This is a genomic window from Planococcus donghaensis (genome assembly GCF_001687665.2).
GTDB classification, from domain to species: Bacteria; Bacillota; Bacilli; order Bacillales_A; family Planococcaceae; genus Planococcus; species Planococcus donghaensis.
Map to the genome: position 1 here is coordinate 2,479,345 of NZ_CP016543.2, position 115,343 is coordinate 2,594,687.

Annotated in this window: 84 protein-coding genes and 1 pseudogene (2 of these 85 only partly in view); 13 read left to right on the plus strand and 72 right to left on the minus strand. The window is 39.9% G+C overall.

The window, feature by feature from the left end; genetic code table 11:
* On the plus strand, positions 1-1,805 hold the 3' portion of the coding sequence (locus BCM40_RS12355) for a putative bifunctional diguanylate cyclase/phosphodiesterase (RefSeq protein ID WP_238323726.1). The gene continues 52 nt to the left of window position 1, outside the view; the window shows 1,805 of its 1,857 coding nt (coding positions 53-1,857); its start codon lies beyond the left edge, outside the window; the stop codon is at positions 1,803-1,805.
* A 45-nt stretch (positions 1,806-1,850) separates the two neighbouring features.
* On the opposite strand, the gene BCM40_RS12360 is transcribed toward BCM40_RS12355, so the two are convergent.
* The gene (locus BCM40_RS12360; RefSeq protein WP_065525643.1) at positions 1,851-3,044 is read right to left on the minus strand and encodes a cation:proton antiporter; all 1,194 of its coding nucleotides are present in this window, start codon (positions 3,042-3,044) and stop codon (positions 1,851-1,853) included.
* 124 nt (positions 3,045-3,168) lie between these two features.
* Positions 3,169-3,540, minus strand: a complete 372-nt coding sequence (locus tag BCM40_RS12365) for a helix-turn-helix domain-containing protein (RefSeq protein ID WP_065525642.1) — start codon at positions 3,538-3,540, stop codon at positions 3,169-3,171.
* Between the two features lie 193 nt (positions 3,541-3,733).
* Here BCM40_RS12365 and BCM40_RS12370 point away from each other — a divergent pair, with 193 nt between their 5' ends.
* Positions 3,734-4,495 (plus strand): SGNH/GDSL hydrolase family protein, encoded by a 762-nt coding sequence (locus BCM40_RS12370; protein ID WP_065525641.1) that lies wholly within the window; start codon positions 3,734-3,736, stop codon positions 4,493-4,495.
* Positions 4,496-4,539: 44 nt separating this feature from the next.
* Here the strand turns inward: BCM40_RS12370 and BCM40_RS12375 are convergent, their stop codons facing one another.
* The 5 genes from BCM40_RS12375 to BCM40_RS12395 all read right to left on the minus strand — a co-directional run bounded on the left by BCM40_RS12375 (position 4,540) and on the right by BCM40_RS12395 (position 10,353).
* Positions 4,540-5,559: a N(5)-(carboxyethyl)ornithine synthase gene (locus BCM40_RS12375; RefSeq protein WP_083394519.1), complete on the minus strand. Its 1,020-nt coding sequence runs from the start codon at positions 5,557-5,559 to the stop codon at positions 4,540-4,542.
* A 270-nt stretch (positions 5,560-5,829) separates the two neighbouring features.
* Positions 5,830-6,792, minus strand: coding sequence for a nucleoid-associated protein (locus tag BCM40_RS12380; protein ID WP_065525640.1), 963 nt, complete (start codon positions 6,790-6,792; stop codon positions 5,830-5,832).
* A 161-nt stretch (positions 6,793-6,953) separates the two neighbouring features.
* Entirely contained in the window at positions 6,954-7,961 is a 1,008-nt protein-coding gene (locus BCM40_RS12385) for a GNAT family N-acetyltransferase (protein ID WP_065525639.1), read from the minus strand.
* A 254-nt stretch (positions 7,962-8,215) separates the two neighbouring features.
* Positions 8,216-9,952, minus strand: coding sequence for a DNA/RNA non-specific endonuclease (locus BCM40_RS12390; RefSeq protein WP_065525638.1), 1,737 nt, complete (start codon positions 9,950-9,952; stop codon positions 8,216-8,218).
* 161 nt (positions 9,953-10,113) lie between these two features.
* Positions 10,114-10,353, minus strand: coding sequence for a hypothetical protein (locus BCM40_RS12395; RefSeq protein WP_065525637.1), 240 nt, complete (start codon positions 10,351-10,353; stop codon positions 10,114-10,116).
* Positions 10,354-11,052: 699 nt separating this feature from the next.
* Here BCM40_RS12395 and BCM40_RS12400 point away from each other — a divergent pair.
* Positions 11,053-11,877 carry an aldo/keto reductase gene (locus tag BCM40_RS12400; protein WP_065525636.1) on the plus strand — a complete coding sequence of 275 codons (825 nt, stop codon included), beginning with the start codon at positions 11,053-11,055 and terminating at the stop codon, positions 11,875-11,877.
* A 54-nt stretch (positions 11,878-11,931) separates the two neighbouring features.
* On the opposite strand, the gene BCM40_RS12405 is transcribed toward BCM40_RS12400, so the two are convergent.
* The 10 genes from BCM40_RS12405 to BCM40_RS12450 form a co-directional block, all read right to left on the minus strand.
* Complete coding sequence (locus BCM40_RS12405) at positions 11,932-12,447, minus strand: DUF6241 domain-containing protein (protein ID WP_065525635.1); 516 nt, start codon at positions 12,445-12,447, stop codon at positions 11,932-11,934.
* A 171-nt stretch (positions 12,448-12,618) separates the two neighbouring features.
* Entirely contained in the window at positions 12,619-16,767 is a 4,149-nt protein-coding gene (locus tag BCM40_RS12410) for a tetratricopeptide repeat protein (RefSeq protein ID WP_065525634.1), read from the minus strand.
* A gap of 197 nt (positions 16,768-16,964) precedes the next feature.
* Positions 16,965-17,147, minus strand: coding sequence for a hypothetical protein (locus BCM40_RS12415; RefSeq protein WP_065525633.1), 183 nt, complete (start codon positions 17,145-17,147; stop codon positions 16,965-16,967).
* The gene (locus BCM40_RS12420; RefSeq protein ID WP_065525632.1) at positions 17,128-17,895 is read right to left on the minus strand and encodes a type II toxin-antitoxin system SpoIISA family toxin; all 768 of its coding nucleotides are present in this window, start codon (positions 17,893-17,895) and stop codon (positions 17,128-17,130) included. The genes BCM40_RS12415 and BCM40_RS12420 overlap by 20 nt, the downstream gene beginning before the upstream one ends.
* 145 nt (positions 17,896-18,040) lie before the next feature.
* Positions 18,041-18,517 (minus strand): VanZ family protein, encoded by a 477-nt coding sequence (locus BCM40_RS12425; RefSeq protein ID WP_065525631.1) that lies wholly within the window; start codon positions 18,515-18,517, stop codon positions 18,041-18,043.
* Positions 18,518-18,687: 170 nt separating this feature from the next.
* Positions 18,688-18,987 carry a putative quinol monooxygenase gene (locus BCM40_RS12430; RefSeq protein WP_065525630.1) on the minus strand — a complete coding sequence of 100 codons (300 nt, stop codon included), beginning with the start codon at positions 18,985-18,987 and terminating at the stop codon, positions 18,688-18,690.
* A gap of 28 nt (positions 18,988-19,015) precedes the next feature.
* Positions 19,016-19,306, minus strand: a complete 291-nt coding sequence (locus tag BCM40_RS12435) for a putative quinol monooxygenase (RefSeq protein ID WP_065525629.1) — start codon at positions 19,304-19,306, stop codon at positions 19,016-19,018.
* Positions 19,307-19,460: 154 nt separating this feature from the next.
* Positions 19,461-19,757 carry a putative quinol monooxygenase gene (locus BCM40_RS12440; RefSeq protein WP_065525628.1) on the minus strand — a complete coding sequence of 99 codons (297 nt, stop codon included), beginning with the start codon at positions 19,755-19,757 and terminating at the stop codon, positions 19,461-19,463.
* Positions 19,758-19,793: 36 nt separating this feature from the next.
* Positions 19,794-20,222, minus strand: a complete 429-nt coding sequence (locus BCM40_RS12445; protein ID WP_065525627.1) for a MarR family winged helix-turn-helix transcriptional regulator — start codon at positions 20,220-20,222, stop codon at positions 19,794-19,796.
* Positions 20,223-20,285: 63 nt separating this feature from the next.
* Positions 20,286-20,933 carry a nitroreductase family protein gene (locus BCM40_RS12450; protein ID WP_065525626.1) on the minus strand — a complete coding sequence of 216 codons (648 nt, stop codon included), beginning with the start codon at positions 20,931-20,933 and terminating at the stop codon, positions 20,286-20,288.
* Positions 20,934-22,428: 1,495 nt separating this feature from the next.
* Here BCM40_RS12450 and BCM40_RS12460 point away from each other — a divergent pair.
* Positions 22,429-23,799 (plus strand): LA2681 family HEPN domain-containing protein, encoded by a 1,371-nt coding sequence (locus tag BCM40_RS12460; RefSeq protein WP_065525624.1) that lies wholly within the window; start codon positions 22,429-22,431, stop codon positions 23,797-23,799.
* Between the two features lie 36 nt (positions 23,800-23,835).
* On the opposite strand, the gene BCM40_RS12465 is transcribed toward BCM40_RS12460, so the two are convergent.
* Complete coding sequence (locus tag BCM40_RS12465; RefSeq protein WP_065525623.1) at positions 23,836-24,492, minus strand: class D sortase; 657 nt, start codon at positions 24,490-24,492, stop codon at positions 23,836-23,838.
* Positions 24,493-24,678: 186 nt separating this feature from the next.
* Here BCM40_RS12465 and BCM40_RS12470 point away from each other — a divergent pair, with 186 nt between their 5' ends.
* Positions 24,679-25,272, plus strand: coding sequence for a CHRD domain-containing protein (locus BCM40_RS12470; RefSeq protein WP_065525622.1), 594 nt, complete (start codon positions 24,679-24,681; stop codon positions 25,270-25,272).
* 399 nt (positions 25,273-25,671) lie between these two features.
* Here the strand turns inward: BCM40_RS12470 and mdh are convergent, their stop codons facing one another.
* The 17 genes from mdh to BCM40_RS12560 form a co-directional block, all read right to left on the minus strand.
* A complete protein-coding gene (mdh, locus tag BCM40_RS12475; protein ID WP_065525621.1) occupies positions 25,672-26,607 on the minus strand; it encodes a malate dehydrogenase in 936 nt (311 codons plus the stop codon).
* Positions 26,608-26,630: 23 nt separating this feature from the next.
* Positions 26,631-26,981: a BMC domain-containing protein gene (locus BCM40_RS12480; RefSeq protein ID WP_065525620.1), complete on the minus strand. Its 351-nt coding sequence runs from the start codon at positions 26,979-26,981 to the stop codon at positions 26,631-26,633.
* Positions 26,956-27,258, minus strand: coding sequence for a EutN/CcmL family microcompartment protein (locus BCM40_RS12485; protein WP_065525619.1), 303 nt, complete (start codon positions 27,256-27,258; stop codon positions 26,956-26,958). The genes BCM40_RS12480 and BCM40_RS12485 overlap by 26 nt, the downstream gene beginning before the upstream one ends.
* A 17-nt stretch (positions 27,259-27,275) precedes the next feature.
* Positions 27,276-28,139, minus strand: a complete 864-nt coding sequence (pduL, locus tag BCM40_RS12490; RefSeq protein WP_065525618.1) for a phosphate propanoyltransferase — start codon at positions 28,137-28,139, stop codon at positions 27,276-27,278.
* Positions 28,140-28,172: 33 nt separating this feature from the next.
* Entirely contained in the window at positions 28,173-28,460 is a 288-nt protein-coding gene (locus BCM40_RS12495; RefSeq protein WP_008431136.1) for a BMC domain-containing protein, read from the minus strand.
* A 22-nt stretch (positions 28,461-28,482) separates the two neighbouring features.
* A complete protein-coding gene (locus BCM40_RS12500) occupies positions 28,483-29,991 on the minus strand; it encodes an aldehyde dehydrogenase family protein (protein ID WP_065525617.1) in 1,509 nt (502 codons plus the stop codon).
* 16 nt (positions 29,992-30,007) lie between these two features.
* Positions 30,008-30,655 (minus strand): ethanolamine utilization microcompartment protein EutL, encoded by a 648-nt coding sequence (eutL, locus tag BCM40_RS12505; protein WP_065525616.1) that lies wholly within the window; start codon positions 30,653-30,655, stop codon positions 30,008-30,010.
* Between the two features lie 15 nt (positions 30,656-30,670).
* Positions 30,671-31,654, minus strand: a complete 984-nt coding sequence (gene eutC, locus BCM40_RS12510) for an ethanolamine ammonia-lyase subunit EutC (RefSeq protein WP_065525615.1) — start codon at positions 31,652-31,654, stop codon at positions 30,671-30,673.
* 12 nt (positions 31,655-31,666) lie between these two features.
* Positions 31,667-33,031, minus strand: a complete 1,365-nt coding sequence (locus BCM40_RS12515; protein ID WP_065525614.1) for an ethanolamine ammonia-lyase subunit EutB — start codon at positions 33,029-33,031, stop codon at positions 31,667-31,669.
* A 15-nt stretch (positions 33,032-33,046) separates the two neighbouring features.
* On the minus strand, positions 33,047-34,495 hold the full coding sequence (locus BCM40_RS12520; protein ID WP_065525613.1) for an ethanolamine ammonia-lyase reactivating factor EutA: 1,449 nt from the start codon (positions 34,493-34,495) through the stop codon (positions 33,047-33,049).
* Between the two features lie 122 nt (positions 34,496-34,617).
* On the minus strand, positions 34,618-35,127 hold the full coding sequence (locus BCM40_RS12525) for a EutP/PduV family microcompartment system protein (protein WP_065525612.1): 510 nt from the start codon (positions 35,125-35,127) through the stop codon (positions 34,618-34,620).
* A gap of 15 nt (positions 35,128-35,142) precedes the next feature.
* Positions 35,143-35,484, minus strand: coding sequence for an ethanolamine utilization microcompartment protein EutS (eutS, locus tag BCM40_RS12530; protein ID WP_008431128.1), 342 nt, complete (start codon positions 35,482-35,484; stop codon positions 35,143-35,145).
* 29 nt (positions 35,485-35,513) lie between these two features.
* Positions 35,514-36,812 carry an ethanolamine utilization protein EutH gene (eutH, locus tag BCM40_RS12535; protein ID WP_065525611.1) on the minus strand — a complete coding sequence of 433 codons (1,299 nt, stop codon included), beginning with the start codon at positions 36,810-36,812 and terminating at the stop codon, positions 35,514-35,516.
* A gap of 135 nt (positions 36,813-36,947) precedes the next feature.
* A complete protein-coding gene (locus BCM40_RS12540; protein WP_065527670.1) occupies positions 36,948-37,517 on the minus strand; it encodes an ANTAR domain-containing response regulator in 570 nt (189 codons plus the stop codon).
* The gene (locus tag BCM40_RS12545; RefSeq protein WP_238323785.1) at positions 37,486-38,949 is read right to left on the minus strand and encodes a sensor histidine kinase; all 1,464 of its coding nucleotides are present in this window, start codon (positions 38,947-38,949) and stop codon (positions 37,486-37,488) included. The genes BCM40_RS12540 and BCM40_RS12545 overlap by 32 nt, the downstream gene beginning before the upstream one ends.
* Positions 38,950-39,187: 238 nt before the next feature.
* Positions 39,188-44,728 (minus strand): pullulanase, encoded by a 5,541-nt coding sequence (locus tag BCM40_RS12550; RefSeq protein ID WP_065527669.1) that lies wholly within the window; start codon positions 44,726-44,728, stop codon positions 39,188-39,190.
* A gap of 504 nt (positions 44,729-45,232) precedes the next feature.
* Entirely contained in the window at positions 45,233-45,748 is a 516-nt protein-coding gene (locus BCM40_RS12560) for a hypothetical protein (RefSeq protein WP_065525608.1), read from the minus strand.
* 322 nt (positions 45,749-46,070) lie between these two features.
* On the opposite strand from BCM40_RS12560, the gene BCM40_RS16635 reads away from it, so the two are divergent.
* Positions 46,071-46,574: a TM2 domain-containing protein gene (locus tag BCM40_RS16635; protein WP_420330051.1), complete on the plus strand. Its 504-nt coding sequence runs from the start codon at positions 46,071-46,073 to the stop codon at positions 46,572-46,574.
* A 262-nt stretch (positions 46,575-46,836) separates the two neighbouring features.
* Here the strand turns inward: BCM40_RS16635 and BCM40_RS12570 are convergent, their stop codons facing one another.
* The 5 genes from BCM40_RS12570 to proB all read right to left on the minus strand — a co-directional run bounded on the left by BCM40_RS12570 (position 46,837) and on the right by proB (position 55,986).
* Positions 46,837-47,640 carry a BA5345 family protein gene (locus BCM40_RS12570; protein ID WP_065525607.1) on the minus strand — a complete coding sequence of 268 codons (804 nt, stop codon included), beginning with the start codon at positions 47,638-47,640 and terminating at the stop codon, positions 46,837-46,839.
* A gap of 457 nt (positions 47,641-48,097) precedes the next feature.
* Entirely contained in the window at positions 48,098-53,062 is a 4,965-nt protein-coding gene (locus tag BCM40_RS12575) for an Ig-like domain-containing protein (protein WP_156851295.1), read from the minus strand.
* Between the two features lie 362 nt (positions 53,063-53,424).
* The gene (locus BCM40_RS12580) at positions 53,425-53,700 is read right to left on the minus strand and encodes an excalibur calcium-binding domain-containing protein (RefSeq protein ID WP_065525605.1); all 276 of its coding nucleotides are present in this window, start codon (positions 53,698-53,700) and stop codon (positions 53,425-53,427) included.
* 204 nt (positions 53,701-53,904) lie between these two features.
* The gene (locus BCM40_RS12585) at positions 53,905-55,182 is read right to left on the minus strand and encodes a glutamate-5-semialdehyde dehydrogenase (RefSeq protein ID WP_065525604.1); all 1,278 of its coding nucleotides are present in this window, start codon (positions 55,180-55,182) and stop codon (positions 53,905-53,907) included.
* Positions 55,183-55,200: 18 nt separating this feature from the next.
* Positions 55,201-55,986, minus strand: a complete 786-nt coding sequence (gene proB / locus BCM40_RS12590) for a glutamate 5-kinase (RefSeq protein ID WP_065525603.1) — start codon at positions 55,984-55,986, stop codon at positions 55,201-55,203.
* A 621-nt stretch (positions 55,987-56,607) separates the two neighbouring features.
* Between proB and BCM40_RS12595 the strand changes: the two genes are divergently transcribed.
* Together BCM40_RS12595 and BCM40_RS12600 are read left to right on the plus strand one after the other, a co-directional pair.
* Positions 56,608-57,666 (plus strand): LLM class flavin-dependent oxidoreductase, encoded by a 1,059-nt coding sequence (locus BCM40_RS12595; protein WP_065525602.1) that lies wholly within the window; start codon positions 56,608-56,610, stop codon positions 57,664-57,666.
* A gap of 11 nt (positions 57,667-57,677) precedes the next feature.
* Positions 57,678-58,628: an ATP-grasp domain-containing protein gene (locus BCM40_RS12600; protein ID WP_065525601.1), complete on the plus strand. Its 951-nt coding sequence runs from the start codon at positions 57,678-57,680 to the stop codon at positions 58,626-58,628.
* 465 nt (positions 58,629-59,093) lie between these two features.
* Here BCM40_RS12600 and BCM40_RS12605 read toward each other — a convergent pair whose 3' ends face one another.
* Positions 59,094-60,767: an S-layer homology domain-containing protein gene (locus tag BCM40_RS12605; protein WP_065525600.1), complete on the minus strand. Its 1,674-nt coding sequence runs from the start codon at positions 60,765-60,767 to the stop codon at positions 59,094-59,096.
* Between the two features lie 639 nt (positions 60,768-61,406).
* Here BCM40_RS12605 and BCM40_RS12615 point away from each other — a divergent pair.
* Positions 61,407-62,446, plus strand: a pseudogene (locus BCM40_RS12615) (IS3 family transposase).
* A gap of 620 nt (positions 62,447-63,066) precedes the next feature.
* Here BCM40_RS12615 and BCM40_RS12620 read toward each other — a convergent pair.
* The 18 genes from BCM40_RS12620 to BCM40_RS12705 all read right to left on the minus strand — a co-directional run bounded on the left by BCM40_RS12620 (position 63,067) and on the right by BCM40_RS12705 (position 82,812).
* Positions 63,067-64,230 (minus strand): glycosyltransferase family 4 protein, encoded by a 1,164-nt coding sequence (locus tag BCM40_RS12620; protein ID WP_065525598.1) that lies wholly within the window; start codon positions 64,228-64,230, stop codon positions 63,067-63,069.
* A 291-nt stretch (positions 64,231-64,521) separates the two neighbouring features.
* On the minus strand, positions 64,522-65,403 hold the full coding sequence (gene galU / locus BCM40_RS12625; RefSeq protein ID WP_065525597.1) for a UTP--glucose-1-phosphate uridylyltransferase GalU: 882 nt from the start codon (positions 65,401-65,403) through the stop codon (positions 64,522-64,524).
* An 81-nt stretch (positions 65,404-65,484) separates the two neighbouring features.
* A complete protein-coding gene (locus BCM40_RS12630) occupies positions 65,485-66,516 on the minus strand; it encodes an SDR family NAD(P)-dependent oxidoreductase (protein ID WP_065525596.1) in 1,032 nt (343 codons plus the stop codon).
* Positions 66,491-67,867 carry a UDP-glucose dehydrogenase family protein gene (locus BCM40_RS12635; protein ID WP_065525595.1) on the minus strand — a complete coding sequence of 459 codons (1,377 nt, stop codon included), beginning with the start codon at positions 67,865-67,867 and terminating at the stop codon, positions 66,491-66,493. Before BCM40_RS12635 ends, BCM40_RS12630 begins: the two co-directional genes overlap by 26 nt.
* A gap of 92 nt (positions 67,868-67,959) precedes the next feature.
* Positions 67,960-69,303 (minus strand): oligosaccharide flippase family protein, encoded by a 1,344-nt coding sequence (locus BCM40_RS12640; protein WP_065525594.1) that lies wholly within the window; start codon positions 69,301-69,303, stop codon positions 67,960-67,962.
* Between the two features lie 151 nt (positions 69,304-69,454).
* The gene (locus tag BCM40_RS12645) at positions 69,455-70,603 is read right to left on the minus strand and encodes a glycosyltransferase family 1 protein (protein WP_083394520.1); all 1,149 of its coding nucleotides are present in this window, start codon (positions 70,601-70,603) and stop codon (positions 69,455-69,457) included.
* Positions 70,572-71,753, minus strand: a complete 1,182-nt coding sequence (locus BCM40_RS12650) for a polysaccharide pyruvyl transferase family protein (protein WP_065525593.1) — start codon at positions 71,751-71,753, stop codon at positions 70,572-70,574. The genes BCM40_RS12645 and BCM40_RS12650 overlap by 32 nt, the downstream gene beginning before the upstream one ends.
* Before the next feature lie 65 nt (positions 71,754-71,818).
* Positions 71,819-72,898 (minus strand): EpsG family protein, encoded by a 1,080-nt coding sequence (locus tag BCM40_RS12655; RefSeq protein WP_065525592.1) that lies wholly within the window; start codon positions 72,896-72,898, stop codon positions 71,819-71,821.
* Positions 72,899-72,999: 101 nt separating this feature from the next.
* Positions 73,000-74,172: a glycosyltransferase gene (locus BCM40_RS12660; protein ID WP_065525591.1), complete on the minus strand. Its 1,173-nt coding sequence runs from the start codon at positions 74,170-74,172 to the stop codon at positions 73,000-73,002.
* Between the two features lie 22 nt (positions 74,173-74,194).
* Complete coding sequence (locus tag BCM40_RS12665; protein WP_083394521.1) at positions 74,195-75,082, minus strand: ATP-grasp fold amidoligase family protein; 888 nt, start codon at positions 75,080-75,082, stop codon at positions 74,195-74,197.
* Positions 75,082-76,179 carry a glycosyltransferase family 4 protein gene (locus BCM40_RS12670; protein ID WP_065525590.1) on the minus strand — a complete coding sequence of 366 codons (1,098 nt, stop codon included), beginning with the start codon at positions 76,177-76,179 and terminating at the stop codon, positions 75,082-75,084. The genes BCM40_RS12665 and BCM40_RS12670 overlap by 1 nt, the downstream gene beginning before the upstream one ends.
* A complete protein-coding gene (locus BCM40_RS12675) occupies positions 76,154-76,810 on the minus strand; it encodes an acetyltransferase (RefSeq protein WP_065525589.1) in 657 nt (218 codons plus the stop codon). The genes BCM40_RS12670 and BCM40_RS12675 overlap by 26 nt, the downstream gene beginning before the upstream one ends.
* Positions 76,803-77,438, minus strand: a complete 636-nt coding sequence (locus BCM40_RS12680) for a sugar transferase (RefSeq protein ID WP_065525588.1) — start codon at positions 77,436-77,438, stop codon at positions 76,803-76,805. The genes BCM40_RS12675 and BCM40_RS12680 overlap by 8 nt, the downstream gene beginning before the upstream one ends.
* Before the next feature lie 2 nt (positions 77,439-77,440).
* Entirely contained in the window at positions 77,441-78,553 is a 1,113-nt protein-coding gene (locus BCM40_RS12685) for a DegT/DnrJ/EryC1/StrS family aminotransferase (RefSeq protein WP_065525587.1), read from the minus strand.
* 43 nt (positions 78,554-78,596) lie between these two features.
* The gene (locus BCM40_RS12690; protein WP_065525586.1) at positions 78,597-80,438 is read right to left on the minus strand and encodes a polysaccharide biosynthesis protein; all 1,842 of its coding nucleotides are present in this window, start codon (positions 80,436-80,438) and stop codon (positions 78,597-78,599) included.
* 126 nt (positions 80,439-80,564) lie between these two features.
* Positions 80,565-81,332, minus strand: a complete 768-nt coding sequence (locus BCM40_RS12695; protein ID WP_065525585.1) for a tyrosine-protein phosphatase — start codon at positions 81,330-81,332, stop codon at positions 80,565-80,567.
* 51 nt (positions 81,333-81,383) lie between these two features.
* Complete coding sequence (locus BCM40_RS12700) at positions 81,384-82,085, minus strand: CpsD/CapB family tyrosine-protein kinase (RefSeq protein WP_065525584.1); 702 nt, start codon at positions 82,083-82,085, stop codon at positions 81,384-81,386.
* 4 nt (positions 82,086-82,089) lie between these two features.
* Entirely contained in the window at positions 82,090-82,812 is a 723-nt protein-coding gene (locus BCM40_RS12705) for a YveK family protein (RefSeq protein WP_065525583.1), read from the minus strand.
* A 180-nt stretch (positions 82,813-82,992) separates the two neighbouring features.
* On the opposite strand from BCM40_RS12705, the gene BCM40_RS12710 reads away from it, so the two are divergent.
* Together BCM40_RS12710 and BCM40_RS12715 are read left to right on the plus strand one after the other, a co-directional pair.
* On the plus strand, positions 82,993-83,778 hold the full coding sequence (locus BCM40_RS12710) for an SGNH/GDSL hydrolase family protein (RefSeq protein ID WP_065525582.1): 786 nt from the start codon (positions 82,993-82,995) through the stop codon (positions 83,776-83,778).
* Positions 83,779-83,793: 15 nt separating this feature from the next.
* A complete protein-coding gene (locus BCM40_RS12715) occupies positions 83,794-84,717 on the plus strand; it encodes an LCP family glycopolymer transferase (RefSeq protein WP_065525581.1) in 924 nt (307 codons plus the stop codon).
* 910 nt (positions 84,718-85,627) lie between these two features.
* Here the strand turns inward: BCM40_RS12715 and BCM40_RS12725 are convergent.
* The 5 genes from BCM40_RS12725 to BCM40_RS12745 form a co-directional block, all read right to left on the minus strand.
* The gene (locus tag BCM40_RS12725; protein ID WP_065525579.1) at positions 85,628-85,867 is read right to left on the minus strand and encodes a hypothetical protein; all 240 of its coding nucleotides are present in this window, start codon (positions 85,865-85,867) and stop codon (positions 85,628-85,630) included.
* 197 nt (positions 85,868-86,064) lie between these two features.
* Entirely contained in the window at positions 86,065-87,225 is a 1,161-nt protein-coding gene (locus tag BCM40_RS12730) for a glycosyltransferase (protein ID WP_065525578.1), read from the minus strand.
* A 31-nt stretch (positions 87,226-87,256) separates the two neighbouring features.
* Positions 87,257-88,225 (minus strand): NAD-dependent epimerase/dehydratase family protein, encoded by a 969-nt coding sequence (locus BCM40_RS12735; RefSeq protein ID WP_065525577.1) that lies wholly within the window; start codon positions 88,223-88,225, stop codon positions 87,257-87,259.
* A gap of 419 nt (positions 88,226-88,644) precedes the next feature.
* Positions 88,645-89,670, minus strand: coding sequence for an acyltransferase (locus tag BCM40_RS12740; RefSeq protein WP_065525576.1), 1,026 nt, complete (start codon positions 89,668-89,670; stop codon positions 88,645-88,647).
* A 269-nt stretch (positions 89,671-89,939) separates the two neighbouring features.
* Positions 89,940-90,899, minus strand: a complete 960-nt coding sequence (locus BCM40_RS12745; protein WP_065525575.1) for a patatin-like phospholipase family protein — start codon at positions 90,897-90,899, stop codon at positions 89,940-89,942.
* A 511-nt stretch (positions 90,900-91,410) separates the two neighbouring features.
* Here BCM40_RS12745 and BCM40_RS12750 point away from each other — a divergent pair.
* Complete coding sequence (locus BCM40_RS12750; RefSeq protein ID WP_065525574.1) at positions 91,411-92,151, plus strand: C40 family peptidase; 741 nt, start codon at positions 91,411-91,413, stop codon at positions 92,149-92,151.
* 1,170 nt (positions 92,152-93,321) lie between these two features.
* Here BCM40_RS12750 and BCM40_RS12755 read toward each other — a convergent pair.
* The 7 genes from BCM40_RS12755 to BCM40_RS12785 all read right to left on the minus strand — a co-directional run bounded on the left by BCM40_RS12755 (position 93,322) and on the right by BCM40_RS12785 (position 112,708).
* On the minus strand, positions 93,322-94,476 hold the full coding sequence (locus BCM40_RS12755; RefSeq protein WP_065525573.1) for a S1C family serine protease: 1,155 nt from the start codon (positions 94,474-94,476) through the stop codon (positions 93,322-93,324).
* Positions 94,477-94,563: 87 nt separating this feature from the next.
* Positions 94,564-95,595 (minus strand): hypothetical protein, encoded by a 1,032-nt coding sequence (locus tag BCM40_RS16530; protein ID WP_065525572.1) that lies wholly within the window; start codon positions 95,593-95,595, stop codon positions 94,564-94,566.
* A 57-nt stretch (positions 95,596-95,652) separates the two neighbouring features.
* On the minus strand, positions 95,653-96,321 hold the full coding sequence (locus BCM40_RS12765; protein WP_065525571.1) for a hypothetical protein: 669 nt from the start codon (positions 96,319-96,321) through the stop codon (positions 95,653-95,655).
* A gap of 82 nt (positions 96,322-96,403) precedes the next feature.
* Positions 96,404-100,057, minus strand: a complete 3,654-nt coding sequence (locus BCM40_RS12770) for a S8 family serine peptidase (RefSeq protein WP_065525570.1) — start codon at positions 100,055-100,057, stop codon at positions 96,404-96,406.
* A gap of 1,469 nt (positions 100,058-101,526) precedes the next feature.
* Positions 101,527-105,786, minus strand: a complete 4,260-nt coding sequence (locus BCM40_RS12775; protein WP_065525569.1) for a S8 family serine peptidase — start codon at positions 105,784-105,786, stop codon at positions 101,527-101,529.
* Between the two features lie 1,034 nt (positions 105,787-106,820).
* The gene (locus BCM40_RS12780) at positions 106,821-110,318 is read right to left on the minus strand and encodes a DUF6359 domain-containing protein (RefSeq protein ID WP_065525568.1); all 3,498 of its coding nucleotides are present in this window, start codon (positions 110,316-110,318) and stop codon (positions 106,821-106,823) included.
* 569 nt (positions 110,319-110,887) lie between these two features.
* Positions 110,888-112,708, minus strand: a complete 1,821-nt coding sequence (locus BCM40_RS12785) for an FAD-dependent oxidoreductase (RefSeq protein WP_065527665.1) — start codon at positions 112,706-112,708, stop codon at positions 110,888-110,890.
* A 194-nt stretch (positions 112,709-112,902) separates the two neighbouring features.
* Here BCM40_RS12785 and BCM40_RS12790 point away from each other — a divergent pair, with 194 nt between their 5' ends.
* Complete coding sequence (locus BCM40_RS12790) at positions 112,903-114,780, plus strand: LTA synthase family protein (RefSeq protein ID WP_065525567.1); 1,878 nt, start codon at positions 112,903-112,905, stop codon at positions 114,778-114,780.
* Between the two features lie 189 nt (positions 114,781-114,969).
* Here the strand turns inward: BCM40_RS12790 and BCM40_RS12795 are convergent, their stop codons facing one another.
* On the minus strand, positions 114,970-115,343 hold the final stretch of the coding sequence (locus BCM40_RS12795) for a 5'-nucleotidase C-terminal domain-containing protein (RefSeq protein WP_065525566.1). Its footprint extends 1,798 nt past the window's final position; the window shows 374 of its 2,172 coding nt (coding positions 1,799-2,172); its start codon lies off the right edge, out of view; the stop codon is at positions 114,970-114,972.

Here is a 115,343-nt window from a genome sequence, read left to right on the forward strand (position 1 = left end):
GGTTAGTGCAATTTATCGACATATCAACTTTACCAATTGATTGGTCCGTAATAACGCTACTTTTTCCGACGAGTAGTAACTATATAAACTATATTATTGGTCTATTCATAGCGATAACTTTATTGGGCTCTGTATACAATTTACATAACAGCAAAGTAAAACGAATGACAGAAGAGTGTACACGTCAATTTGATTCCATAATTGCAACCGCAACCGATGGTATTGTCGTGACCGATGACAATGGCGTTATAACTCAATGGAATCAAGGAGCAGAGTCTCTTTTTGGCTACCGTAAAGATGAAATACTGGATCAAAATGTGCGGATGATTTTTCCAAATGCATACCCATCATCTTCTAGTCAAATGGTTACTAACCAAACTCATGAGTTTATAGGACACAAAAAAGATGGCGGCCAAATTCCAGTTGAATTATCGACAGGGCATTGGGAAACGATCAAAGGTGAGTACCATAGCCTCATTATCCGAGACATCACAGACCGCAGAAAAAACGAGGAAAAAATTAGTAATTTAGTTTACTTAGATTCCTTGACTGGCTTACCAAATCGCCGGTTATACATGGATCGACTTGAGTCTACACTTGATCAAGCCATCGATAGCGGCACCATTCACACGGTTTTATATTTAGATCTTGACCAATTTAAACTAGTAAACGATTCGTATGGACATATTATGGGTGACCAATTGTTAATTGAAGTGGCTCACCGGATAAAGTCTTGCATTAGTAAAGCCGATACGCTGGCAAGACTTGGCGGCGACGAATTTATCTTATTGCTTCCAAATAGCAATTACACCCATGCGGAAGCTGTTGCCCGAAATATTTTAGAGGTGTTGACGTATGCCTTTTCGCTAAATGACGAAGAAGTATTTATCACCCCCTCAATTGGGGCTAGCTTGTTTCCAGCAGACGGCACTGATTCTGAAACGTTAGTCAAAAATGCGGATATTGCCATGTATCGTGTAAAAGAAGAAGGAAAAAACAACTTTCAATTTTTCACTTCAGAAATGAACGACTTGATCTCTCGAAAATCTAAAATTGCCATGAGCATTCGCAAAGGATTGGAGGTTGGTGAATTTTCGGTTCATTACCAACCTCAAATCGATATCCTGACGGAAAATATTATTGGTGTTGAAGCGCTTGTTCGCTGGAATCATGCCAAGTTAGGACCGATTTCGCCTGCTGAGTTTATTCCGATTGCTGAAGAAAACGGCATGATTCTACACATTGGTGAATTTGTTCTTCGTACCGCTTGTCTTCAAACAAAAGCTTGGCAAGATGCGGGCGTTGAACCGTTCCGCGTTGCTGTCAATATTTCCGCCAAACAATTTTCACAAGGCAATATTTCTGAAGTCATCACCTCAGCTTTAGAAGACGCGCAGCTAGCCCCTGAATTTCTTGAGCTGGAATTGACGGAAAGCCTAATTCAAGGGGCGACATCCGCGATTACCACCATGCAAGAATTAAAAGCAATGGGCATCCATTTATCGATTGACGATTTTGGTACAGGCTATTCTTCGTTAAGCTACTTAAAATTGTTCCCGATTGATAGTTTGAAAATCGATCAATATTTTACACGCAACATCAATAAAGACCCAAAAGATGCGGCCTTAGTCGACACCATCATTCAAATGGCACGTAATTTAGGGTTGAATGTTATCGCAGAAGGTGTAGAAACACTCGATCAGCTAGCATACTTGAAAAATAAGCGCTGTAATCAAGCACAAGGTTATTATTTTCATAAGCCGTTATTGCCTGAGAAAATTGAAAAACTGTATTCTAAAGTCTAATTTAAAAGCCCGCGCCGAGAAGTTCTCCTTCCGGTACGGGCTTTTCTATTTGCTCTCTAACAGGTTCGATAACGGGTGAATGCCAAGACTTTGTATGATTAACGATAAAATAACAACGGAAAAACTGAGTGAAATTAGTTCACTAGCCATCTCGCCATTTGCCATGGCCCCTAACTGCAACAATAAGAAGACAGACATAGACCCACGTATACCAGACCAAGAAATAAGCAACGCTTTTTTCCAAATAGCACTATGCTGCTTTCCCGCTAATAACTTAAAGCTACTGCCAACGACAATAAAGCGAACGGCAATGCTCGCAAATAAGATCAAAATGGCGACAATCCAATTATCCCATGATAAGTATTTTGTCGCCTCAATGCCAATCAGTAAAAACAATAACGCGAGCAATGAAGGTTCGACGACGCTCCAAAACCCTGAAAGGGCTTCGCGGTAATGATCTTCTTTGTTAATGTGAGAAAACTCCCACGACAACATAATGCCCGCGGATACTGTGGCTAATACACCTGAAAATCCAAAACTTTCGGCAAGTTGAAAGGCACCATAAGCAAGTACAATGCTGAGCATAACTTGATAATCTTGGTGATGCGTAATATGAACAGCTTTACTCAATAACCACCCAACTGTCACACCAAGGAGCACACCCCCTGCTGAGACATACAGAAATTCACCGAAAGCAGCAAGCACATCAAGCGACTCTGACTGCACATACATCCCCGATAACACACTAAACAAAACAATACTTGTGCCATCATTGATCATCGATTCGCCATCAACAATATCCGCAATGCTTTTGTCTGGTGATGATTTTTTTAAAATAGAGACAACAGATACCGGGTCTGTAGGTGCCAAAATAGCGGCAACCACAAATGCCCCTACCAATGAAATTGAAAAAAACCAGCCGCCAATCCAATAAATAGCTAACCCGACAAGCCCCACTGTCAAACCGAGTCCCACGGTACTTAACAACCCAATAATACTCGCGTTTTTCCGCAAAGCTTTTGCTGAAAATTGATATGCAGAGACAAAAAGCAAACCCGGTAAGAAAACATCATAAATCATCGTTTCAGTTACTTTGATGTTCTCGAAATAGGGGATAAAAGACAAACCAATCCCGAGCAATACGAGGACAACCGGTGCGGGGAAGTTTTCTTGTTTTTTATCAATAGTAAATACTAAATAGCCTATGCACAATAATATGGTCACAAGTGCAGCTGACAATGCCATCCCCTCCAAAAGTGAAACATCCGTATGTATTAAATTTCCCGTAAAGTTACCTCTTAAAACAAAACAGCCGGACCGTCTAGTAAGCCCGGTCCGGCTGTTGTTATAGAAAATGAGAAAATTATTTTGCCGCTTGTTTTTCTTGCAACATTCCTTCTTCTTTTAGCCTACGCTTAACTTGCAAATAGGAAGTAACATCCGCTATCTCTTCTTTACTTAACGGATGATCATCTACTACTAAGTTAACCGAATTTAAATCGTTTAATTGGATCAAATCAAGTTGATCGGTCGGTTGATTTCGTTCCAATATATAATCTACAGTAACTTTAAAATAATCGGCTATCAATTGTAAATGGGAAACGCTCACTTGCTTTTTGGCACTTTCGTAACCCCATACAACTGATTTCGCTATTCCTAAATTTGAGGCTAGCTCATCTACACTCAATTGATGCTCTTCTCTTAACTCTTTTATTTTTTGTCCTATTCTCTCCATTTTATCGCCTCCCTTATTTCTATAGCGGCTATACCTTATATATTACCCCGCTGAATCTCTATTAGAAACTAGTTAAAGTGCACTAAAAGCGATTTAGAAGCGAAATACCTATAAAAAACCTGAAATTTCAGTTAACTCTTTTTCGAATTGTGGTAAAATTGAATTAATAGAATAGGGAAAGGTGGGTATTACGATGCTGAAAAAAGTAATATACATATTAGCGATTGTCCTCATATTTGTCATCATCTTCGGCGAAAGAAATTTAAACAATATTCAACTATCAAAAGAAAGCGCCCTCCATACGAAAACTGTGGAAACTCAGTCAAAGGCTAACAGCTTTTCGAGCAAGTTAACTTCCGGTAAGCCAGTGACGATTGTTTTTCTCGGAGACTATGTCACATCAGATGATTCCTTGCCTGATGGCAACTTGAATCACGTGGCTTTATTAGCCAATTGGTTTAACAAAAATTATCCGGATCAAGTAAAAATTATTAACGCGGGCATGAATGCCAATACTGTCTCTCATATGAAAAAAAGAGTTCAAAGTGATGTCCTTAAACATGTACCCGATTTAGTTGTAATTTCTGCAGGGTTAAACGATGCAGTAGGCGCTTGGAAAATACCAGTAAAAGAGTATGCAACTAATTATCAAGCGATTGTCGAAGCAATTGTTGCCACGGGGGATACGGAAGTGGTGATTCGAACTCCTAACCCTACTACTTCTGTTGAAGAAAACGTAGAAATGAAGAGTTATATACAAGCAAGTCGTGAACTAACGGAACATGAGAAAGTATACTTGTTCGATTTTTATCAAGTGATGGCGGATGATATACATGCCAAAAACATTTCCCAACTCGAATTAATGCAAAATAAGTTGCATCCAAATATTAAAGGTCAAGCTTATCTCGCAGAGCAGTTTAAAATGTACTTTACTTCAGAACTAATCCAACCATAATAAAAGCGTCCGGTGATCAATTGATCACCGGACGCTTTTTGAGTTTATTTTACTAACAGGTTTCTGGCTTCTCTAAATTCTTTAATGTGGTGATCTAATATGTGGCCGTTTTCGATGACCACAGAATTGCGAATCATGTCCGTCCAATTGCCTTCGACAAAATGGTCGACCATTGGCGAGAATCCTTCGCTCAACACTTTTGTTACTGTGTGCGGGAACATCGCTGGTGTGTTGTCTACCGTGTAATGAATAATGCCATCTACTGTATAAACAGGATCATCAATTGTTGACGGACGAGATGTTTCGATTTCCATGTTCGGGTCGCAACTTACATCAATAATCATCGCGCCTTTTTTCAAGCGTTTTAAGTCTTCTTTATAAATGATGCGATCCGTACGGTTCGTATCCCACATGACGCAGTTCACAAGAACATCGTAATTGACCATGTTTTTAACAAACAACGACTCTAGCTTCCGGCCGTAAACATCCACATCTGCACCTAAGCCATGAAGAATGCGAAGTACCCCTTTTGTTGTGTGACCGTTTCCAAGAACCGCCACTTTTGTTTCATAAGGCATTTTGCCAACATATTGATAGGCCTGCAACACAGCTGCTTCCCCAGCAACTTCACGATTGCGGTAGAAAATATAACGACCGTCTTCGAACATTTCTTCCCAAGCTACCACTGTATGGTCACCCGCAAGAACGGAATCGGTAAACGCGATATCTTGTACGGCATGAGCCCAACCAATTAATAATTTCCCGGGTGTTAATTGATTAAAATAATCTGCGTTGCCTAGTTTCACATCAACAATCGCGTCGCATTTCAATACTTCTTCACGAGACACAAATTGCGCGCCCGACACTTCATATTCTGCGTCTGAATAACCAAGCGCTTCGCCATAGCCCACTTCAAAAAACAATTGCTTCATGTTTTTAATGTTTGGCATGTCTTTCGGTAAAAGCGCTCTTCGTTTTTCGTTATTTTTGTGACTGATAACAAATCCTATTGTGTAAATAATAAAACCTCCAATTAATGAAATAATCGTACTCTTGGTCCGCATATAATAGGCATGTCCTAGAACAGTGACCGAACAACATTCAATAATTGTTTTCGCATGCCTCTTCCGAAAAGCTGACCTACTCTGCATCATACCATATTTCGGAATCATTATAAGTACTTTGTAATATTGACTAAAAATAAATATAGTATGTGTGTACGAATATGGTATAAATTTTTTGTCATAACTAGAGAAATTAGACCAATTAGAAACGACATGCTCCCAAAACTAGAGAAGTTTTGAGAGCATGTAGGAAATAACTTTTTAAGCTTGTTATTCTTTATAAACGAGCTGGCTTTTCAACATTTTTATTAAGTATTGCATATCTTCAATGGTATAACGTTGATCGCAAGGCAACGGCAAAATATTAGCTGCGTATTGGTATTCAATGCTATCTTCTGGACAATCTGCGAGGACATTTGGCCACAACAGTGGGATGTAAATCTTATCTTGCACTAAGCTTTTTCGGATGGCTGGCCCGTCTTCTACTAAGAGAGGATATGCAAACGCCCCATCTGGCAATGTTAAGAGCAGAGGATTTTCCGATGCTAACTGTTCATTTAAATACGCATAGTTTTCATTGCGAAGTTGGCGTGCACGCTCGTAATCTACGGCACCCATTAAGTTGCTTGTTAACTTTGACATGGTGCGGAGTGGGGCAACTGCGAGTCCATCGTTAATGGCGATGAAATCAGCATAATAATCGCTTGCTTTTCCTTCCGCCCGACCAAGCACATGTGTCATGCGCTCTTTTGAAATGTCTTGCTCAAGTTCTTCCGAAAGTACCGCATCTGTCGCTAAATAAGCGCCGTCTGGAACGCCAAAAAATTTGCGACACGAATAAATGGTGTCTACACCTTCTATCGGCTTTTGGAAAAAAGCTTGGCTATGATCTAAAATTAGTTGGCTATAGCGCTCTTTCAAGGCGCGCGTTTTTTCTTCCGTAATTTGACCGTATAAATTCACAACATATAAGTACTCACCTTCGGCCAATTGCTTGTCAAAAATCGGTTGGAATTGGGCATCTACATAATAATAATCATATTCAAACCCTTGCTTGTCTAACAAAATACTGATGCAGTCACACAAATAATAAGGAATGTGTAGTTTTTTAATTTGGCGCGCTTTTAGTAAATAAAGCAGCGCATTGCTGCCGCTATTAAGAGCTAACAAATCGCTATAAAACTCGTTACGAATCAAATCCTCTAAACCAAAATATCCACCAATTTCTTTCATATCGGATCTTCCTTTCATCGGCCGTAATTAGACTAACCGCACCTTAATTGTGAATAAGCGCACCTTTTGGAACAAATACCGCACCTCAGCGATAAATTTCCGCACCTCAAAGCGAAGTTTCCGCACCTCTCAGACTAAAAAGCGCACTTTTTCTTTCTTACTCAGTTCACGGGCACCCATGATTTAATACTTCGATAAGCAGGGAAATAATCAGCATCTGGTGAGATGTTGACGACTTGGCATAATTGTTCATATGCTACGTAATTCCATATTTTGCGTCCAATATAATACTCTAAATCTTCATTACGTCCGAATTTCTTTTTAAAAAGATACAGCTTGTCGTCAAGTTCACCAGTTCGCCCTCCGCCGTGATGAATTAGCTTTTTATTGTTTTCCTTGCCCCAAAGCGCCAACGCATATTGCAAAATATAAGCCGGTGCAAGTTCATGATATTCCTGAAGTGTACCGGTAAGGTGAATATGTATATAGTCACCGTAAACAAAATTTAAACTCATGCCGATTACTTTCCCTTTATAACTTGCTTCTACCACAACTAAGTAATCGCCAAGGCCATCGATACATCGCTGAAAATACACCTCATCGAAATAATAAATTTTTTCAGCCGCGTTTCGCTCCATTGTGGAATAATACAGTTCTTTAAAGTCGGTTAAATCATTTGGGTGATCGACCACTCGATACTCGACTCCTGCCTTTAACCCACGGCGAATATCCCTTCGACTTGACGCTGAATATTCTGTGAGGATGGGATCAGGTATGTCAGCGAGTCGTGTTTGAATCGTATATCGCTTGAAAGTGAGGTCATAAAAGCTCTGAAAGTCCAAGTGATTCCGGATAATAGGATGAAAGCGAACAAACTCGGACACAATGTGATTATCCCTACAATACTCTCCAAATGCCTGTTTAAATGCGTTCACCAGCTCTTGTTTATCTTCGCTTTTCCCTTCCACAATTCGGGGGCCCCCATATCCATATGGAGTCACGAGATCATAGTATACTCGATCGTCTAACTTGATCGGAATTTCACATTTGATGAACAAATAACGGACAACCCCAAGGGAATGTCGAAAGATAAATTCTTCACACTTACCGTTTTCTATTTCCTCATACAAATGTGCATACTCTTTTTCAAAGTAAATGTCTTCGTTCATATGACCTCTCCTTTAAAATTGGGTTTATCTCTTTTTGCAATTATGATACTATTTTATCACTCCAATTACTAAAAATACAGACAATTAAGAAAACTATTGCAATCATAAAGAAACGCTACCATTTTGGTAGCGTTTTCAAGGATTTTATTAACATATTGCTCCTTACATTTCACATATTCTCTAGGTATGCTAGCCTGAACTGCTTACCTTATCGTCTCTTCTACACGCAACGCTTTCAAGTTCTAAAATCATTATCATATGGATATATCTCCTGCCCTTTTAACACGAGCTGCTTGTCCTTTTGCTAACGGATCCGCTTTTCTTAATTCACCAAAATCAAGACCGGTTAGTTCTTCAATTTTTGTGATGGGTACTTGGTACGTTTCAAACTGACCGTACACAAACTCTAAATCACCATCAATCATATTTTCTTGTGTTTGCAAATAAGCGGTTGCCGATAGCTCGGTGCCGTCTTTTACCATAACTGCCACTTTCCAAAATTGATTGGGAATTTGCGCATCTCGGTAATTACGGTCGGTGTCGCGGAACACCGGTCCTGTAAAAATCGATACTTTCATATCGTGATCACGCGCGTTATCAAGCAAATAATCTTCTAAGTCGAGCCATACTTTTTGATTGAAGTTTTTATGTTGCGGTGAACTATTAGTGAAATGGAATGTATGCTCATTGGCTTTTACCGCATCAATGCCCCAATTGGGATCACGACGTCGTACAAGGTGTCCTCGATCGATATCGTTTGATTTGTAAAAGTCATTGCCCAGTTGGTACGCTTTATCGATTCGCGGATCAAAATACCAGCGATCGTTTTTTCGTTTCACATCCACCAGTTGATCGCCATCAATGTTTACTGCGGTGAAAAAAGCGAGACGACGTGACTTGCTCATTGCGACAGAAAAATGAGTGTAATCGAGTGTCTCTTTTCCTTCCGATGTTGCCGCTACGTCTTTTTTCATTTCATTATCCAGTTGGGGCAGTGGCACAATAAATTCTTTGCCTAAAAATTCTTTGTTGTACCCTGTAGCTTCTGCATACCAATCTGAGGCCAACACCCCTACTTCCATCGGCGCTTTTGTGGAACCAGGCATCACGACCGACAGCAAATAATCGAGCATTTTGCGTGCTTGCTCTGTCTCTAAACTGCTGCGCTTGTCGCTCAAATGTTGAATAATGGAACTAATGCGGATGCCTTCATTGGCGATCCATTTGTTAGGATCGGTCGGATCTGGAACACCAGCATGATGCAGTGAAACAACCATCCATTGGTCATTAAAAACCGGTGAACCGGATGAGCCAGGTTCGGTGTCGCTTACGTAATGAACATAATCAGAAGAGATGAATTTGACTTCATTTTCCCGAATGGTAATGGCTTTTGGACCGCCTTTAGGGTGTTGAATAATGGTGACGTATTCACCTTCTAAAATTTTCCCGGGCTTTGGCAGGAGCGGCAAATAACCGAAAGTTGCGAGCGGTACCGCATTGGCATTGTATGGTTCCATTGCGACTAATGTGAAGTCCAGTGCTTCGTCGGTGATAAATAAGAGCTCCGGGTCTAATCGGAAACTAATAATGTCGCGCGGTTTAAAATGAACGTCGTCTTCGTAATTAAATTCCGCCACTGCATACATCGCCGCTTCAGCTGTTTCCAACACGTGGTTGTTTGTGAGCAATAGATTTGGTCCTACAAGAAATCCAGTGCCATATCCTTCAAGCTGACCTGAGCGCCCCCGAATAGAAATGCGGCACACGGCTTTGCTAACATCAAGTCCTGCTTGTAAATGGGCAATCGGAAACAAGTCGCTTTTATTGATAATGCGTTCGATCGCCAAATTGTCATGGTGATTGATAATACTGGAGCGCGTCATCATTTTTTCTTCTGTAGCCGCCGCATAGTTCTCGGCTTGGTGTTCTTTTTCGAATTTCAAGTATCGTTGTAAGGCTTGTTGTTGGATTTTATCCAATTTGTTAGCCATTTGAGTCAGCCCCTTTTGGTGAATGTGATGTTCGTTTTGTTTGGTTATATTTTCATTTTAAAAATTAAATATTCTAACAATTAACTTCAAGAAAAGTTTATCATAATTACATAAAGAAAACTCAATCCTTGGTGCGGAATGAGTTTTCTTTTGCGTTCAAGTTATTTATCTTTCATGATTTTCTTTTCGCCTGTATTTGGATCACGCACTACTTTGTCTTCGGTTGGAACATAATCTGGAGATTCATTGGGTGCGTTGTGGGGTTCCGCTTTCCCTGGAGATTCCCAACCTTCATCGCCACCACCTAACATTTCACTCGTTTTCTCGATAATTTTTTCGACGGTTGAATCGTTTTCGTCTTTTTGATGATTTGCGTTCTTTCCTTGTGAGTCTTTTGCCATCTAATATCCCTCCAAGAGTGTAGTTGTTTTTACTTTACCCTTTGTGTTGGGGGATAATCATTTTTGTTTTGGGATGATGGCGCGTTCGGCTTAGCGGACAGTATTTGTTGTGATTTGGACAGTATTTCGCTAATTCCGACAGTATTTGCTCTCATTTGGACAGTATTCTACTCGATCTGGACAGTATGTCCAAATTTTCCCTCTCTCACCCAATTCAAAACCTTTATTACCCAAGACCAGGAAAGCGCAAGGGCGCGCTTTCCGCTTTCGACAGTATTTGTTGTGATTTGGACCGTATTTCGTTGATTCGGACAGTATTTGCTCTCATTTGGACAGTATTCTGCTCGATCTGGACAGTATGTCCAAATTTTCCCTCTCTCCCTAATTCAAAACCTTTATTACCCAAAACCAGGAAAGCGCAAGGGCGCGCTTTCCGCTTGAGAATGTGATTTGGACAGTATTTCGCTGATTCGGACAGTATTTTCTCTTATTTGGACAGTATTCTGTTCGATCTGGACAGTATGTCCAAATTCTTCCTCTCTCCCTATTCTAAAACCTTTATTACCCAAAACCAGGAAAGCGTAAGGGCGCGCTTTCCGCTAAATACCTACTCTCTACGAGCTAAAAGGATGCTTATTCTCACAAAAAAAGGGTAAACTAATACTTGAACTGATAATACATAAAAAGGGGCTATGCAAAATGGATTTTATTACATTGAATAATGGCTTGAAAATGCCGCAATTAGGCTTTGGGGTGTGGCAGGTTGAGAACGATGAAGCGACAAAAGTTGTGACGAAAGCGTTAGAAACGGGTTACACGTCGATCGATACGGCAATGATTTATACAAATGAGATTGGCGTTGGACGCGCATTGCAGGATACAAAAATTCCGCGCGAAGATTTGTTTATTACGACAAAAGTTTGGAACACGGACCAAGGATATGACAACACGTTACGGGCGTTTGATGAAAGTTTAAACCGTCTTGGACTTGATTATGTGGATTTGTATTTGATTCATTGGCCAACGCCAGAGTTTGATGATTATGTGGAAACTTATAAAGCATTAGAAAAGTTGTATAATGACGGCCGCGTAAAAGCGATTGGCGTATGCAATTTTGAAATCGAGCATTTGCAGCGTTTATTGGATGAGTGCGATGTTCCGCCGGTATTGAACCAAGTGGAATGCCATCCCTACTTGGCACAAACGGATTTGAAGGAATTTTGTGCGAAACATGATATTTTCTTGGAAGCTTGGAGCCCACTTGAACAAGGTGGCGACGTGCTGAAAGATGCGACAATCAACAAAATTGCAGAGTCGAAAGAAAAGTCTCCGGCTCAAGTTGTGTTGCGTTGGCATTTACAAAACAACACCATTGCGATTCCAAAATCGGTAACGCCGTCACGTATTGAAGAAAATTTCGATGTGTTTGATTTTGAGTTAAGCGACGAAGAAATGGAAGCGATCAATGCGCTGAACAAAGAGCAGCGCAACGGACCTCACCCAAATGAGATGAATGTACGATAATCGTACTGAATAAACAAGAGGCGACCCTAGTTAGGGGTCGCCTCTTTTATAAATCTACCTAAACTTTCTCTCCACAAAACCTTGCTCTTGCTCAGGTGTCATAAATCCTGTCGCTCTCCCGACAGTGCCTCCGTGCCAATCCCAAATGGTGTTGTGAACATTAACGGTGTTAGAAAAGTCGCCTTCTTTCCATTTCTCCAATGTAGCTAAGTAAAAATCGCTGTGTTTGTAGTCACCAGCATAAGCGTTCACTATGGTGAGTAACCCCTCGATATGCTCAGGGGTCATTTCAACTGCGCCTTTCTTTTTACTGGCGGCGATTTTTTGGTGTGTCATTTGGTGCATATAAACTTGCAGTTCGCCTTCGCTCATTTTGAGGTCGTTACTGTCGGCTTGTTCGTCCTCTTTTTCTGCGGCAACTGCTTTGTTGTCGTTTTCCTCAATTTCTTCGGCTACCTTTGTTATGTTACCGCCTGTTGAAGAACCTTGCGTGAAAAAATAATAGCCACCTACAACTAGTAGTGCCAATACACCAATCGTGATTGCGCTCGTTTTGAGTACCGATTTCATTTTTTACAGCTCCTTGCGCTAGTCTTTCTATATACGACGATATTCCTACCCTAGTATGAAGGACACGTTATCAATTATCAAGATTTTTTTGGTAGTCAAGACCAGTAGATACTTATAAAGTAAAAAATGCGCCATCTTTAAAAAACAAAGATGACGCATTTATTCGGACCTTTATACCCCTACAGTTAATACGTCGTCAAGAATTTCTTCGAACAATTCTTCTTCAACAGCGGCTTCGATAAACAATTCGCCGCCGTCTTTTTCAAAGAGTTCAGTAAGTAGTTTTTTTGCTTGAATTGGTTTATTTGCGACCATAGTTGCGCGTGCCAGCTCGTAACTTGCCGGTAAATATTCCGGTACTGCATCTTGCAATGCACGCAACCGCGTCATTGCAGATGCACTATCTCCAGTATTGATGGACATGATAGCCAATGTTAACCCAATCCATTCATTCAGACGCAGCTCTTCAGGTATGCGACTTTCAAATTGTTCTGGCTGCACTTTCCGGTGATCCGCAAGCAAATGCATCAACCGGACATAGCTGTCGCTGCGATACGGATTCATTGCGATTGCCTGTTCGTAAAACGCCTCGGCTTTGGCGATATCTTCTTCAATTGCAGCCATATCCCCTTGCCATAACACAAGATCAATGTCGACTGGCTTTTGCTTATGCAGTTCTTGTGCTTGTTTGATCGCTTTAGTTAGCAACTTTGGTGACTGCTTGTTATTGGCTTCTTGGAATGTTGCTTGAAGTAATAGTTTCGCCGCATCAAAATTGCCCGTGCGTTTCACAAACGGCTCCAACTCTTCTACAGCATCGTCTGCACCGTCCCGCTCCAAGTAAAATTCGGCAAGGTGCAAGACAGGAATTTCGCTGTCTTTGGATTTTTTCGCAGCGTCTGTATAAAGATCAATAATGTTTGAAACGAGTAAAAAGCGGCGTGATTTGTCGCGCAACCTTCCAAAGAAATTCGTTGATTCCTCTTCTTCTGTATCCAACAATACCACCAATTGATCGGCGCTATACGTTTCAGCCATCGCCAACTCTTCGCCTTTGAGTCGTTTTTTCAAGCGTCTTTGAATATCGCCGGTTTTGCGCATTTTCGCTAACACTTGAACATACTCTGCGTAAAAGCCTTCTTCTTCTGGATGCTCTTCAATTAGCTCTTCTAGTAATACAAGCGCGCGTTTCAAGTCTCCTTGGCGCACACAAAATTGCATGTATTGATAGCGTGAAGGCAACGCTCCGTTAAGTGCTTGCGCTTGGAGCAATAAATTCTCAGCTTCAGCCACTTTGCCTCTTTTCTCTGCAAGTTGCGCTTTTGCGGATAACAACCATTCCTCAAGCACTTGTACGGACACTTTTTCGAGCACTCGGCCAATTGCGAGTTGTTTGGCGTCGTTATCGACTAGCTCGAACAATTCTTGCAAATCAAGCGATAATGGTTCATTTTCTAGTACAAATAGTGCGGCTTTAAATGCTCGGTCCTGATCTTCCAACGCCAAATAACTACGCATCAACCCTTCATGAGCCGCCATAAAACGCGAGTCTGCTTTCACACATTTCGTGTAATGCGCCAGTGCTTCATGCCATTTCTCGGTTTGTTCAGCAAGACGGCCCAACAAATAATGCGCCAAATAAAACCCGTCGATTTCTACTGCTTTCTCGTATAGCGTTTTGGCAAAACGCTGATGGTCTTCTAACTCGTACAAACCACCTTCGTAACACAATAATTGCGAATCTAGAGTCGTTTCACGGAAGCGTTTGAAACGGTCGAACATCCGGCTACGAAATTGTGGCGCCTCGCCAAACTCTGCATATTGCTCAGCGATATCGTGAAGATTTAGCGTGTCACGCTCCATCCCCGCTTCTAACAAGTCAATGGCTAGTGTTTTCGCTAGGTCATCTTCTGATTCTTGCCAAAGCATGGCAGCGGTTCGGTTAAAGTAAAACGTGTCTCCTGTTTCTTTGTATTGCATAACCAACTTGTTTAGTTCATCGTGTTTTTCTTGTTTTAGCAAGGCATGCGCGATATTGGTGACAGTAAACAAATCGGTTGGATCCAATTCAAGCGATTTTCGGTACTCGGTTTCTGCCTCTGCAAACTGTTCTTGTTCCATCGCGATATGCCCCAAATACGAATGCAGCACATCGGTTTTTTCGCAATGATCGATTCCTTCGCGAATAATATTGTCCGCTCGCGCCCAATCTTTTGCTTCCATATGGATTTCCGCAATACGCAAATACGCAAATGGTTCTTTAAGGTCAATTTCTTTCGCTTGCTCGAGCGACGCAATCGCTTCTTTTTCCTGACCAAGCGCTAACAAACAACGACCGATTTCATAAATAAAATAACCGTCTTCTGGATGTTCTTGAGAAAGCTCGCGGAAGCGTGTTAACGCTTGTTCATAAGCGCCCGATTCGTATTGAATTAAACTATGTGTAATTCGCGCAAAAACGTCTGTCGGTTCTTGTTCAAGTGCGATACTCGACCATTTAAACGCTTGATACGTTTTGCCGATTTCCAAATAACAACGCGCCAAGTGGCTATAGGCCATTGGCTGATAGTGATCCAGTTCAATCGAACGTTTTAAAAACGGAACTGCTTTTTCGTGTTCGCTTTGGCTCATGTAAATAGCTGCTTTTAAAAACAGTGCATACGGACTATTTTTTTCTTTTACGCCTTCTAAACATTTTAAGGCTTGCTCAGTTTCTTCTTTTCGGTAATGCATATGCGCCGCTAACAGCGCCACTTCCGCATCGTCTTTCCCGAGGTCTTTATATAGCTTTTCAAGCCAAGTCGAATGAAGCGCTTTGGCTCTTTCTGAAAAGCGCGTAACCAATCCAATCATTGCTCCGTATCGTTCCTCTGGATGAGCTTCAAGAAAATCGATCGAGCGCCCTTTTTCGCCGACTTTTTCTTCCGCAGCCCAAATTTCAAACAACTGCGAGAAATAGAGATGTTCTTTATTGGCAAGCAAACTTAAAAACGATTGCTGCTCGGGCAATAAAAACACCATACTCAAAGAATCCGTTAATTTATACGTATCTTTCATGTCGTCATAAGCCAATAAATGCGGCCCTAAATCATTCGGATCTTGCACGATCAACGCTTGCAAACTGTCATCATAGCCAATAACAACTTGCACGTGCGCATTGTTTTCAATCATCATGCTGAGCAATACCGGGATTCCTGCATCGAGCAATTGCTTATAGACATCAAGCTTGCCTTTAAAATAACGCGCCGTAAATCCGAGTGACTCCATATACGTCATCGTCATTTGCAAATCTGACCCTGTCACATCAAAGACGTGTTCCGCTATTTCGTCTTGCCCTTTTTTCATATCGTAAGCTTCAAGCATCAGCGATAAAGACGCCGGTACACAATAATTGAGCTTTTGAACATTTGGCGTTAACTTGAGTTCTTTGCGCTTGGCATCCCGGCGAATCTCTCCTTTTCCGTAAACGGTTTTTTCTAGCAATTTATGATGACTGTTTACCCATGCTTGCAGGTCTTCCCACCGCTCTAGCTTGTACAAGCATTCTGCTGCCATATATGACCACGCTTTGTGATGAACATGGTACGGGTTTTCTTCATTATAATGTGTCATTTGGGCAAGTGCTTTTTCGTAATGCCCAAGGAAAAACAGCGTCCGAATAATATCTGCACGGAATGTCCAAGAGTCGGGTTCTAGCTCTTGCCCTTTTTCCAGAACGCCTAAAGATTCTGTTTGTCGACCGGTCATCGCCAATACATCTGCATACAATATGCGCACTTGTGGACTCCGCTCAGTAACCTCGTCGCTCAACGCGTCTTTTAACACCTTTTCTGCCGCTTGCCATTCTCCGCTATAAATAAAATAAAAGCCTTCAAGATCTGGCCAAAGGAAACCTTTTTGCGCTTTGTACTGTTCAAGTTGCGTTTTGGCTTCTGGTAACCGGGTTAACTGAGCAAATACGCGTAACAACAACTGATGTGCCGCGGCGAGTTCTTCTGTTGAGTCATTGCCAGATTCGATGCCGTGCAACCTGTTCATCATTTGTTCTTCTGCTTCTAAGCTGCGCCCTGTTTCAAGCAATCGTCCACATTGCCACGTAAATGTTCTCAACGTGCCAAAGCGTTTATGCGCTTGTGTTGCGAGCAAATGGCCGTACGTATATAAATCTGCTTGATCGGTTAGTTTCATCAAGCGCAAAAAATCTTCTTCTGTTTGGAGTTCCCCGATAAATTTGCGTAATCCCCGAATGGAACGTGCCGCCCATAACTGACGGATTGTGTCTACTGCTTGCTGCGCTGTCTGTATCTCGTTTGCTTTCATACCCCTATTATTCCCGCCTCTCCCATTGCCCCATGTAAATGTGGTTGATTTATTATATAGTGGAAAATTATAGGACGCAATACAAATATAGGGGTACCGGAAGTTTATTTTTGGTATTTATTTTTCTTTTTTAACAATGCAAAGAATTCGATAGCAAAAAGAAAAAAAGCTCCATATAAAGGAGCTTTTCATGAAGACTATTTATGTTCTTTTTCAATAAAATATTTAGTTTTTTTAAGTTTTTGCAGTATGTCTTCTTCTAACTCTTCAAGTTGCTTTGTATCTGGACTAATCCCAATATTTGCTGACGAAATTCTATGTTTTTTGGCATCTATTTTTCTTCTATACGCTTCTTTCCGATCAGCCAAAGTATTCCTCATCTTGTTCGCCTCCTTCATCTAATTCTGTACCAAGTACGTACATATTTAGCAAAACATCAATCAGCAGAACATCAACTTCATTGACCGCTTTAATAGACCTAATTTCGATAATCAACAACTTATCTTGGAACTCTACAGGAAATAATACCAATTTAGTATCTTTACTGTAATACGTTTCTTTGGCTTGAAGATGTGCATCAATTTCTAAAAAATCATATTTATTATATCTTTTTTCCACAATTTCTCGATCTTCTAAATTGCTATAATACAGAAATTCTACCGTTAACTTTTCAGAGTTTGCATATAATTGGATTGCTTTTTTCAAGTTTTCAAAATAACTTTCTTCATTCGTATAATACCCAATAATGGCTTCTCCAAGCAATATTTCGTGAATACTCGTTACTTTTTGGCGATAATCTGTTAGTTTATCGCTGAGTTTGGTCAAGTCTTTAGGCAGTGTTTCCAGCTCATAGTCTCCTGCTTTTTTTAAGTACAAACCTAAGAAAATAAATGCGTCTACTGCAAAAAAGATAATGGCGACTATTAAATAATTATTCCAATCTCTAAATATGCTGATAGGATCAGTGCTCCAGTAGATTAAAGCCCCAAGAATGTAAATCCCAAACCACGTTTTGCGAATATGAATCATCACATTGTTGCTAACTTCTTCTATCCAATTCCATGTGATATAGACAACTAATCCAATAAAAAGCAACCAAACAAATACGATAAACGCCGTAGTTAACATAAGACGCCCCCATTGCTTTTTCTTTAGTATCTCATAGCATAATGTAAACGACAATTTAAAAATCTGAATTTTTAAATTTATTCAAACTAATTTTTCATAAAAAATCAGAAAAAGTTATCCCTTCATTATAGAAGGGATAACTTTTTTAGTGCAGCTTTTCATTTGTCAGTGCACCGGCTATTTTCTGTACCGTTTTCCAAAAGGTTTGGATGATGCCACCTTGTTCTTTTACGTAAATGCTCAATCGATAAGCTAAGTAAACGCCACCGATATCAATAATCGCGTCGGAAATTCTTCCAGTTCGTTCGAAAAACAATTGAAGAAATTCTGTGAAAAACGCAAACAGGCTACACAAAATGATGGCCTTGGTTTTATTGCCAATCGTTCGAGCTAGTATGAGAAAAAGAATGCCAAAAGATAAGGCGTGACCGGTTTTTTGGAAAACATAAAGTCTACTGCCGAGATGAATATCTGTGGTGATGAATAGGTCAGATAAGTTGGGGAACAAGCGAATGTTAAAATTGATATCATGTGCGAATAATAAAGCTTGGAAATTGTAGTTATTGGTGGCTAGTAAAATGCACAGCCCCCAGAAAATGACCGGTATGTATTTTGCTTTCAAAACGCTCTTCCCTTCGATTTTGTTAGCTGTTTCTATTTGACGGATTAGTTACTTACATGATATTCCAGTAGAATCGCTTAGCTTATTATATGTCGGGTTGTTCTAAATAACTAGTAGCTGTTACGTATAAATACAAAAAAAGTAGCTAGAGTGAAACAACGGAACTTGTTTCACTCTAGCTCGACGCTGTCACCACTAAACACTTCTGCTTTCATTGGTGAAGATAAGAGCGTTAATACTTTATCGTGATCTTCTTGCAATTCTTCTCTTGGAAAGTGAGCTTTATAGGCTTCTGCATCTTTCCAAATTCCAACTACTTTATAAGTGTATTCCTGCTCTGTAGACTTCAGAAAATCGCACATGATATTGCCCTCTTCTTTTCTTACTTTCTGAAGAATGCTGTTGCTTACTTCCAAAAATGCTCTTTCTTGGTCGGGTTTTACTTGCATGTGTGTGTAAAGAAAGATCATGGTTTTACACCTTCTAATCTGTCATTCATTAGCGATATTCACCACGTACGACTTTTTTCGTTATTGGTGCACTTAAGAAATTTGCCGACTTCTCAACATATTCGGTTATATAATCACTCGCAAGATGGTCGTCATAGACTTCTGCATCTTTCCAAAATCCAACGACTTTGTACAGGTTTTCTTCGCCAAACACCTTCATTAAGTTGTAACTAATATTTCCTTTGTTTGCTCTGGCTGCTTGAAGTACAGGTTTGCAGGCTTCTAAAAATTCTTCCTCATGACCCGGTTTTACTTCTAAGTGTGAGTAATTAATAATCATCAACTCTCAACCTTTCAACCGTTTTTGTCTTAACTAACTAATAAAAACTTACTATTCAGATAATTATATGCTTATCGAATGTTAATTGCCATGATTTGTTCTTACTTCAATTAAAAAAGAGCAGCTATTAGCTACTCTTTAGAAATATTTCTGATTACATTTTTACAGTTTCTGCGCTATAAACGTTTAAGTCCATTGGTGCAGCCATGAATGTTGGTGCTTGTTGAACAAACGCTTGGAAATGTTCGCTCGTGTTATGTGCTTGGATTGCTTCAGCGTCTTTCCACACTTCAACCATTGTGTAATGTTGTTCTTGATCTGTAGATTTTTTCAAGTCGTAGCTGATGTTGCCTGCTTCTTGACGTGATCCTTCGATAACTGTTTTAGCTGCTTCTAGAAATGCTTGTTCTTGAGCTGGTAGTACTTGCAAGTTTGCGTGAATAATCATCATGTGGACTCATCCTCTGTTTTTTTATTTGGTCGTACTTTAGTACTCGCTGATATTATTTTGCATGCGGCTTAGCATGTCAGACAGCTGCTCAATTTCTTCCGGTGTGAAGTCATGAAGCATTTGATTGACAAAGCCCATGTTTTCTTGACGATAGCCGATAATTTTTTCGCGACCTTCAGTGGTTAAGCTGACAAAAATGACGCGGTTGTCGGCAGGGCTTCTTTTTCTCGTGACCATGCCGTCTGCCTCCAGTTGTTTCAGGTGGCGAGTAACAGCCGCGCTATCAATATTGACGGCTTTTTGAAGCGTCGATTGGTTGATTTCATCGGTGTTGTAAAGTTGGTAAAGCAATTCATAGCGCGATGCACTAATGCCTGTACAACGTTCAAATTTCGGGCTGATTTGGTTGGTCAGTCCTTTGAACAATTGCAAGATTTGCTCTTGTTTTGAAAATGAACATGCCATCAATAGACCTCCTCTTTTATGACTGGGTCAATTGATAGCATTTCGCTTTTCATTGACCCTAGTTTATTTCCATTGCGTAGTGGTTTCAACAGGCAAACGGTATGACTGGAAGCCATCATTTAATGCTTTCCCGATTGTCAGTAACATAACCGGAACATAACGATCTTTATCTAAGTCTAACACTTCTGCGATATTTTCTTTATCATAACCGCCAATTGGGTTCGTGCCATATCCATGAGCACGCGCAACAAGCATTAATTGCATAGAGACAAGACCTGTATCTAACATAATAATGTCTTTCATTGTATCGTACGGTGCATTTTCATAAGCCGGTTTGAAATAATCAAGCTGCGCGCGCATCACGTCTGCAGGCATGTAGCCAAGTTCTACAGCTTTTCCGTAAATTTCTTCGCCGTATTCGATGTTTTTAAGATCCGCAAAAATAGCAATAACTGCCGATGCGCTCATGACTTTTTCTAAGTTGAATGAAGCAAGCGGTGCGATTTTTTCTTTTCCTTCTTCCGTGTCGATCACGACGAAACGCCAAGGCTGCATGTTAATAGAAGATGGCGCTGTTGAAGCTTGCTCAATAATTTGGCTCATTTCTTCGCGACTGATTTTCACCGTTGGGTCGTATTGTTTGATTGAACGACGGTTATTCATGATGTCGTTAAAATCGTTTGTTTTTTGGAAAGTTTGTGTAGTTTGCATATATTTCGAGCTCCTTTTTCTGTTAAGTTATTATGATTTGATAATGATTGAGGTATCAATCATTGACTCCTCATACAATATAAACCCATCGGAGGGGATTTGCAACTATAAAGTTTTGGGGAGTTTTTTGGGGGCGGCGTGCGTATGGGGTTCTGTGCCGTGCGTATTTTCTTGGGAGCGCGCGTAACACTCGTTGCACCGTGCGTATTTCTCTAGGAGCGCGCGTAAAGAGTTCTGTGCCGCGCGTATTTTCTGGGGAGCGCGCGTATGGGGTTCTGTGCCGTGCATATTTTCTTGGGAGCGTGCGTAAGGGGTTCTGTGCCGCGCGTATTTTCTTGGAAGCGCGCGTATGGGGTTCTGTGCCGCGCGTATTTTCTTGGGAGCGCGCGTAAAGAGTTCTGTGCCGCGCGTGTTTTCTTGGGAGCGCGCGTAATACTCGTTGAACTGTGCGTATTTCTTTAGGACCGTGCGTATCCCGCCACCTTGACTACTTTTGACTCGATCATGCTTGCCCGCCAAGACCAAAAACATTAGATGCCCCGCTTTTCGCGAGCGAAAAGCACTAAAACCTACTAGCTTGGATTCTAGAACAAGCAATCTCTACTATCGAGTGAGACTTTTTTACGTGCGGAGTGCCTCGCGCGCGTATTTTTTCTAGAACGCGCGTAACCGTCCCACCACCGCGCGTATTTTTCCAGCATCGCACGTAACACTCGCCGCACCGTGCGTATTTCTCCAGAACCGCGCATAACACACGCCGCACCGTGCGTATTTCTCCAGGACCGTGCGTATGCCGCCACCTTGACTACTTTAGACTCGATCATGCTTGCCCGCCAAGACCAAAAACATTAGATGCCCCGCTTTTCGCGAGCGAAAAGCACTAAAATCTACTAGCTTGGATTCTAGAACAAGCAACTTCTACTATTGAGCGAGATTTTTTAGCGTCCGGAATGCCTCGCGTGCGTATTTTTTCTGGAACGCGCGTAACCGTCCCACCACCGCGCGTATTCTTCCAGCATCGCGCGTAACACTTGCTGCATCGCGCATATTTCTCCAGGAACGCGCGTAACACACGCCCAACCGCGCGTATTCCGCCACCTAGCCTACTCCCAACCCCAATCATCCTTTCCCGCCCAACAAAAAACCTAGATGCCCCGCTTTTCGCGAGCGAAAAGCACTAAAATCTACTAGTTTGGATTCTAGAACAAGCAACTTCTACTATCGAGTGAGACTTTTTTGCGTGCGGAGTGCCTCGCGCGCGTATTTTTTCTGGAGCGCGCGTATCCGCCTCACCACCGCGCGTATTCTTCCAGCATCGCGCGTAACACTCGCTGCATCGCGCATATTTCCCCAGAACCGCGCATAACACACTCCCAACCGTGCATACCCCTCAATAAAACCAACCAATCCCCAAAAATTCCGACAACAAGGGGTGACCCACTCGCTTGAGTTCGGTACAATAAGAACAGAAGCACCGATCCAAGGAGGGTTCCCGATGTCGACATTACAAGAGATTGCCCAATCAGACGATTACGGGCAGTTTGAGTTGAAAGAAGTTTACCAAGCTGCACAATTATTGCTGCAGGAGTTCCAAAAAACGCGTACTGCGCCGGAAAAACTAGTAGAAATCATTGAACACTTAAAAAAACGTCTCGAAGGTCAGGCTGCTTACCCGCTCGCGATTTTACTTGAGAGCAGCAAGCTCGGCGTCGAGCACCAGTTGCAAAAAGACTGGAACAGCCCGATGAAACAACGCCAGCTGTTTCTATTCGAAAGCTTATATGCACAGTTCCGCGGCAAAGTGCCGCCTACTATATGGAACCAAATTTGCTTGAACTATGCGGAAGCTTTGATTTACGTAGGTCGCTCACTTGATGGCCTTAACGTTTTAGAGCAAATGACTGAAGCGGAAAATGATCCGTCGTACGAACGTTTAGACGCTGAACGCGGATGGGGATTGTTGTTTTATTCGACATTCCTGCGTGATAAAGATGCAAAAGGCGAGGCACTTCATTTGTCGCGTGATTTGCTGCGTGACGGGATTGAAAAAATCACCAACGCCAATGGACGCGCGTTGTATGCAGACCGCTTGAAACTGGCTGTTAAAATGCTCGAGGAAATTGGATCAATTGATTTGACTGGCAGCTACAAGCCGAACTTTTTCGAAGGCCGCGAGCGCGATTACCGCGACTGGTGCGCGAAGCATCGTTTATTGCTTAATGACAACAACGAAGTTGATCCTGATGGTACGATGAAAATTGATACGCTTAACTATCGCCACGTAGGTGGAGATAAAGAATACGGGCGATACCTTGAAACATTTATGGACAGCATCGTTTCTGAATTTACGGGACTGCGTTGGAATCTTTTCGAAGCACTTGAGCAAGAGCCGAGCGCTGAGCGCAACGAACAACTTAAGACCGTTTACCGACAGACGTATACTTTGTTTTCAAAAATTGCGCAGTTTGTTAGCCAATACTACAAACTCGAAATGACCAATCCACGTGCCGGCTTGCAGCGTATGTGGTTCGAAGAAGAAGATCCGAAAAAACCGCTCAAGCCGTTTATTAAAGACAGCAAAAACGGCGCATTAAAAGCATTGTTCTGGCTGTCCAAAGAACTCTTTGGCTATGAGCAATCTGCGGTGCAAAACGTTGCGACGGTTCGTTCACTCTTGATACGCGATCAACTCGAACGAAGCTTTGTTCAAGTGATTACGAAAAAAGAAGAAATCGCTGAAACTGGTGAACTGCGTAAGCATCAAATGACGCAAATCGAACTTGAACGTTTGTCGCAGACGACTTTATTTAAAGCGCGTAATGCGTTGATGTATGTAGGATTTGCGATTGGGTTGGAGAAAAAATAACAAACAGCGACACTCAAAATTTGAGTGTCGCTGTTTTTATGAGTTCATATCGGTAATATTCACAAGTGGTGCTTCAATGATATAACGGTCAGGCGCTGCGCCGAGGAAGTTAAACGGATAACAAGTGGTAAGTGTCAGGATAGCTTTATCTTTTGCAACAATAACTGATCGGTCTTGTGCATCTGTGATCCAAGTCCGTTTTATTTTATATTCGTATTGAACTTCTTCAAATTGGATAAACATCGTATCGCCTTCTTTTAAATTGCCCAGTTCGCGGAATACCGTGTCTCTATGCCCCGCTAAAACGGTATGCTGCTTGCCATCTGGAGGCGTGGTCAAGTTACCGACATGATAGCCGACGCCTTGTGTTAATGTGTCATCGTCTGTTCCCCAATAAACTGGGTACTTTTTATCCAGAGCAGGAATTAACAACCATCCTATATCTTCCCCTCGTTCATATTCTTCGTAATTCCGAGGGCTTGGAATTTCCTTTTTCACCAACAAAGGATTAACTTCTTCTTGAACAAGAGCTTCTATTGGAACAGCAACACTGTCGATTTCATTTGCTTGTGCTATATCATTTTCATCGATAGTTTCTTGGCCGGAAGACATTTCAGACAGCCATACATAGCCGTTCCAAGCGGCGAAAAGCAAGCCAATCAATAAAAGCAACACACCTACTTTTTTCTTCACGGTTTCACCCCTAGTACCATACTGAAATAGACTGATTCTATACTTCTACTCCGCATCTATTGACAAATTAAGGTATTCATTAAGGTGTATATATTTATTTTTACAGAAAATTCTAATTTTTAAGAATGCTTTGTTGTATAATATGTTATCGCCTATTGGCGAAATTTGCAAGAAGGAGAATGATCTATGAAAAAACGCATGGCTTTACCACTCGTTTCAATTTTGGCCGTTACAGGATTTGCCGGATCAGTTTTTGCTGCTCATGAAGGACAAGAGTTTATGGCGGAGTTGACACCGGAACAGGAAACAGCAGAAGTTGAAAGTGATGCAACAGGTGATGCAAGTATCATGTTTAGTGAAGATGGCATGTCGCTCGAATTCACGGTCAATGCCGAAGGATTGACCAATGCACTTGCAGGGCACTTGCACAGTGGCGCTCCTGGGGAAAACGGACCTGTTGAAATAGCCTTGTTCAACAACGAGGAAGCTACAGATTACGATGGCGAAGTAGCCTCGGGCACATTAAGTGAAGCCGACCTTGCCGGAGAAATGTCATGGGAAGATTTCACAAAAGCGATGGTGGCTGGTGATATCTATGTAAACCTTCATACAGAACAGTATCCTGACGGTGAACTTCGCGGGCAAGTAGAAATGGCCGAAGAAGGCGATGAAATGCCAACGACCGCTTCTAACGGACCACTTTACACGATGATTGGTGTGCTGATGGCGTTGATGGGCGGACTATTGCTAGTCGGCAGAAATCAGAAGAAAGCTGCATAGACAATTCCCTAAAAAAGCTGAACTCCTCTTTGGCTAGTCATACACCAATGATACAAGTTCAGCTTTTTTATTGATTTTTGATTACCACGTAATGAATCTATCCGAACAATCTCTAGCCATTTCAACTATCTTCCTCCGCTACAAATACCGACCAAACACCCAAAAAATCACAAATCCAATCGCCATGAGGGCGAATAAAAGAATCGGCAACTTAATTTTTTCCATCCCTCCAAACCCTTTCTGCTATGTATAATCGATTCAACTTGGTTTTATCTATTTATATACACGTTATTTCACATATATAAACGCTAGCAACAAAAAGCGAGTGGAAAATCATATAGATTTTCCACTCGCTTTATTACTTCCCGAAAATTTCTTTCTATGTACAAGGAAGTACGATTATAGATTTTTAATAACGTTTCGAACAGAAGCTGCTGATTTTTCCAGAGCTTCTTTTTCTTCATTTGTTAATGGAATTTCAACGATGCTTTCGATGCCGTTGCCTCCGATAATTGTCGGGACACCTAAGCACAGTTCTTGGTAGCCATATTCTCCTTCGAGATAAGCGATAGATGGCAAAATCCGTTTTTTATCACGGATGATGCATTCGGCCATCTCGACTAGGGACGCTGCAGGCGCATAATAGGCACTACCATTTCCAAGCAGTCCTACGATTTCGCCACCGCCTTTTCGCGTTCTTTCGACGATAGCAGCTAAGCGATCGGCAGGAATGATTTTTTCTAACGGAATCCCACCGGCATAGGAGTAGCGAATCAGTGGCACCATGTCATCGCCGTGACCACCTAATACAAAGCCCGTAATATCTTCGACAGAAATATTTAATTCTTCTGCGACAAAAGTGTTGAATCTTGCGGTATCGAGTACGCCAGACTGACCAATTACTCTGTTTTTAGGGAATCCAGTCGCTTTATAGCAAACATAAGTCATCGCATCGACAGGATTGCTTAAAATCAAAATGGTGCTATTTGGCGCATAACGTTTCACGTTTTCCGATACAGTGGTCATAATTTTTGCATTGGTATTTACCAAATCATCTCTGCTCATGCCCGGTTTTCTTGGTATGCCAGCAGTGATGATGACCAAGTCAGCATCTTGAATGTCTTTGTAATCGGAAGTTCCTGAAATTTTTGAGTTGAATCCTTGGACAGGTCCTGTTTGGAGTAAATCGAGTGCTTTTCCTTTAACTGGATTTTCCTGCTCCGGAATATCCAGTAAGACGATATCCCCCAAAGATTTTTGTGCCATCATTAATGCGGCTGTTGCACCTGTAAATCCAGCACCAATAATGGCAATTTTATTTCTTCGAAAAGCCATGTCTCTTCACCCTTTCACAACCATTACGAATCCGTTTTCTTTGCTCGTTCTACTTTCGTTGGGACAACAGGCTTTGCTTGTTGTTCTTGATATTCTTCGTAATCAAGAGGTTTGATCATTTTGTAAACAGATTCATCTGGTCGAGGAATGACATGTGCGCCCAATAGTTCTCCAACACGTTTTGCTGCTTCACGTCCAGCGTCTACTGCTGCCTGTATTGCGCCTACGTCCCCTTGAACAATAATGGTTACAATTCCACCATCAACAAACTCTTGTTTAATCAGTTTTACATTTGCTGCTTTAATCATGGCGTCTGCTGCTTCAATCGCGCCAATTAGACCTTTAGTTTCAATCATTCCGATCGCTTGACTCATCAGTTTCACCTCTCTTTACTTCAGTTGAATCGATAATTCCAATAATGACTGCATCAATTGGAATGGGATTGTCTTTATCAATATACCGAGATGATCCGCCACTTGTTACCAAAACGTGATCCCCCACACCTGCGCCAAGGCGATCAGCAGCTACAAATTCTGTTCGGATGGAGTTGCCTTTCGTATCCACTGGTTGAATCACAAGCAGCCTGATGCCTTGTAACCCATCTTCTTTCCGGGTCGCCCAAACATTTCCAATCACTTTTCCTATACGCATAGCTAAATCACCTTTTTCTATTGTCTGACAGAAATAGACTTGCCAAGTTCTCTCGCAACGTCATATGCAAGCGCCGTCACGATGGTCCCTTTTTCAATAATAATTTCAGTTTCTTCTATATCTCTGAGATCATCCCTCGAGAGGAGTTTTTTTTTAAACAAATACTGTTTGTTGACCAGTATTTCGCGAATTTCTTCTTTTGCATCTACCGGTGAAGTCTCTTCTCCAGGTCGGATAATTCGTCCGATGGCACCTTGTCCGATAAAACCAGCATTGGCTTCATCTGTATCAATATGCATTTCCAATCGGTAACGATCCGACACACGGATTTTCACTTTTCTAAAGGTAACAGGTCTTGTACCATCTACTTCAACATTGACGAATTCATTGTCCGAGACGTTCAAACGCGCAGCGTCTTTCGGCTCCATATGAATATGAGCTTGAGCAATGATTAAGCCTTCTTCTAAATTGAGACTGCCGTTTGGACCGATGATGGTAAATGGTGCCGATCCCGCAATATCACCAGATTCCCGAATAGGTGCTTTAACGCCTAATTTAAATGCGTCTGTAAAACTCACTTCTGCTTGAGTTAACGCGCGAGCCGGACCTAACACACGCACACGCTCGATACTGCCTTTTGGCCCCGCAATGACGACTGTTTCATTGGCAGCAAACTGATTGGGTTGAGACAAATCTACTTTTTTAGTTAATTCGTATCCTTTTCCAAATAACGTTTCCACATGTTCTTGCGACAAATGGATATGACGAGCCGAAACCGCTATTGGAAATGCATTTGTAGGAAGAGTTGTAGCTGATGCTACAGGGAGATTTAGCTTTTCTAAAATCTCGCCTACAATTCGATCGATCAATTGCTGATTCACTTTGTAACCCCCTTTCCGTTAACCAACTTCATCTTAGTTTTCTGATTTAGGTAAAATCATTTCTAACTCGTTGTGTGGTCTTGGGATTACGTGAACAGACAATAGTTCGCCCACTCGTTGTGCCGCTGCTGCTCCTGCGTCTGTTGCTGCTTTTACTGCGCCTACATCTCCGCGTACTAATACCGTTACAATTCCGCCACCTACGTGAACTTTACCAACAAGATTGACACTTGCAGCCTTTACCATTGCGTCTGCTGCTTCTACTGCGCCTACTAATCCTTTTGTTTCTACCATTCCTAATGCTGTACCTTCTCTATTCATATCCAATTCCTCCTAGTAGTTTTTATTTAGCTAATTGTTTTAATATTTCATTGACTAAGTCTTTCACCATTTCGGGATCGACTTCATCATTTGAACCCACATTTTGAATAACACTTGATACGACTTGATCTTCATTTATTTCGGATGTTTGTTCTTGATGCTTTGGAAGTTGCACTTCTTTAATGCCATAAGCCATTCGTTTAATATTTAGCAAATGTTTAGCGGATAGATTATCTGAAGTAATATTGCCTCCAAAAGTTCCACAGCCTAACGTCATTGAAGGTAGTAAACCAGTCGTACCACCGACTGCGCCAACTGACGACATCGTATTTACTAAAATTCGAGAGACAGGCATTTCAAGTGCAAACTCCCGGGCAATTGCATCGGTTTCCGTATGAATCGATAACGAATGACCTCTGCCCCCGAGATTTAGTAAAGACAAACACAATTCTTTTGCATGCGCGACATCTTTTGCGACATACATGGCGAATACCGGTGACAATTTTTCCAGTGAGAACGGTACGTTTTTGCCGACTTCGGTTTCGAGTCCGACAATCACGCGCGTTCCTTCAGGTAAGCTAATACCCGCTAAATGAGCAATGCGTTGAGGACTTTTGCCGACAATTTCAGGATTTACTTTCCCTGGAATTGGCGATATTACTTTTTCCATCAATGCTTTTTCTTCATCAGTTAAAATATAAGCATCATTTTTCTTGAGCTCTCTTTTAACAAGTTCGACTACATTTCGGTCGATGACCATTGCTTGTTCGGTGGCACAAATTGTTCCATAGTCGAACGATTTGCTGTTGATGATGTCTTCAACGGCTTTGCCAATTTTTGCAGAGCGTTCAATGTAAACCGGCACGTTTCCTGGACCTACCCCGTATGCAGGTTTTCCTGAACTGTATGCTGCTTTGACTAATCCGCCACCACCTGTTGCTACGATCAAGTCAATGTCTTGATGCTTCATTAATTGTTGAGTGGCGTCCATCGAAGACATCGTCAAACATTGAATCAGTCCTTCAGGGGCACCTGCTGCAACTGCTGCTTGGTCACACACTTTTAACGCTTCGTGTGTGCATTGAATCGCGTAAGGATGCGGGCTCACAACAATGGCGTTTCGTGTTTTCAGTGCGATTAATGTTTTAAAAAATGCGGTAGAAGTTGGGTTGGTCGTCGGAATGATTGCTGCAATCACACCAAAAGGTACAGCGATTTCAACCACTTTGTTGACCTTATCTTCGCCAACTACGCCAACGGTTTTCAAATCTTTTATGCTTTCATAAACCGCTTTTGAACCGACTTCGTTTTTTATTTTTTTATGAGCGGCTACGCCCATACCTGTTTCTTTTACCGCTAATTCGCCAAGTTCCGCTGATTTTTCAAATGCGGCGTCTGCAACTGCTTTGACTATGCGGTCCACTTGCTCTTGCGTAAAGTCCATATATTGTAGTTGAGCTTGTTTTGCTTTTTTGACAGCTGAACGCATTTCTTGTAGAGCCAGTAAATCGGCATCTAAAGTCGTGGTCATTGTTATTCCCCCTTTCTCAGTAATCCATTGGTTTGCCAGCTGTTTTGTTTACAGCTTGACGGAAAGCATCAGCTGCTGCTTGGCATGAAGAATGGCTGCCGCTTAATAACGCGCCTCCGAAGTTTGTTTCAGATGGTGGGCTGAACAATTCACAGATGTTGACGTCCGCCGCTTTTAACGCGGCATCTAAACCAACGATTGCTTCGATTGGTGGTGCGATCAAGTAGGCGAGTGATGTACCAGGTGTGACATTTGCGAGTTCCGCTAAATAACTTCCACAACTTGAAATCGTATGTGCATAAAATGCATGATCTGGATTTCCGTCTACGGCTTCAAAATACGCGTTATGTTCAACGGTCACTTTGATCGAATCCAAACCACTTTTGACTTCTTCCGGAGAAGGACCGGCAATAATACCGATAAATTCTCCAGACAGTGGACCTGAAGCATGAGCCGCTCCTGCGTAAAAACTTTTCGCATAAACCACATCCACATTTGATGCTTTTGTTGCTTCATCAGCAGCTGTATAGCCCACATCATCGATGGTCGTTGTAAACAAACCAAGACTGCGGTGATGCGGTTGCAAGTTGAATTTTTCAGCAAGCGTTGTGTCCACATTTGGAATTAGCTGCATAGATAAAATTTCTGCATGAACTTTCTTCATTAGACCTATACACCTCTATCCTTCTTTTTTCACTAATGAAACGCCGCTTGCTTCATACTTCAATATTTTTTGAATAACAGTCGCTAAATAGGCGCCTGCTTCTACAGGTGGAATTCCGCCTTTGTGGATATTTGAGACAACCATACGGTCCGCTTCGATTGTTCCGAGGTGAGGCTTATAGCAAATATAAGCACTTAACGATTCTGCAGAAACTAAGCCTGGTCGTTCTCCAATTAAAATTACGACGATATCCGGTTGAAGAATTTCGCCAATTTCATCCATCAACGCAACTCGACCATTTTCCACATAAAAAGTTGTCCCTGTTTCAATGCCAGCATTTTTTAATGATTGTTCAAACGACAAGTAGACATCTTCCATGTTTTCTTCAATTGCTTTAGCACTAAGTCCGTTAGATGCCACAATTTGAACCGTTGCCGAACGTTTGCATTTTTCTTTTATCGTGGCAATCGATTGATCGGATAGCCTTCTGCCAAGGTCCGGTCTGCGAATGTATTCTTCTTTGTCCACAACTTTCGAATGAAGTTGGATAAAGCCAAGTCGCTCTAATAGTTCAGATGGAACTTCTCCGTAAACGGCATCAACCGCAGCTGCATGATCAAAACGGAACTTTAACCACGTATCGGTCTTGGCTCTTGTTCCCGCTCTGCCGACAACAATTCGGGCTGGTGTTTGTTTGCGAAGGCCTTCTAATACCGCTTCTTTTTTCGCTCTACTTTTTGTCAGCTCTTCAGAAGCCACTTTTTTCGTAACGTTCTCTATTTTCGGCTGTTTATGGTTGGAGGCTGTCGGAACAAATTTTACGTCTGTCCCTGTTTTTGCCGCTTCTTTTTCTACAACCAAATTGCCTATTGGGGCATTTTGAAACAGTTTGACGGGCATTTCATCGTTATTCTTTATTTGACTCGTGCTAGTTGTTTTAGTCGTTTGCAGTTTTTCAATGACCATTTTTGTAATTTGTTCTACTAGTTGTTCATTCACAGATCCAACCTCCTAACGCATGAATATAGTAGGATCACCAGCACGTTCGCTCAAGCGACCATTTTCGTAAATCCCCATCTTTTCAAGCCATTTCAAGTATTCTTTTGCCGGTGTTTTCTGGAATGTTTGCAACAAAGTTGCGACATCATGGAAACTCATGGACTGGTAATTCAGCATGACATCGTCGCCCATTGGCGCCGCAATGATGAAGTTCACGCCTGATGCAGATAACAACACGCCCAAGTCTTCGATATCGTTTTGATCTGCTTTAATATGGTTTGTGTAACAAATGTCGACACCCATTGGAATGCCGTGCATTTTGCCCATGAAATGATCTTCAAGACCTGCACGGATAACTTGTTTGTTGTTGTACAAATATTCGGGGCCGATAAACCCGACCACCGTGTTAACGATAAACGGATCAAAATGTTTGGCAAAACCGTAGTTTCTTGCTTCTAACGTGACTTGGTCAATGCCGTAATGGGATTCTGCAGATAGTTCCGAACCTTGCCCTGTTTCAAAATACATGACTTGTGGTCCTCTGCTCGTCCCTTGTTTTAACGCCAAATCTTTCGCTTCTGCGATCAATTCCGCAGAGATCCCGAAAGAGCGATTGGCTTTTTCTGTCCCTGCAATACTTTGGAAAATCATATCTGCAGGAGCTCCTTGTTCAATAGCTTTCATCTGCGTTGTCACGTGAGCCAGTACACAGTTTTGAGTTGGGATTTCCCATTCGTTGATAAAATCACTCGTTGCATGCAGCAGGCGTTTCACGCTTTCGACTGAATCATCAACTGGGTTAATACCAATTACGGCATCCCCAATTCCATACGATAAGCCATCTTTTAACGATGCCAACATTCCGCTTACACTGTCTGTTGGATGGTTGGGTTGTAGACGAGAAGAAATGGTTCCTTTATGTCCGATGGTAATATTGCACGTTGTTAATATTTCTACTTTGCCAGCAGCTTGCACCAAGTCCAAGTTAGACATTAGTTTAGTTACTGCAGCAATGGTCTCGGAATTCATCCCTCGACTAATGCGTTTTAATTCGCGGTCGCCTACTCGGTTGCTTAAAATGTATTCCCGCAGTTCAGCGATGCTCCAGTTTTTGATCTCGGCGTAGATTCGTTCATTGATATCGCCTTCGATAATTCGGGAAACTTCATCTTCTTCGATCGGGATTAATGGATTGTTTCGAATATCACTGACCAATAAGTTACTAATGACGGTTTTAGCAGCGATTCTCTCTTGTACTGTTTCGGCCGCAATTCCTGCCAAACGGTCACCGGACTTTTCTTCGTTTGCTTTAGCCATTACTTCTTTTAAACTTTTGAATGTATATGTGATGCCACCTAAAGTTGCTTGTAAGTTCAAAGCGCGATACCTCCTTTACGACGAATGGAATGTTAATGTTTTGACCACCACTGGAACAACGCCTGATTCAAGCATTTTTCCAATATCAATATAATCACCGTGTTCTACGTTAATTTGATCGATGCAGATTACACTTTGCCGAACATTCATGGCCATCAAGGTTTGACCGAGCACACGTGCATGATCTGTTTGCAAAATCAGCACGATCGGCAAGTCTGGGTTTGGACGGCGTTCCATCATTTGACGAATATCATCCGCTAATTTTTGAACTGCTCGAAAACTCATATGCGGAAGTTCGGAAATGTATAAAGCGAAATTTTGTCCTTCGTGATAGGCATCGAACATGTCGATTGCTTCTGTTATCTTTTTTTCCAAACTGTCCGTTCCCGTTTGGAAATCTTGTTCGAATGAAAAATTGTAAACCGGTACATTTTTCATCGGTAAATCACGTGGTGACACTTGAATCGTTGCGCCACTAATTTCGGTTGTTTGTGTACCGGCCCCCAATACAGTGGCTCTTACCGTTTCGATCGGCTCAATCCACGTAAATTGCTGTAAGTCCTGATTTGCTTGAAGCGCTTTAGCGAGTTGAATGCCGATATCGTCATAGGAAGCTTGCGCATGTTGAAGCGATTCGTGCTCATACATGCATTCTGAAATACCGCCAGAAAAAGAAATGACGTCAATGTCTTCTTGCCAATTTGGCAAATGACCTAATAATAAGGCCGCTTCTTCATTGTCTGCTTTTCTCGTGAGTATTGCGTTTAAGTAGTCGGCCATAAATTGGAGTACAAAGTCGACAGTTGGCGACTTTGCGTCATCGCCAATATGCAACTGCCGGTTATGAGCAGCTAGCAGTTTTTGAATGGGTGGCGATATCGAGCTCACTTTGCCTCGTTCAAACTCTAAAAGCCTGCCTCCGATATGTAAGGTACACGTTCCGATTAATTCTTTTGCTTTATAAACGGCGATATTGGCGGTGCCTCCACCGACATCAATGTTAGCGATTACATTATCGTTATCTCCAGAATATTCATAAGCACCTGAGCCTTTCGCTGCAATAATGCCTTCTAAGTCAGGTCCTGCTGTTGCGACCAAGAATTCTCCTGCTTCATCCGATAAATAATCGATCATTTCACGTGCATTGTTTTTAGTTGCCGTTTCGCCGGTAATAATGACTGCTCCTGTTTCAACTTGTGAAGGAACAATCCCTGCCTTGTCGTACTCAGCCTTTACGATACTAACGACCGCTGCGACATCAATTGTTACGTAATCTTTTAATGGTGTACTGAAGATAGGGCTTTTATACAATATTTGTTTATCGACTATTTCAATGCGCGGCACATGGGTACTTCCAGCAACGTTTGTTAAAGAAAACTCACTAATAACCAATTTCGTTGTGCTCGTGCCAATATCAATTCCTGCGCTGATGATTTTTTCCAGTTTAGGAGAATAACCTGTCACGTGTACACCTCGCTTTTAAACGCATAAAGGCGCCTATACAGACCCGAGAAGATTCTCCGGATCGTATAGGCGCCTTTGCCTGTTTCTATTATTTTAATAATTTGAATATACCAAAGCTTATGTTACTTGTAAAGAACTTTATTGAACAGCAGTTCAGCTGTCCTTTGGTTCTCCACGTAGTCTTCAATCGATTCCATTGTGTTGAATTTCACAAGCTCACGCAAATGATCGACACCTTGTTTTTTAACTGCTGAAGTAATAACAATCGGACCATGTGTCACAACTTGGCGCAGCATTTCAAGAGAGCGCGGAAGGTTTGCTTCCGCATGATCGCTTTTCGTAATCACGCCAATTGGCAATTTTGAAATGCCCGAGCTAAAGCCGTGCGGGAAAATCATTTTGCCGTTTGTCGCATCTTGCAAGTAAAAGACATGTGTGACTTCTAAAGCTGTCGCCATGATGCTTTTATAAAAAAGCGGATTTTCAGTGTACTCTCCAGGAGTATCTACAATCCAGTCGTAATAGGTTAAGGTTTGGGTTTTGTACGCTTCTACATCTTTACCCAACAGCGCATTTGTCAAAGTAGACTTGCCGGCTCCGATCGAACCAATAAGCATTGCTCTATTTTTCATAACGCTAACACGTCCTTATGATAGGGTGATTTTTGCTGGTGTATACCCTAGTTTTTCTGACAAAAATCGATTAATCTCTTGCATGGCCATGTCTACTTCGGATACTGTCCCGACAATTACCAAACTCCCCGTAAATCGGTCTAAAAACCCGATCGAGACATTTGCAGCTTTTGTCGCTAAATCCGCTGCAATAATCACCGTTTCACTTGGCGTACACGTCATGATTCCTAAAGCTCCCGCCATCGGAATCCCGAGTTTCACAAACATATCCGGATCTGGATTGGCGATTAAATGACTCAACGTTAACTGTTTACCTGGTACAAACTCTTGGATAAATCGTTTTTTCTCTTCACTCATTCCAATTCTCCTCCCTACTACGTACAAGATTAAACTTCAGCAGGAGTTTCCTTCTCCACTAATTTCCCGTTGTCTTTGCCGATTACTTTTTCTTCATCTGTTAAATATTCGCCTGGTCTGATCGTGCCGTCAGCGCGATCTTTTTCTTCTAGTTTTAGTGCAGTAGGAACTGATAACCAGTATGCAAATCCAATCGCAATGACACCCGCTGCCAATTTACCGATAATGACCGGTAAAATGATGTTCGGCTGGAAGTTTGCTGTGAACGATAAATGATCGCCTAGCATAAACGCCGCACACACTGCGAATGAGATATTGATTACTTTGTCTTTTGGCGGCATTTCTTTAACCAATGCAAACATCGCTAAAATGTTCGCCATTGTCGCTAAAATACCTGCACTACCAATTGACGATAAACCAATTTTTTGTCCTGCAGCTTCAAGTGGTTTAGATGCGTATTTACGCAGCAAGTAAACCATTGGGAATGCTCCAGCTAACATAATTCCGATATAACCAGCTGTTTCGAGTGCTCGGAATTGATCGGCTTGGTCCGCCATAATTGGGTGGAAGCCCCAAGCGCCAAACACCATTGAAAAGAAGCCAGTGAAAATTTCCACGATTGAAAACACAAGAACGATTTTAATCGCTGCATCCATCAAGCGTCCAAAAATCATAAAGCCGCTAACCATCGCACGCGGGAAGAACTTTAATCCTGCGGCGATTAAAATAACAAAGATTAAAAGTGGCAAGAGATTGATAAAGATTTGTCCATAACTGATCACAAACTCATACGGCGATGCCGCTGTTGTACTAATCACATCACGAATTTCAGTGTTGAACAATACAACCATGACAGAAGCAAGAAATGCTCCGATAGGAATCGTCAATACTCCAGACATGATGCCAAGCGCCATATATTTATGGTCACGTTTATCAAGCAACGCCAAGCCCATCGGAATAGAGAAAACGATTGTAGCTCCAGCCATATAGCCGACGATCATGGCCATAATCCAACCTTCATTTGTTACTTTCAACGCTTCTGCTAACTGATATCCCCCCATATCCGTTGCCAAAATAGACGTTGCCGCAATGGCCGGATCTGCACCAATTGCTTGAAATGCCGGACTGATAAATTTGTTGATAAACCAAGTTAAATAAGGAATAGAGGCCATAATACCTGCTGCCGGCACAAAAATATGTCCAATTGTTTGAAGACCGGTCATAAACTCTCGCCCGATGCCTTCATCTGGGTTTTTAATCGCTGCAAAAGCACCTAATACTGCACAAATCATAATTATATAAACAATTACCGTTCCGATCATTGCCATTTTTTATTTCCCCCTTTGTTAGTATGTAAGATTTCCCCCGAAATGCCTTGATCCCCTTATACCGATCACCTCCATTAATGCAATAAAAAAAGACACTTAAAAAACGTTCTTTTTAAGCGTCTTTGCTTTAGTTATTCACTTTTGATTTGCAAGGATTTCAGTGGCGACCGACTCCATTGTCATTCGCCGTGACATGCTTATATCTCGTAGCTTTTTAAAAGCTTCTTTTTCCGTTAGTTGCTCTTCTTGCATCAAAATGCCTTTGGACCGTTCGATTAACTTTCTGATTTCCACTTGTTGTTCCGCGTTCTTTACGCCTTCTTTTAATTGCTTGGCTTTTCCCGCTTGATGGAGGGCTATTTCAATCGCTGGCAGCAAATTCGTTTCGGATATCGGTTTTACGAGATAGCCTAAAATATTATCTTGCTGCGCTTTTTCGATAAATTCTTTTTGGCTATAGGCAGTTAATATTAACATTGGAAGGTCCAATTGATTGGCTATGATGCGACTGGCTTTCAAGCCATCTAGTTTCGGCATTTTAATGTCCATCAATATTAAGTCCGGCCTTAGTTCATATGCCAACTCAATCGCACGATCTCCATCTCCCGCCTCACCTACCACTTCGTAACCATTGTCTTCTAACATCATTTTAATATCCATGCGAATGATCGATTCATCTTCCGCTATTAAAATCCTTTTCTTCATCATCAATAATTACCTCCGGACTTATTGGAAACTGGATTGCGGCTAATGTCCCTTTGGTTTTAGGTAAGTATTGAAATTTACCATTCAAATCATGCAGAACTAAATTTTTCACGATTTCCAACCCTAACCCTGATGGAGGCTCGAGCTTGTTCATTCCGACGCCGTTGTCGGAAATATGAAGCTCTAAAAATTCTTTATCAGCAGAAAAGCTGACAACAATTTCTCCTTCATCATTTGCAGAAAAAGCATGTTTCACTGAATTTTGAACAAGTTCATTTATTATTAACGAAATTGAAACCGCTTTCTTGGAAGGAAATATTATTTTATTCCCATTTGCCACAATCCGCAAGTGAATTTTTTTGTCGTGTTCATTGATAATCATTGTAGAAGCTATTTTTTCTACCAACTTAACGATATCCACATCGTCTTCATCGACGTTTTCATTTGCCAAAATCAGTTCGTAAACCGTTGATATGCTAAACACACGATTTAATGTGTCTTCAAAATAAACTTTACTCTCAGGCGGGATGCCTTTTCGCATTTGCAGTCTGATTAAACTGGCGATGGTTTGAAGATTGTTTTTGACGCGGTGGTGGATTTCCTGAATAACGAGTGACTTCATCATCAACTCTTTTTCTTTCATCCGAAGTTCGGTTAAATCTTGAATGATTAACAGTGTACCTTTTATCTTGCCCGCTTCTCTTAATCTCACTTTTTTCACAACTAAGGTTTTGTTATCTAGCGTTAATTCGAAAACAAAAACATCTTCTTCTTGGTCATAAACCGGTTGAAGAAAAGGCAGCAAATCCAGGAGATTTTTATCTTTAAACTTTTCTTGTTTGCTCATTTCAACGATAAATTGAACACCTACAGGATTCACATATACTAGCCGGTTTTCAGCGTCTGTCAGCAAGAAAATTTCCATCAATAAATCTGACACCAACGGCAAGCCTCGGTTGTTTTCTCCAAGCACTTCTTCAAACGATTTAGAGTTTAACGAAAAGCTGCGTGAATCGTTGTTCATCGTAAACAACGAAGGAATCTCTTTTTCTTGAATGATGACCCCAATTACTTGATCAGCGCCGTTGCTGAGGGGCATAACATTTTGTTCTACGGATCTACCTTCTTGCGTCAATGCTTTGCGAATGGCTGACTTTTTTCCTTTACGGTAGCTGTAAAAAACACCCGGCTCGAAAGATTCAAAGACAATTTTTCCGACCACTGACTTTTCGTAAAGCTGACCATTCGATGACGGAAAAGCTTCTGCTACCACAATGGCATTTTCACTATTCTTTATCTTACAGTCGATAAACATATAGGATTCTGAAAGGTCAGCATACATTTGCAACGTAGAAGCCGCTCGCTTTAACACATCAATATCTTCTGTTGTTAAGTCAGTATATGTAGTACATAAGTCTTCCAACTTCGACACTGGCAATGAGATTTTTCACTCCGTTTAGTTTGAATTATTTGAATTTATTATACATACCACTATCTATTTGGTCAATTTAAATTTTAGGTATAAAGTTGTAATTTACTTACATTTTTGGTGTAGGATAGTGAAAATCTATCTTTATATTGCGGAAAATCTAGCCAAATAACTATACATTTATTAGTTCCAAAAAAATATCTTGCCAATTTGGGACTTCCCAATTGGCAAGATATTCATCTTAACGCTTGTCTTTTTTCTTCTTTTTCTCCTCCACTTTAATGACAATCGTCGTCAACGGATCAACTTTTAATTTTTCTTTTGATAACGTAAAGCCGGATGGTTTCGAGACTTTTTTAGCTCCTGCTTCGTCATTATCTACAACAATTTCTCCGTTTGAGAAATCATAGTCGCCTAATGTAAACGTACGGGCTTTGTTGTCCGCATTGACGAAGACGTAGTAATTTCCGGTGTTGTCGGTGGATTTATTTTCGTACGCAATGACTAAGTCGGAATCTTTCATTTCCGGAATGTTCAGTAGCGAGACGTTTTTGTCCACTAGTTCTTTTTCTCCTAGACGGAAAGCGTTAGTCGATTTTCTTAACTCGATCAAGCCTTCTGTGTAGGTGCGCGTTGTGTTGTTAACGGCAAAGGCTTTTTTGTTTGTTGCTTTTTGCCAATCAAACTGATTGATGGCATCGGAAGAATCATACGAATCATGGATAAAGTAGCCGAATGATTTGCCCGCTTCATCTTTTAATTCGTGGTATTTTTGTTCAGGGACGCCTTCGCCAAACCATTGCTTTGTGCGGCCGTATTCTTGGCCAGCATGGATAAACGCGGTTCCTTGAGACGTTAACACGAGCGAGTTTCCGAAGCGAATGCGTTTGTGAATTTCGAGATTGTTTTCAGGGATTGCTGGATTTTTTTTAATCGATTGCGCAATCACGTCATAAAGCGGTAAATTGTCGTGTGCGGCGATGTATTGAACCATGTCGCCCGGATTGTCAGCGGCCGTATTGGATGGCTGGCCTTTAATGTTATTGAAAATCGTCGCAACATTACGTGCCCCACCTGTGATAAATCGCGGTTCGCCTTCAGAACCAAAACCAGATTTTAGTTCATTTCGCATTTCGTCTGAAAAGACGCCTACGTCATCTGTTTTGTCCATCCAATCTTGATCAGCGCCCATTCCAGCAAGGTCTGGGTCTGCGATATGCCCAGCAAATGTTCGCCAACCTTCTCCAATAAATAACGCGTCTGGATTGATGGCAGCTGCTGCATTGTAGGCGTTTTGTATAGATGGATACGTAGCGTCGCCCATCATATCAAAACGCATGCCATCAATTTTGTATTCGTCAAACCAATACTTTACAGAGTCGACCATAAGCTTTTCAGCCATCGTATGGCTTGTTGCTAAGTTGTTGCCAAATCCGCCAAGGAAGTTGCCTTTATCATCTTGGTATGCGTAATAACCTGGCACGATGTCGTTCAATAAACTCGTTTGTGCCGTATGCGTATAAACCACATCCAACACAACGCCCATGTCCGCATCGTGAATGGCATCGATCAATGCTTTTAGTTCTTTGACGCGCAATTCCGGATCGGTCGCGTCTTGTGAATACGCACCATCTGGTGAGAAGTAATTGTGCGGATCATAGCCCCAGTTGTATTCATTGCCAAGAGCTGAATAGCTTTGCTCTCTTTCACCCATTTTCGTTTCATCGCCAAAATACCAAGCCATCACTGGCAGCAATTGAACATGGGTAACGCCTAGCGATTTAATGTAATCCAATTTGTCGATAAACGCCGTGTACGATCCCCATCTCGATTTCAATTTCTTTTCAATAGAAGGATCTGCGGTAAAGTCGCGAATATGCACTTCGTAAATCACGGCATCTTCTCGTTTTTCATAGCCGTCAATTGATGCATGACTGAAACCTTTCGGGTCTGTCCCGCTCAAATCGACAATCGCGGCTTTCCCTACTTTGTCTCCGTCTGGACCTGCTTCACCTTTTGTATTTACCGTAAACGCCGCCATCGATTTGGCGTACGGATCTAACACTTTTTTCGTAACGCCGTCATTTGTAACTTCGTATTGATAGTAATACCCTTTTAAATCTTTCACACCCAACTCACTTGGTGCAATGTCTTTTGACCAAACACCTTGATCGCCAAGTGATAATTCGATACTGCCAAGTAACGTCGTCGCATCTTTTTTATCGTAGAAATTCGCGACAACTTTGCTTGCTTTTGGCGCCCATAATTTTAATGTCGCATGACCTTTTTTATACGTTGCACCGAGGTCATCGCCGTCATAAGCAAATGCCTTATCCAACATTCTCCACCCGGTAGTAGCTAACACCGTTCTGCCGGCATACGTAACGGACAGTGGCAATTTGTCTAAATTAAATTGCGCTGTAACTTCGACGGTTTTGTCTCCTGTAATTTTTGCTGTTTCTACTCCAACAGTTGCGCCGTCCGCATCTTGAATCGCTAACCCGGCTACTAATTTTTCAGAAGTTAAGCCGTCTGTGCTGTTAAACCTTAAAAGAAGTGTGTTTTCAGAAACCACTTCAGCCGACCCAAGACCTGATGCGACTTCATCGTAAGGAGAAACGTACACCGTATCGTCTCCTTGTTTGATCCATAAGTGATTGAATTTATCCAACAAGTTGAATGATTTATCGCCTGCATCTTTTTCTTGCGTTTTTTCATTGACCACTAAAAAGCCTATTTCTTTTGCAGCTTCTGTTAACTCTATATCTGCATAGGCGCCGTAACGATCTGTGCCGTCAAAATCGACCGCGCCTGTTGGCCAGCCATCTGAAGGAGACGCAACATCGCCCCAATTCCATATGCCAAAGTCATCGTAATCTACCGCATCACGCGTGTAATGAATACGGACTGTGTTTGCTGGCAAATCTACCGGTTCGTACGTATATACTTTGTCCGAACCTTGCTTGATCCAAATTTCATTTGCTTGTGGCGAAGAAATCGTAAAGCCTTTATCTCCACCATCTTTGCCCGCATCACCCGCGGTAATATCCATCACAAGAAAGCCGATATTTTTCGCTCCGTCAGCTAATGGCACATCAATATAAGCTCCGTAACTATCGGTTTTCTCGAACATCGTCGCCCCTACTGGCCAGTTTGCAGAAGGAGATGCAACATCATTCCATAGCCATGCCCCGTAGTTTTTATAGACATTGTCTTCGCGCTTATAGTGAATGCGGATATTGTTTTCCGGTACTGGTTCGACCACTACGTCACCGTTGTCTTTCGCGACACCGGTAATATTGCCCTCATTAACCGTCAACAAAACTGTTCCGCCATCTGCTTTTCCTGGAAGAGTTACATTTACTTTTCCTGCTGTGGCTGTATATTCCGTACCCGAATAGGCATCGGTAACAACAGCGTCTGCAGAATCCAAGGTTAATGTCACCGCTTTACTTTCTTCTGCTACGTTTAAGCCAACGTAAACTTTTTGATCTTGGTAGTCACGAGAAAACAAGAGAAATTGATCTTTATCAGATCCTCCAACAAGCGTGCGTTCACCCTTCGCAAACACTTTCGAATAATCTTCTCTAAAGTTTAAAATTTTGGTGTAATGCGCTAAAATTTCATTGCCTTCCACTTGATCCCACGCAAAATCATAACGATTATCGTATTGCGGATAATTATTAGCTCCTGTTTGGCCAAGCTCTTCTCCGTAATAAATCACAGGTTGTCCTTTTGCTGTTGCTTGAAGAGTGGCTGCGACTTGTAACTTTCCTTTATCTCCAGCAAGTGAATAGAGGAACCCTTCTTCGTCATGGCTTCCTAAAAACTGCCCGAGTGTTGCCGTATTATCCAATTTCGTGTTTCGTGCAGTAAGAGACGCATTAGCCGCTTCTAAACTGCCGTTAACAAATGACCGAGCCGTTTCTTTAAAACCAAAGTCTAATAGTGAATCCATCGTGCCCGTTTCAAGGTAGCCTAACGTATTGTCCACTTTAGCTCCCCAAGCTTCACCGATCATTTTAAATTCCGGCATTTTTTCCGTTAAAGCATTTTTAAACTGCATCCACGTAGCATCTTCTACGTGTTTTACCGTATCCACACGGAAATAATCAATCGTATTGCCGTTTTCTGTCGTCGCTTTTTCAATCCAATCGGTTTGCCAATCAATAATTTGTTCGCGAACGTTTGGATCTTCCGTGATAAAGTCTGGAAGTCCCGCTAATTCACCAACCACTTCATCTGTACCTACGTTCGCGCCTTGACGAAGCAAATCACTAAATCTTGCCCGGTCGGCATCTGACGGATAGCCCGCGGGTTGATTGGTAATCGAACCGTCAATTTCTTTTAAGCCGTATCCTGTATGGTTGACCACCACATCGACCATAATTTTCATGTTGCGGTCGTGTGCCCCGTCGATCAGGTTATGAAACTCTTCCATCGTGCCAAAATGCGGATTTAACTCTCCAAAATTATTTGCCCAGTAACCGTGATAGCCATAATACGGTTCTGACGTTTCGTAATAACGAACATCGTATTTAATGTTTTCCACAACCGGACTAATCCAAATTGTATTAACACCAAGCTCATCTAAATAATCCAGTTTGTTTGTAATGCCTTTAAAATCGCCGCCTTGGTACGTACCACGCGACTCCTTATCGTAATTTAAATCGTAAGGGTCGTTATTAGACGTATCCCCATCAAAAAATCGATCTGTTAACATAAAATAAATTACAGACTCGTCCCAGTCAAAATCCCCTTCTCCGACCGACTGCCTTGTTTTCACTTCTACTTCTGCCGTTCCTTTATACAAATTGCCATAAGAATCCGTCACCGTTAACGGAATCGCCTTTAAACCTGCCGCTATATCATCGTCAACGGCAATCGAAATTTCTTTTAACGTCGGATCAATTTCTAGTTGAGCAGATCCACCTAAAAGAGAAGTATCCGCAACAATTTTTGAAATCTTCACGTCCTCGGTTATCCCTCTAATATCAACAGACAACACCGCGTTTTGATTGGAATCGATGGCTGCGGGTGCTACGGTGCCGCTCACCGCCAAATCCGCTTGATTAAATACAAGCGTCGACACACCGTCCACCGTATTGTAAGGATCCGTTACTTCCGTTGTCACACCCGCTTTTGTCACGAGGTATGTATAAGTATGTTCACCCGTCGGAATATCATTTGCTAAAAACACAAACCGCTCATTTTCCGGTTCATACGTCATTTCATGCTCCTCGCCATCAAACTGCAACTCCACTTTTTCAATTGTATTCATCGCGTCCGCTTCGAAAAGCTCTTTGTCTCGGTAATAAAACATGGCGTCTCCGTTATCAATAACAGGCGCCGACCCATCAGGTACAATGCGAATCTGTTCTTTTCCACTCGTGACAAAAGCTTTTGTCAAAGAATCATTTTTATTCACCTGGATAAAGCGATCTCCAAATTCTTTTTGGGCTGTATTCCAATCTTCGGTACTGCGCAAAACAAATCCAAATTCCTTCGTTTCTGGCGCCACCGCAATATGAGCGACAGCGACCCCACCGTCATACGACTCAAAATTGATTTGATCATTAACTCTGCCTGTGTTCCACGCCCAAATATTCCAGTCTCCGTACGTTTGATCCGCACGAATATAAGACAAACGCACTTCTCGATCAGTCGTCGCTGTCGTATCTTCAGCCTGTACCGGTTGAACTTGAACAAACGGCGTCCACGTACCCATAACTAGCAATAATGCCAACACCATTAAAAATTTCTGCTTCCATTTCTTGCTCATCTTCACGCTGTCATCTCCTCTTCTATTTGCTTTAGAATAGCCTGTAGATTGACAATACATCCTCCTTTTTTGAGTGAGACATCCTTTTCTAACTTTTGTGCAAACGATTGCACAAAAGGGCGAAATCGCTTATGTCTTTTGATGAGCGATGGCTTCTGGCTGAATAAATTCAGAATTGTAAGCGTTTTCAAATTATTACTGGTAATTTTACATCAAGTTTTTGTAAACAGCAACAGAAAATGTGAATTGGGTATTTTGGGGGAATTTGTTTTAACCCGGGTGTTTGTGATCCTTACATGAAGTTTTTTCTTTTTAACCCGGGTGTTTGTGATCCTTACATGAAGTTTTTTCTTTTTAACCCGGGTGTTCGCAGCTCTTACATGAATTTTTTGCTTCTTTACCTGAACTTTTTCTTTTTTTATCGAGATTTCTTCCAAAATCAAAAAACTGCACCTCGAGAGATGCAGTTTAACCTAACTATATGAAACAGTTTTTTTAAAAAAATTACGATTGAAGAACAAACTCCTGGTACAACTTATTCAAATCTTCCTCAAACTCATGTATTAAGCTTACTCGCTCTGCATAATCTAGTCCCATTACAGGACTTGTCAATTGATGCGCAGTTTCTCGAAGTTCGTCAAACTTCCACATCCATTCATCTGCTATTTGCGGTTCAAGGTAATTTACTTCTGAAACAACTGAAGCCACGAGTCCATAACTTGAAGAACTTGCCGAATGATCGTATTTCTCTTCTCCCTCAAACTCTGTCCATACGATATGAATTTCAGTTAAAAACCCTTCCACCGTTCCGTCGAATGAGCTTTCCATTTTTTGATTTCCCTTATATTTTGGGTTGAATGGATTGTGTTCTGACATTTCCAGCTTCTCAGATGCAACCACTTCGATTAGATCTTCTTGGACGACTAAGTCATCCGCATCATCCATATTAATCAAAGTAATGATTACTCCGAGTCCGACTAGTGTTAGGAATGGTACTGCTATAATAACTTTTCTTATCAAAGCTTTGATCGCTCCTTTATACTTTCATAGCTTTATTATACTACTGTGTGGGTTTATTTCCCATAAGTGGAATGAAAGAGATTCTAACTTTAATAGCAATTTAAAGAAGCTAAACTATCTTGCTATTAAGTTAAATAGTGTTATACACGAAATCCATAAATGGAATATTTTATAAATAGTCCATATACATTCGGGGACTTTATGGCTATACTTATATGTAACTAAATAACCATTTAACTTTTCGTTATTTATATCATTAATTTGTTATCTTTGCGTTTTTCACACTTAATAATAGCTACATAAGAAAAGGAGATGAATCATAATGAGTAATTGTTACGTTCACGACGATGCACAATCAATAGGAACTTGTGTATCATGTGGTAAATTTATTTGTGCGAACTGTAATACTGAACTAAAAGGTAAAAACACATGTAAAAAATGCGTTGATGAAATATTTGAAGACAATAAAAGAAAGCTCGAAAAATTAGAAGACAGCGGAAAGTCTCAACAACCAATGGTATTTATGAATGCTGGCGGTGGAGGTGGCGGCGGTGGTGCTTCTAGCTCGTCTTCAAGTGTAGGCAGCGGCGCAGCGGCTATTCCGTTTTTTACTAAGAGTAAATTAATTGCAGGGTTACTCGCTATTATACTCGGCACATTTGGAGTTCATAAATTCTATTTAGGAAATTGGTTTCAAGGTATAATTTACTTCATATTTTTCTGGACATACATTCCAGCAATAATCGGACTAATCGAAGGAATACGATACTTGATATTGTCTGATGAAAGCTTTGCTAGACAGTATGATAAAGGATACAGAGCATAATACATTGTGCTAGATTCTAAGCAATATAGAAGCGACCTCCGAAAAATCGGAAGGTCGCTCTTTGTATTGCTTATTCTTAGCTCCCGCCAAGAACATAGAATATCTCGACTCTTATTGTTGGTTTACCTCCTGAAAAGTGTCTTCCAAATATGCCTAGTGTTGCATTCTCTACTTAGCCGGAGACGCACCCTTTGATTACCCACTTTAATATTTCTGAACTCAAGTTTATCGCTTGCCCGTTATTCTAAGCTAATACGATGGTTTATTTAGAAGAGAACATCTTTGAAAGTGCTAAGAACAACTTATCCATTCCCACACGCGCTTTTTGGATGGTGGTCGTATTAACGTAAGTTGGTCTAGTTTTTAAGACATTATATTCTATAAAGCAATCCAAATATCGTTCGTGATACTCCGCTGTAGAGTAGAAGATGAATATAGAACTAAGCAACACTAAGCATAATATAACGGATATTCCCATGAAAATTTCATTTATGTCTTTTTCGAACTCACTGAGACTTACTGTCTTTACAACCGGTTCAGTACTTGTAGTCTCTGTAGTTGTAATGATCTCTCCAGAATCAACTGTTTCTGTTAGTAATGTCGTTGTAGTAGTTTCCTCTATGATTTCAGTTTCGTAACCATTTTCAATTGTATTTGCTAGCATAAAAAAGCCATAAGCAGTAACTCCCATATTTAATATAAATGCAAAAGTAGCGGCTATACAGAGCGTTTGTGCACCATTTAGAACAGTAAGTAAATATCGATAACGTGCTCTTAAGAAATCATCTTTCTTTAGAACTTCATCAACAGCCATTTCTGCTTTAAAATACTCTTTTTCTTTTACTTTACACACCCACAAAAAAACACCTAGACGATTCAATACATAGCCAATTGGCACCCCAAAGATCAATAGCCCTGCTAACATGCTAAGAATAGCTGCATATTCTCCAGAAAACAACATCGTAAAACCAATATTGTTGATTAAGCAAAAGTTAGTAATAAGCGTAATACATAAAAACCATCCAGGTAATCCATACCTTAAAATATACTTGAAGTCTATCTGCACCTTAACCGACTCCTTTCATTTCAACGTTGTACGAACCTAAATAATTCGATTACTCTCCTCTTCTTACTAGCTACCAAGATATATTATTATCATTATAATCAAAATACCATTTTTCGCATATGAATTTTTATCCATCTCTATTTTCCACTTTATACATTAACTAATAATGAAGGAATAGGATTCAATCTTGTATGCTATGTTTCGATTGCTTTAGCTAAAAAACCCCTTTTAATATATAGGGCTCAGACTTTAGAAAAAATCGATTTAGTCGAGTTATTAAAAGCTACTAGACTGCAAAAACGAATCCAATCGATTGCATTGAAATTAGATTCTTGTACGCAGTTATCCTCTATTCTAAGAACACAACTTCTCTTTTCTGCCCTAATTGCTCTAAGAGTTTTCTAAAGAAAAAGCCTCTCCCATATGGAAGAGGCTCTCTACTATTACTTTTAAATTCCTAATTACGAAACTCTTCATTCTTAGCTCTCGCCAAGAATACAGAATACTCAGCTCTAGTTGTTGGTTCACCTGGTTGGAAAGTTTTATCCGGGTAGCCAGTAGTAATACCATTCTCAAATAGTCCTGAGATATAGCCTTTCGACCAATGTCCCGCTTTCACATCGCTAAAATGGTTTTTATCACTTGCGTCTAATTCGTATGCAATGCTGATGATCTTCGCCATTTCGGCACGTTTTAACCCATCATTTGGTGCAAACGTACCGTCTGGATTTCCAGTAAACAACCCTGCTTTTGAAACCGCTGCAATGTAGTTTTTGCCCCAATGCTTATCTGAAACGTCCTTATAACCCGAAGGAACATCTTCTATTGGCAAGTCGAGTGCGATTGCTAACATTTTCGCGGCTTCTGCGCGTGTTGTGTTCTTTTCTGGTTGGAAGCCACCATCCGGATAGCCACCGATGATTTTTTCGTCTGCTAAATACATGATTTTATCTAATGCCCAGTGAGATAGCTTCAAATCGGGGTAGTTGCCATCTTCTACTGTAACTAAAATCACTTCACTGTTATTTCCAGCTGCATCTGTAGCAATAATCGATAACTTCGTACCAACTTTTTGTTTCTTTATTTCTACTTCGTACTTGCCTTTTGCGTCAGCTGTGGCCGTACCGATTGTGCTGTCTTTATTTTCTACAGTAATCGTAGCATCAGCTTCTGCCGTTCCAATAATTCGTGTGGAATATTGTGTTACTTTGCTTTCTAGCTCAATTGCTGGAGCTGTTCCATCTGTCACAACGACTTCTGTTGCTGAACTCTTATTTCCAGCTTTGTCTGTCGCAGTAATTGATAGGACTGTTCCTGCTTTTTGTTTTGGAATCGTAACTGAATAGTTTCCATCACCACTTACTGTAGTTGTAGCAATTTCTTTATCGTCAACTTTAACAGTTACTTGTGAAGCAACTTCAGCTGCACCTGTAACAATGGTTGATTGTTCTGTTACTTCACTTACAGTTGGCGCATTTGGTGCTGTTACATCTAGAACCACTACTTCTTTTGCAGAACTGATGTTTCCTACAGCATCTGTTGCAGTAATCGTTAATTTTGTGCCAGCCTGTTGTTTCGCAATTTCAATAGAGAATTTGCCATCAGCGTCAGCTGTCGCTGTTGCCAATTCGCTGTTGTCTGCAGTAACCGAAACAAGCGATTCCGCCTCGGCATTTCCTGTAATCACCGTCGACTGATCTGTTACTTCGTTGACAGTCGGAACTTTTGGTGCTGATTCATCCACCACTGTCACTTCTGTTGTCTCACTTGTATTCCCTGCAGCATCTGTTGCGGTTACTTGAATTTTTGTTCCCGCTTTTTGAGCTGAGATTGTCGCTCTATACTTGCCTTCTGAAGAAACAGTTGTCGTCGCCAATTCAGAATCATCCACTTTAATAGTAATCAAAGCATCCACTTCTCCTGATCCTGTAACAATTGTTGAGTTGTCGGTAACTTTATCAACTGTTGGCGCGTCAGGTGCTGTGACATCTACAACCATTACTGTTTTAACTTCACTCACATTACCGGCTAGATCTGTTGCAGTAATACTTAGTTTTGTACCAGCTTGTTGTTTGGCAATCGCGACAACAAACTCTCCATCTTTGTTTGCTGTTGCTGTGCCAATTTCTGTGTCTTCAACTTTAACACTAATAGTAGCGTTCGCTTCCGCAGATCCTTTTATCTCTGTCGATTTATCCGTCACTTCTGTCACTGTCGGTAATGCCGGTGCCGTTACATCTAAAACCGTTACGTGTGTCGCTTCACTGATGTTTCCAGCTTTATCAGCTACTGTGATTTCTAGTTGTGCACCGACTTGTTGTGTAGGAATTGATACCGCATAATTGCCTTCTTGGTCTACTGTTGCTGTGCCGATTTCAATAGTATCTGCCTTAACAGTTACTACTGCACCGGCTTCAGCTGTTCCGGTCACTGAAGTTGAACCATTTGTTACTTTATCAACCACAGGTTTTTCTGGAGCTGTCACATCACTTACTATTATTTCTGTTGCTTGACTCGTATTCCCTGATGTATTGGTTGAAGTGATAGTCAGTTTGCTTCCTGCTTGCTGTTTCGGAATAGCAATGGAATAATTTCCATTGTCATCAGCTTTGCCTTCCGCAATTACTTTGCCATCAAGTTTCACCTTAATTTCGGCATTTTCTTCAGCGGTTCCGCTAATCATGACATCTTTGTCAGTTACCGGGTCGACTGTAGGTTTAATCGGAGCTGTTCCTTCTTGAACAATAACTGTTACTAATCCAGTTCGAACAATTCCAGTATACGCCATAACATCTATCGGTACTCTTGGACCGACTGATCTTGATGAAACAGAAAATCTCCCATCATCGCCTGTCTGTCCTGAGCCAAGAGTCATCTCCCCCCCCAGTAAAAGTTCGATTTTAGTACCCGGAAACGCTCGCCCTGTTACAGTGTTCGTCATTCCATATAATGGATCTATTTCCGGCTCTGAAATTAGCGTGATCACACTTAATTTCTTGATATCACTTTGATTATTATGAGTATCGATTGTAGCGATTCCCAGTTCATATTTTTCACCTTCATCTAGGTTTTCAAATGTATAGGAAGTTTTATCTGCTGAAACCGTTTCTCTTAATTGGCCATCAATGTATAATGCGTACTCTTTTGCATCAGTATCCGTATCCCATGTTACTTGCACTTCATTGAAGCTCTTTTCCGCAACGGTGAAATTTGTCGTATATTTAGTTGCAGTATTTCCGAAAGCATCGTTTAAAATAAATTGAACATCATCAAAATTTTCTTCTTGAACTGTAACTTTAAATGTTCCATCTTCTTTAATCGGAGTCCATTCCTCAAATAACTTCATATCCATGAATGGCAATGTTTTTCCTTCTATTACTATATCTCCATTTTCCTGTTTCTTGTTGTTTACAACGAATGGAACCTCATAACCATCCTGCCATAACAAGTTCGTTAAGTTAATTGAGTTGGATTCCCCCCCTACTATTTTTTGAAATCTGCCTTGAATAAATGTGGGTTCCTCGCTGTACCCTTCGCCTCTAGCATTCAATGTACCTTCTATTGTTAGTCCACCATAACTGGCAAGCGTTCCATAAACATATACGTTTCCTGTGACAGTCACGTTACCATCAATGGTTACCAAAGAGTTGGAACCAATGTATAAATCGCCATCAATCGTTTTGTTCGACCATGATTCGTTTTCAGTAGTCACGGTATAATCAGTTGATTGATCTGTTTCTTCGTTGACCGTTGGAACTTCTGGCGCAGTCGCATCTAAAACCCTTATCACTGTCGCTTGACTGATATAACCAACTTTATCAGCCACTGTAATTTCTAGACGTGTACCAACTTGTTGTTTAGGAATTGATACCGCATAATTGCCTTCTTGGTCTACTGTTGCTGTGCCGATTTTAATAGTATTTGCTTTAACTGATATCACTGCACCAGCTTCGGCTGTTCCGGTCACTGAAGTTGATCCATCTGTTACTTTATCGACCACAGGTCTTTCTGGAGGCGTCACATCTCTTACCGTGATTTCTGTCGCTTCACTGACATTCCCCGATGTATTGGTTGAAACAAGAGACAACTTGCTTCCTGCTTGCTGTTTCGGAATAGCAATGGAAAAATTTCCATTTTCATCAACTGTTCCTTCCGCAATTACTTTGTCCCCAACTTTCACCGTAATTTCGGCATATTCTTCAGCTCGTCCTCTAATCACAACATCTTTGTCAGTTACAGAATAGACTGTTGGTTTAATCGGAGCTGTTCCTTCTTGAACAATAACTGCTACTAACCCAGTTCTAACAAATTCAGTACTTGTCACCACATTTATCGTTGCTCCTGAATAGACTTCTCCAGGATCCATGGAAACAAAGAACCTTCCATCATCATATGCCCTTCCTGAGCCAATACGCTTTGAACCTCCGAGGAGTAGTTCGATATTAGCACCTGGTAATGCTCGCCCAGTTACGGTAGTCGAATTTTCGTATACAGGATCAGCATCTATTACTGACTCTGACATTAGAGTTATTACATTTATTCTCTTGATATCACCTGCATAATAATGTGGGCCGACTGCAGCGATTCCCAGTTCATATTTTGTACCTTCGTCAAGATTTTCAAACGTATAGGAAGTTGTATCGCCTGAAACCGTCTCTTTTAATTGTCCATCTATGTATAATGCGTACTCTTTTGCATCATTAACTGTATCCCATGTTACTTGTACTTTATCGAAACTTTTATGTGCAACGGTGAAATTGGTCGTATATTTAGCTGCAGTATTTCCGAAAACATCTTCTACTCTAAATTGAACATCATTCAAAACTTCTTCCTGAACTCTAACCGAGAACGATCCATCCGCTTCAATAGGAACGGCTTCCCTAAATAACGACATATTCATGAATGGCAATGTTTTTCCTTTTATTATTACATCTCCATTTTCGCGTTCCATGTTGTTTACAACGAAAGGAACATCATAACCATCCTGCTGCAACAAGTTAGTTAAGTTAATTGAATTGGGTTCACCATTCATTGCGAAAGTTCCCTTATTCAATTCCGGTTCGTCAGAGTAACTATTCATTCTGGCATTCAACGTACCTTCTACTGTCAATCCTCCATAGCTGAAAAGCGTTCCATAAACATATACATTTCCTGTGACAGTCACATTCCCTTCAATGGTCACCACCGAATTCGGGCCAATGTATAAATCACCATCGATCGTTTTGTTCGACCAAGACTCATTTTCAGTGGTCACGGTATAATCAGTTGCCGTAGACGCCACTTTCACTTCTCCTGAATCGATAACTTCTCCTTGCTCTTCACTAACTACACTTTTTCCACTTTCAGCGTGCACTGGCACAGCTCCAGTTCCTAACTGTACTACTAGCGAGGACATTACTAACAAAGTAAGCCCTTTCTTCATTCGAGACTTTTTAACCACACTACCAAACCTTTCCTCAACTTTTTTTAATGATTGGATAATAATACGACTTTAATTCCAGAATAAAATTAGAATTTACTTAAAAATTCATAATTATTCCTTTAATTTACATTTTAAATTTTAATGTAAATTTAGTAGTCTTTAAAACCCATGACAATTCTATCACTTTTCATTACAAAACTAAAGGCATTTTTAGTATTTAGACATATTCAATGAATTTCAAAATAACTTCTTTGTTCTTTTGAATTTAAATAAGAGTTTATAGCTTCAAAATTATCTCTCTATAAAAAATGCCTCTTAAGAAATCAATCGATTTCTTAAGGGGCATTTTAATATACAAATTCCTACTTCTCACACGCAATCAAATCTTTATCCCGATCACTCTTTTTATTCGCATCATACAAAGCTTTGGAAACAAACGGCTTATGTTTTGTCTTGCCGCCTTTGTTCTTTACTTTCGAATTACGGGCAATGCCGCCTTTATATACTTTGTTAATAGCTGTACAGTTTTCATACGTTTTTACTTTTACTGCTGCTGCATCCGTTGGCATAGGTGCTGCGCTGACTGTGAAACTAATGACGACCATCAATGACATGATGGCTAAACCGATTTTTTTCATCGTCTATTCCTCCTATTTCCTGTTGCTAACTCCACAACAAAAAATCCATATATTGTTAGCTAATTTAGTTTACCAGTCTTTTATATCCAGTACTATAGCCTTAATAAAATTATTTTTGAGCCACCACAAAAAAAGGGCCATCCTCGAAAGTCTGTAGATACGACTTTTCGGGATAGCCCTTTTTAAACTGGAGAGATGACAAAATTATTTCGTTTGTCCATTCCCTCTAACAATGTATTTTGTTGACGTTAGTGCAGGCAGTCCCATTGGACCGCGTGCGTGAAGTTTTTGTGTGCTGATGCCAATTTCTGCGCCAAAGCCGAATTCGTAGCCATCAGTAAAGCGTGTTGACGCGTTATGATAAACAGCTGCGGCATCGACTTCATTGAAGAATTGTTCGACACTCGGCGCATCCTCTGAAATGATCGCTTCAGAGTGTTTGGTACCGTAGCGATTGATGTGTTCTACAGCCTCATCGACTGTTTCCACCACTTTAATCGCCACTTCAAAACCTAAATATTCTGTTGCCCAGTCTTCATCTGTTGCTGGTGAAATCGAGGAAGACACTTGTTGCACTGTCGCATCTCCGTGGATTTTCACATCGTGTTTTTCTAAAGCCGTTACCAGTTCGGCTAAATGATCCACCGCCCAGTCTTTATGCACCAGAATGCTTTCGCAAGAGTTGCAGACAGAAGGGCGTTGCGTTTTGGCATTGATCGCGATGTTGACCGCCATTTCAACCTCTGCTGTTCGATCAATAAAGACGTGGCAATTGCCCGCTCCTGTTTCTAGTACAGGAACTGTCGCATTTTGAACAACTGTTTGGATCAGTTTTGCGCCACCACGTGGAATCAGTACATCCAAATACTCGTTTAGTTTGAACATTTGAGACGCTGTTTCTCGGCGTGTATCTTCTAGCAATTGAACCGCTTCTACCGGCAGTTGGGTGTTTTCTAGTGCCCGGCGAATAACTCGGACGATTGCTTTATTAGAGTTGATTGCTGTTGAACTACCACGCAAAACAATTGCATTTCCTGTTTTTAAGCACAGGCTCGAGGCATCAACGGTTACGTTAGGACGCGCTTCATAGATCATTCCGACGACACCGATTGGTACTCGGATTTTTGTCATCGACAGTCCATTGGGCTGCTCCCAGCTTTCGAGGGTTTCTCCGATGGGGTCATTTAATTTGGTTAATTGGATAAGCGCATCTGCCATGTCTTTCAAGCGAGCTGCATCGAGCGTTAAACGATCTACTAACGACTCGTCCATTCCGGCTTGGCGTCCGGCCGCTACGTCTTTTGCGTTTTCATCCAATATAAAAGTTTGCTCTTCCAGTAATTGCGCGGCAATGGCTTCTAGCGCTTCATCTTTTTCAGCTGTCGTAGCTTTCGCTAGTTGGAAAGCGGCTTTTTTCGCTTTTTGTGCTTTATCGATCAATTCGGTTTCTGTCATGCGTTCTTCTGTTAAAATTTCAGTCATCCTTTGTCCCCTTTCGATTTATAAAGTTACTAATACTTTTGGTTCGACCAGTGACCCAATATACGTGCCGTCGCCTTTTCCTTCGAAAATGTCGACTAGTTTTTCACTGCCTTCTCCAGATCCGATAAACACTTGAATGTCTGAAGCCGATGCGGTTTTAGCAGCTTCTACTTTTGACTTCATTCCGCCAGTGCCAACGCCTGAAGCGCCTTCTGCTGTTGCGGCGTTTTCCATTTCTTGATGAACTTCTGTGAGGAATGTATATTTTTCTGCATCTGGATTTTTCATCGGGTTGTCTTGGTAAATGCCATTTATGTCTGTCAAAATCATTAAGAAATCGGCATGAACGAGTCTGCTGACTAGAGCGGACAACATGTCATTGTCTCCAAACGTCAATTCCTTCACAGACACCGAGTCATTTTCATTGATGATCGGCAAGACGTCTCGCTCTAACAAGTTCGAAATTGTCGCGTTGGCGTTTTTGTATAAATCTTTTGTTAGTAGTAATTGTGCCGCAACAATGCCGTGTTTTTTGCATTCGTCTGCATAAGCCTGTAACAACAATCCTTGTCCAACAGCTGCAGCTGATTGCTTATCAACCACTTTGTCCGGACGTGATAAATAACCAATGCTTTTAAATCCTGCAGCGACCGCACCGGATGAAATCAACACCACTTCATGGCCTTGTTGTTTCAAGCGTGCCAATGCTTCTACGTGTCCACGCAGTTTGCTAATTGACAATTTTCCATTCAAATCCGTCAACGAGCTACTACCGATTTTCACAACGATTCGTTTTTTCTCCACTAACTATCATCTCCTATTTTAAATAAAAAATTTCTCCTCTTTTTTCTAAAGACGGAAAATGTCGATTTTAAGCATGTTTCCAATTAAAGATTGTCATCAATCTACCGATTAGATACGCTGTTACGATTTTCTATTTAACGTGATGGACCAAATAGACCTGGTGAAAACGTCTTTACTAATTTTAAAAATGTGATGAGCTCATAAGCTTGCATAGATTTTAAAACCAAACTTGAGGTCTTCCCTTTAAATCTATGCATTTCCCACCAGTGTTTCGCAACGTTCGGTATTGTTTAATGATCTATACTCGATGATCTTTAAACAAAAGAGTAAGTGGATATGTTAACATACATTCTTTCTCTTTCCAAATTACATCCAGTTTTTAACCAGTTTTATTAGTTGCGAAAGCCTTCTGTACCTAGGATCTCTGGTCTTTTTTAATTTTTTCTTATTTAGCATAGTTTGAGTGCCTATTAAGCACATTATTTAAAGAACATTTTCTATATGAAATTAAAACCTAGTTTACTGGTAAGAATAAAAGGTTTTAATGTATAATAGTTTTATTCTCTAATTGAGTGAATTTTTCAACAGTCGAATCTTCTATATGAAAGGGATGAAGGATAGATGAAATATGGATTTTGGCTGCCGATTTTCGGCGGATGGTTACGCAATGTAGAAGATGAACAGATGCCCACTACTTTTGACTACGCAAAACGAGTGGTGCAGTCGGCCGAGAAATGGGGCTACGACACAACCTTGATCGCAGAACTGAATTTAAATGATATAAAAGGAATGGAAGCCGATTCGCTAGAAGCTTGGTCAACAGCAGCTGGACTTGCGGCTGTGACAGAGAAAATCGAAATTATGACAGCCATACGCCCCGCTTTTCATAACCCTGCGGTAACGGCGAAAATGGCAGCGAATATTGACCGAATCTCCAATGGTCGTTTCACATTAAATGTCGTATCGGCGTGGTGGGCAGAAGAAGCCCGTCAATACGGCGGACAATTTACCGAGCATGACGAACGTTATGACCGAACAGATGAGTTTTTGCAAGTCGTCAAAGGCATGTGGACAGAAGAAGTGTTTTCATTTAAAGGAAAATACTATGATGTCCAAAATGCGCGTTTGGCACCAAAGCCGGTGCAGCGTCCGAACCCAATTTTATACGCCGGTGGTGAAAGTCCACGTGGCAAGAAATCGATTGTTGAGGCGTGCGATGCTTACGTCATGCACGGCGGCACGGTTGAGGAAATCGCAGCGAAGATCGAAGACATGAAAAACTTACGTGAACAAGCTGGGAAATCGCCGCTCCAGTCATTTGGCATGGCCGCTTATGTCGTATGCCGCGATACAGAAGAAGAAGTCGCCACGGAATATGCCCGCATTGTCGATATGAAAGACTCAAGCGGTTATGTCGGCTATGACGATTTCGTCAGCAAATCACAACTCGAGCAACAAGTGAAACGGGAAGATTATTCGGTCTCTAACCGTGGCCTTCGCCCGAACCTTATTGGCACACCCGAACAAATCGCTGAACGGATATTAGCATACGAACAAGCTGGATTGGATTTGTTATTACTGCAATTCTCACCGCAACTAGAAGAAATGGAACGCTTTTCAACACAAGTAATGCCACTTGTCGAAGAAAAACGCCAAGCGCTTAAGACGCTTGCCAACTAAGGAGGATACTTATGACTGACAAAATTTATGTGATACATGAAAACGAAGAATGGACAACGCACTTGTTTAAACGATTAGACGAACTAGAATTGCCGTATGAAGATTGGTTTATCAATGAAGGCTTAGTGGATTTGAACGACGTCCCTCCTGAAGGTGTCTTTTACAGCCGCATGAGCGCATCGTCTCACACAAGAGGCCACCGTTTCGCACCCGAAATGGCTGATTCTTTGCTCGCCTGGCTTGAGCATCACGGAAGAACTGTGTTTAACGGCACGCGTGCGCTTCGCTTAGAAGTCAGTAAAGTTAACCAATACATGGCGTTAAACTCTGCTGGCATCCAGACGCCAAAAACAATTGCCGCAAATGGTCGCGCGCAAATTATCGAGGCCGCTGAAAAATTGGGCGTGTCTTCGTTTATCACCAAACACAACCGGGCTGGCAAAGGACTCGGAGTTCGTTTGTTCCATTCTATTGATGCACTAAAGGAATACCTAGACAGCGAGGACTTTGAGCAATCCATTGACGGCATCACGCTAATACAGGAGTATATCCAAGCCCCCGAACCGTTTATCACACGCTGTGAATTTGTCGGTCGAAAATTTGTTTATGCGGTGCAAGTGGATACTTCAGAAGGATTCGAACTATGCCCAGCAGATGCTTGCCGCATTGATGATTTGATGTGCCCGGTCGGCGAACAAACGGAAGAAAAACCGAAGTTTCAAATCGTGGAAGGGTTCAATGATCCGATAATTGAAAAATACGAGACATTCCTACGTCACAACGAAATTGCTGTAGCGGGAATTGAGTTTATCCGCAATAGCGATGGAGAAATTTTCACATACGACGTTAATACGAATACGAATTATAATGGAGATGCTGAAGCGGTTGCCGGTAAGTACGGGATGTTGGAACTGGCACAGTTGCTTGGGAGTCAGTTGAAGGATTTGAGAGTAGAAGCATAATCCAAAAATGCCCCCTTCGAAATCAATCGATTTCGAAGGGGGCATTTTTTATACAAACTCTTTAGCTAGACTGAAATGCTCGGGTCTCAATGGTCTTGCCATGAAAATGAACTTTTACTTAATTCACCTTCACTACCTTACTCTCACTCTTATTACTCGCCTTGTCTCGAAGCTGTACTTTCAAAGAAGACCCTTTTTTCTGTGTGCTGATTTTCACTTTCCTTCTCCCAGTGAACCGCACAATTCATGACAATTCCACTTCCTGCGTAAACAGCAAAACTCTATCCCCCTAGAACCTCCACATACCCCCTGTGTACGGCTCAGGTATGACTATTTATCACTCTTTATAACTACACAAATGCCACCTTCCAAATCAATTGATTCCACTGAATATGGTATTTTCCTTATGCATATTCTTGTATAAATTGATTTTTTTCACTCACAGAGGCACGATTTTAACTCCAATTAACGAAACTTCTTATTCTTAGCTCTCGCCAAGAACACAGAATACTCAGCTCTTGTTGTCGGTTCTCCTGGACGGAATGTTTTATCTGGGTAGCCAGTAGTAATACCATTCTCAAATAAACCTGAGATATAGCCTTTTGACCAATGACTGGCTTTTACATCACTGAAGTGGTTTTTGTCGCTTGATTGCAACTCGTATGCAATACTGATGACTTTCGCCATTTCAGCACGTTTTAACACATCATTTGGTGCAAAGGTACCGTCTGGATTCCCAGTGAACAACCCTGCTTTTGAAACGGCTGCAATGTAGTTTTTGCCCCAGTGCTTGTCTGAAACGTCCTTATAACCAGATGGTACGTCTTCAATTGGCAAGTCGAGTGCGATTGCTAACATTTTCGCTGCTTCTGCACGCGTCGTATTCTTTTGGGGCTGGAAGCTTTCGTTTGGATAACCAGTAATCACCTGCCTACTTGCTAAGTATATTACTTCTTCATATGCCCAATGAGAAATTTTAAAATCTGTATATTTAACATTTAAGACATTAGTATATTTATTAGCAACGAAATTCCCAAAAGCATCCGATACCCTAATTCTCATTTCTGCATTAGCTTCCTGAACTGGAATAGGCACACTAAATTTCCCCTCAGCGTTAGTTTGAGCTTTCCCTAGTCCATTACTACCAACAGAAATAGTAACAAAACTACCTGCTGGAGCCATTCCGATAACATTTTCCGAAGTATTAGTTACCGGTTCAAAGGTAGGTGCCATTGATACTTCTGTGCCTGATAAATATTGATAATTTGCTATTTTAATTTCTCCTTTTATATTTTTAAGAGATCTTACTGCAATTCCATCTTTAATATTTTTTATAGAATCTACAAAAATACTAATAGGATTTTCATTATGTCTAAAGTTATTTAGATAAATTTTAAAACCTGTTCCTTGGTTGTTATCTGTCTTCAAGTTAATAATCTTAATATCTTTAAGAAATTGTGTTGAATTATTAGGCTCAATGTCAATGCCACTTTGTGGTGAAATCCCATTGGTATTAGTTATAGTTGCATTTATTATCTCCAATTTTTTTACTGATACAACAGTAATACCCTGTCTTCTATTATTATCAAAATTAGAATTGTTAATTTTAATATTCTCACTGTAATTTTTCTTTGATGTATTACCTATGTATATTCCATCTCCCCAAGAATCAGAAATACTTACGTTTTCAATGTTAATATCTTGTGCTCCTCTAATGCTTATCCCAACCCCCCATTCTCCCAAACTACTAGTATGTTCACTTCTGTCGCCTACTATACTAACTTGCCCAGTTATATTAACATTTTTCACATTATGAATTTTAACTATTTCATACCTTTCAGCTGAATTAGGTATAGCTTTTAAAATTGCACCTTGTTCAAATTCTAGTGTTATATTATCTCTTAAAGTTATTGATTTAGTTGAATCTATTAAATATTCTCCCTTATTGAAATAAACTACACCGCCACCTTTACTACTTTGAAAGTCAATAGCATTCTGGATAAATTGTGTATCATCCATCTTATCATTACCATAACTACCGAAATCCTTCACATTTACCAATGTTGTAGCTGTAGCTAGATTTAAAGTGCTAGTTGAAAATATTAAAAACAAAAAAAGAAAAAAACACCATTTATACATGTATTTGAATTTTATATTAATAATAAATACCCCCTTTTTTATAAAAATTTAACATTTTTAATATATATCATTTTTCCTATTCCTGCAAGTTAAATTAAATCTGAGGAAATCTTGCTAACAGTTCATTTGAGAATCAGATTACCTTGAAAGATATTATTAGAATAAGCAATACTATATTTTCTTACAAAGCAGATTAAAATATACCCATTCACATATTTGCTGATTAAAGAACTGAATATGGTTTAATTGACTCTCAATCATGCCATTACTCTAAGAATAAATTAAAGCTGTCAACACCGGTTTATTCTCTCCATTTTTGGCGGAATGAACTTCCTCACTTGAGCTATTTTGCAAGCGGAGCAGCCGGATAAATTTTAGCTATTTTTTCTTATAGATGATAGGAATCGCCTTTGATATTAAAGGTCATCGAGTATTGAATCAAACGTTCCAGAATGACTGTGGCCAAGACTCCGTCAAAGGGAGAGCCACCGGTTGAATTTAGAGTGACTCAGTAAAATGAGACAAGGAAAAAGCACCCCCAACGTCGTATGTAGGATAAACGACAAACTGGAGGTATTTTTCTGTATATGTTCAAAAAAGCGATTCTATCCGGAGGAAATAAAACAAGAGGTCATTCAGATGAAATTGAGCGGGGACTATACCAATGCCGAAATCATGGAGGTCCACCAAATTAAAAATGTGACGCAGATTAAGAGGTGGATGCAGTGGTACCAAGAAGGCGAAGTACATCGACTCGCTCAGTCTATTGGAAAACAATACAGCTTCAATGCGGAGTTGAGTGAAATCGATGAATTGCGGAAAAAAGTACTGTATTACGAAATAAAAGAGGAACTGATGGGAAAGTATCGCGAACTGGAAAGGAGGTGGAACCGGCCCTCTTCCTAGAGTTGGTGGACTTGTTTAAAGTGAAACATTCCATCACGATGATCTGTGAATGCATAGGCTTCCCTCGCTCCACTTATTATCGTTGGTGCCATAAAGAGGTCGGGATGACCGAGGTAGAAAAAGAAATTCTCGCCATCTGTGAACAACTGAAATTCCGTGTCGGTCATCGAACGGTGAAAGGCCTGTTGAAAAATAACGGCACCAAGTTGAATCGGAAGACGGTGCAGCGGATTATGCAGAAATATAATCTCCAGTGACGAGTCAAACCAAAGAGAGCGAAGCAAATGGCGGGAGAAAGCAACCTAATCATCCCTAATTTATTGGAACAAAATTTCAAAGCAGACGCTCCCAATCAAAAATGGGTGACGGATATTACGTATCTCCCTTTCGGGGAGAGCATGCTTTACTTATCGACGATTCTGGATTTGTATAATAACGAGATAATTGCCTACAAAGTCAGTGATACACAAAATGCCCAGCTTGTGCTGGATACGCTGGAAATGGCTTGCCAGAAACGGAATACGGCCGGAACCATTCTGCACAGTGATCAAGGTGCCCAGTACACATCATGCGCATTTCAACTGACGACAAAAGAAAACGGCATTATCACCAGCATGTCCCGTAAAGGAAACTGCTTTGATAATGCCGTCATCGAATCCTTCCACTCCTCGCTAAAGTCGGAAGAATTCTACATCCTGAAAAGGGTGCACCTAACCAATGCCATTGTACAACAAAAAGTGGAAGATTACATGTATTATTACAACTACATCTGACCGTTCCAAAAATTAAACTGCCATTCCCCGATTGAGTATCGGATAATGGCAGCCTAGGTGCTTTTTCTAATGTCTCAAATCACTAGGTCAGTTCAATTTTATCCGGCGGCTCTCTTCTATGCATTCACTGGTCTGATTCTCCGCAACTCGTGGCTCAAAACTCCGCACAAGTGGCTTTTTTTATCCGCAATACTCATTCATGGCCGTAGCCCGTATTTAATGTAAATTAGTGTTGACCATCAATATATGTTCACTATAATTTTATTAACTAAGAACTTAAAAACTCTGATTTTAAAAGATACTTTGAAATCAGAGTTTTAATTATTTATTATATGCTACTAGATATTATCCGATCCGATTCCGACTGAAATCTGAAACATTTTTAATGATATAATCATTTTTGCAATATAAAGAAAGTATCGTTTCAATTAACCATTTATATACATAACTTCAGTACAATTTAAAAGAACTCGATAAAAAAAAGAAAATATATTAATAACTATTTACTTCAAAAGGGTGAAACGTTCTTAGAAGCCATTGCATTCTTTAAAAAGGTTGATCTTTATATATGCTTACAAAAAGAATAAATTCAATCTAAAATATTTTTTATATCATAAATATTAATGTCTATGAATTTCTCTAAAATAAGAATTTATTTTTTTAATAAATACTTCTTCAGAAAAATTATTCCTAGCAGATTTTTCACCTAATTCTCCTATCTTTTTTCTTTTAAGGCTGTCTTTCAAAAGACTATTTAATTCACTAAATAATTCTTCTGAATTATCTTTTTCAATAACGAAACCGTTAATATTGTTTTCAATTATTTCTCTAACCCCTCCCACATCTGTTGATATTACAGGGATTTTATGAGCCATTGCTTCAATTACAACCCTTGGCAAGCCTTCAGAACGTGATGGCAAGATGAATATATCCATTGCACTATAAATATCGCTTACTTTGTTAGAATAAGGTATGTATTTTATAGATTCTCCATATTTCAAAACTTTCTCCATAAGATTCTTCCAATAATTTTCGTATCCGGGACTTACATTTCCAACTACTAGTAATTCTGTATCGTTATAGATTTTTTTAATTCTTATAAAAGAATCAATTAAAAAGTCAGTTCCCTTCCTCTCATTTATGGATCCTAAATACCCTATAACTAATTTATTTTTTGATAGACCTATATTTTTTTTAGAATTTTCTTTATCTGAAATTTGGTACTCACTAAAATCAAATCCTGTATAAATATTTGTAATTTTGCCGTTATATTTTAATAGCTTATCTTTAGGCACATGTCTCAGAACTCCGTTTGCAATGGTAATTATGTTATCGGAAAACCTTAAAGCTAATTTAGATAAAATAGTATCAGAAATATCGGCTCTAATATACCAAATATTCTTTTTGCGCATAATTTTTGTAGCTAAAATTGAGTAAATTAATGCTCTAATATCATTTACGTATATAGTATCAATTTTATTTTTTCTTAAGTAAAGAAATATTTTAAAATTGTAAATTAGCAAATGAACTGCTATATTCATTTTCTTAAGTATTGAATATTGAAGAATTTCTCCTCCAAATATATTCGCTTTTTTATTAAGTTTAACAATATCTATCGGTATATTTTTCTTTCTTAATTCTTTGCTTAGTTCTCCTTCTTTCGTTGTCACAACCACACATTCAAATTCATTTTGATTTAAACTTTGAATGAGTTTAAGCATGCTTTTTTGAGCACCATAAAAAGAATCAGAGCGAGACTCTAAAAATAATATTTTTTTCTTCATTTAGCACCTATCCTTGCAAAATATTGTTTAAGTCATCCATTTAATGTAATAAATTTGCAATTATATTCAAGTTCAACTCTTTGGTTATATCGATATAAAAAAATATTATTTAAATTTCTTTTAAACACTATATATTATTGTTTTTTATTTGTCACATGAGTCTCTTTAGCATACTAATTGTATATTATGTGTTTTTCTTCAAAAATCCCTATAAACTTTTAATAATAGATATTAAATATTTAAAAACTCTACAAGATACACAATAGTAATTTAAATAATTATTATAGAATATTATTTAATAGATATTTTTTCTTCTGTTAATTTCTTTTCAAACAACTCCAATAATTGGTTTCGCAACTCCGGACGCTTTAACGCGTACTCAATTGTCGTTTCTATAAAACCAAACTTTTCTCCTACATCAAATCTTTGTCCATCAAACTCATAAGCATACACAGATTGTATTTCATTTAACTTTTGTATGGCGTCAGTCAACTGGATTTCTCCGCCTGCACCTAATTGATGCTCTCCCAAGTATTCAAAAATTTCCGGTGTGAGAATATAACGGCCCATAATGGCATAATTCGATGGTGCAGTTCCAGCTGTCGGTTTTTCGACGAACTTATTTACTCTAATCAATTTTCCCTCAACCGAAATAGGATCAATAATGCCATAACGTTCTGTATCTTTATCGGCTACTTCTTGCACACCTATGACACTCTTCCCGGTCTTCTCATGCTGGTTCATCAATTGAGCTAAACATGGCTCATCGTTTTCAACGATGTCATCACCCAGTAAGACAGCGAAAGGTTCGTTGCCAATAAACTTACGCGCTGACCATATCGCATGGCCCAAACCAAGCGGCTGCTTCTGGCGAATAAAATGGATTTCTACTTTAGAAGTCTCTAAAACAGAATTTAGCATCTCTTTTTTCCCTTTTTTCATTAATGTATCTTCCAGTTCAAACGCATGATCGAAGTGGTCTTCGATGGCGCGTTTACCTTTCCCTGTCACGATGATAATATCTTCTATGCCAGAAGCAATGGCTTCTTCGATAATATATTGAATCGTTGGTTTGTCGACGATCGGTAACATTTCTTTTGGCATCGCTTTTGTTGCTGGGAGGAATCGCGTTCCGAGTCCAGCAGCAGGAATAATAGCTTTTTTCACTCTCATCTTTGCACCTACTTAAATTTTTGGCCTTAATAGCAAGGCTTGTTTTTTGTAAAATAATTGAATAGCGTATTTCAAAAAAGATTATGTTCTTCTATAGTATTCACAGTACCAATCTGTGAACTTCTGAAGACCTTCTTCAATCGAGGTTTTTGGTTTAAAATCAATCGCTTGTTCTAATAACTTAGTCGAAGCATAGGTCGCTGGAACGTCACCCGGTTTGATTGGTTCAAACTTCTTCCTAAACTCAATTGTTCTTCCTAAACTATTGCTTAAACATTTCTCCAGTGACTCAATAAACACCATCAACTTTTCAGGTTTACTATTTCCGATATTAAAGATTTTATGGGGCACTTCACCCGTTTCCCCCGGCGGATTGGACAAGAGCCTTTGAATACCTTCTACAATGTCATCGATATAAGTAAAGTCACGGTACAAATCATTTTCAAAATCACCATTGTTGAAAATTTTAATTTCTTCATCCGCAAATAATTTGTTTGTGAACCCAAAATACGCCATATCAGGACGTCCCATTGGACCATATACTGTAAAGAAGCGAAGTCCCGATGCTGGAATTTTGTATAAATGACTGTAAGTATGTGCCATCAATTCATTTGACTTTTTAGTAGAGGCATACAATGAAACTGGATTATCTACAAAGTCTGTCTCCTCAAAAGGCACTTTTTTATTTGCTCCATAAACTGAACTTGATGAAGCATACAATAAGTGATCAACTGGATAATGACGACAAGCTTCTAGGATGTTATAAAATCCAATGACATTGCTTTGAATATAGACATCGGGATTTTCAATTGAGTACCTGACACCAGCTTGAGCTGCCAAATTCACAATAATATTCGGCTTATACTGCTCGAATAGGGAGCTTACTAGTTCTTTATCAGAAATATCGCCTTTAATAAAATCGAAGTTTTCATTTGATTCTAGCTGGTGTAAACGGTCATACTTTAACTTTATATCATAATATTCGTTAAGATTATCGATACCAACTACTTTACAGCCAGACTCCAACAATCGTTTCGAAAGATAGTAACCAATAAATCCAGCAGCGCCGGTAATAAAATATACTTTACTAGAATCTAGCGGCTTGTAATTCAAGCTTTCTCAACTCCTTAAGTCCGTCTTTATTTGCTGGAGCTCTACCGACTGAATAATACTCTACTCCAGCTTGTTCCATTTCTTCAACGCTATGAAGATTACGCCCATCATATACCAAAGGAGTTCTCATTAATTTCTTATAGACCTGGGCATCAATTGCTTTTACTTCTCCCCACTCAGTGAAAATGAAACAAACATTTGCACCTTCTATAGCTTCTTCAATATTAGATACATATTTTATGCTACCTTTTCTACTTTTCCCTTCTGGAAAAACCTTAGCAAAATTTCCTGCACCTATCGGATCATATGCATAAATGTCAGCTCCCTGATTCAAAAGTAATGGTACATTTTCGAGTGATGGGGCTTCTCTTAAGTCATCTGTTCCCGGCTTAAAGGTTAGACCTAGAATAGCTACTTTTAAGCCGTTAAATGTAATTAGACGATTACTCGCTTTCTTATACATTAAAGTCTTTTGATCTTTGTTTACATTAATTGCAGCTTTAACTGTTTTCAAGTCATAACCATTTTGTGTTGCCAAGTATTCAAGTGCCTTCGTATCTTTAGGGAAGCAAGATCCACCGTAGCCAATACCTGCATTTAAAAATTTGCTGCCAATACGATCATCAAAGCTCATTCCTTTAGCTACGTCCTGAACATCTGCCCCGACTAGCTCACATAGATTTGCTATATCATTCATATAAGAAATTTTCAACGCAAGAAAATCATTAGATGCATATTTAATCATTTCTGCAGACTTTCTATTTACCGATACGACAGGTAATTTAAATGGCTCATAAATTTTTTGCAAAAGATTTTCTGCCCAACTGCTTTGAGTTCCGATAATGATTCTTTTCGCATTTAAAGTATCATGTACTGCAGATCCCTGTGCCAAGAACTCCGGATTAGAAGCTACTTCTACTCTTACATCATTAATTAAGAAATCATGGATAAATTGTTCAACCTTATCATTTGTACCAACTGGGACGGTAGATTTCACAACTACTAGACAATCTTTTTCAATTGTTTCGGCAATTTGTCTAGCGACAGTCGCTATGTATGAAAGGTTTGCAGATCCATCTTCATTTTCAGGAGTTCCTACACCAATAAAAACTGCATCTGCATCTTTATAAGCTGATTCATAATCATTAGTGTACTCTAATCTTCCTGCTTTATAATTTTTCTTCATGAGATCTTCTAAACCTGTTTCATATATTGGAGATACTCCTGATTTCATAAGATCTACTTTAGTTTTGTCAATATCAACGCAAACTACTTTATGTCCTCTTTCAGCAAAACAAACTCCTGCAACTAAGCCTACATATCCGGTTCCTGCTACTGCTATCTTAAACATATTTACACCTTCCTTATCTCTAAATTAATTATTCTGTAATTCACTTTTACAAAATCAACTTAAAATAATACAAGAACATAGAAATACAAACATTAACTCAAGTAATTATATATACACCTGAATAAAGTTGAAAAAGCTAAAATTATACAAACATTTTTTAAAATATTCGAAAAGTAAATCATTTTAGGTACATTTAAAACCTTAAACAAGTAAGTGAAATATACTATTTGAATTAAAATAAAAATACTTGACATTATCAATAATGAGATATAAACACTATTGAAAATATATTTTCCAACTATTAAAGAAAATATTAAACCTGTTATTTGGAAGGTATTTGCAATTAGCGTATATTTTTGCTTATTTAGAGTAATTGCAAGCCCTTGTACTGAATCTTGTAAAAATACAAAAAAGTATTGAAGAGCTAATATTCTTACGAAATTCCCAGAAACTTCCCATTCTTTCCCCAAAAAGATAATTACTATAATATCTCCAAAAGCTATTAATAAAGTGATTGGAATAATAGACAACTTCATTGCTCTTTTTATATTTTTTAAAACATAAGCGCCAATTTCTTTTGATTGTCTATGCATATCAGAAACTACTTGAAAAAATACTCTTCCGATTGCTTTTGCAATTAAAATAATAGGCATTTGAAGAATTCTTAAAGTAATTGCATAATAGCCTAAAATTTCAGGTCCCCATAATACTTTGATTAACAGGGTTGGACTTTGGCTTTTTAAATTATTTGTTAAATTTGTAGGTACTTGATAAAAAATAAATTTCTTGTTGCTGTAAATGATTTTAAAAACTTCTTTCACATTAAAAACAAACAGCCCTCTTGGTAAATTTTTCTTCATATGAATTAAAGTTATTAGTGAGCCCAATAAATGAGCTATATAAAATCCATATTGTATAAAACCCATATATCCAAAAATAATACCACTGATGCCATAAACACTGTAATTCAAAACCGGATTTTTCATTAGTGCATTATATTCTTGATTTCTGTTTAACCATGTGTAACAAATTTGTACTTGTTGAGACAAAAATGCTGAGAAGAAAAGAATCCAATAGAATACATAAGGACTCAAGGCTATATCATTAAAAATTATAAAGTAAACAACTGTTACAATTAATGAAAAAAGAGTACTTATGATAAATGAAATTGTAGAAATAACTTTGTAGTATTTTTTTAGCTTTTCTTCTTTTTCAATCATTATTAAATTAGACATTCCGAGATCTGAGAAAGAATTAATAATAATAGATAAAGCATAAATAAAAGCCCATATACCAAATATCTCTGCTCCATAGATACGAGTAAGAATTGGCAAAGTGATTAATGATATTATATGCCCCATCATTGTTCCCGAAGAAATTTTGGCAATATTTTTTTTATTTTTTGAAAAACTTGTTTTTAAATTTATTTTTTTCATAAATTGCTTCTCTCAGTTTTTTATTTAACTTGATGTATATTTATTACTGTGGTATTAAAAAATTTTAACTTTGCTTAATTTAGATAGGTATTTTGTTTTTAAATTTTCATACGTTGTATAAGATTGAAGATTTTTGTATAATCTTTATGTTTTATGTTTTATCTTCATATATTTTAAGTAAGTTTTCTACACTGACGTCTATATCATATTTGTATTTTTTCAGAGCATTTTCTCTCAAAAACCAATCAATTTCTTCTTTACCGATTAACTCTTTTATTTTCGCGATCCATTTACTTTTACTATCGGAATCGAGATCTAATCTATTTAATAAACCAATATTTAAATCTGCTTCAATTGGTACATTTTTGGAAATAAGGCTTGGAACTCCGGCAGCTTGAGCTTCAACTAATACTATGCCTAGACCTTCGTAAAGCGATGGAAAAATAAATAAATCAATTGCCGTCATAAATTGAGGTATGTCATTTCTTAATCCTAAAAAATGTACTTTATCACTTAAATTTTTCTCTAATACCATTTCTTTAATACTTTCAATTTCTTCTCCTTCTCCAACCAGCACTAAATGAGCTCTAGATTCTTCTTTAGAATAATTCGAAAATATATCTATAATAAAAGAATGATTTTTTTGTTTTGTAAATCTACCAACATGTCCTATAAGAATACTGTCTTTAGGAAGGTTTAGCTCTTCTAAAAGATATCTTGTGTTCCTTTTTATTTCTTTAAATTTTGCAAGGTCAATAGCATTTGGAAATAAACTAGACTTTCCATGTTGATAAGATGTCTTTCCAAAAACATATTCGCAAGCTTGCTTAGAACAACCTATTAAATGTGTTGCATTTCTTTTTATTTTTTTTCTCATTATAAGTTTATAAATTTTCCTTGGAAGAGCATTGTTTCTACTATCATTTGTATTATGACTATGAGCGATTCTGATAGGAACGTTATTTTTCTTTGCAATATCCAAAACGGTTCCACTAAAGAAAAGAACATGGCTATGTACAACATCATAGGGTCCATATTTTTCTAAAGTATTTTTTAAACTAATTTTGTAATCCTTGATCCCTTTATTTGGTTTTGGGTGACTTATTATTCTTCCGCCCATTTTTATTATTTCATTATCATAAAAACTTTTCTCAGTGGTTTGTACAGCAAAATCAAACTGTACTTTATCTTTATCAATATGCCTATATAAATTCATAATTAATGTTTCTAAACCTGCCGCGTTCATAGCTCCTACCACATGTAGAACTTTAATTTTTTTTGGAGAGACTATTCTCGACAAAATTTAACAACTCCTTCTTTTTGCAGACTATTTTATTTATAGTCTCTTCATTTAATTTAAAGTCTTCATTAAGATTTTTTTCAATTTTTTGTACAACTTTTTCTACTTCATCTTTACAATCTATTAAATAATTATTCAATCCCAATTCTTCAAAAATGCTTTTCAACTTTGGATCCCACATAATTCCGTAAGTGTGTTTGTAATAGGAGACAGATGGCAAACATGCATGTAACCTTTGAGCCACAATAACATCTTGATTCTCAATAGTTTTGATAAGATTTCTATAATCGCTAAGATACTCAGAAAAAGAAATACCTTCGATTTCCTCTAAATTCTTCTTAATATACTGCTCAACAAAGCCATTATCAGTGGTTGCTCCATTTGTGAAAATATTTACTTCATAATTCAATTTTACTAACTCTTTTGCTAACTTTGACCACCAAATAGCAGAATCTGTTCTACTCCAAGAAATATTACTGTGTCTTTTCATTTCATTGGGATCCATAATTCCTAGACCGATTTTCTTTTTACCTACTTTATATTGAGTTGGAGGATATATCTCTTTTACATATAACGCTGGATCGGTCAAAGCTATAATTTTTTGCTGGATGTTAGGATTAATAGATATTAAAAATTTTTTTGAATCATTGTCCCTTACCGATATGTATGAAGCATAATTAAGTACTTCCCCTAATAGCTTTCTTGCTTTATAACTCCAGGGTCCTTTAGCACCAACAAAAGCAAAAATAATTGGTATATTATTCTTACGAGCTTCCTTATATATCGTATAAATACCTATTGGAAAGTTTCCGTAGTTATCAATTAAAAGGTGCCCACCTCCTATTACAATTATGTGTGATTCAGAAACTTGTTTGGTCAACGCTTCTTTTAAAATATAATTTTTTCTATAGTAATTACTGACTTTTATATATCTTATAGAATTAGGAATTATTTTCTTAAAAATCTTATCCGAAGTAAGATTTACTGTAGCTTTTTTTTTTGATTCTACTATTTCTCCAACAGTAAAATCAAAATTGGTAATTACATATTTTTTATCAGCTTTATTAATTATATAATTTAAAGATTCAGCTATAATTCTATCGCCTAAATTTCCAGAGTTCGCTACTCCACAAACTAAGATTCTTTCCAATTAAAACATCTCCTTTGTCAAATAAATTTACTAGAAATTAAATATTTAAATTTAGTGAATATATTTTATTCACCAAAAAATATTTTATAAGGTAACATATATGAGCCTCTAAATGATTCACCAAAATATGCTGAATAACTATATAGTAAACAATACGAAACTATTAATATAAAAACTAAAAACTTCAATTCTCTTTCTTTACACATTTTTATCAAACTCGGAAATAAAAATACAATACTCAAATTTACGTACCAAACCATTCTTCCTATTCCAATAATTGGTGCAAAAATCTCAGTAATTACTTTAATAACAAATAGAAAAAAATAAAATCGGTAATTCCTATTATTTTTAATAGATTTATTAAAAAATATTAAAAATACAAGCAGTAAAGGTAATGAAGAAACAAAGCTTGTTCCAATTATCCCAGACGAAGCAATGTAACCTTGATATCGATCTGCAGTTATAAATGGGAAAACCAAATATTTAATGACAAAGAAACTTACTGGTATCATTAAAACTATTTTTAAGATATTATTTCTTTTAAATACATTTTGATTATTTTTACTTAGAAAAAGAAGTATGAAGGAAAATAGGGCAGAGTAATGAAACATAGTTGCAATTCCTACAAAAATAATGAATTTTTTTTTATCATTTTCTATTATATATCTATAAGCAAAAGCAATAATAGAAACTGCAATCCCCATTCGCAAGATTCCAAAGTAGTAAAAGTATTGCGTAGTCGCAAAAATAAATATAACCAAAGCAAAACTTATGTTGTTAATTTCATAGCTCATCGCTTTATAAAAAAAACAAATTGTTATAGTAGCTGTTAGTATAAAAAGCCACTGAAAGTCCCCTAAAAAATATGAGATTTTATAAAGTACATAGAATCCTGGTTCTGTAATATTAGATCCATAATATTGAAAAATATTAGTGCTATTAGCATTAATATATCCATTTAAATAACTGTATCCATCTACACCTATACTGACATCTCGAAAACCCATAATAAATATTAAGGGAAGCATTGACATAAATATAAATATAGGCTGTGGTTTATCGCTTTTTTTAAATTTTTGAGCAAGGAAAGCAAAGAACACTGACAATACAACTGCTGATATGTAAATTAAGTATGAAATAGTCACTTATATAACTCCTTAAACTTCTCTTAAACTAGTAAGGCAAATTTTTATAGAATCTGTCGTTGCATGTAAAGGATATGCACTACAAAAATTTTTGTTTTTATTTATGTTTGTAATTTAAATTGCTCAAAAAATCCCTTTCTTTTTTCTTCTATCTTAACTGCTTCATACTTGTTAGCTTCTGAAAAATTTTTATTGGCTTGCGAAACTAATTCTTCCTTACTGATAGATAATAGAATTTCACAAATTTCTTCAATATTATTTTTTTTGTTGCTAAATATATATTTTTTCTCAATTAGTTCTGGAATTCCAGCAGTATTTGCACCAAAGGCTGGTAAAGCTCTACTCATAGCTTCTACTAATGATCTAGGTAAACCCTCTTGTCTACTTGGTTGTGTATAAATATCTATAGTCTCTAGCCAATTAAAAATTTCTTTATGAGGTTTACTTCCAAGAAATTGCACAGAATTTTCCACGTTGTATTTCTTCGCCAATTTTTTAAGATAGTGATTATTACCTCCTCCAACTAACTGATATTCAAATATATTTTTGTTATTTTTTTCTAATTCCCCCAACGCTTTGATTATATATTGTTGCCCTTTGTATTTAACATCTATTGCTGCAGTCGTTCCTATAATAATTTTTTGTTTTTGATTCATTTCATTAATCTTTTTTAACCTTTTCTCTAATATTTCACTGTTAAATTTTTGCAAAGCGACATTAGAACAACTGATGTTTTTCCCGAAGGTAGGGTATCTTTTTTGCAAAAAATTATTAGTTACATAAACAACGTATGGAGCTTTTTTCACTCGCTTTTTTGTGGCTAGATACATAGAAGGGGCTACTATTTTCCCTACAATACTATGGTTCCAGAATGCATCCCATGGGCAAGCTACTAATTCAACTAAGTAAGGTATTTTATTTTTCTTTGCATAATCGATTGCAATGAATCCTATTATGCTGGGAAGTCTCGCTATTACGTAATCTGTATTTTTCACTTCATTTTCTATTATTCTTTTTGCTTTAATTTTATTAAGTATTCCTCCTTTTAAATTCGAGATATTCGGACATTGAATAACTCTAAAAGGAGATACTGAGATTTTTGACAATTGTTTTTCAGCTTCGCTTTTAGAAACATCTTTAACTCTTATAATTGCAGAAAGTTCGTTTCCAATATGATAATATCGCTTGAATGTTTTATCATTATGAGCAGTACCATAATAATTATTTTCCTCATCTTTTTTCAAGGGACCGTCATGACAAAATAATACTTTCATTCTTAAACCTCATTTCATTACTTTAAAGATTGTAGCTAAATTGTTCTCCTAAAGTAATATCGAATTTCTCTGGGGTATACTGGACATATCCAGACCACGGATAAAATGTTAATTCTCCGAAATAAACCCTATTATTTACCCAGTATAAATCTACTCTAACAAAAGGAAAATCAGCAGCCAATTTATTGGCAATGATGAGCATCTCACTAAGTCCTTCAGGTTTGGAAACTACATCCCCAAAATTTGGATGGTCTGTAACTACATCGATAAAATTCCATTCTATATCATATATATTTCTTTTATGATCTATTTGACGATCAACGTCAAATACTATATATTTTGCTTTACCATTAAAACACATAAATTTATAATCGTTTATTCCCTCAAACAAATTACCTTTATCTTCTAAAAATTTTTCTATTATTATCTTCGGAACTAAATCTTTATATGACCATTCTCTTCCAACTGTAAAACTATCTCTTTTCAACCACAAATCTAAAGTTTTTATTACTTTTTCTCTGTCGAGTTCCGCTTTATTATTGCATAAAATATTTGTGCCACTTCCATTTGTTGTCTTAATGACAAATTTATTAGGTAATGCATCAAAGTCAATTTGATCTGTGTTGTCAAAAACTCCGTACAGTCTATTAAGTATATTATTAAGTCCTTTACTATTGATGTACTCCCGTACTTCATATTTATCTGCACATTTTTTCATTAAAGGATTTCTATAATATGCTTTATACCACTGTATCTTTTCAGTCCATCGTTTAGGTTTTTTTAGGTTTAACTTTCTTTTCAATTTTAATCTATACTGAATTTTTAACATAGTAGAATCTGGAAGAAATCTTAAAATATTTAAAATTTTAAATCTTAGTTCTTTATTTTTTATAATTGCTTTATAATTCATTAATTATTAATCCCCAGCTTTTTTATTTCTCTAAGGTAAGCTTTAACCACTAAATCTCTATCGAATTCTTCTTCAATTTTTTTCCTACCGTAAAGCCCCATTTTTCTTTTGGAATCAATATCTAAACTCAAAAAAGCTTCTATTTTTTCTATTAAATCTTCACTATTTTTTTGTTCAACGATAAATCCATTTCTTCCACTTTCAACTATTTCTTTACAACCACTTCTATTCGTTGTAATTATAGGACGACCGCTGGCAGCACTCTCTAACAAAACATTGGACATACCTTCAGGATAATAAGTGGGGTGAATAGTACAGTGTGAATTTTGGTGAAACTTCTGAACATCCTTTTGCATTCCATGATATTCAATTATACCTTCTTGATGCATTTCTTTTAACTTATCTTCATAGTCTTGTTCACATGCGCCTAAAACATGAAATGAAGTTTCGGGATATTTTTCTTTTATAAATTTTGCGGCGTCTAAATATTGATCTATTCCTTTTTCTTTCATAACGCGTGCAATAAACAAAAAATTGATGGTGATGTTTGAAGGATAATTCAACAAAGAATACTCATTGAGATTCACTCCTGAACCTGGTATTAGCGCATAGGGTCCCTTTATTACGTTATTTCTCAATAAAAATTTTTCATTTTCTTTATTTTGTATAAAGACACAACTTGCTTTTTTCAGAGCAATTTTATTTAAAAATAAAGTTATTTTTTGTAAAACTCCACCATTTTCAACAGCTGTCCCTAGTCCTGTGATATTTGCAATACAGGGTGTTTTGTTCATTCGACAGGCTATTCCACCATAAACATTTGGTTTAATAGTATACGTTAAAACAATATGCGGACAAATTTCCTTAAGAATTTTTCTATACTTTTTCAGTAATTTTAAATCAGTTAATGGATTAGTCCCTCTTCTATTAATAGGTGTTTCGATAAAGTAGCATCCTAGATTTTTTAATTGCGGAATATATTTACCATTTGGCAAAGAGATATAGACATCATTCTCTTTAACTAATTCACTTAAAAGTTCTTTCCTAAATTTATACAAACCTATATCATTATTAGCTAAAATCAAAATTTTCGCCATCTTTAATTCTCCTTGCTGGAATACCAATATAAACTCCAGGCTCATTAATATCTTTTATTACTACAGATCCAGCTCCCAAAATAGTGTTTTTTATTATTTTCACATTGTTACTAACAATACTGCCTATTCCCAACCAAGAACCATGTCCTATTTTCACTGTACCAGCTATATGGACTCCTGGAGAGATATGTACAAAGTTTTCAATTAAATTATCATGATCTACAGTAGAGCCTGTATTTATAATACTCCCCTTCCCAATAACAGTTGAAGAATTTATGACACTTCCCGCCATTATGACCGTACCTTTACTAATTTCTACATCTTTCCCAATAATAGCTTGAGGATGGATTAGCACTGGTATAGTAGCAGCTTGAGCCTCTAATTTTAGTTGTATTGTTTCTCTTAAAGAATTTTTGCCTATAGCTACAAACATATCCCAATCATCGATACAGGTATGCATATCTTTTAAAGTTCCAACAACATCAAGACCTAGAGATACTTTTAAACTTTCATCATCATCGAGAAAAGCAATACGTTGCCATTTATTTAATTTAAAGGCTATATCAGCTACAACTTTCCCATGACCGCTAGCACCTATTATAAGTAATTTGTTTTTCTTGATTTCATTCATTTTTATCAGTACCTTTAAAAGCTTCCATAGTAGCAGCTGTATCTGAACTAATTCCTTCTCGTATAAACACTTTTTTCAATGTAAGAAATATAATTTTCCAATCACCTATGAAACTTACCTGTTTAACATACTCTATGTCGAGTTTGAACTTATCTTCCCAGCTGATAGCATTTCTTCCATTTACCTGAGCCAATCCTGATAACCCTGGTCTAACATCATGACGATGCTTTTGCTGTTCAGTGTATAAAGATAAATACTCTACCAGTAATGGTCTTGGTCCAATTATAGACATATCCCCTTTAAGAATATTTAGTAGACCAGGTAATTCATCTAAAGACGTAGATCTTAAGAATCGACCAAACTTAGTTAATCGAATATTGTCTGGTAATAAATTCCCTTCATTATCTTTTTCGTCAGTCATCGAACGGAATTTAAACATAGAAAAAATTTTTTCATTCAATCCTGGACGCTGTTGTTTAAACAAAACGGGACTTCCTAACTTTGCTCGAACCAATATGGCGACTACTAAAAATACTGGACTAAGCACGATAATTGCTATTAAAGAAAGAATTAAGTCCATTGGCCTCTTAATGAATCGTTTGTATAATCCATCTTTAGGTTTATTCATACTTATTTCCACAACCCTCGAATAATCTCTACAACTCTTTCTAACTGCTCACCCGTAATTTTCGTATCACTAGGCAAACAGACCCCATTTTCAAACAACTTCTCAGAAACGTCAGTACCCACAAAATCATATTTTTCAAAGAAAGGTTGCATATGCATTGGCTTCCAGACAGGACGAGATTCAATATTTTCTTTTTCTAAAGCATCCATTACTTCAACCGGGCGAATCTTACCCGTCAACGTCATAGCACTCAACCAATAGTTTGGTTTGTCCCATTCATTATTAGGCATGAACTCTATGCCTTCCAGATCGTTCAAGTGGTCTTTGTAAAAATTATAGATGTGATTTTTCGTAGCCACTCGGTTATTTAAGACTTTTAGCTGTCCTCTTCCAATTCCAGCCACTACATTACTCATACGATAATTGAAACCTAATTCACTATGTTGATAATGTCTAGCTTGATCTCTTGACTGTGTAGCCCAAAATCTAGCTTTTGCAATTCGTTCTTCACTGTTAGAAATAAGCATACCACCACCTGAAGTAGTGATAATTTTATTTCCATTAAAAGAAAAGATTCCATAATCACCAAAAGTCCCTGTGTGCTGACCTTTATAATAAGTTCCTAACGATTCTGCTGCATCTTCGATCAATGCGACATTATATTTTTTACAAAGTGCTACAATTTTGTCCATATCTGCAGATAGTCCATATAGGTGAACTAATAGTACAGCTTTCGCTTGTGGATATTTTTTAAAAGCCTCTTCTAAAGCTTTTGGAGACATGTTCCATGTTTCATAATCACTATCGATAAAAACTGGAGTCGCATTTTGATAAATGATTGGGTTTGCAGTTGCTGAAAACGTTAATGTAGAACAAAAAACGATATCATCTTTTTCAACACCTGCCGCTTTTAGCGCTAAGTGTATAGCTGCAGTTCCTGATGATAATGCAGCTGCGGCTTTTGAACCAACTTTAGCTGCTAGTTCGTCTTCAAACCCATTAACGTTTGTTCCTAAGGGCGCAATCCAGTTTGTATCAAATGCTTCTTTTACAAATTCTTGTTCATAGCCTTCATCACTCATATGAGGAGATGAAAGGTAAATTCGTTCTAACATTTAAATTGCACCCTTCCATGACTTATCAATATTCTGGACTGTATTAATTACTAACTTTCAGTAATTCTTTGTTTTTCAAATCAATATTTTTTCGATTAGCTAGCCCAATCAAAACTTCTTTAACTTCATCATTTGGCATCTCAGGTAGTTTCTCCAAAAGATACGTCAATTCACCTTCACTAACTGGGTTTGCCTTACCAATATATATCTTCGGAAACACTTGATCTGTCTGAATTTCATTATCATTCAATAACTCTTCAAACAACTTTTCACCTGGACGAATACCAGAGAAGTTAATCCCGATTTCACCTTCTGAATATCCTGACAAACGAATTAAGTTCTGTGCCAAATCAACAATCTTAACAGGCTCTCCCATATCCAAGACAAACACTTCTCCACCTTCAGCTAATGTTCCAGCTTGAATGACTAATCGAGAAGCTTCTGGTATGGTCATGAAATAACGCGTCATACGCGGATCTGTTACGGTAATTGGCCCACCTGCTGCAATTTGTTTCTTAAATAATGGAATAACCGACCCACGTGAACCTAGTACGTTTCCAAAGCGCACAGCTGCAAATTTTGTATCGCTACGTATTGCTAAGTTTTGAACAATCATTTCAGCAAAACGTTTAGTAGCCCCCATTACGTTCGGCGGGTTTACTGCTTTATCAGTAGATACCATGACAAAGTTGCCTACACCGTTCATATGTGCTGCTTCTGCAACATTTTTCGTTCCATATACATTATTTTTAACAGCTTCCATCGGATTTCTTTCCATAAGAGGTACGTGTTTATGAGCCGCAGCATGATAAACAACATCTGGTTTGTATGTACTCATAATGTCCATCATTCTTTTACGGTCTTGTACATCGGCAATAATCGGAATAATCTCTGTGTCAGGTGCAATTTTTTGACGTAGTTCCATATCTATCAAGTAAATCGAGTTTTCACCATGTCCTAAAAGCAATAACTTTTTCGGACCAAAGCGCGCGATTTGGCGTGCGATTTCGGAACCGATTGATCCGCCAGCTCCCGTTACCAGAATTGTTTTACTCGTCAATTGGTTGGCGATTTTGTTCATATCGAGCTTGACTTCGTCGCGACCTAGTAAGTCTTCAATTTTGACATCTTGAATGTCTGTTACTGATACTTTACCGGTCATGATGTCTTCGATAAGTGGAATGGTCTGAGTCCGGATGCCAGAGTCCATACAAGTTTTGATGAGCTCAGCAGTTTCTTGCTTGCCGAGTGAGGGGATGGCAATGATGATTGTGTCGATCCGATTGTCTTTAGCGATAGTCGCTACATCTTGTGTGTTGCCGTGGACAACCCGAACGCCGTAAATATCGAGGCCTTGTTTGTTTTTGTCATCGTCTACATATAATACTGGTAATAAGCCATTTTCAGGATTTGATAACAATTGACGCGCTACGAGGCTTCCTGCTTTCCCTGCCCCAATGATTAGCGTGCGTTTTAGTTCAGAATCCTTGTGGCTATTTCTTTTATCCCGTAGCATCCGCCATGACAGACGCGAACCACCTATTAATAGAAGGTGAAGCATCCACGTAATGATTAGTGCACGGAACAATACATCGCCTCTATAGGCGTATTGCACGATACCGATAACAACAATCGACCAAGTAACTGCTTTAAAAATCGAGGTTAGTTCCCCGATTGAGGCATACTCCCAAACTTTCCGGTATAAGCCGTAGTACATTGCTAGCGCATGATGTGCGATAAAAATAGTTAGCGCACTTGCTAGGAGAAACTGGTTCTGCATCACATCGTTATACGGGTAGAGCACATAATAGCCGACAAAAATAGAAAAGAATACGATGAGTGAGTCGACAGCTAGTAATAATGAAACACGGTTTTTTAATGACAAGAGGATCAGTCCTTTCGTTATCCAGTACTTTTGACTTAACTGGGCAAAAATCTTCCCTCATTCTAACATACTATTAACTGGAAATGAAAGGATTTTTTAAACAAAAAAATACTTTTTTATTATTAATCAAGTAAAAATATTCCACCATTTCCCCTTTGGGATGTCTTCTGGCTCTAATACGTGGAAATGTTCATTCAGTATAATGCGCTCGTTGTTTTCAAGGAAAATGTCGACCATATCATGTCGATTCTTTTTCTCTAAGTAATCGAGTCCTTCGTTAAAAAGGAATGGTCGTTTATCTATGCTATGAACATCTGATCCATATACATGGATTAAATTCGCATCAATCAAGTTCATCGCCGTACGTTGAATAGCTTTTCCAAAACCGCCTGACACCGAGCCTGCAGTGACTTGGGCCATGGCGCCGTGAAGCAAAAGCTTTTTCAAGCGTTCTGGTTTTTCAATGATGCCTTGGTTACGTTCTGCGTGGGCAATGATTGGTACATAGTTTTTCGTAATTAATTGCTGAATAATTGGTACGGTGTATGCTGGAATTCCAGAAGAAGGCAATTCTAAAAGTACATAGCGCGAACCCGCTAACGTTAAGGCTTCTTGTGCAGCTAGTTTTTCTGGTAACTTTTCGCTCAGACGGCATTCTTGTCCGCTATAAATGGTTAAGGGAAGCTGCTCTTCTGCGATATAGCTATTCACAAGTTCTAATTGTCTATTTAATGCCGCAAGATTGGTTTGAAAGTTTGGATGAAAAGCGTGAGGAGTTGCAATAATTCCCGTTAATTGTTCCTCTATTGCTTTTTCTAATAGCCGTTTAGTTTGCTCCATTGTTTCTGCACCATCGTCAAGTCCAGGCAAAATATGAGCATGTGTGTCAATCATCGTTTCGTCCTCCTTTGGTGCTTGAAAAAAAGTAAAAAGGGCGTGCCCTTTTTACTCTGCGTTTCCGTAATATTGATAATAGTAACTATCTTTCGCTAATTCGTAGTTATTTAACACGGCACCAATCAAGCGGCTATTTGAAGATTCAATGGCTTCTTTTGCTTTTAACGCCATGTCTTTCTCCGTATTACCCGAGCTGACTACCAGTATTGTACCTTCACATTTGTTCGCCAAGATTTGTCCATCTGTTACCGACAAAACCGGTGGCGCATCGAAAATGATTAAGTCATACATATTTTTCAGTTGTTCGATTAATGTAGTCATTGCTCGTGATGCTAACAACTCTGCCGGATTTGGCGGAATCGGTCCACATGTCATTAAATCTAAACGATCAACGGCTGTTGGACGAATAACTTCTTGAATAGAGCTTTGACGTGTTAGGACACTCGATAAACCGATGGTATTCCCCATACGGAATGTATAATGAGTTGTTGGTTTACGCATATCACCATCAACTAATAAGACTTTCTTACCTTCTTGCGCAAATACTACGGCTAAGTTTGCTGAAGTCGTAGATTTTCCTTCTGATGGTGCAGCAGATGTAACAACTATTGTGCGGATTTCTGCGTCTGGTGATGAGAAATTGATATTTGTACGCAATGTACGGAATTGCTCGGACACAAACGAGCGAGGTGTTGTAAATGCAATGAGTTTACGTGCAGTTTCCTGCAGGACTTTTTTCTTTCTAGCCATTGCGTTATCCCGCCCTTCTCTTCGATGATGTAGTTTGTTCTAGTTTGGCTTCTTCTTTAATAGGAGAAATAACACCTAGTAAAGGAATGTCCAATATTTCTTCGATATCTTGTTGGTCTTTAATCGATGTATCTAAGTACTCGAGTAAGAACGCAATCCCCACTCCAAGCATCATTCCAATTACAGCGGCAATTGCCATATTTAACATCGGGTTAGGCGCTACCGGTGACGGATTTTCTTTTAATACAGCTGGAGACAAAATTGATACATTGTCTACATTCATCAATTCTTGAATCTCGCCTTCAAATACTTTCGCAGTTGTGTTGGCGATGTCTACTGCTAGTGCCGGGTTTTCATCTTGTACTGTGATGTCTACTACTTGAGAATTTTGAGCAGTAGCTACCGTAATCTTACTGTTAAGTTGTTCTACAGACATATCAAGATCAAGCTGACTTGAAACTTCATCTAATATAGCAGGACTTTTAATAATAACTGAATATGTATTGATCAATTGAAGATCGGTTTGAATGTTTTGGTTCGTTAATTGGGCAGCTTCCGATTGTTCTTGGTTAACCAAGATTTGTGTAGAAGTCTGATACATTGGTGTCAGGACTAAGAAAGATACTACGCCTGCAATGGTAATAGCTAAAATTGTCATAAGTGCGATTAACCCGGCCCGTTTTTTCAGGGTCTTAAAAAGGTCTTGTAAACTGATGGTTTCTTCCATTTAGTGATTATCTCCTTTTATTTCATATTCTTATCATTTTTGATCCATAAACAACATAAAATAGTATAGCATAGGAAAGAGTCAAAAGAACTTCCAATTTTAAAAAGTTTAGTAGGCTATTAGGATGATTTATGCTATCTTTATTTGTAAGTATAGGTGATTTTTGAAAGGGGTAAGTTGATGAATTTGTATAAAATTGGAGCTGTCCTAGCTGTTATTATTTGTGTTATTGCCCTAGTTTTTAGCTATTTAACGTGGCAGGACAAGCTCGAAAATGTGTTAGCCCCAGCGGAAGCTGTAAGCGCTAAGAGTGATGATCAGAAAAAGGATAAACCAAAAGAGGTAAAAAGTGACAAAGGTGTGAACATCGATGATTTTATCTCGAATATGGATACGAAAGTACAAGATTTGTTTATCGAGAGAAACGAAAATGGTGAGAGTTTGAAAATGCTAATTGCAGGTTCTGCAGCTTTAGAATCGGGTGACCCTGGGTACGCAGAACGTTTAGAAGCCTCATTAGAAGAAGCGTATGCTGACTTTATCGAAATAGACATTCTTCCTATAGAAGGTACTTCTGAATCCTTACTTGATGTGGATCTTTCTTCAGGTTATGACTTAGTCCTTCTTGAGCCAATGACGTTGATGAACAATGGTATTGTGGCGATTGAACAAGAACGGGAGCATATTAACGAGTTTGAAGCTAAACTGACTGAAGAAGTAGAAGATGCAGTAGTGGTTCTCCATCCTTCTCAACCGATATACGGCGCTGGTTATTATTTAGCACAAATCGCTGCTCTTAAAGAGTTTGCACAAATGTATGATTATGCTTATATTAATCATTGGAGCTCTTGGCCAGATACGGACAATGAGGTCTTAAGAGATCATTTAACGGAAGATGGTCTTCCAAACAGCAAAGGCGCAGAATTATGGGCAGAAGAACTAGAAGCGTATTTTATCGCTAACTAAAAGGAGAATCCTCTAATGGGCAGAAAAGACAAGAAACTTAAAAAGAAGAAATGGCCTTGGATTCTTGGAATACTCGGAGTCATCGTGATTGGTCTAGGAGTTTACTTATTTACGATTTATAACAGCTTTACAAATACATTAGATGAAATTCACGAACCGATCGAACGTGAAGTATCAGAGAAACGGACGATTGATCAGGAAGTAGTTTTGAGTGAACAAGATCCGTTTTCAGTATTGTTGCTTGGTGTTGATGAGCGCGAAGATGATCGTGGGCGTTCCGATACAATGGTTGTTATGACGGTTAACCCGGCTGACGAATCAACGAAGATGGTATCGATTCCTCGTGATACGTATACGGAGATTGTTGGACGCGGTACGACAGACAAGATTAACCATGCTTATGCATTTGGCGGTATTGAAATGTCGATGGCGACGGTTGAAAACTTATTGGATATTCCAATTGACTATGTGTTGCAAGTGAACATGGAAGGCTTCCAAGATATTGTTGATGCTGTTGGCGGCGTTGAAGTGAATAACTCGTTAGCATTTGATGAGTTTAAAGAAGGCACGATTGAATTAGACGGTGATGACGCGTTAGCGTATGTACGTATGCGTAAACAAGATCCTGAAGGTGACTTTGGTCGTCAAAAACGCCAGAAGCAAGTAATCCAAGGGATTATGAAAAAAGGTGCGTCGGTTAATAGTTTGTTGAATTATAAAGATATTTTCAACGCACTTGGTGATAACGTCCGGACGAATATGACGTTTGATGAGATGATGGATGTGCAGTCGAATTACCGTGATGCGATTGGTACGGTTGATCAGGTGATGGTTGAGGATGGTACTGGCGAGACGATTAACGGAATTTGGTATTATATGATGAATGATGCGGAATTGGCGGAGATTCAGTCGACGTTGAAGACGCATTTGAATATGTAGGATGGAGAGCATGGCCCGGGAGGGTTGTGCTTTTTTGTTTGTTTACGATTTGTGGGTTTTGGAGTCGCTTCGCTCGCTTTGGGCGTGGCTTTCGCAATAAGCCGAGAAGAGCACTCGTCTCATTGCTTCGCCTAGCCCCTGGCGCTCCTCAGCTTTTGTTGGGGGCTAGATAGTTAGCAAGCTTATTCTTTTTGTGAGTAGTAATTGTGGGATTCTGGAGGTGCTTCGTTCGCTTTGGGCATGGCTTTCGCACTGAGCCGCGAAGAGCACTCGTCTCATTGCTTCGCCTAGCCCTTGGCGCTCCTCAGCTTGGGGTTTGGGGAGCAAGAATGCTTTTCTTTTTTGAGGATAGATAGATGAATGAGTGGTTCTGGATCGCTCGGTACACCTTCGCTGGAGTGATTTCCCTACTTATAGAGGAGCTTTTACCAGCTATTCTTGTAGTTATATGGGAAGTTTTTTTGCTTTTACATGAAATTTCATTACTCTTACGTGAATTTTTGAAGTCTTTACATGAACTTTTTTATTCTTTACCCGAACTTTTCGCGCTCTTACATGGATTTGTTATCACACCGTGTATTAAGGTCAACTCCCCTTATGAGTGGCTAGTTATAAAAGAGACACCTAGAAGAAAGAGCGTAAGACGGCGACTCCAGCGGGAACAGCACGGACCGGAGCCACTGGACTGAGCAAAGCGAGGGAAGCGGCAGAGGTCGTGCCCGCGGAAAGCGTCCGTCTGAAGTGTTTTCTTCTTGCTCCCCTGCTCCTGTCGCGCCAGTTGCATGACCCGCATCCTGCGGGCCTAAAGCGTCCGAATGTAGCGATTTCTTCGTTCTTAACCTCCCCTCTTATTTTCAACCAAACAAAAAACCTACTCTAAAGTTCCATGAGCAGGTTTAATCGATTTATTTTATTGAATGAGTTCGCGTCTGGAGAGGGAGATGATTTTTTTTTTGCAGTTTGCGAATTTCAGTCTTTTTAAGTCGTAGAGGTTCACAAAGTAAATGAATGCTTGTCTCGGAATACCAAGCTTCTTGGCACTAACCGATGGTCCTAGATCCTCTTTGACGTAGAGGTCTTTTATCACTTCTACTATGGCTTTGTTATGGTGTTTTTCTAATTTTTCTTTATAAGAGTTATACTCTGCCATAAACCATTCATCTCACTTTCAATTGTATTTTATAGGTCTCGTGCATCGCTCGTTTTTAGTTATTTCCAGTATAATACTTTTGTATAAAGAATACTAGTCAAATTGACACATTCATTTAGGTATTTTTCTGGCAAATCGATCCCTTTATATCATCATTAGACTTACACAAATGCTTACTAGGCATTTAAAACTAGTTCTTAATGTAAACGAAACGAGAATTTATTGAATTCTGCTTCTTTGATGAAGTTTTCCATCACGTGATTGCTTTCGAATTCGTTCGCTTTTACGCGCTCTCTTTTAGAAATTCGGTTGTATTCTTCTTTGCTCGATAACAGCTTCATAATTTGTTCTTCGACGCTGAACAATTCGCTCGTTTCTGAGGAAGAATCTCCGCTTTCATATGGTGGCAATTGGTGAAGAAAACCTTCCGTTAATCCGAAACGGTCGTTTACTTTTCCGACAATTCCTGGAATGCCACAACCCGCAGCTTCGATCAACGGTACACCCATGCCGACAAAACAAAACGTGTTTTGCAATGCTTCTTTTTTGTCGCTCGGTTTAAACTTCCCGTGCATAAAGATGTGATTACGCGCCGGAGACTTGGCAATTTTTTTACGTAAGCTGTCTTCCCCTTGACCTGTTCCGTAAATGTGATACGTAAATTCCGGATCGATTTGGATGAGTCGCTCCATAATGTCGATCATGTAATAGTTATACGTACGGAAGCGAGCCAATTGGCCGATTGAGACGATGCGACGTGATTCAGCATTGCCCAGCGGATTCATCGCGGTACAAAAATCCAGTGGCAATGGGAAGATCGCATTTTCTAATGGTTGCCCAATCGCATTTTCCGTTCTTTCTTTAATAGAAGGATTCATGAACATTAATTTTTGTGCGAATTTCGGGTCGATCAATTTCAATGCTTTAACTGCTCCACCTATGCCTTTTTGTGCATAGCTGTCTGGAGAGTAAACACCCGACATGCGTTTTCTAGCAGGCAATAAGTAAGACAATAAGAACGACATTGGCCCAAATGAGTACACTAGATCGAATTTTTCATCTAGTCGTTTACTCAACATTTTAGTCGCAAGCCACACGTTAATTGTTGGGTCGCTCGTGTCTTCGTCTACGACAACTGTTACACCTTCAAGCGATTCTACTTCACGCAATAACGGTCCCCCGCTACTGTACAAGAACAATGTGACTTGATAGCCACGCGCGCTAAACCATTTCACCATTTTCACCACCAGCATTTCGATGCCGCCTGGCTTCATGTTTTTATGAATAAGTGCAATCGATTTGATCGACCCTTTTGGTTTTTCAAAATCGAAAAATTGAGCATTATTGAATGTGTTCATACTTCCACCTCATCTACTGTTTTATCTTCTACTATTTATTTAAAAAATCCTTCGTTTTGTTTTTATTGGAGTACCAATTAAACGTAATGCGCAACCCTTTTTCAAACGGAGTAAATGGCGTGATCCCAGGCAATTTTTGATGTGCCGTTTTCTCTGGTGAGTATGCGCTAGTTTCTATGTTGTTGTGTTTTTGATGTGAATAATTTCCCGGGAAATGAGCTCCCATCAAGGATGTGATGCACCAAGCAAGTTCTCGGTCTCCCATACGTGCGTTATAGCCAATTTCGTAACGGCCTCCGGCATCTCCTAAGTGAAACACTGTATCAATCGCTTCGCACAAGTCGCTAACAAACAACCAATTGCGGACGTTTTCAGCTGACTCTTCAAACACTCCAAGTTTTCCTTTTAGCGCTTGTCCGATAAAAGCCGGAATCAATTCTTCCTCTTTTTGCATCGGACCAAAAACTTCTGGGCTAGCTGTCGTAATGACGTTTAATCCCGTTTGTTTATGAAACTCACTAATCATGGCATCCGCTCTTTTTTTACTATCGCTGTATAAAGAAGCAGTAGATGGATTGGTAAGCGAAATGTGGTGGAAACACGATGCTGCGTATTTTTCTTTTGGCTGATGCGCTGAGTCCATCCAAGCGTTTTGTGCCGCTTGCAATAAATTCAATGTCCCAAGCACATTGGTTTGTTCGTAAAGACGAATTTCCCCAACTCGTTCCTCGCTGCGCGTTTCTGCTGCGCAATGGATAATGTCGGTTATGTCGTAAAGTTCAAATAAATGATTGATGGCGTAAGCGTTTCGGATATCCACTCGGTGAAACGAATAACGACCTGCTTGATCAGTTCCAGAAGTATTTTCTGTGATAACGGCTTCGGTATTGTAATCGATATTCACGAGTTGGTATTCCGGGTATTTGTTTAAGTAATAATGGATGAGATTAGATCCGATAAATCCGTGCCCTCCGGTAACAAGTATGGTTTTAGCGTTCAAAGCCGTTCACCTCTCTCGCATCATAGTTGAGTCCGGTGCGTTGCCAAGCACTTTCGCTTGCCTATACCAGACTTTAGTACCACTCACATTTACTATGTTATGACATTTGAGTTAAATCTAGGTTAAAAGTTTTTGTTTTCTAAATATTTAATTATTATAACCCCTAAATAGATAATTTGCATTAGAAATTTCCAAAATAGTTGGTAAATAGTCTCGTAACCCTTCAAAATAGTCAGGAATATTTAATAAAATGGAAATTAATTGATGTATTTTTACTTTTTTTAGGTTCCTATTCATTTTACTGTATCACTTTTTAGGTCTTAATGATTACGAACTTTGGTTAAAATTTTAACTTTTTTCGATTTTTTAATTTAAATACACAAAAAAAACAGCCTTCTTTTTAGAAGGCTGCTGCTTTTTTATGGGACTAGTCGGTTGATAACGGGTAGTTTTTGCATGAGTAAGATAATCACAAACGAAATACCAAAGATAATAATCCACACCAGCGGTACACCGACGAGTGGGTTAAACGTAGTTTCGTTAAAGCCAAAGAGTTTGTTCAAATAATTTTGGATGAGCGGGTGAATAATGTATATGCCGAACGTTGCGGTACTTATACGTGTGATGAAGGCACTTGGTTTAATCTTGTTAGCCAAGTGTTGAAAGCCGATAAAGATGAATAACGTGATGAGTAAGTTGTTCGGTCGGTAATGTTCATAAAAGAAATCATCAAATTCTCCTACTGGCAGCCCCATGTTCAAATAGTAAGTCCCCCAGACAGTAGCAATATAGCTGAACAGCGCGAGTATCCAAAGCGTCGGAACGTATTTTTTCGGGACCGGGTAAAGAACGAGATAGGCACCAAGTAAAAAGTAGCCGATGTACGGTTCGAACAGCCCTGCCGACAACGCCACTTCGAAATCGAAGAATCTAGGTAGAAATGGCAAGAAGCTTGCGAAGACGATCCAAAACAGTAAAAAGGCTTGAAAGGTCTTCTTGTTCATATGCTGAACAAGTAGTTTCAAAAACGGTGCCATGATGTATAGGCCGGTGATGGTGTAGAGAAACCACAAATGGTAGTAGATGTCGTCGGTTAGGAATTGAACAAAGATTTCATAAGCGGTATAGGATTCTTCCAGTTCGTATATATTGTACAGGGTGTAGACAATGCTCCAGAAGATTAACGGGATAACGACTTTAGATAAACGCTTTTTGAGAAATTCCGAAACACTTTCTTCTTTGTCGCGCGTTAAGAGCAATGCCCCACTGAGCATGAAAAAGACGGGTACGCACCAACGCAAGCCGGCGTCAAAGATGTTGGCGAAATGCCAAATCCAGTCGTCTGTTGTGGTGTTATTGATGATTTTTGATACTACATGGATGCCAACGACGACAAATATCGATAAAGCGCGCAACCAATCCATGTAGTCGTATCTTCTGGTCATGAGGGGTGTCTCCTTTTGATATGGTTCTATTAATTTGCGTAATTCTTAAGAACAAAGATAGCTCTACGGACGGACGCTTTCTTCTTAGTTTGTTATGAATACTAATAGAATGATTGCTTAATGTTCGCTTTCTTACAGCGATATTATTTTTATTATATAGAAGAAAGATTTTAAACGAGTGAAATTTGGCGGCTGTTAGTTCCTATATTCGCTTTCTTATTTTAGCTTGTTACTGGGAATAGAACCACTACAAATTGATTGCAGTTGCGTTACTCGACTAATTGTTTGCAAAGCTTTCGTATGTCTTCGTGTCGAGTGTCGAGTAGTTCTTGGCCGAGTTTGATCAGTGCGTTGATGTTTTGGGCTGAGCCGTCGTCTAGTTTTTCGGTGCCGGGTTGCAGCAATTCGATTTGAAAGCGGTAGTAACGCTGACTGTCATCGCGGGTAGGAAGCACAAATTTTAGTTGGTAGTCGACGACGTCTGAGCTGCCGTCGGACAAAACATACCATAAAGGCTTTGCCCAACTGAGCAACCCCCATGTTCTAAAGTTCTCGAATTGGATGGTGAGCTGCGGGTTGCCGGTGCCAAGCGATACGATCAATAATTCTTCGTCTGGAAAAAGTTCTTTTGCTTCGGCATACGCGCACATTGCGGGATTGTTGGCAAACACGCCCCCATCGATAAAACTCGCCCCTGGGTATTCTTTAATTTTTTTAGGGATAAAATAAGTGGGTGCTGCAGAGGCAGCCCGCGCAACGTCTCTCATTTTCACGTCGCGTTCGATTTTTTTCGTGTGAATGTCACGACTTTTAAAAAACGCGGTAAACCGGCCATGAAGTTCGTAACTTGGCACCACAATATCCACGATGGCTTCCGACAGCATGGTGGACCCAAAATACTTTTTCAGCGCTTGTTCAAGTGCCCGTGCGTGGTAGCGACTTGTGAAAATGCCTCGGGTGATTTTAAAAAACAAGGATTTATCAAAGATTTCGTGTGATTCTTCTTTGTAAAAGCCGAGAAACTGTTCAGCTGTGTAACGCGGCTTTGTTTGATCTTTTGGATCGGGCGCAACCAAGCCGAGTGCTAAAATGCCGCCAGTCGATGCCCCGACAACCAAATCAAATAGCTCCGAAACCGGCTTACCACTTTGAGCTTCTAGCTCCGCAAGCAACATTGCCGGAATAATTCCTCGCACCCCGCCACCGTCTATCGATAAAATCCTTTTCATCACTACACCTCTTTTGGAATGTTCAGACTTTCACTTATTGTAAGAAGTTGGACTCTCATTGTCAAAACCATACCATAAATCATTATTGTAATCTCATTTATCAGGTAATTCAGATATTAATTTACTTTTCTTAATAATTTATTGATAAAATGATCTGCCTTATTATATGTTTAATTGCTGGTTATACTTTTTTGACCTTGTATAGGCTCCGTATAGCTGTAATACTTTTTAATTATGGTTTTATTAACCATTTTAATGTAATTAAAAACCCAATTTTTCTGTTCGAAAAGGTTTTTTTTCGAAATAAACCTATTTTTTTATACTTTTTCTGTTCTAAAACACTTGGTATTGCTGGGTTTTGGAGCCGACTTTTATTTGTTATATAACTGTAATATAACTGCAATTGAATTGACGTTGTTTTTCAGTTGTTCTGTCTATATAGTAAATGACAGAGCAAAATATTATTAATTCATATACTTGGATAATAAAAAACTTGGAGGAACCAACAACAATGAAAAAGATATTCTTCACGCTATTTACAGCAGGATCATTGCTATTTGCTAACTCAGTTACTGACGCCCAGGCCGCTCAACCCGTTCAAAACGCAATTTCTACTTCTCAAGAATCTACAGTTTCAACTATAGAGCAAGTTGCAGCAAGCAAAGCAACTGCCAAATCAGGTACATTTAAAACGAAATACACGTCAAATGTTCGCGCAGATGCGGGAACAAAAAACAAAGTTGTCACAGTTGCTAAAAAAGGTTCAATCGCTACAGCCACTCACCAAAAGAAAGTTGGCAAATCGACTTGGTACAAAGTAAAAGTTAACGGCAAGTCTGGTTGGATTTTAAGCACATTATTAACTTCCACAACCGTTAAGAAAGCTTCTGTTTCTACCTCTTCTTCTGCAGTTGTTTCAGAAGCATTGGCATTGCGAGGCATTCCTTACAAATTTGGTGGCACAACGACTGCTGGGTTTGATTGCAGCGGATTTATCCAATATGCGTTCAAACAAGCTGGTAAGAGTGTTTCACGTACGACGTTAACGCAATATGCGGAAAGCTACACAGTTAGCACTCCACAGCCAGGAGATTTGGTTTTCTTTGCTAATACGTACCGCGCTGGAATCTCACACGTTGGGATTTACATCGGTAACAACCAGTTCGTGCATTCAGGCGGAGCGAAAGCTGAAGTTAAAAGCATGAATGATCCATACTGGGGCAAGAAATTCCACAGCTTCAAACGTTTCTAATTCCATCTAGATTTCCAAAAGGGTGACCCGAAAGTCTGCTAATAGCAGGGTTTTGCTGGTCCCCTTTTTTATTTTGATTAAGAATTAAAGTTTGTTGGTAAGGTAGTTTTAGGTGAAGAAATCGCTACAGGTGGACGCTTTCCTGCGGGCGAAGCGCTGAGCCTCCTCGTCGCAAGCTCCTGCGGGGTCTCATCACTCCGCTTTCCCGCGGGAAAGGTATTGCCTGAAAGAAGTTCGGGCAATGCCTTTGCGACGAAGCTAGCGTAGCGATGCAGGAGCATACCTTTTCCTTTTCGCCACCTTTCGCTGTTTTATGGGTTATTTCGCATAGTATTGAAATAGAATTCAGGCTAACTTTTGTATCTATGTTGGTATTGGTACGTAGCTATTTGTTTTATCGCGTTTCGCTTGCGAAACGCTGGCATCTTAGGGGTTGGGTTTGGGAGCTCTTATGTGAACTTTTTTAGCTGTTACATGAATTTTTTAACCTCTTACCTGAACTTTTGAAGTCTTTACATGAATTTTTCAACACTTTACATGAATCGGGTTCTCTTACATGAACTTTTTTGCGTCTTACATGAACTTTTCCGTTTTATACATGAAATTTTTGCGTCTTTACCCGACTTTTTCAGCTTCTTACCTGTACTCGAAAATTCTCAACCACAATACATCACTTTTTACATCTTCATTTGATTTATCACAAATTCAAAAACCTGATTGGAAGCTGTTCGCGTGGCGAACAGCCTAAAATAATACCTGCCACCTTTTATCCATTCTCTATCAACCAACTACCCAGCCGAGGAGCGCCAAGGGCTAGACGAAGCAAGAAGACGAGTGCTCTTCTCGGCTTATTGTGAAAGTCATGCCCAAAGCGAGCGAAGGCGATCTTTAAAACTTCACTCTACCTAGTACTCAAAAAAGTACCTCTTTCTCTATCAATCAACTACCCAGCCGAGGAGCGCCAAGGGCTAGACGAAGCAAGAAGACGAGTGCTCTTCTCGGCTTATTGTGAAAGTCATGCCCAAAGCGAGCGAAGGCAATCTTTAAAACCTCACTCTACCTATGACTCAAAAAAGTACCTCTTGCTCTATCAATCAACTACCTAGTCAAGAGCTAGACGAAAGCGACTTCTAAACACACAAAAAAGCAGACTCCCTAAGAGCCTGCTCCTCACTGATTGATAATCCCATCTATTTGATAATCTCCATATTCATCAATAACAACCGTATATATTCCTTTGTGCGAAATGGTAGACGATTTGTCATTCGCTTTGTCGTGATAAGTAAACTCGGCTTCTGCTTCGACTAGTGCACTATCCCCTTCAATTTCGATTGAGGTAATGGTTGGCTGGACGCTATCGTATATGCGATTTGGGTCGCTGTATTCTTCGATAAGTCCCGTCGCTTGTTGTTCGGCGTCACTCTCTGGAAAAATGTAAGACAAGTAAAAGTTCGATTCTCTATCATTTAGAGAATAGGGTAACAGTTCGTAGTACGATGAAATAAAGCTTTCGAGTAAGTCATCGGCAAAATACGCGTCTTTGACGTCTTGCAGAACAATTTCCTGCTCTTCCGGTAACATTGGGTTGTTGATCCATTCCGTTAACTGATCCCATACGGTGTAGATTGGGATCGCGTAACCAGATTCTGGGTTTTCTTCGATAATGATGGAGTTGATGCCCAGCAATTTACCGGTGTCGGCTGCGATCAATGGTCCCCCGCTTGAGCCTTGTGCAATTTCTGCGCTCATTTCGTATAGACTGGTGTATTCAAATTGATCAGAAAAGTCTAAATCGGTCTCGGTGATTTCACCTGTCGTAGCCGTGTTGCTTTGGTCGTTCGGGCTACCAATGGCGACGACTGGTGTGCCAATATCAACGGGTTCCATTTCAATTCCAAGTGGTTCTTTGCCTGCTAGTTCATCGACGCGGACGATGGCCAAGTCTTCTGTTTCAGACTTGCCGATAATGTTGCCGTTAAACTCCTGGCCATCACTGTTTTTGACGGTGATGTAGGAGGCGTCTAATACGACGTGGCCATTGGTCAATATGTCCCCTTGGTTGTTGATGAGAAAGCCTGACCCTTGTTCGAGGTCGGTGTAGAGCGTGTAGACATGTGTTTTGGCGGTGGCAATCATGGACGCGAGTTCAGTTTCCGCTTCTGGTGTGCTGCTTTCGGTTTGTTGCTGAGCGGATAAGGATGGCTCTGGTGAATCTGGTGTCATCATTACGTATATGCCAAGTGCCATTACGAGTACCAGCGCTACTGATAAAGCGGCGATGATTTGATTGATTTTTTTGATTTCTTTGGATGTTTTTCGTGTCATTTCAAATCAGCTCACTTTTTTTCGTTGTTGATTTTATTATAGACGGTTTGTGTGGGCAATGGTTCAATTTATTTCGGTAGTCTGTTGTTAATCGTAAAACAAGTCATCAATCAGCTCTTGGGTTGAGGCATAGTTTTGACGTTCATCGAGTGGAAAGTTCATCCCGCGCCCTTCTGAATCTCGCATGGATAGTTCAACACTCGTCAAAGGCGGCTCGATGCTGTCAAAAAAAGCAAAGATGGCATCCAAATCCGCTGCCAAACTAGGATTTTGTTTACTGAGATGACCTGGCTCAAAAAACACATAGGCGTATAGCTCCGTACAATTTCCTTGTTTATCGACCGCATTGCAATAAAGCCATTTTTCGTTATCACTATCGAGACGAAATTCAAAGTGTTCTGTTTGTGCTTGAGTAGCTGCGTCTTTTAATTTATCTTGCATCTGTTGGCTTATCGTTACTAGGTCGCCACTTCTCGTGTTCTTAATATACGCTCTGATTTCCGCTAAACTTCGATTATCGCCTATTTCACGAAAGTCTAGTGGAATTCCATATTTCCGGTTTTTATCCACAATATAAATAATATGAACATCGATCTTGTGTTTTTCTTGGAAATCGACAAGTTTTTTCGCTTGCTCGATCTCAGACTGCTCAATGGTGCTAAGGTCGCTTTTTGTTTCGAGTGCTACCCAACGACGTGCGTCTTGTGTCCGTAGGTCTTTAATAACATGATCGACAAATATCTCATCAGAAGGCCTCGTATACCCGAGCTGTTCTAACTCAGGCAATAGCTCTTCCATTTGTTTTTTTAATTGAACATATGCCAATTGCATTTTGTAATCATCGCGGTAAATCGTCGCGTAATTTTCAATGTCCCTCGTTACGGTAAACACAACGCCCTTTTGTTCTTTAAAAGTCATTTGATAGCTATATCCCACTACAAAATCAGCATTTGTTTCACTAATAATATCAACGTCCATGCCGTATTTTTCTTCGATAAACTCTTTTGTATCGCGTTCTACAATGTAATCATCCATCATATAATTAACGACCCACCACACAATGACGCCACCAATTAAGACAAATGGAATTGCGAGTATGAGTAGGAGTTTCTTATTCATCCAATTTCACTCCTTTTTATCTTGTTATACCTCTAAAAATAGACAGATGGTTCGCGTTTACTGGCCCCTGATGTACGCTTCTATTTCCTTGTCACTTTGAACATCCGCTATTTCTCGTAAGTCTATATCAACTTTCGACTGATCCCAGCGATTGTAAAATCTGATTTTCTGAACATCAATATCTTGATTTTTTAAAAGATTCAACACCGCAATTATGGATTCGATTTCGGATTTTTCAATGTTATCGTAACTCGTTTCGGTTTCTAGCGTTAGCCAGCGAACAGCTTGTCCTGTTTTGATATTTTGGGACGTGGATTGGACGAGCAGTCCGCTTAGCGGTTTGGTAAAACCACGCTCTTCTATTTGTGGCAGCAGCTCTTCGACTTGCTGCTCCGCTTGATGCTCTGCAAATAAAATTTTGTAGTCATCTCGATAAATGGTTGCATAGTCCTCCGTATCTACAGTGACTGTAAAAACGATATCTTGTTGTTCTTTAAATGCCATTTCGTAGCTTTGCCCTTCGTTAAAATTTGCATCTGTAATGCTCACAATAATGGCTTCCATGCCGTATTTTTCTTCGATAAAGGTTTGTGCTTTCTGGTCTTCTTTTTGGGAGTCTTCAGCATGTTCGAAAAATACTTGTGCCATCTTCCCCATGACTAGTAGCGTCCCTATCCCAACAGCTAGTACGCCCGCCACAAGAATCCATAGGAGTTTCTTTTTCATCTTCGAAGCCCCCCTTTTTGACCTATTATACCCTGAAACAAAAAGAAATAGCTGAGACAATCTCGTCTCAGCTATTACGGCATTATTTTTTAATTGTAAAGTTTTCTTCTGATTCGTTGCCTGCTGCATCGACTACTTTCAAGGTAAATTCGTTGTCACCTAAATCCGCTACAGGAACCTCGATTGTAATGTCTTTATCAAAGCTATTTTCCCCGTACGGCTCGCTCATCGCATGGCTGAAAACTTCGCTATCGATTAAATACACTTTGATTTGGTCCATGTTGTCTGTGACATTAAACGTAACTTCTGCACTGTCCTGGTCAGCTTCGACTATTTTAGGAACCTCCACAAGTTCGATTTCTGGAGGTTGCGTATCGACTAGCACTTGGCTACGCACTTCGAGTTCATTGCCCGCTTCATCGATGGCTTTCGCAAAAATATCGTTTCGCCCGTCTTCAAGTGTTAAGACGTGTTGGAAAAACATGCCGTCAAAACGCTTTGCTTTTTCGCCATTCACTGTCACGGATACAATACGCGAACTGTCTTCAACACTGCCGAACACTTCGACTCGTTTTGTACCCAGCACTTCAAAAAGTCCAGGTGCTAAAATAGATACTGCTGGCGGTTTTGTATCCGCAACCGCACCTGTTAAGAACACGGTGGTTTTATTGCCAGCGGTGTCGTGGAATACCGCTGTCAGTCGATCGCCTTTGTTAATCGCAACCGGCAGTTTGTAGCTAGTGGTTTTTGGCGCTAGTGATTCGTCTTCAAAGGTATCCAGATTTTCAGTCAATTCGACGCCGTTATGGAACACTTCCCAACGGTCTACGCCGCCACCACCTGGGTTATCGGTAAAACTGGTGACTTTTATCGTATTGGTTTTCCCGTTGAGCGTCGCAGTTGCCTTTGGTGCCACCGTGTCGACTAGAACGGGCATTGTTAACGACTGCCACTCGGCTCCTGGGTAATCAATGACTGCACGCATTTGAATTTGATAATTGCCGTCTTTGACGGGCTTGCCAAGTATTTCGCCGTTCCATTCGTTAATGAAATCGTAATAATACGAGAAATAATCGGCAAAATTTTTCACTAAATTCTTTTCCGTTTGCAAAGTCCGCAGTTTTTTGCCATTGGCATCAAGCACATTGACTTCTAGTTGCTTGGCGTTACGGAGCAGTGAGAACACTGGAATAATCGATTCTCTAGTGCCGTCGCCATTTGGTGAAAAGGCAAACCCTTCTGGCACAAAACCTTGTTGATGGCTGCCTCCATTAATAATTTGACCAAAATCGTCGGTCAAAAACGTGGTGGCGTAAAACGTTTCTGGGCTCCATGCGACGTCATCAAATACAGGAGCATCGTCCCAGCCGCCATTAAATCCGAAATACGGTACGGTCAGGGGCGTGTTGCCTGTTACTTCTTCGTTCGCATCCGTCAATGTAATAAACCCATCAATAAAGTAACCGTTCGTAAACGCCGCAAATTCTGGACGGTCCCGTAACGTTGAGATATCGATTGTCACCTGGATCTCTGCTACGTCGTTTGCAGGTATTGTCACGGATTCAGGTGACGTAATATTAACAAGACTGGTCACTACGTTCGATCCAGCACGATTCGGATCGGTAATATCAATTTTCCGTTCCGGATGTTTGATCGCATAATCGGTTTGTACGCTAACTGCAACATTGTATGTCGCGTCTGTATCTGAGAAATTTTCAGCTTGTAGCGTCATAGAAATAGTGTTGTCTTTAATTTCTTTTAACGCCACTTTAGCGTCCCCAGTCGTTTCGTCTGTCACCATAACATTGGTTGATAGCGCGCCATGCAACTGCATAAGCCCTGCTCCTTGGCGACGTGGCGACACGTATTGCCCGGCAATGAGTTCTACCGGATTGGCTGTGTTCATCAATAAATTTTTCGCAAACTCCACGCGGTCTCGTCCTGCTAACCCGAGTTCTTCAATTCGCTGGAAGACAAGTGCCGTGCCCCCTGCTACATGCGGTGCCGCCATAGAAGTTCCGCTCATCAAGCCGTATTCATTGTCGTTGAGTGTGGAGAAAATATTGCCGCCTGGCGCTGTGATTTCTGGTTTAAAATCCAAATTGGGCGTTGGCCCCCAAGAAGTAAATTCACTCATTTTGCCCTCATTTGGATTGGGCGTTTCTAGTTGCTGGCCGTCAAAAGCAACGGTCACTTCTTTTCCTGCATCTAACTCTGCTTTCATTGCCAGTCCGTCTTTTTGCAAGGTTGATAAAAACGGAATTTTGATATACGGATCATATTCCATATTGACGGGCCCTGTGGTGTTGTTGTAAATAATGACACCCGCCGCTCCCATTGATTCCGCCATAAAGGCTTTTTCTGAAAACGGAATAACACCTCGTTCAATTAATGCAAATTTCCCCGTCACATCTTTTCCATCAAAATCTTCTGGTTGACCAAGTCCCACTTCGACAACCGAATAAGATTCTTTCGGCAAGGTGGTTGGATCGACGTCATTTGCGGCGATATAGAGTGCGCGTCCAGCTTGGACACCGTCTACTTGATACGTAAAACTTTCTGTCGTGATTACACTGTTTTCAAATGATGCGACACCTAACGAATCCATTGCGATACCCGGTGTGCCGATCAACCCGTAATCTTGATTTTTGGCAAATGGCGATTGAAATCCAGATCCAAGCAAGTCTTCATTGCCCGCAGAAATGGCAACGAGTATGCCGTTATTGGTTGCGCGTTCTACGGCTTGCTGCTCCGGACTTGAGGTATCGACAAATCCCGCCGTTGCACCGAGCGACATATTGATAACGTCTGCTCCTAGTTTAATGGCATCATCCATTGCTTTAATGTAGATGTCCCCAAAAGTTGTCGGATACATGGCGTCATTGCCGAATACTTTCAGTGCTAGTAATTGCACTTCTGGAGCAACGCCTTTAATGCCGCCATTTTCTTCATCGCCATTGGCCGCAATGGTTCCCGATACGTGCATGCCGTGCATCGACGCAGTTGGAGCAACGTCTCGAATTTCTGTGTTGCTGTCCATATAGTTATAACCAAAAGGCACTTTTTCAGTAAAAAACGCGCCTTCTTCAATGCTGTGATCCGAAACAAACGCTTCGACTTCCGCCTGCGTTAACGCAGCGGTTTCGTTGTCGCTCAGTTTCATATCTCGGTGACCCGGGTCGATTCCTGTATCAATTACGCCTACAATCATGCCTTCTCCTTTAAAGCCATAATCGCGCCAAGCTTGTTGCGCTTGCACGAGCTCTTTGGAATGCTTCATGAGCGGTTCGACTTCTGGCCGTTTGTATTCGGTCGCCTCGTATACCGCTTTTACATTCGGCAGCTCCTCGATTTCTGCAATTTGTCCCGCTTCAACTTCTGCAGAAAAGCCATTAAAGACGGCTGTGAACGTTTCGAGATAGTCGATTTCGGGTGCTACTTTCACAATTTCAACTTGTGCAGCTTCTTGTTTTACGAGCGCAGCTGCTTCGATTTGCTCTTTTTGACGTTCTGGCAACTCTTTATACAAAACGCCTTTTGTGGTTGCTGCTTCAATGGTCGGCTCTTCTTGCAACTCGATAATGATGCGTACTTTTTCTTTTGGTACTTGCGGTTTCAACATTGCTTTTGACAAATTAACTTCTGGATTCGGGGCTTCTGACAGTACTGGACTCCCAAAAGCGGTGAAACTACTCCACACCAATAAAAAACATAACCATACACGCGTTTTTATCATACGTGCTCCTCCTTTTAATCGATTGTTATCTTAATTATCAAATAATTAAATCAACTTCATTTTTCCAGTAAAACGACCAAAAGTCTATGGTTCCAAAGCTATCTTATTTGTGGGAATTTGGGAGTGTTTTTGGGTATTTTGATTATTGGGGATACTGGTTATTTCCTTTTTTTAGGGAGATATATTTTCAATAGTCGCCTTCGCTCGCTTTGGGCATGACTTTCGCAAAAAGCCGAGAAGTGCACTCGTCTTCTTGCTTCGTCTAGCCCTTGGCGCTCCTCGGCTGGGTAGTTGATTGAAAGAGAAAAAACTATTTTTCAAGTATTAGGTAGAGTGAAGTGCTAGAGATCGCCTTCGGCCGCTTTGGGCATGGCTCTCACATAACTGATGATATTTGATGAATATACTTTTTATGTGTGAGGAGTGAGTGCAGGTTCTAGAGTCGCCTTCGCTCGCTTTGGGCATGACTTTCGCAAGAAGCCGAGAAGAACACTCGTCTCCTTGCTTCGTCTAGCCCTTGGCGCTCCTCGGCTGGGTAGTTGGTTGATAGAAGAAAACTATTTTTTTAAGTAGTAGGTAGGATGAAGTGCTAGAGATCGCCTTCGGCCGCTTTTGGCATGGCTCTCACATAACTGATGATATTTGATGAATATACTTTTTATGTGGGAGGAGTGAGTGCAGGTTCTAGAGTCGCCTTCGCTCGCTTTGGGCATGACTTTCGCAAGAAGCCGAGAAGTGCGCTCGTCTTCTCGCTTCGTCTAGCCCTTGGCGCTCCTCGGCTGGGTAGTTGGTTGATAGAGAATGGATAAAAGGTGGCAGGTATTGTTTTAGGCTGTTCGCCACGCGAACAGTTTCCAATCAGGTTTTTGAATTTGTGATAAACCAAATGGAGATGTAGAAAAGTGGTGCATGGGTTGAGAATTTTGGAGTTGAGGTAAAGAACTGAAAAAGTCGGGTAAAGGCGTTAAAAGTTCAGGTAAAGGGGGAAAAAGTTCATGTAAAACGTGAAAAAGTTCGTGTAAGGGGACTCGATTCATGTAAAGAGCTGAAAAGTTCAGGTAAGAGGCTAAAAAAGTTCATGTAACAGCTAAAAAAGTTCACTTAAAAGCTCTCAAAACTCACCCCATAAAGATGCCAGCGTTTCGCAGGCGAAACGCGATAAAACAAATAGCTACGTACCAACTCCTAATAGTGATATTAAAATTAACAAAGAATTCTATTTCGATATTATGCGAAAAAACCTAAGAAAGAGCGAAAGATGGCGACTCCCGCGGGATAGCGAAGTGCCGAAATCCACTCGGGCATTCGCCCGAGTTAGTTCGGCGCAAGCCCGCAGGAAAGCGTCCATCTGTAGCGCTTTCTCCCCACACTCCACTTCATCACATAACAAAAAAGACAAGCAATCAAAAATCTGATTGCTTGCCTGATTTATTTATAGAAGAAGTTTTACGTTTCTTCTATATAATAGTTTATTTCAATAGATCCATCTTTTCGAGGGCGCGGTAAAGGACTGCCGCTGTTTCGCCTCGTGTGATTTTAGCTTGTGGGTCGAAGATGTTGCCAGTGCGACCTGTGATCAAGCCAAGTGCGTAAGCTTGTGCAACAGACTCATTTGCGTACGCTTTGATTTTCGCGTTGTCCGCAAATTTATGCGTTGTGTCTAAGCCTTCTAGTAACGATGCTTCTTTGTATTCGATTGCACGCATGATCATCACCGCTGTGTCTTGGCGAGAAATTGGTGCTTTCGGATCGAATGTGTTGTTTGGCAATCCAAGAACGATGCCTGCACGTGCTGCGGCTTCGATTTCTTTAGATGCCCATGTTTTGGTTGGTCCTGCATCTGTGAATCGGCCTTCATAATCTTTTAATGGCAATTCCAGTGTGCGCGTTAACAGTACCGCAAATTCAGCACGTGTTAAGTCTTCTTTTGGTGCGAACAGTGTATCGGTTTTCCCTTTAATGATGTTTTGGGAAGCTAATGCCTCAATTTGAGTTTTCGCCCAATACGTTTGAATGTCGCTAAATGTTACTTTTGCTGCTTTTGTGATTGTGAATGTTTTTTCTGTTTCGTGGCCGGCTGCGTCTTTCACCAACACCGTGTAGTTGTTGGCACCGATTTTATCGACCGCTAGTTTGGTTTTGATGTTTTGGTTAAAGCTTGCTTTGCCGTATGGCTCAGACATCACTTTTTTGAAAACTTCGTTGCCATTTACGTATGCGGAGATTTCGTCCATATTGTCTTTCACATTGAATGTGACTTCTACTTCAGAGACGTTTGCTCCAACCGTTTTTGGTGCACTTACGATTGAAATAACCGCTGGGGTTGTGTCTACTAAAATTTGGCGGCGAATTTCCATTTCGTTGCCGAACTCATCCACTGCTTTAACGGTTACGTATTGTGAACCGTCTTTGAATGTGACGTTGTGCTTAAAGTTCGTACCGTCAAATTCTTTCGCTTTGACACCGTTGACAGTCAATGAAACGATTTTCGAATCGTCTTCTACTGTCCCCGAAACTTCTACTGTTTTTTGGTCATATACTTCTAAAACTTCTGGTGATGTAAAGAAGATTACCGGTGCAACTTTTTCTTCTTTCGAAGAAGCCATCAACTCGACTTCTGTTACGTTGCCGGCGATGTCGTAAAATACTGCTGTTAGCTCATCACCTGTTTTTACTGCTGTTTCTAGCTTGTAAGAAGTGTTTGAAGGTGCCAAAGATTCGTCAGCTTGCGTTTCTTCGTTTTCTGTCACTTCTTCACCATTTACATAAACTTCCCAACGGTCTACGCCAACGCCTGAAGCGTTATCCGCAAATTTTGATACCGTGATTGTTTTGGTAGCTGCATCAAAACTAGCTGCTGCTTCTGGTGCTACAGTATCAACGATAATTGGGAAACTGATTGATTGCCATTCTGCGTTCGGGTAATCAATCACCGCGCGAAGTTGGATTTGGTACTTGCCATCTTTTGCTTGTTTGCCATTAATCATTCCATCCCAACCGTTTAGCGGGTCGAATGTATAGAAATAACTTGTTGAATAATGTTTCGTCAAGTCTGAAGCGGTACGGATCGTCCGTACCTTTTTACCTGTTGCGTCTAATACATTTACTTCAAAGTTTTTCGCATTTCTTAATAAAGAATAAACAGGAACTGCCATATCCTGCAATTCATCACCATTTGGTGAAAACGCAAAACGTTCAGGAACAAACTTCCCTGTATGTGTGCCCCCCGTGATATCGTTTCCTGCTTCATCTGCTAATTGTGTGATGCCGTAGAAACTAGCTTCTGACCATGCGAACTCATCAAAAATGCGTGCATCGTCCCATCCACCGTTAAAACCGAAATACGGAACGACCAATTGTGTGTTGCCAGTAATTTCTTCATTTTTGTCTGTAAGCGTTACAAAACCGTCAACGAAAAATCCGTTAATAAAGGCTGCGTATTCTGGCATACCTTTTAGTGCTGAAACGTCTACTGTCACTGTTATTTCTTTTGTTCCATTTGCTGGAACTGTGATGGTTTTAGGTGCATCGATTGCCACATCCTCTGTTACAACATAAGATCCTGTGGCATTTGGTGCTGTAATGTTCAATTCTTTTAATTTTACCGAGTTATCCGTTTGGACATTTACAGCTACATCATACGTTGCTGCATTGTCTGAGAAGTTTTCGGCTTTCAATGTGAACGTGAACTTATCGTTTGTGATTTCTTTTAATGCTACTTTTGCATCGCCAGTTGCTTTGTTTGTTACCATCACATCTGTTGATAATGCGTCATGCAATTGCATTAACCCAGCTCCTTGACGGCGTGGAGAGATAAATTGGCCTTTATCAAATTCCACAGGGTTTGCTGTATTCATCAATAAGTTTTTCGCAAATTGAACGCGCTCGCGTCCTTCTAAACCAAGTTCTTCAATGCGTTGGAATACGAGTGCTGCTCCACCAGAAACGTGAGGAGCTGCCATTGAAGTACCGCTCATCAGTCCGTAGCCATCATTGTTTAATGTAGAGAAAATGTTGCCACCTGGTGCTGTGATTTCAGGTTTGAAATCCAAGTTAGGTGTTGGTCCCCATGATGTGAAATCACTCATGTACCCTGCATCCGGGTTTTGAATTTCAAGAAATTCTCCGTCGAATACTACGGTTACCTTTTTATTGGCATCTAATTGTTCTTTCATTTTTACACCGTCTGCTTGTAAAGCGGACATAAATGGAATTTTGATCGCTGCATCTGACGCCATGCTGATCGTACCCGTTGTGTTGTTGTAAACAATCACGCCTGCTGCGCCTGCTGCTTGAGCTGCTAATCCTTTAGCAACAAATGAAATTTCTCCGCGTGAGATTAACGCGAATTTACCTTTAAAGTCTTTGCCTTTAAAGTCTTCTGGTTTGCCAAGACCTGCTGCCATCACTTCATAACTAGCATTCGGCAACTTCGTTGGATCTGCGTCATTGGCTAACAAGTACAATGCGCGTCCGGCTTCTACACCGTCAACTTGATACGCCAAGCTTTTCGCTGTAATAATATCATTTTCAAATGACGCAACGCCAAATGAATCAATTGATGTACTTGGTGAGCCTGTTAAGCCGTAATCTTGGTTATCAGCACGTGGATAAGAATAACCAGATCCCAACATGTCGGAGTTCCCGGCTGAAATTGACATTAAAATCCCGTTATTTGTAGCCCGTTCTACTGCTTTTTGTTCCGGATTTGAAGAATCCACAAATCCTGCAGTTGAACCAAGTGACATGTTGATGACGTCTGCCCCTAATTTGATTGAATCATCAATGGCTTTAATGTAAATATCGCCATACGTTGATGGGTACTGTGGGTCATTGCCGAATACTTTTAGCGCTAATAATTGCGCTTCGGGTGCTACGCCTTTAATGCCGCCATTTGATTCGTTACCGTTTGCGCCGACTGTTCCGGCAACGTGCATGCCGTGCATTGAAGCTTCTGGTCCTAGGTCAAGAATTTCATTGTTGCCATCCATGTAGTTGTAGCCGAACGGCACTTTAGCTGTGAAGAACTTACCGTTTTCGATGGATTTGTCAGCCAGTAACGCAGCGACCTCGGATTTTGTGATGTCGCCAGTTGTGTTGTCTGTCAATACCATGTCTTTGTGGCTCGGGTCGATTCCTGTGTCAATTACGCCGACAACAAGACCCGCTCCGCGGTAGCCGTAATCTGTCCAAGCTTGTTGCGCTTGAACCAATTCTTTTGAGTATTTCATTTCGGGTTGAACTTCTGGGCGTTGATATTCCGTCGATTCGTAAACCGCTTTTACGCCGTTTAAGTTTGCGATTTCTTCAACTTGTCCCGCTTCTACTTCTGCGGAAAACCCGTTAAAGACAGTCGTGAAATTTTCAAGATATGTAATACGAGGAGCGATCGAAGCGATTGTCAGCTGCACGGATTCTTGATCCGATACGACTGCTGCTTCTAAACTCTCTTTTTGATTGTCAGGTAAATTTTTGTATAGAACGCCTTTATTTGTAGCGCTTTCAATTGTTGGTGCTTTATCAAGTTCGATAATCACCCGTACCTGTTTTTCTGGATCTTCTGGATTTACGAAAGCTTCAGGAAGGTTTAGTTCTCCCTGTTCTAGCTCAACGTTTGGCACGCTCGATGAATTAACGGCTGCCGAGACACCTGTCAGTCCGAAAAGTGCCGAGCTGAATGTCATCATAACGACTAAAGCCAACAATAAAAACGGTTTTAACTTCGTCAATTTTTCTCCCCCTTTAAATCTAATTCGCAATTATAAAGAATTTTTATAATTGCACAACAACTTAAATTTACCATATTTTTTCAATGTTGCAAACGGTATATGGGGATAAATTGTTAATTTCTGTTGGTTTTAAGATGTATTTACTAGGCATAGCTTGATATTATTTAGTTTCTCGAATTAATATAAATATTTTTTTGTGGTGTAGGGTTTGCACTTTCGCTTTTCGCTGGCGAAAAGCTGGCATCTTGGAGGAGCAGCGCGGATCGCTTTTATGGGGGGGTTTGGAGTTTTAACATGAACTTTTTTGGCTGTTACCTGAACTTTTGACGGCTTTACATGACTTTTTCGACTCTTTACATGAATCGGACCCTCTTACACGAACTTTCTCGCTTTTTACATGAACTTTTCAACCTCTTACCTGAACTTTTGACGGCTTTACATGACTTTTTTGACTCTTTACATGAATCGGGTCCTCTTACATGAACTTTTGACGCCCTTATATGACTTTTTCGACTCTTTACCTGAATGCGATCCTCTTACATTAACTTTCTCGTCTTTTACATGAACTTTTCAACCTCTTACCTGAACTTTTGACGGCTTTACATGACTTTTTCGACTCTTTACATGAATCGGATCCTCTTACACGAACTTTCTCGTCTTTTACATGAACTTTTCAACCTGTTACCTGAACTTTTGACGTCTTTACATGACTTTTTGAGCTCTTTATATGAACTCAAAAATTCTCAATCATTTCACCACTTTTCAGAATCTACATTTGGTTTAAACTAAGTTCAAAAACCTGATTGGAAACTGTTCGCGTGGCGAACAGCTTCAGATAGAAAAAGTCACTATCTATACTAGTCTCCCTCACAGACAGCGAGTGAGATTTCGAGAAATTCGTGTGTAAAAGTGAAACGCTTTGGTAAAGATGCGAAAAGTTACGGTAAAAAAGAGAAAGGTTAAGGTGTCGAACATCCAACTCAAACAAAAACAAGCCCAACTCGATCGTTCGAGTTGGGCTTGTTGCTTCATGATTATTTCTTCTTCATTTGGCCTTTATTGGTGACAACTGTGTAGTTGCCTAGCTCGTTGATGCTAAGGGTGAATACGTTGCCGGCCAATTCGCCTTGGATGATTTTCCATTTGCCTTTGTCGTCTTCACGGGCACCAAACTGAATTTTGATATCGCTTGTTGTGTCGAATGCCAGTGTAACTGATGAAGTGAATTTCAATGGAAGCTCGTTTCCTGCAGCATCCCTTAAGACCATGTTGATTTGATTTGTTAAAGTAGGGCGTTTGTCGACTTCTTTCGCGTCGTCCACGGCTAGGTTTAAGACAAATCCTTCTCCAGCGGCGTTTGCGATTTGCTGTAGATTGCTCGCTGATAAAGTTAGGTCAGCTGTTGGCATATCGATCAGCAAGTCTTTTCCGCTTTCGAGCAGTTTTGCAACAGTTCCTTCTGTGAACGTAATCGCAAGTTCACCGTTTTCATCTGGTTCGCCGGATGTGACTACTGCTTGGTTTCCAGAAAGATCTGGTTTTGCTGTTTGTTCACCTGGAACTGCTGGTTTTTCAAATGAAATTTGTGCCAGCAATGGATCGTGATCGGAGGCGCGGCCATGTTCTTCCATGAACATCGCGTTAATGTGCACCATATCTAGTTCTGTGCGTTGTGCTAAGTTGTTTGTCACAAGCAAGTGATCCAGTACTTGTGAATTTCCTTGGTAGTAATATGAAAAGCGATCTTCTAATGGTACATCTTCAACTTTGTTTGTTAAAATATCGCCTTTTAATGCTTGCAGTGCTGGTGTGAATTCGAAATCGTTCATGTCACCTGCAACAATTACATTAAGATCTGGATTTTGTTCAAGTCCATCTGCGATAAAGCCATTGATCGCTGTTGCGAGTTCGATGCGTTCTTCAACAGAGCCAAAGAATGGAGGCTGGTTCTTGCCGAATAATGGTTGGTCTCCACCTTTAGAGTTTAAGTGAGCGCCGATGACCACAACTTGCTCGCCTTGGAAATCAAATTGAGCAGCGATTGGTTTCCGTGTGTTTGGCATTGCGATTGGTTGAACGCGTCCTGGGTTTAATGCAAGTTCGCCGTCTACCCATGAGTTTGTTTCAGTCGCTGTGCCTTTTGTTCCTTCAGAAAGTGTTACGCGTTCTGGGTTGTACAAGTAACCGACGCGAATGTTCCCGCCTGGTTGTCCGCCGTCTTGATTGTATTCAGGGGCGATGTCAGTCCATTCGTATGTTGGACCACCTGCCGCTTGAATGCCTGCAATTAAACGCTCATAGCTTGCGGTTGCGTCACTATTTCCTGACGCAATTGGACCGTCGTTATCTTGTACTTCTACCATCACGATAATGTCTGGTGAGTTTAAGTCGTTAACAAATGATTCTGCAATGCGTTGAGCTTTTGCATCAGACGTATGATTTGGGTCTGCTGAAAAGTTTTCTACATTGTATGCAGCTACCGTTAACTTTTCTTCATCTTTTGAAATCCACGTTTGTTCTGGCTGTGTACCGCCGTTTACTAGTTGTGGAAGGTCGCTTTCTCTTGCCCATAGTTTGTAATTTCCAAAACCAAAGCCCAGTACACCGGTAATGGTGCCGTCGAACGAGTCTCCTGCTTTAGCTACAAAACTTTCATTGTCAAAATCAACAATTACGCGTTCTGGGTTGTAATCATTTTCCGACAGCAAAATTCCGCCTTGTTTATGGAATTCTGTATTTGGTGAATTTTCCGCAACGACGATCACTTCGCCGTATTTTTGCGGTCCAACCACTTGTGCGTTTGGTACAGCTAAACGCATCAATTCAAGCGATTCCCAGAAATCAATGCCGTCTTCGGTTGGATCAAATGACGTTAAGCCATCGTTATCAATCAGTTCAGATGGTGGTTGAACATCTTCACCAATCACAATTGGTGCTGGCAGTGGGGCTGTTCCGGTTTTAGTGACGCTTGTTGCGCGAATGCGCGTAATTGGCAAATCGGTATCTTTCATTTCTCGATAGCCTTCTTGGAAATGTTCTTCTACTGTTCCGTTAACCGAAACTAAATCGCCAATTTCGAGACCATGTGATCCTTTATTGACCATTAATGCTTCTGACGTTGTGATGTCGTCATCTGGATTGACGTCCTGAATAACGAAGTTTGCTTCATTATAACTATGTGTGACCACGCCAACAATTTCATTGACGACTACGCCTTGATAATTTGAGTAATGATCTGTGCCTTGAATGTCACGGATTGTTAAGTCCCCTGTTTTTAAGACGACGTATTTGAATGTGAAGATTTCAGACGTTTCGTCAGCGATGGCGATTGCTTTAATCGTTACGTCTTTTTGCAAAACGATTGGCGCCGTGTATTTCGTGCTTGCCGCTGTTGGTGTTGAACCGTCGAGTGTGTAATAAACATCGGCGTTTTCCCAACCAGAAGCTAATGTGATTTCAGTGCCTTCAGAAACGACACCTGGGAAGACATTTACGTAAACAGCTGGTTTGTTAACAAGGTCAAAGCTTTCTAAGCCAAGTGTTTTTATTTGGTACGAATCATCAAATTTTGAAGCGATTCCTGTTACATGAATTAAATCGCCTTCTTTATAATGCTTTGTAAATTGTTCAAAACTTAATCCGTTTCGGTTATCGTTACGGATTGTAACCGCTTCGCCGTTTTCAGCAACTGCTGAGAATTCAAATGTACCGAAATCATTTACTGATTTAAGACCTGTAATTGTAACTTTACGCAATTCAATGCGCTCGCCTTGTGTGTCTTCATTGACACCTGTTGGCATTACGGTTTGTAGTGCTGGCAATGGATTTCCTGAAGAAAGAACTTCTATTGTATTTGGTTGAAGTTGCAACTCGCCTCTATATTCCGAAACAGTGCCTGTTAAGCGGACAGTGTCTCCTGGTGCAACGGTTGCACTTGAAGTGTAAACATACATTCCGGCTGTATCGTCTTGGATGTAAAATGCTTTGCCGCCCCAGAATCCAGTTCCGGTTGTAACGGTCGCATCAACTTGAATCAATTCCCCATTCATCGTGCGTGCTTGTGCAAGTGAATCGACAACAGTTGCTGTCGGTGGTGTTTCACCTGGTGCAAGAATGGTGTAGGCTGTTGGCGATTTTAGACCCGCTGTCGTAAAATAAGCCTCCAATGAACCTGTAATAGTAACTAGTGCTTTGAAATTAGTAGGGTTATCTACTAAATTCAAGCCTGTGCGAATTGCCGTCTTTGATGGCAATTGAACGGGCAAAATTTTCGTTGGATCGGTTTCACCCGCGGAATCAGCAAGCCCTACATTTGAAGCAGATGTAAAAGGTGCTTCCTGATCGTAGTTGGTTTTACTACTCGCAGTTCCTACAATAAATCCTTTCACCGTGGCGGTTCCTGAGTTATTGGCAATGGCTTCTGCTACCGTAATCGGTTCTGCTGCAGTTGCCGACGTTGCCAAATAAGGCAGTGCCGCCGATAAAACTAACACGAAGCTTAACAAAATCTTGCCGAATGCATGTTTAGACAAGTTCTTCACTCCTGACTAATTTTTTTTGGTGCCTACCTATTATAACCGACTTGTGTAAGCGCTTTATATAGTTTTTGTAATTTTCTTATTAATTCGCTATGTTTTTGTGTAAATTCACATTTCTAGGGAAACGAAAGAATACTTACTCATTTTTTTGCATATAGGATTCTCCACACCAAGTGGACGCTTTCCGCGGACTCAGCGCTGAGCCTCCTCGTCGCAAGCTCCTGCGGGGTCTCATCACTTCGTTTTTCCGCAGGAGTCGCCACTTGGTGCTCCGAATCCTGGAGTGAGTAGTGAAAAACCTTTTCATAAGTTACTTTTAATATGAAGTGTACTAAAGAACCTCATTTTATTCGTAGCAAGAAGCCTTCAATTGGGTTGGCCACGAAGACTCCTGTGGGAGAGCGAAAGCTGAAGACCCCGCAGGAACGTCAGTGACGAGGAGACTGAAGCTGAGCCCACGGAAAGCGAAGTGGCCAGCTCGATTGAAGACTAGCCATCACTATTCAGTTTAATAAGGCTTTGTCTTCAGTCAAAAACCCAGTTCTCAAGAACTGGGTTTTTGATTATTGAATATCTTCTAATACCAAACCTGCTAAATAATACGCTTCAGCCCCTGTTAAGCTTTTGTTTTCATCCAATTTTCCAGAAATCACATCATCTGTTAAATTGCGGTCTGCTAAAGCTTCCCATGCAACTTGTTCTTCTATTTCTTCCCCGTGCAGGGCAAGAACCATTTGTGCCGCTTTGTTTCTCGTCAATTCTTGTTCTTCTGTAATCGTTGAGCGGAACACATCGAGATTTTCTTGTAACGCTTCTGCCTCTGCATTGGTGATGCGTTGAACACCGTTGCTCAAAATATTGGCAAACGAAATTTCTTTCATCGTTTTTTCAACAGGCAACTGGTTTTCGTAACCTCCAACAACCAAGCCGTAATTTAGCAACGTACGGATGCCTGGGTAAAACCACTCGCCTTCATAAGGAAACGATTCTTCAAAGGCGTACAGGTTTGCTCCTTGAATTTTCAGCTTGGCTTGCAATTGTTCGATCAACTGTTGGTCAGCTGCCATGTCGCGGTAGCTCTTTTCTTCATCTATCGAAATGGCAGCGGCAGCTCCTGCTGCTTGGCCTGCTGTCATACCGGCTGGTAACACGCGCGCACTTGCAGCAGCTAACGAACTATAACCTGAAGCTTTGCTGGCCACCAGCAAATTTTCTACTTCTAATGGGACGAGCGAACGGTAAGGAATTGCGTATTGAACGGGTTTTCCGTATACATAACCATAGTCGTTTGGTGATGTTGCTTGAACATCTACTGGATACGCGCCAAAACCGATTCTGTCCCAATGGTCTTTGTTTTCCCACACATCGCTTAATGGCAATTGGTACTCAGATTGAACGTGAACCGTTTCTCGCACATATAGCTGCTCTGGGTAACTGGCAATTTCAGCGTCTTCAAATCCTGGGAAGTTTTCTTTTAAGTATGCAAGTATGTATTGGGTTTCTGTTTTTCCAATTTCAATGGCTTTTTGTTTTTCGCTTTCATCTAACCCATCAACACCAAAAATTTGAAGTGCGTTAATGATGACACTGCCATCGTTTTCTCGCACAATATTCAACCCACGTAAACGCGTTAGTTCCGGAAAGTGGGGTGTATAGGCATCGTGTAACTCGCTAAAGCCCCATGCCACATTGCCATTAATCCCGCCACCTCCGAAAACACCTTCGTCAGCAGCTTGGATGACTTGATCCCAATTAATATTGCTAAAATGGAACATTAACGTAACAGCCATCTTTTTATCTTCCATTCCGATATCACGTCCACCGATAAAATAGGGAGCTCCGGCCGCAACGGCCAAATCGGCATCTTTTGAGCTATCGATAAATCGTTTTGCTTGAATGGTTTGTTTTTCACCTGAACGATTTGTGATTTCAACTGCCGTTAACGCTTTTCCATCTTTAACAACATCGGATAGTTCGGCGCCTTCAAGTAAAGTTAAATTCTTTTCTTTTTCCATCATTTCTAAAAAAGCAGCTCGAGCTTCACCAATATCAAAGCCAATGTTTCCGCCTACTTTTTTATGCCACTCTTGGAAAATCCCTGTGTTTGCCGGATTACCTTTTTGATCCGAGCTTACATCTAAAAAATTCAACATGCCCGAAGTCATTAATCCGCCAATGTCTTCTTCGCCAACGATTAATACCGTACGCATGCCGTTGCGCGCTGAGGAAAGAGCTGCAGCAATGCCTTCTGGTTCACCGCTTAATACTGCAACATCATATGCATTCGATGATTCGGCCTCTTCTCCCGTAAAAGCGTTTACGACAAGCACCGCTCCTATACTGAGGATCGCAAGTACAGCGAGTAACATTATTGCTTTTTTCATCTTTTTCACACTCACATTCTTTTTTACATAGATTCCCATAACGTTACCAAATATTTTCCTTTGTTTCAATGTATTTCTTAGAATTGTTGACTTCTTGTAAATTTTCCATAGAATATACAATAGCTTTGTACTTTATCATTTCCTTGCCATTCCTTAGGAAATCACAGCAAATCCAAGTCATTAGGTGGTTCTTTATGAAAAATTCATTTTTGTTAAATTTGTCTAAAAGTCATTTTTTTATTTTTACTGGTATTATTTTTCTCAAAGCGCTTTTCTTGCGTTATCTGCTGTTTCAAGAAGTCGAATTGACTCAAACCATCGTTTTGGAATTGAGCTATATTTTGATCTTCACTTCCTTGTTTGAGTTGGCAAAACCAAGTTGGAAACCGACGCTTTATTTTATTCTCAACACTATTTTTTCTATTTTGTTTTTGGCCGTCATTCTCTACTATTCATTTTTCGGGAGAATTGTTACGTATTTTGCGCTTTTCCAGTTAGGTCAAGTCGGCACAATCAATGAAAGTGTCTCGGCATTATTAGAACCGATTTACTTGTTATTTTTCTTAGACTTGGTGTTCTTACTTGTTTTATTGGTTTTCAAAAAATACCCGTTGCCTGCTTTACAACTCAACCGAAAAATTATTTTAGCGGTTTTGCTGGTTTTAGGCGTCGGTGTATCAGCAGTCAACTTTAACCTTCATAAAGATGAAGCGATTTCGAACAATGTCATTGCGGCGCAAGAAAAAGGCATTTTAAATTACTCCGCCTTGGAGATTTATTACGGTCCTGAAAACTTAACCGCTGTTGAAACTAATGTTTCTGTAGACAATTTAGCCGAGTTGAAAGAAGAAATTACCCGCATTAAACAATTGAATATTGTCCCAGAAAAAGAGCGCAATTATTTTAACGCGGCAGAAGGACGGAATTTAATCGTCATTCAAGTAGAGTCGATGCAAAACTTCCCAGTCGGTTTAGACGTAGACGGTACCGAAGTTACTCCGCATTTGAACAAGTTGATTGACGAAAGTTTTTATTTCCCTAATACGGCCCAACAAACAGGTCCTGGAAACACGTCTGACGCAGAATTTATATTAAACACTTCACTTTATCCCGTGGCATTCAATCCCACATCGCAAACTTATGGAACTAAAAAATTCCCAAGCTTACCGCGTTTGTTGGCTGCCGAAGATTATAAATCGATGACGTTCCACGCAGACGACATTAGTTTTTGGAACCGTGATGAACTGTATCCTGGTCTTGGCATTAGCAGCTATTACTATGGAGAATTTTTCGGTGAGGAAGATGTTATTGGGATTGGCCCTTCTGACCGTGTCATGTTTGAAAAAGCAATGCCCATCTTGCGCGAGCAACATATGAAAAACAAGCCGTTTTACGCTCAACTCATCGGCTTGACGAGTCACCACCCTTTCACATTGCCAGCAGCTGATCGGAAACTAGAACTTCCTGAGCGCTTTGATAACTCGTTAACAGGCGATTACTTAGTGTCGATCAATTACATGGACACCGTGATCAATGACTTTATCGAAGAATTAAAACGGGAAGGCATTTACGAAAATTCCGTTATTGCGATTTACGGGGATCATTTTGGTCTTCAACAAAGCGCTATTCACGAAAATGATGTCAATTTGGTTAGCGAGTTGCTTGGTCGTGAATACGGAACTTTGGACCGCTTGAATATTCCATTTGTCATTCACGCACCCGGAATTACGGATGATGGTCAAACTTTTGAAAAAACAAGTGGTCAACTTGATATGATGCCAACTCTTGCGAATTTGCTGGGGATTTCCTTGGATGAACAAATTGTCTTTGGGCAGGATTTGTTAAACCACGACAGCAACTTGCTGGGAGCGCGTTATTATTTGCCTATCGGTTCGTTTTGGAATGACGAGGTTTTGTTTATTCCTGAAAAAGACTTTGATGATGGCAACGCGTATGATTTAGAAACAGATAAAGCGGTTGAGGATTATCAGCAATACCGTGACGATTACGATCGTATTTTGCAGCTTGAAAAGCTGTCGGATGAGTATATGGAAAGCTTACCTGAACAATAAGAAAGCGGAGCCTATGTGCTCCGCTTTTTTGTTGAATAAACTAAAGGTTGCTATTTCGCAAAACAGCTTCGCTTTCCGGCGGGCTTGTGCCGAAATCTCGCTAGAGTCTCCGCTGTTTTAAAGAACAAAACCAAAAACCCCCATACTCGGCTACTTACTGCCGAGTATGGGGGTTACTTTATTCAGTGCTTATTTTGTTGTGTGTGGTGCAGTGAGTGAAGCAATTTTTGCAGTTTCTTCTCTTGTAATCTTCATAGACGGCATGAATTTACCGTTGTAACCTTGTACGATTCCAAGATTGTGCAAGATGGTGATTGCTTCTTTTGTTTCAGGTGTGTGCTGACCGTAATCAGAATACGGCGCTAACTGGTCTACTTTGTAATCCCCGTTTACTTTTTCGTAAACGCGGCTGAACATCAATGCGAAATGTGCACGCGAGATTTTTTCACGCGGATTAAATTTCGTAGCTGATTTACCTGTAATGTAGCCTTCTGCGAATACCGCGTTAATTTCTTGTTGACGCGCTAGTGGCAGATCCGAAATATCCGTGAATGGTGATTTTG

Coding starts and splice junctions, on each gene's coding strand:
- BCM40_RS12460 (WP_065525624.1), top strand. CDS start 22,429: ATGTCGACATTACAAGAGATTGCCCAATCAGACGATTACGGGCAGTTT.
- BCM40_RS12750 (WP_065525574.1), top strand. CDS start 91,411: ATGAAAAAGATATTCTTCACGCTATTTACAGCAGGATCATTGCTATTT.
- BCM40_RS12635 (WP_065525595.1), bottom strand. CDS start 67,867: ATGTTTAAGATAGCAGTAGCAGGAACCGGATATGTAGGCTTAGTTGCA.
- BCM40_RS12710 (WP_065525582.1), top strand. CDS start 82,993: ATGAATTTGTATAAAATTGGAGCTGTCCTAGCTGTTATTATTTGTGTT.
- BCM40_RS12365 (WP_065525642.1), bottom strand. CDS start 3,540: ATGGAGAGAATAGGACAAAAAATAAAAGAGTTAAGAGAAGAGCATCAA.
- BCM40_RS12685 (WP_065525587.1), bottom strand. CDS start 78,553: ATGTTAGAACGAATTTACCTTTCATCTCCTCATATGAGTGATGAAGGC.
- BCM40_RS12575 (WP_156851295.1), bottom strand. CDS start 53,062: ATGAAGAAAGGGCTTACTTTGTTAGTAATGTCCTCGCTAGTAGTACAG.
- BCM40_RS12410 (WP_065525634.1), bottom strand. CDS start 16,767: ATGAAAGCAAACGAGATACAGACAGCGCAGCAAGCAGTAGACACAATC.
- BCM40_RS12415 (WP_065525633.1), bottom strand. CDS start 17,147: ATGAGGAATACTTTGGCTGATCGGAAAGAAGCGTATAGAAGAAAAATA.
- BCM40_RS12660 (WP_065525591.1), bottom strand. CDS start 74,172: ATGAAAGTATTATTTTGTCATGACGGTCCCTTGAAAAAAGATGAGGAA.
- BCM40_RS12420 (WP_065525632.1), bottom strand. CDS start 17,895: ATGTTAACTACGGCGTTTATCGTATTTGTTTGGTTGCTTTTTATTGGA.
- BCM40_RS12700 (WP_065525584.1), bottom strand. CDS start 82,085: ATGGCTAGAAAGAAAAAAGTCCTGCAGGAAACTGCACGTAAACTCATT.
- BCM40_RS12395 (WP_065525637.1), bottom strand. CDS start 10,353: ATGGCAAAAGACTCACAAGGAAAGAACGCAAATCATCAAAAAGACGAA.
- BCM40_RS12400 (WP_065525636.1), top strand. CDS start 11,053: ATGGATTTTATTACATTGAATAATGGCTTGAAAATGCCGCAATTAGGC.
- BCM40_RS12790 (WP_065525567.1), top strand. CDS start 112,903: ATGAAAAATTCATTTTTGTTAAATTTGTCTAAAAGTCATTTTTTTATT.
- BCM40_RS12370 (WP_065525641.1), top strand. CDS start 3,734: ATGCTGAAAAAAGTAATATACATATTAGCGATTGTCCTCATATTTGTC.
- BCM40_RS12770 (WP_065525570.1), bottom strand. CDS start 100,057: ATGATAAAAACGCGTGTATGGTTATGTTTTTTATTGGTGTGGAGTAGT.
- BCM40_RS12405 (WP_065525635.1), bottom strand. CDS start 12,447: ATGAAATCGGTACTCAAAACGAGCGCAATCACGATTGGTGTATTGGCA.
- BCM40_RS12695 (WP_065525585.1), bottom strand. CDS start 81,332: ATGATTGACACACATGCTCATATTTTGCCTGGACTTGACGATGGTGCA.
- eutL (WP_065525616.1), bottom strand. CDS start 30,655: ATGAAGAAAGTTCATGCAGAAATTTTATCTATGCAGCTAATTCCAAAT.
- BCM40_RS12670 (WP_065525590.1), bottom strand. CDS start 76,179: ATGGCGAAAATTTTGATTTTAGCTAATAATGATATAGGTTTGTATAAA.
- BCM40_RS12480 (WP_065525620.1), bottom strand. CDS start 26,981: ATGAGTCAAGCGATCGGAATGATTGAAACTAAAGGTCTAATTGGCGCG.
- BCM40_RS12435 (WP_065525629.1), bottom strand. CDS start 19,306: ATGATTATTAATTACTCACACTTAGAAGTAAAACCGGGTCATGAGGAA.
- BCM40_RS12500 (WP_065525617.1), bottom strand. CDS start 29,991: ATGACCACGACTTTAGATGCCGATTTACTGGCTCTACAAGAAATGCGT.
- BCM40_RS12450 (WP_065525626.1), bottom strand. CDS start 20,933: ATGCAAACTACACAAACTTTCCAAAAAACAAACGATTTTAACGACATC.
- BCM40_RS12620 (WP_065525598.1), bottom strand. CDS start 64,230: ATGAAGAAAAAAATATTATTTTTAGAGTCTCGCTCTGATTCTTTTTAT.
- BCM40_RS12715 (WP_065525581.1), top strand. CDS start 83,794: ATGGGCAGAAAAGACAAGAAACTTAAAAAGAAGAAATGGCCTTGGATT.
- BCM40_RS12540 (WP_065527670.1), bottom strand. CDS start 37,517: ATGAAGAAAAGGATTTTAATAGCGGAAGATGAATCGATCATTCGCATG.
- BCM40_RS12375 (WP_083394519.1), bottom strand. CDS start 5,559: ATGCGGACCAAGAGTACGATTATTTCATTAATTGGAGGTTTTATTATT.
- BCM40_RS12665 (WP_083394521.1), bottom strand. CDS start 75,082: ATGAATTATAAAGCAATTATAAAAAATAAAGAACTAAGATTTAAAATT.
- BCM40_RS12385 (WP_065525639.1), bottom strand. CDS start 7,961: ATGAACGAAGACATTTACTTTGAAAAAGAGTATGCACATTTGTATGAG.
- BCM40_RS12580 (WP_065525605.1), bottom strand. CDS start 53,700: ATGAAAAAAATCGGTTTAGCCATCATGTCATTGATGGTCGTCATTAGT.
- BCM40_RS12550 (WP_065527669.1), bottom strand. CDS start 44,728: ATGAGCAAGAAATGGAAGCAGAAATTTTTAATGGTGTTGGCATTATTG.
- galU (WP_065525597.1), bottom strand. CDS start 65,403: ATGAGAGTGAAAAAAGCTATTATTCCTGCTGCTGGACTCGGAACGCGA.
- BCM40_RS12640 (WP_065525594.1), bottom strand. CDS start 69,303: ATGAAAAAAATAAATTTAAAAACAAGTTTTTCAAAAAATAAAAAAAAT.
- BCM40_RS16635 (WP_420330051.1), top strand. CDS start 46,071: ATGAGTAATTGTTACGTTCACGACGATGCACAATCAATAGGAACTTGT.
- BCM40_RS12585 (WP_065525604.1), bottom strand. CDS start 55,182: ATGACTGAAATTTTAACAGAAGAACGCATGACAGAAACCGAATTGATC.
- BCM40_RS12430 (WP_065525630.1), bottom strand. CDS start 18,987: ATGATCTTTCTTTACACACACATGCAAGTAAAACCCGACCAAGAAAGA.
- BCM40_RS12740 (WP_065525576.1), bottom strand. CDS start 89,670: ATGACCAGAAGATACGACTACATGGATTGGTTGCGCGCTTTATCGATA.
- BCM40_RS12785 (WP_065527665.1), bottom strand. CDS start 112,708: ATGAAAAAAGCAATAATGTTACTCGCTGTACTTGCGATCCTCAGTATA.
- BCM40_RS12470 (WP_065525622.1), top strand. CDS start 24,679: ATGAAAAAACGCATGGCTTTACCACTCGTTTCAATTTTGGCCGTTACA.
- BCM40_RS12390 (WP_065525638.1), bottom strand. CDS start 9,952: ATGGCTAACAAATTGGATAAAATCCAACAACAAGCCTTACAACGATAC.
- BCM40_RS12680 (WP_065525588.1), bottom strand. CDS start 77,438: ATGAATAAACCTAAAGATGGATTATACAAACGATTCATTAAGAGGCCA.
- BCM40_RS12485 (WP_065525619.1), bottom strand. CDS start 27,258: ATGCGTATAGGAAAAGTGATTGGAAATGTTTGGGCGACCCGGAAAGAA.
- BCM40_RS12605 (WP_065525600.1), bottom strand. CDS start 60,767: ATGTATAAATGGTGTTTTTTTCTTTTTTTGTTTTTAATATTTTCAACT.
- eutH (WP_065525611.1), bottom strand. CDS start 36,812: ATGGCAATGATCGGAACGGTAATTGTTTATATAATTATGATTTGTGCA.
- eutS (WP_008431128.1), bottom strand. CDS start 35,484: ATGAGTGAAGAGAAAAAACGATTTATCCAAGAGTTTGTACCAGGTAAA.
- BCM40_RS12675 (WP_065525589.1), bottom strand. CDS start 76,810: ATGAATGAAATCAAGAAAAACAAATTACTTATAATAGGTGCTAGCGGT.
- BCM40_RS12745 (WP_065525575.1), bottom strand. CDS start 90,899: ATGAAAAGGATTTTATCGATAGACGGTGGCGGGGTGCGAGGAATTATT.
- BCM40_RS12440 (WP_065525628.1), bottom strand. CDS start 19,757: ATGATGATTATTCACGCAAACTTGCAAGTACTACCAGCTCAAGAACAA.
- BCM40_RS12600 (WP_065525601.1), top strand. CDS start 57,678: ATGACTGACAAAATTTATGTGATACATGAAAACGAAGAATGGACAACG.
- mdh (WP_065525621.1), bottom strand. CDS start 26,607: ATGGCTTTTCGAAGAAATAAAATTGCCATTATTGGTGCTGGATTTACA.
- BCM40_RS12595 (WP_065525602.1), top strand. CDS start 56,608: ATGAAATATGGATTTTGGCTGCCGATTTTCGGCGGATGGTTACGCAAT.
- BCM40_RS12445 (WP_065525627.1), bottom strand. CDS start 20,222: ATGGCATGTTCATTTTCAAAACAAGAGCAAATCTTGCAATTGTTCAAA.
- BCM40_RS12525 (WP_065525612.1), bottom strand. CDS start 35,127: ATGAAAAATAGAGCAATGCTTATTGGTTCGATCGGAGCCGGCAAGTCT.
- BCM40_RS12765 (WP_065525571.1), bottom strand. CDS start 96,321: ATGAAAAAGAAACTCCTATGGATTCTTGTGGCGGGCGTACTAGCTGTT.
- BCM40_RS12730 (WP_065525578.1), bottom strand. CDS start 87,225: ATGAACACATTCAATAATGCTCAATTTTTCGATTTTGAAAAACCAAAA.
- BCM40_RS16530 (WP_065525572.1), bottom strand. CDS start 95,595: ATGAATAAGAAACTCCTACTCATACTCGCAATTCCATTTGTCTTAATT.
- BCM40_RS12725 (WP_065525579.1), bottom strand. CDS start 85,867: ATGGCAGAGTATAACTCTTATAAAGAAAAATTAGAAAAACACCATAAC.
- BCM40_RS12705 (WP_065525583.1), bottom strand. CDS start 82,812: ATGGAAGAAACCATCAGTTTACAAGACCTTTTTAAGACCCTGAAAAAA.
- BCM40_RS12755 (WP_065525573.1), bottom strand. CDS start 94,476: ATGACACGAAAAACATCCAAAGAAATCAAAAAAATCAATCAAATCATC.
- BCM40_RS12380 (WP_065525640.1), bottom strand. CDS start 6,792: ATGAAAGAAATTGGTGGATATTTTGGTTTAGAGGATTTGATTCGTAAC.
- BCM40_RS12495 (WP_008431136.1), bottom strand. CDS start 28,460: ATGAATAGAGAAGGTACAGCATTAGGAATGGTAGAAACAAAAGGATTA.